89 protein-coding genes (2 of these 89 running past the window's edge) are annotated in these 115,343 nt (G+C 34.5%); 40 read left to right on the plus strand and 49 right to left on the minus strand.

Annotated elements, in window-relative coordinates:
- The 3 genes from KMW28_RS13265 to KMW28_RS13275 all read left to right on the plus strand — a co-directional run.
- Positions 1–360, plus strand: partial view of a glycoside hydrolase family 38 N-terminal domain-containing protein gene (locus KMW28_RS13265; RefSeq protein WP_169666107.1) — the end only. It extends 2,943 nt beyond the left edge of the window; the window shows 360 of its 3,303 coding nt (coding positions 2,944–3,303); its start codon lies off the left edge, out of view; it ends in the stop codon at positions 358–360.
- Positions 361–563: 203 nt separating this feature from the next.
- Positions 564–1,931, plus strand: a complete 1,368-nt coding sequence (locus KMW28_RS13270) for a histidine-type phosphatase (protein ID WP_169666109.1) — start codon at positions 564–566, stop codon at positions 1,929–1,931.
- 39 nt (positions 1,932–1,970) lie between these two features.
- The gene (locus KMW28_RS13275) at positions 1,971–2,636 is read left to right on the plus strand and encodes a DUF2461 domain-containing protein (protein WP_169666111.1); all 666 of its coding nucleotides are present in this window, start codon (positions 1,971–1,973) and stop codon (positions 2,634–2,636) included.
- 54 nt (positions 2,637–2,690) lie between these two features.
- On the opposite strand, the gene menD is transcribed toward KMW28_RS13275, so the two are convergent.
- The 3 genes from menD to rsmG are packed head-to-tail and all read right to left on the minus strand — an operon-like array spanning position 2,691 to position 6,021.
- Positions 2,691–4,397: a 2-succinyl-5-enolpyruvyl-6-hydroxy-3-cyclohexene-1-carboxylic-acid synthase gene (gene menD, locus KMW28_RS13280; RefSeq protein WP_169666113.1), complete on the minus strand. Its 1,707-nt coding sequence runs from the start codon at positions 4,395–4,397 to the stop codon at positions 2,691–2,693.
- 5 nt (positions 4,398–4,402) lie between these two features.
- Positions 4,403–5,377: a polyprenyl synthetase family protein gene (locus KMW28_RS13285; protein WP_169666115.1), complete on the minus strand. Its 975-nt coding sequence runs from the start codon at positions 5,375–5,377 to the stop codon at positions 4,403–4,405.
- Positions 5,378–5,382: 5 nt separating this feature from the next.
- A complete protein-coding gene (gene rsmG, locus KMW28_RS13290; RefSeq protein ID WP_169666117.1) occupies positions 5,383–6,021 on the minus strand; it encodes a 16S rRNA (guanine(527)-N(7))-methyltransferase RsmG in 639 nt (212 codons plus the stop codon).
- Positions 6,022–6,577: 556 nt separating this feature from the next.
- On the opposite strand from rsmG, the gene KMW28_RS13295 reads away from it, so the two are divergent.
- Both KMW28_RS13295 and ruvC read left to right on the plus strand, forming a co-directional pair.
- Positions 6,578–6,955 (plus strand): hypothetical protein, encoded by a 378-nt coding sequence (locus KMW28_RS13295; protein WP_169666119.1) that lies wholly within the window; start codon positions 6,578–6,580, stop codon positions 6,953–6,955.
- A gap of 142 nt (positions 6,956–7,097) precedes the next feature.
- Positions 7,098–7,661 carry a crossover junction endodeoxyribonuclease RuvC gene (ruvC, locus tag KMW28_RS13300; protein ID WP_169666121.1) on the plus strand — a complete coding sequence of 188 codons (564 nt, stop codon included), beginning with the start codon at positions 7,098–7,100 and terminating at the stop codon, positions 7,659–7,661.
- Positions 7,662–7,700: 39 nt separating this feature from the next.
- Here ruvC and KMW28_RS13305 read toward each other — a convergent pair whose 3' ends face one another.
- Both KMW28_RS13305 and KMW28_RS13310 read right to left on the minus strand, forming a co-directional pair.
- Complete coding sequence (locus KMW28_RS13305) at positions 7,701–10,253, minus strand: SpoIIE family protein phosphatase (protein ID WP_169666124.1); 2,553 nt, start codon at positions 10,251–10,253, stop codon at positions 7,701–7,703.
- An 11-nt stretch (positions 10,254–10,264) separates the two neighbouring features.
- Positions 10,265–11,095, minus strand: coding sequence for a PstS family phosphate ABC transporter substrate-binding protein (locus KMW28_RS13310; protein ID WP_066206091.1), 831 nt, complete (start codon positions 11,093–11,095; stop codon positions 10,265–10,267).
- Positions 11,096–11,277: 182 nt separating this feature from the next.
- Here KMW28_RS13310 and KMW28_RS13315 point away from each other — a divergent pair, with 182 nt between their 5' ends.
- Positions 11,278–11,835, plus strand: a complete 558-nt coding sequence (locus tag KMW28_RS13315; RefSeq protein WP_066206089.1) for a 1-acyl-sn-glycerol-3-phosphate acyltransferase — start codon at positions 11,278–11,280, stop codon at positions 11,833–11,835.
- A gap of 88 nt (positions 11,836–11,923) precedes the next feature.
- Here the strand turns inward: KMW28_RS13315 and KMW28_RS13320 are convergent, their stop codons facing one another.
- The gene (locus KMW28_RS13320; protein WP_066206088.1) at positions 11,924–13,540 is read right to left on the minus strand and encodes an ABC-F family ATP-binding cassette domain-containing protein; all 1,617 of its coding nucleotides are present in this window, start codon (positions 13,538–13,540) and stop codon (positions 11,924–11,926) included.
- Between the two features lie 154 nt (positions 13,541–13,694).
- Here KMW28_RS13320 and KMW28_RS13325 point away from each other — a divergent pair, with 154 nt between their 5' ends.
- Complete coding sequence (locus KMW28_RS13325) at positions 13,695–13,949, plus strand: hypothetical protein (protein WP_066206081.1); 255 nt, start codon at positions 13,695–13,697, stop codon at positions 13,947–13,949.
- A 6-nt stretch (positions 13,950–13,955) separates the two neighbouring features.
- Positions 13,956–14,276 carry a DUF3467 domain-containing protein gene (locus KMW28_RS13330; RefSeq protein ID WP_044226643.1) on the plus strand — a complete coding sequence of 107 codons (321 nt, stop codon included), beginning with the start codon at positions 13,956–13,958 and terminating at the stop codon, positions 14,274–14,276.
- Between the two features lie 36 nt (positions 14,277–14,312).
- Here KMW28_RS13330 and KMW28_RS13335 read toward each other — a convergent pair whose 3' ends face one another.
- From KMW28_RS13335 to KMW28_RS13345, 3 genes are all read right to left on the minus strand, one after another.
- A complete protein-coding gene (locus KMW28_RS13335; protein ID WP_169666126.1) occupies positions 14,313–14,645 on the minus strand; it encodes a tRNA-binding protein in 333 nt (110 codons plus the stop codon).
- Complete coding sequence (locus KMW28_RS13340) at positions 14,642–15,547, minus strand: hypothetical protein (RefSeq protein ID WP_169666128.1); 906 nt, start codon at positions 15,545–15,547, stop codon at positions 14,642–14,644. Before KMW28_RS13340 ends, KMW28_RS13335 begins: the two co-directional genes overlap by 4 nt.
- 436 nt (positions 15,548–15,983) lie before the next feature.
- Complete coding sequence (locus KMW28_RS13345) at positions 15,984–16,787, minus strand: tRNA pseudouridine synthase A (RefSeq protein ID WP_169666130.1); 804 nt, start codon at positions 16,785–16,787, stop codon at positions 15,984–15,986.
- Between the two features lie 223 nt (positions 16,788–17,010).
- Here KMW28_RS13345 and KMW28_RS13350 point away from each other — a divergent pair, with 223 nt between their 5' ends.
- Entirely contained in the window at positions 17,011–17,526 is a 516-nt protein-coding gene (locus tag KMW28_RS13350) for a GNAT family N-acetyltransferase (RefSeq protein WP_066206068.1), read from the plus strand.
- On the opposite strand, the gene KMW28_RS13355 is transcribed toward KMW28_RS13350, so the two are convergent.
- The 3 genes from KMW28_RS13355 to KMW28_RS13365 all read right to left on the minus strand — a co-directional run bounded on the left by KMW28_RS13355 (position 17,523) and on the right by KMW28_RS13365 (position 19,911).
- Positions 17,523–18,395 carry a MaoC/PaaZ C-terminal domain-containing protein gene (locus tag KMW28_RS13355; RefSeq protein WP_169666132.1) on the minus strand — a complete coding sequence of 291 codons (873 nt, stop codon included), beginning with the start codon at positions 18,393–18,395 and terminating at the stop codon, positions 17,523–17,525. The genes KMW28_RS13350 and KMW28_RS13355 overlap by 4 nt on opposite strands.
- A 180-nt stretch (positions 18,396–18,575) precedes the next feature.
- Positions 18,576–18,839 (minus strand): rhodanese-like domain-containing protein, encoded by a 264-nt coding sequence (locus KMW28_RS13360; protein WP_169666134.1) that lies wholly within the window; start codon positions 18,837–18,839, stop codon positions 18,576–18,578.
- A gap of 133 nt (positions 18,840–18,972) precedes the next feature.
- Positions 18,973–19,911, minus strand: a complete 939-nt coding sequence (locus KMW28_RS13365) for a hypothetical protein (protein WP_169666136.1) — start codon at positions 19,909–19,911, stop codon at positions 18,973–18,975.
- A 171-nt stretch (positions 19,912–20,082) separates the two neighbouring features.
- On the opposite strand from KMW28_RS13365, the gene KMW28_RS13370 reads away from it, so the two are divergent.
- Positions 20,083–20,622, plus strand: a complete 540-nt coding sequence (locus KMW28_RS13370) for a sugar O-acetyltransferase (RefSeq protein WP_066206053.1) — start codon at positions 20,083–20,085, stop codon at positions 20,620–20,622.
- Positions 20,623–20,682: 60 nt separating this feature from the next.
- Here KMW28_RS13370 and KMW28_RS13375 read toward each other — a convergent pair whose 3' ends face one another.
- Positions 20,683–21,576, minus strand: a complete 894-nt coding sequence (locus tag KMW28_RS13375) for a Dyp-type peroxidase (protein WP_169666138.1) — start codon at positions 21,574–21,576, stop codon at positions 20,683–20,685.
- Between the two features lie 226 nt (positions 21,577–21,802).
- Between KMW28_RS13375 and KMW28_RS13380 the strand changes: the two genes are divergently transcribed.
- On the plus strand, positions 21,803–22,690 hold the full coding sequence (locus KMW28_RS13380) for a lysophospholipid acyltransferase family protein (RefSeq protein WP_169666140.1): 888 nt from the start codon (positions 21,803–21,805) through the stop codon (positions 22,688–22,690).
- A gap of 86 nt (positions 22,691–22,776) precedes the next feature.
- Here the strand turns inward: KMW28_RS13380 and KMW28_RS13385 are convergent, their stop codons facing one another.
- On the minus strand, positions 22,777–23,037 hold the full coding sequence (locus tag KMW28_RS13385; RefSeq protein ID WP_169666142.1) for a Txe/YoeB family addiction module toxin: 261 nt from the start codon (positions 23,035–23,037) through the stop codon (positions 22,777–22,779).
- Positions 23,027–23,302: a type II toxin-antitoxin system Phd/YefM family antitoxin gene (locus KMW28_RS13390; RefSeq protein ID WP_169666144.1), complete on the minus strand. Its 276-nt coding sequence runs from the start codon at positions 23,300–23,302 to the stop codon at positions 23,027–23,029. The genes KMW28_RS13385 and KMW28_RS13390 overlap by 11 nt, the downstream gene beginning before the upstream one ends.
- 164 nt (positions 23,303–23,466) lie before the next feature.
- On the opposite strand from KMW28_RS13390, the gene KMW28_RS13395 reads away from it, so the two are divergent.
- A complete protein-coding gene (locus tag KMW28_RS13395; RefSeq protein WP_169666146.1) occupies positions 23,467–24,078 on the plus strand; it encodes a DNA-3-methyladenine glycosylase family protein in 612 nt (203 codons plus the stop codon).
- Between the two features lie 31 nt (positions 24,079–24,109).
- On the opposite strand, the gene KMW28_RS13400 is transcribed toward KMW28_RS13395, so the two are convergent.
- The 16 genes from KMW28_RS13400 to speD all read right to left on the minus strand — a co-directional run bounded on the left by KMW28_RS13400 (position 24,110) and on the right by speD (position 51,587).
- Positions 24,110–26,140, minus strand: coding sequence for a glycoside hydrolase family 97 protein (locus KMW28_RS13400; protein ID WP_169666148.1), 2,031 nt, complete (start codon positions 26,138–26,140; stop codon positions 24,110–24,112).
- Between the two features lie 14 nt (positions 26,141–26,154).
- On the minus strand, positions 26,155–26,991 hold the full coding sequence (locus KMW28_RS13405) for an endonuclease/exonuclease/phosphatase family protein (protein ID WP_169666150.1): 837 nt from the start codon (positions 26,989–26,991) through the stop codon (positions 26,155–26,157).
- 8 nt (positions 26,992–26,999) lie between these two features.
- Entirely contained in the window at positions 27,000–28,070 is a 1,071-nt protein-coding gene (locus KMW28_RS13410) for a putative glycoside hydrolase (RefSeq protein ID WP_169666152.1), read from the minus strand.
- 43 nt (positions 28,071–28,113) lie between these two features.
- The gene (locus tag KMW28_RS13415) at positions 28,114–29,205 is read right to left on the minus strand and encodes a carbohydrate-binding family 9-like protein (protein WP_169666154.1); all 1,092 of its coding nucleotides are present in this window, start codon (positions 29,203–29,205) and stop codon (positions 28,114–28,116) included.
- Positions 29,206–29,312: 107 nt separating this feature from the next.
- A complete protein-coding gene (locus KMW28_RS13420; protein WP_169666156.1) occupies positions 29,313–30,749 on the minus strand; it encodes a glycoside hydrolase family 125 protein in 1,437 nt (478 codons plus the stop codon).
- Between the two features lie 295 nt (positions 30,750–31,044).
- On the minus strand, positions 31,045–33,627 hold the full coding sequence (locus KMW28_RS13425) for a beta-mannosidase (RefSeq protein WP_169666158.1): 2,583 nt from the start codon (positions 33,625–33,627) through the stop codon (positions 31,045–31,047).
- 170 nt (positions 33,628–33,797) lie between these two features.
- Entirely contained in the window at positions 33,798–35,039 is a 1,242-nt protein-coding gene (locus KMW28_RS13430) for a PNGase F N-terminal domain-containing protein (protein WP_169666160.1), read from the minus strand.
- Between the two features lie 21 nt (positions 35,040–35,060).
- A complete protein-coding gene (locus tag KMW28_RS13435; protein WP_066206022.1) occupies positions 35,061–35,804 on the minus strand; it encodes a copper homeostasis protein CutC in 744 nt (247 codons plus the stop codon).
- A 98-nt stretch (positions 35,805–35,902) separates the two neighbouring features.
- Complete coding sequence (locus KMW28_RS13440) at positions 35,903–38,170, minus strand: GH92 family glycosyl hydrolase (RefSeq protein ID WP_262899371.1); 2,268 nt, start codon at positions 38,168–38,170, stop codon at positions 35,903–35,905.
- A gap of 203 nt (positions 38,171–38,373) precedes the next feature.
- Positions 38,374–40,263 (minus strand): SusD/RagB family nutrient-binding outer membrane lipoprotein, encoded by a 1,890-nt coding sequence (locus KMW28_RS13445; protein ID WP_169666164.1) that lies wholly within the window; start codon positions 40,261–40,263, stop codon positions 38,374–38,376.
- 14 nt (positions 40,264–40,277) lie between these two features.
- The gene (locus KMW28_RS13450) at positions 40,278–43,379 is read right to left on the minus strand and encodes a SusC/RagA family TonB-linked outer membrane protein (RefSeq protein ID WP_169666166.1); all 3,102 of its coding nucleotides are present in this window, start codon (positions 43,377–43,379) and stop codon (positions 40,278–40,280) included.
- A gap of 493 nt (positions 43,380–43,872) precedes the next feature.
- The gene (locus KMW28_RS13455; protein ID WP_169666168.1) at positions 43,873–45,750 is read right to left on the minus strand and encodes a SusD/RagB family nutrient-binding outer membrane lipoprotein; all 1,878 of its coding nucleotides are present in this window, start codon (positions 45,748–45,750) and stop codon (positions 43,873–43,875) included.
- Positions 45,751–45,756: 6 nt separating this feature from the next.
- On the minus strand, positions 45,757–48,891 hold the full coding sequence (locus KMW28_RS13460) for a SusC/RagA family TonB-linked outer membrane protein (RefSeq protein ID WP_169666170.1): 3,135 nt from the start codon (positions 48,889–48,891) through the stop codon (positions 45,757–45,759).
- A gap of 282 nt (positions 48,892–49,173) precedes the next feature.
- The gene (locus KMW28_RS13465) at positions 49,174–49,962 is read right to left on the minus strand and encodes a DeoR/GlpR family DNA-binding transcription regulator (RefSeq protein ID WP_066206001.1); all 789 of its coding nucleotides are present in this window, start codon (positions 49,960–49,962) and stop codon (positions 49,174–49,176) included.
- Positions 49,963–50,174: 212 nt separating this feature from the next.
- Positions 50,175–51,068, minus strand: coding sequence for a 4-hydroxy-3-methylbut-2-enyl diphosphate reductase (locus KMW28_RS13470; protein WP_169666172.1), 894 nt, complete (start codon positions 51,066–51,068; stop codon positions 50,175–50,177).
- A gap of 117 nt (positions 51,069–51,185) precedes the next feature.
- A complete protein-coding gene (gene speD, locus KMW28_RS13475; RefSeq protein WP_066205996.1) occupies positions 51,186–51,587 on the minus strand; it encodes an adenosylmethionine decarboxylase in 402 nt (133 codons plus the stop codon).
- Between the two features lie 8 nt (positions 51,588–51,595).
- On the opposite strand from speD, the gene KMW28_RS13480 reads away from it, so the two are divergent.
- The gene (locus KMW28_RS13480; RefSeq protein WP_169666174.1) at positions 51,596–52,333 is read left to right on the plus strand and encodes a M15 family metallopeptidase; all 738 of its coding nucleotides are present in this window, start codon (positions 51,596–51,598) and stop codon (positions 52,331–52,333) included.
- Between the two features lie 248 nt (positions 52,334–52,581).
- Positions 52,582–52,995 (plus strand): hypothetical protein, encoded by a 414-nt coding sequence (locus KMW28_RS13485; RefSeq protein WP_066205991.1) that lies wholly within the window; start codon positions 52,582–52,584, stop codon positions 52,993–52,995.
- A 60-nt stretch (positions 52,996–53,055) separates the two neighbouring features.
- Here the strand turns inward: KMW28_RS13485 and KMW28_RS13490 are convergent, their stop codons facing one another.
- The 3 genes from KMW28_RS13490 to KMW28_RS13500 all read right to left on the minus strand — a co-directional run bounded on the left by KMW28_RS13490 (position 53,056) and on the right by KMW28_RS13500 (position 57,960).
- On the minus strand, positions 53,056–53,616 hold the full coding sequence (locus KMW28_RS13490; protein WP_066205989.1) for a chalcone isomerase family protein: 561 nt from the start codon (positions 53,614–53,616) through the stop codon (positions 53,056–53,058).
- Positions 53,617–53,740: 124 nt separating this feature from the next.
- A complete protein-coding gene (locus KMW28_RS13495) occupies positions 53,741–56,821 on the minus strand; it encodes an ATP-binding cassette domain-containing protein (protein WP_066205987.1) in 3,081 nt (1,026 codons plus the stop codon).
- A 230-nt stretch (positions 56,822–57,051) separates the two neighbouring features.
- Complete coding sequence (locus tag KMW28_RS13500; RefSeq protein WP_169666176.1) at positions 57,052–57,960, minus strand: hypothetical protein; 909 nt, start codon at positions 57,958–57,960, stop codon at positions 57,052–57,054.
- A 196-nt stretch (positions 57,961–58,156) separates the two neighbouring features.
- Between KMW28_RS13500 and KMW28_RS13505 the strand changes: the two genes are divergently transcribed.
- Positions 58,157–58,741 carry a hypothetical protein gene (locus KMW28_RS13505; protein ID WP_169666178.1) on the plus strand — a complete coding sequence of 195 codons (585 nt, stop codon included), beginning with the start codon at positions 58,157–58,159 and terminating at the stop codon, positions 58,739–58,741.
- Position 58,742: 1 nt separating this feature from the next.
- On the opposite strand, the gene KMW28_RS13510 is transcribed toward KMW28_RS13505, so the two are convergent.
- Complete coding sequence (locus tag KMW28_RS13510; RefSeq protein ID WP_169666180.1) at positions 58,743–59,825, minus strand: complex I subunit 1/NuoH family protein; 1,083 nt, start codon at positions 59,823–59,825, stop codon at positions 58,743–58,745.
- Between the two features lie 366 nt (positions 59,826–60,191).
- On the opposite strand from KMW28_RS13510, the gene KMW28_RS13515 reads away from it, so the two are divergent.
- Both KMW28_RS13515 and ispF read left to right on the plus strand, forming a co-directional pair.
- On the plus strand, positions 60,192–62,753 hold the full coding sequence (locus KMW28_RS13515; protein WP_169666182.1) for a DUF5686 and carboxypeptidase-like regulatory domain-containing protein: 2,562 nt from the start codon (positions 60,192–60,194) through the stop codon (positions 62,751–62,753).
- Between the two features lie 91 nt (positions 62,754–62,844).
- Entirely contained in the window at positions 62,845–63,324 is a 480-nt protein-coding gene (gene ispF / locus KMW28_RS13520; protein ID WP_158297530.1) for a 2-C-methyl-D-erythritol 2,4-cyclodiphosphate synthase, read from the plus strand.
- 61 nt (positions 63,325–63,385) lie between these two features.
- Here the strand turns inward: ispF and KMW28_RS13525 are convergent, their stop codons facing one another.
- A complete protein-coding gene (locus KMW28_RS13525; protein WP_169666184.1) occupies positions 63,386–65,197 on the minus strand; it encodes a MutS-related protein in 1,812 nt (603 codons plus the stop codon).
- Positions 65,198–65,320: 123 nt separating this feature from the next.
- Entirely contained in the window at positions 65,321–65,656 is a 336-nt protein-coding gene (locus KMW28_RS13530; RefSeq protein ID WP_169666185.1) for a hypothetical protein, read from the minus strand.
- Between the two features lie 368 nt (positions 65,657–66,024).
- Here KMW28_RS13530 and KMW28_RS13535 point away from each other — a divergent pair, with 368 nt between their 5' ends.
- The 12 genes from KMW28_RS13535 to KMW28_RS13590 all read left to right on the plus strand — a co-directional run bounded on the left by KMW28_RS13535 (position 66,025) and on the right by KMW28_RS13590 (position 77,779).
- On the plus strand, positions 66,025–66,348 hold the full coding sequence (locus KMW28_RS13535) for a hypothetical protein (RefSeq protein ID WP_215585738.1): 324 nt from the start codon (positions 66,025–66,027) through the stop codon (positions 66,346–66,348).
- A 73-nt stretch (positions 66,349–66,421) separates the two neighbouring features.
- On the plus strand, positions 66,422–67,741 hold the full coding sequence (locus KMW28_RS13540; RefSeq protein WP_169666187.1) for a porin: 1,320 nt from the start codon (positions 66,422–66,424) through the stop codon (positions 67,739–67,741).
- Between the two features lie 111 nt (positions 67,742–67,852).
- On the plus strand, positions 67,853–68,920 hold the full coding sequence (locus tag KMW28_RS13545; RefSeq protein WP_169666188.1) for a BamA/TamA family outer membrane protein: 1,068 nt from the start codon (positions 67,853–67,855) through the stop codon (positions 68,918–68,920).
- A gap of 138 nt (positions 68,921–69,058) precedes the next feature.
- A complete protein-coding gene (locus tag KMW28_RS13550; protein ID WP_169666189.1) occupies positions 69,059–69,532 on the plus strand; it encodes a hypothetical protein in 474 nt (157 codons plus the stop codon).
- A 478-nt stretch (positions 69,533–70,010) separates the two neighbouring features.
- Entirely contained in the window at positions 70,011–70,424 is a 414-nt protein-coding gene (locus KMW28_RS13555) for a hypothetical protein (protein ID WP_169666190.1), read from the plus strand.
- Positions 70,414–71,403, plus strand: a complete 990-nt coding sequence (gene bioB, locus KMW28_RS13560; RefSeq protein WP_169666191.1) for a biotin synthase BioB — start codon at positions 70,414–70,416, stop codon at positions 71,401–71,403. Before KMW28_RS13555 ends, bioB begins: the two co-directional genes overlap by 11 nt.
- Position 71,404: 1 nt before the next feature.
- A complete protein-coding gene (locus tag KMW28_RS13565) occupies positions 71,405–72,589 on the plus strand; it encodes an aminotransferase class I/II-fold pyridoxal phosphate-dependent enzyme (protein WP_169666193.1) in 1,185 nt (394 codons plus the stop codon).
- Positions 72,570–73,241 (plus strand): DUF452 family protein, encoded by a 672-nt coding sequence (locus KMW28_RS13570; RefSeq protein ID WP_169666195.1) that lies wholly within the window; start codon positions 72,570–72,572, stop codon positions 73,239–73,241. The genes KMW28_RS13565 and KMW28_RS13570 overlap by 20 nt, the downstream gene beginning before the upstream one ends.
- Positions 73,219–73,974, plus strand: coding sequence for a malonyl-ACP O-methyltransferase BioC (gene bioC, locus KMW28_RS13575; protein ID WP_169666197.1), 756 nt, complete (start codon positions 73,219–73,221; stop codon positions 73,972–73,974). Before KMW28_RS13570 ends, bioC begins: the two co-directional genes overlap by 23 nt.
- A gap of 2 nt (positions 73,975–73,976) precedes the next feature.
- On the plus strand, positions 73,977–74,609 hold the full coding sequence (gene bioD, locus KMW28_RS13580; protein WP_205958225.1) for a dethiobiotin synthase: 633 nt from the start codon (positions 73,977–73,979) through the stop codon (positions 74,607–74,609).
- Positions 74,602–75,921, plus strand: coding sequence for an adenosylmethionine--8-amino-7-oxononanoate transaminase (gene bioA / locus KMW28_RS13585; RefSeq protein WP_169666199.1), 1,320 nt, complete (start codon positions 74,602–74,604; stop codon positions 75,919–75,921). The genes bioD and bioA overlap by 8 nt, the downstream gene beginning before the upstream one ends.
- A gap of 664 nt (positions 75,922–76,585) precedes the next feature.
- Positions 76,586–77,779 (plus strand): BamA/TamA family outer membrane protein, encoded by a 1,194-nt coding sequence (locus tag KMW28_RS13590; RefSeq protein WP_169666201.1) that lies wholly within the window; start codon positions 76,586–76,588, stop codon positions 77,777–77,779.
- Positions 77,780–78,084: 305 nt separating this feature from the next.
- On the opposite strand, the gene cysQ is transcribed toward KMW28_RS13590, so the two are convergent.
- Both cysQ and KMW28_RS13600 read right to left on the minus strand, forming a co-directional pair.
- Entirely contained in the window at positions 78,085–78,843 is a 759-nt protein-coding gene (cysQ, locus tag KMW28_RS13595; protein WP_169666203.1) for a 3'(2'),5'-bisphosphate nucleotidase CysQ, read from the minus strand.
- 70 nt (positions 78,844–78,913) lie between these two features.
- Entirely contained in the window at positions 78,914–79,816 is a 903-nt protein-coding gene (locus KMW28_RS13600; RefSeq protein ID WP_169666205.1) for a bestrophin family protein, read from the minus strand.
- Between the two features lie 578 nt (positions 79,817–80,394).
- Between KMW28_RS13600 and KMW28_RS13605 the strand changes: the two genes are divergently transcribed.
- The 7 genes from KMW28_RS13605 (at position 80,395) to KMW28_RS13635 (ending at position 92,185) form a co-directional block, all read left to right on the plus strand.
- Positions 80,395–83,592 carry a hypothetical protein gene (locus KMW28_RS13605; RefSeq protein WP_169666207.1) on the plus strand — a complete coding sequence of 1,066 codons (3,198 nt, stop codon included), beginning with the start codon at positions 80,395–80,397 and terminating at the stop codon, positions 83,590–83,592.
- Positions 83,593–83,894: 302 nt separating this feature from the next.
- Positions 83,895–85,889: a hypothetical protein gene (locus KMW28_RS13610; RefSeq protein ID WP_169666209.1), complete on the plus strand. Its 1,995-nt coding sequence runs from the start codon at positions 83,895–83,897 to the stop codon at positions 85,887–85,889.
- A gap of 179 nt (positions 85,890–86,068) precedes the next feature.
- On the plus strand, positions 86,069–88,570 hold the full coding sequence (locus tag KMW28_RS13615) for a hypothetical protein (RefSeq protein ID WP_169666210.1): 2,502 nt from the start codon (positions 86,069–86,071) through the stop codon (positions 88,568–88,570).
- A gap of 153 nt (positions 88,571–88,723) precedes the next feature.
- A complete protein-coding gene (locus KMW28_RS13620; RefSeq protein ID WP_169666211.1) occupies positions 88,724–89,881 on the plus strand; it encodes a MalY/PatB family protein in 1,158 nt (385 codons plus the stop codon).
- 124 nt (positions 89,882–90,005) lie between these two features.
- Positions 90,006–90,794, plus strand: a complete 789-nt coding sequence (locus KMW28_RS13625; protein WP_169666212.1) for a PCMD domain-containing protein — start codon at positions 90,006–90,008, stop codon at positions 90,792–90,794.
- Positions 90,795–90,798: 4 nt separating this feature from the next.
- Positions 90,799–91,536 (plus strand): outer membrane beta-barrel protein, encoded by a 738-nt coding sequence (locus tag KMW28_RS13630; protein WP_169666213.1) that lies wholly within the window; start codon positions 90,799–90,801, stop codon positions 91,534–91,536.
- Positions 91,537–91,891: 355 nt separating this feature from the next.
- The gene (locus KMW28_RS13635; RefSeq protein WP_066205905.1) at positions 91,892–92,185 is read left to right on the plus strand and encodes a hypothetical protein; all 294 of its coding nucleotides are present in this window, start codon (positions 91,892–91,894) and stop codon (positions 92,183–92,185) included.
- A gap of 139 nt (positions 92,186–92,324) precedes the next feature.
- Here the strand turns inward: KMW28_RS13635 and KMW28_RS13640 are convergent, their stop codons facing one another.
- Together KMW28_RS13640 and KMW28_RS13645 are read right to left on the minus strand one after the other, a co-directional pair.
- Positions 92,325–93,737 (minus strand): MBL fold metallo-hydrolase, encoded by a 1,413-nt coding sequence (locus KMW28_RS13640; protein WP_169666215.1) that lies wholly within the window; start codon positions 93,735–93,737, stop codon positions 92,325–92,327.
- A 37-nt stretch (positions 93,738–93,774) separates the two neighbouring features.
- Positions 93,775–95,508 (minus strand): SulP family inorganic anion transporter, encoded by a 1,734-nt coding sequence (locus KMW28_RS13645; RefSeq protein WP_169666216.1) that lies wholly within the window; start codon positions 95,506–95,508, stop codon positions 93,775–93,777.
- A 650-nt stretch (positions 95,509–96,158) separates the two neighbouring features.
- On the opposite strand from KMW28_RS13645, the gene KMW28_RS13650 reads away from it, so the two are divergent.
- Both KMW28_RS13650 and groL read left to right on the plus strand, forming a co-directional pair.
- Positions 96,159–96,437, plus strand: coding sequence for a co-chaperone GroES (locus tag KMW28_RS13650; RefSeq protein ID WP_066205895.1), 279 nt, complete (start codon positions 96,159–96,161; stop codon positions 96,435–96,437).
- A gap of 91 nt (positions 96,438–96,528) precedes the next feature.
- Entirely contained in the window at positions 96,529–98,166 is a 1,638-nt protein-coding gene (groL, locus tag KMW28_RS13655) for a chaperonin GroEL (RefSeq protein WP_066205893.1), read from the plus strand.
- Between the two features lie 66 nt (positions 98,167–98,232).
- Here the strand turns inward: groL and KMW28_RS13660 are convergent, their stop codons facing one another.
- The 8 genes from KMW28_RS13660 to KMW28_RS13695 form a co-directional block, all read right to left on the minus strand.
- Positions 98,233–98,889, minus strand: coding sequence for a transcriptional regulator (locus KMW28_RS13660; RefSeq protein ID WP_066205890.1), 657 nt, complete (start codon positions 98,887–98,889; stop codon positions 98,233–98,235).
- Between the two features lie 186 nt (positions 98,890–99,075).
- Entirely contained in the window at positions 99,076–101,577 is a 2,502-nt protein-coding gene (locus KMW28_RS13665) for a TonB-dependent receptor family protein (RefSeq protein WP_169666218.1), read from the minus strand.
- 239 nt (positions 101,578–101,816) lie between these two features.
- Positions 101,817–102,944 carry a radical SAM family heme chaperone HemW gene (gene hemW, locus KMW28_RS13670; RefSeq protein ID WP_169666220.1) on the minus strand — a complete coding sequence of 376 codons (1,128 nt, stop codon included), beginning with the start codon at positions 102,942–102,944 and terminating at the stop codon, positions 101,817–101,819.
- A gap of 285 nt (positions 102,945–103,229) precedes the next feature.
- Positions 103,230–103,955 carry a hypothetical protein gene (locus KMW28_RS13675; RefSeq protein WP_169666222.1) on the minus strand — a complete coding sequence of 242 codons (726 nt, stop codon included), beginning with the start codon at positions 103,953–103,955 and terminating at the stop codon, positions 103,230–103,232.
- A gap of 2,046 nt (positions 103,956–106,001) precedes the next feature.
- Positions 106,002–106,427 carry an IS200/IS605 family transposase gene (gene tnpA, locus KMW28_RS13680; RefSeq protein ID WP_169666224.1) on the minus strand — a complete coding sequence of 142 codons (426 nt, stop codon included), beginning with the start codon at positions 106,425–106,427 and terminating at the stop codon, positions 106,002–106,004.
- A 437-nt stretch (positions 106,428–106,864) separates the two neighbouring features.
- A complete protein-coding gene (locus KMW28_RS13685; protein WP_169666226.1) occupies positions 106,865–107,587 on the minus strand; it encodes a hypothetical protein in 723 nt (240 codons plus the stop codon).
- A gap of 114 nt (positions 107,588–107,701) precedes the next feature.
- On the minus strand, positions 107,702–110,083 hold the full coding sequence (locus KMW28_RS13690; protein ID WP_169666228.1) for a polysaccharide biosynthesis tyrosine autokinase: 2,382 nt from the start codon (positions 110,081–110,083) through the stop codon (positions 107,702–107,704).
- The gene (locus tag KMW28_RS13695) at positions 110,084–110,896 is read right to left on the minus strand and encodes a polysaccharide biosynthesis/export family protein (RefSeq protein ID WP_169666230.1); all 813 of its coding nucleotides are present in this window, start codon (positions 110,894–110,896) and stop codon (positions 110,084–110,086) included.
- A 627-nt stretch (positions 110,897–111,523) separates the two neighbouring features.
- On the opposite strand from KMW28_RS13695, the gene KMW28_RS13700 reads away from it, so the two are divergent.
- Positions 111,524–114,991, plus strand: coding sequence for a hypothetical protein (locus tag KMW28_RS13700; protein WP_169666232.1), 3,468 nt, complete (start codon positions 111,524–111,526; stop codon positions 114,989–114,991).
- Positions 114,992–115,332: 341 nt separating this feature from the next.
- Positions 115,333–115,343 carry the 5' end (the start) of a nucleotidyltransferase substrate binding protein gene (locus KMW28_RS13705; RefSeq protein ID WP_169666234.1) on the plus strand. The gene runs 418 nt beyond the window's last position, so only the first 11 of its 429 coding nucleotides appear in the window; its start codon is at positions 115,333–115,335; its stop codon lies beyond the right edge, outside the window.

A 115,343-nucleotide genomic window follows, 5' to 3' on the forward strand; every position in this document is an offset into this window, starting at 1 on the left:
AAACCTCACGGTGCTTATGTTTCTAGCCAAGCAAAGAAGTTTAGTACTGGAATTTCTCAACCATTATTGATTAGTGAAAATGGCAATAATGAGTTTTTACCACTTGTTCGTCCTACATCTAATCAAATGATCATTACGGCGGCAAGACCAATGAAAAAAGATCAGGTATTAGTGACTGTTTTAAATGCTTCTGCGGGTGATAAAGAGTTATCATTAGAAACATCAAAACAAGTAAAAGAGATTCGAGTATCGAACATTCATGGTGATGATTTAGGTGCTTATCAACCTAATGAAAACGTTCCTGGATGGGGCATTCGATTCTTACTAATTGAAAAAGAACCTGTTAAGGACATTAAATAATTTAAATGGTGATCAGAAATTTTAACTGATCACCATTTTTTTTTTGATATTATAATCTTTACCCATTCACAATTTCACTTTTTTTGAACCCATTGAATTTTGTTAATATCTACCTTTGTACTACTAAATCAATCAAATAGAACTAATCGCTAAAGACTCCTTTAATCAAAACTCTGCTGTACGATTTGAGGAACACTATAATTATGAAACCGAAATTAAATCGATCTATTGTTTTCTTTATCTTCATATCCTTTTTATTTGGATGTGGTCATTCTACCAATGTAAGTGATGAAATAGATACCTATGATGAATGGGAACTAGGAAAACATCAACCATATGATTTTAAATCTGTAAAAGCACTTCCTGAAGGGTATGCCGTTGACTATGTAGGGTATTTGTCTCGTCATGGATCCAGATATATGTTGGAACCTAAAGAAGATGTTGTACTTTATAACCTTTTTGAAAATGCGAAGCTTAATGATGGCTTAAAAAAACAAGGTAAACACATCTTTGAGGAGATTAAGTTACTTGTTAAATACCAACATAATAAGTACGGTGATTTATCTGAAATAGGTAAAAAAGAACATAAAGTGCTTGGTCAAAGAATGGGGAAACTATGTGAAGATTACTTCAATAATGAACCAAAAATTAAGAGTACATCGACATTTAAATCTAGGACACAAGACTCTAGAACTACTTTTCATAAAGGTCTTCAATCAAAAGGTTATCATCCAAAATTCGTCAACATTACCTACGATGAATTTAATGATCCTATCTTAAGGGCATTTAAAATTTGTCCAAACTATAATCAATACATTGATTCTTTAAGTTGGTTAAACCACATTCAAGAGTATCAAAAAACTACAGCGTATATCGAAGTTAGGAATAGAATATTAAATAGCCTATTCAAAAAATCCTATCTACAATACTTAGATGAAAAGCAAAAAAGATTTTATGACAATGAACATAATCTAATTATTGCGAATAAAGACGATATTATTTATAACCTCTTCAAATGTTTTAAGATTACTAGAAACTTACAATTAGAAAGTCACCCTAATCTAGAAATTTTCAGTGCTGAAGACTCTAAAATATTAACGAGAATAGACGATATACATTCCTTCTTTGAAAAAGGGCCAGGATATGAGGGGCGTGATATTTCATACAAACATGGAATTACGTTTCTAAAGTATTTACATACAAATATGAATGACTTTGTGAATGGCAAATCCGATTACGCCGGTAATTTTAATTTCGCACATACAAACACAGTTTTACCTGTTCTTGTTCTTTTAAACTTGGATAAGATTGGTGAGAGAAGTCTAGAAGAGTGGAATGAAACAGAAATTTCTACAATGGCCACAAATATATCCTGGATCCTATTAAATAAAGGTGGTGAAAGATATATTCAAATTCGTTGGAATGAACAATCTGTAAGTCTGCCATTGGAAGATCAAAATGATCATATCTATAAATATGATGACTATAATAACTATATGGAGTCAATTTTAACATCATATGGCCTGAATGTTCACCGAGGGAATTACAACGATATTTTATTTTCTATTTAATGTTTTGGTATATTTAATTTCCAAAACATTAATTAGTCTATGATCACACAAGAGGTATTTCAGTTTTTAGCTGATTTAAAAGAAAATAATCATAAAGATTGGTTCACTGAAAACAAACCAACTTATCAAAAGCATCATCAAACGGTTAAAGAGTTATTCACTCAAATTCAGGATGAATTAAATAAAACAGATCAGATTGAGGGTCATAAGATTTATAGAATTTATCGTGATGTCCGTTTCTCAAAAGATAAAACACCTTATAAAACATGGTTTTCTGGCTATTTTAGTCGTTTAAAACCAGCACTTAGAGGTGGATATTATTTTCATTTGGAAGATGGAAAATGTATGATTGGAGGTGGTTTCTATGCTCCCAATAAAGATGATTTGAAGAGAATTCGTGATGAGTTTACTTTTGGTGATCAAGAAATTAGAGGAATCATAGAAGACCCGACCTTCAAGAAATACTTTGGTACGCTTGAAGGCGATGGAGTGAAAACGGCTCCAAAGGGATACGATAAAAACGACCCTGCCATCGAATTGATCAGAAAGAAACAATTCTATGCTATGAGGTTTTTCTCTAACGAAGAGGTGTTGAAAGACAACTTTGTAGAAGAAGTAGTAAAGACATTTATCGCATTAAGACCATTCTTTGATTATATGTCAAATGTTTTAACGACAGACCTCAATGGAGAAAGTATTATATAAACCATATGTATCAAAAACCCCTGATTTAAATCCGGGGTTTTTGATACATATGGTTTATTGTTTTGTATAGATACCTTCTTTCTTAAATGCTTTAAAGGTATTCTTACTTATATTCTTATTCGTAAACACTTCGTAAATCGATGGTTTATCGTTCTTAGTTAAAAACTCCTGATAATTGAAGTAGAACTCTTCTTTGGAATTGATTCCCCAATAATGAACATCAAATTCTTTGGCCAAATGATGTGCATTGGTTCTTTGTTCTGTTTCGAAATATTCCTCTAACTCAGGTTGCCTTGTCGGTCCATCAATCATCCTAAATATCACGCCTCCTTGATTATTCAAAAGAAGAACGTTCAGATTAGAAGGCAGGTAATTATTCCAAAATGCGTTTCTATCATAAAAGAAAGCCAAATCTCCTGTAAGTAAGAAATGAGGTCTGTCCTTATCCGATATTGCATGACCAATTGCTGTACTTGTACTTCCATCGATACCGCTCGTTCCTCTGTTCGCATGAACATCTATATCGGGTCTTTGCAAACCAATAAAGTTGGCATAACGTACAGACATACTGTTAGCTAAATGCAAGACAGCATTTTCTGGCAATTCATTGATGAGATGATTGACGATCTCCAATTCTGAGAAAGATAGTAAATCAAAGAAATCGGTTTTGTTCGCTTTCACCTTATCATCTGCCTCTTTCCAATGGTTTAGGAAATCATCATCAAAAGATAATTCGAAGTCGGATAATTGATCGAAAAATGCTTCTGGTGTTGAGCGGATAACCGTAGATAATGATTGGAAAGGATCAGGCACTTCACCTGCTTCTTGAATATGTAATTGATATTTTGGAGGATTCTTTCTTAAAAACAATTTCAAGTTCTTAGAAATGACACTCATTCCAAAAGTAATGACGATATCAGGTTGTAACTCTTCTATTACTGTCGGCGTCAAAAAGACATCTTGATGTATGATGGCTTGATCTACAGATCCATAATTAGAGATAATATCAGAAACAACGGGGACATTAAGCTGATTTAAATACTCAACGATATAGTCGTTTCTCTGCTGTTGACCAGCAATAATCAGAACTTTCTTATTCGATTCAAAAAGTGGAATTAGTTTCTCTTCCCACGTTTCTTGATCTAAATAAGGTTCTGATTGAATGATTTCTCTTGTGGATTGTGGAGTGCTTTCATAAATGAAATGCTCCCCTTCTTCAGGATAAAAGGGCTCACGTAATGGCCAATTGATTTGGATAGGGCCTGAAGGATATTCTAAAGCATTGCACATGGCCTCTGCCCCAATTCTCTGACGATACCATTTAGCATCCTCATGAGAAAGATCTACCGGCATGTGGTATGCTTTCTTTATATGCTTACCAAAAATGTTCTGTTGTTGAATTGTCTGTCCATCCCACTGATCGATCCATTCTGTAGGACGATCTGCTGTGATCACAATTAAGGGAACTCTTTGATAATAAGCTTCCGCAACTGCAGGTGCATAATTTAATGCTGCTGTACCGGAAGTACAGGCAATGGCCACAGGTAAATTCGTTTGCTGAGCGATACCTAAAGCAATAAAAGCAGCTGAACGCTCATCGCTTACAGTTTTAGTGTTTATTTGAGGGTGCCTTGCAAATGCCAAAGCTAAAGGTGCAACTCTGGAACCGGGAGATAAAACAACATCCCTTACTCCTTTTTGGTAAAGTTGTTCGACAAAGTTGCCTACTTCTACAAGTAAATCTTTACGGTGTTGGCTCATGTAAATTATTTCTTACGTTCTACTACATAAGAGATCAACTGATGCAAAGCAGTTTTATATTCAGAATCTGGAAGTTCGTCTAAGATCGCTCTACCTTCTTTGATGTATTCATGCATTTTTTCTTCTGCATATTCTAATCCACCAGAAGATTTTACAAACTCAATAATTTCACGAACGACTTTCTGATTGGTATTTTGAGTTCTGATTTTGAAAATCACCTCTTTCTTCTTTAACCACTTGGCATTGTTTAATGCATAGATTAAAGGAAGCGTCATTTTCTTTTCTTTGATATCGATACCCAACGGCTTACCAATTTCGTCGGTGCCATAATCAAATAAATCGTCTTTGATTTGGAAAGCGATACCAATCTTCTCTCCCATCTTGTGCATCTTTTTGATCACTTCTTCAGATGCTCCACTTGATGCTGCCCCTACTGCTGTACAAGCGGCAATTAAAGTAGCTGTTTTCTGACGAATAATCTCAAAGTATACTTCCTCAGTGATATCTAAACGGCGTGCTTTCTCAATTTGCATCAATTCGCCTTCAGACATCTCTTTTACTGCTGTAGATACATGTCTAAGCAACTCGTGGTCGCCATTATCCACAGCAAGTAATAAACCTCTTGATAGTAAATAATCACCTACCAATACGGCTGTTTTATTTTTCCAAAGTGCTTTAATCGAGAAAAAACCTCTACGGTAATCGGCATCATCTACCACATCGTCGTGCACGAGTGTAGCTGTATGCAGCAATTCGATTAAAGAAGCACCTCTATATGTTTGATCCTCAATTTGACCAGTTGCCCCTGCAGTAAGAAAAACTAAAATGGGGCGCATTTGTTTGCCTTTACTCTTTACGATATAGCTCATAATTCTATCGAGTAGAGCTACATCTGTACGCATATGCTCTCTAAACTTCTTTTCGAAGATGAGCATTTGCTCTTGCACTGGTATTTGGAAATCTTTGACTTTTTTGGACATATTCTTTACCTAGCAATAGGAACGTAAGCAACTTTTTTGGTTTCAAAGAAATCTTCCTCGAAGATATCTGTCATTGGTGTTAAAGTGAATTTCTTCTTGTTTAATTTAGAGAACTCCTCTTTTAGATCGCCACCTTTCAAACAGATAATTCCGTTGTTTAATTCATGGCCTTGTTGGTGAGACACCTTTGTTCTCACCCATTTGTAAAGAACATCGATTCTAGTCACAGCTCTTGAAACCACAAAGTCATATTCTCCATCAACTTTTTCAGCACGAATTTGTTCTGCTATAACGTTAGTTAGACCAATTGTTTTCGCAATTTCGTTAACTACATTGATTTTTTTCCCGATAGAATCTACCAAATGGAATTTTACTTTAGGGAAAAGAATGGCCAATGGAATACCTGGAAAGCCTCCGCCAGTTCCTACGTCTAGAATCTCACTACCAGGTTTAAACTCGATAATTTTAGCAATACTTAATGAATGAAGGATATGACGTTCATAAAGATTCTCAATATCTTTTCTTGAAATGACATTTACTTTCTCATTCCATTCTGCATAAAGATCTTGTAATTGTCTGAACTGATGTTTTTGTACATCGGTTAGATTGTCAAAATATTTCTCTATGATATCAATATTACCCATTCGAATATGCTTAAATTACTCGCCAATATAAATTACTTGATGAAGATCAGGGGAATTATAAAACTCTAATCATTCATTCAATGCCAAAACTAATATATTTCGTTGATGTATTCTTCTTTTTTTGGCTTTCCTTTAAATTCATTGTCGATTTTTTTTCAATTAAAGCATCGAAAAAGGAATAATTCAGTTCAACTGTAATCTTTTGATGGAGAAAGATGACAGTTTTTCAATTTGAAAGTCATTTAAAATGAGTTCTCATCAACAATATCAAAGAACTATTAGATATGAAGATTCATCAAATCATTTGATTATACAATGTAAGATTTATGAAGAATAATGATCTTAACGATTTATTATCGTGTAAACTAATGGTTTTGAGTATTTTTCATCTATAGAAATTCACTTAGAAGCTATTTTTCTATATTAATACATCAACATCAAAGTAAAATCATACATAGAACTGTACATGCATGGTGAACATTTTCTATTCATGTGATGTAGTAGAGGCAAACAATATCTCAAAAACCTATCGAATATGACCAACTTTACCACTGATATGAACTCCAGGACTGGTGTGCTGAGTATAAGAATGAGGGGGTTCTTTCTTCCCGAACAATTTAATGAACACCTAGAGACAACATTACAGAGTATCCAAAATAATAAACCTAAAACGGTATTATTAGATGCTCGATTTATAGAGTCTGGCTGGATGAGCTCTAACCCATGGATGGTGAGCTGGTATTTACCAAAGATCAAATTACTTAAAGTCGAAAATTTTGGTGTCATCATCGAAGATGAATGCGACCCTTTTACTCAATTTTCAATAATTAATTTAGAAAATTTATTAGAAAACGAGCCAAGTTTAAAAATAACATTATTTGATTCGCCTGAGGAAGCTGCCATTTGGCAAAGAAAGATTTCTAAGGTGGCATAACAAAACATTAAAGGTTTTGGGTGGTTTGTTCACAGTTGCATAACTGTAAGGGATCTCTAGGTCGGAGATCCCATTTTTTTTGTCTAATTTTGATAGATCATATGTTTTATTATCCATATTTATGGAAGATCGGTAGTATTGAATGAGACAAAAAGTGGAAGAGAAATTAATCTTGGGTATAGATCCAGGAACGCAAGAGATGGGATATGGTTTGATCTTGGTGAAAGGTCAAAAATTAAGTCTTGTACAATATGGAGTGATACATTTGAAGAAATATGCAAATCATGCGATCAAGCTTAGAAAGATCCATGAGAGAATAGCTCATTTGATTGAAGAATATGGTCCTGATGAAATGGCATTGGAGGCTCCTTTCGTTGGACAAAATATACAATCTGCGTTAAAATTAGGTAGAGCTCAAGGGGTTGCAATGTCTGCAGCCTTAATTCGTGATATACCTATTACAGAATATGCTCCCAAAAAAGTAAAAGCTGCTGTAACAGGTAATGGTAATGCTTCTAAAGAACAGGTCGCTCATATGCTGATGAAACTTCTAAAGTTTAAAGTTGAAGACAATGTCCTTTTGGATGCCACTGATGCTTTGGGGGTGGCCGTTTGTCATTCTTACCAAAAGGGTCAAAATGTTTCAACTAAAAAATCTTGGTCAGCATTTTTAAAAGAAAATCCAGATCGGTTATCAAAAAAATAGAGGTCATTTCAGTTTTATTTGAAACAACCTCTAAGGGTTTTATACATTTAGGATTTCATCAATACTCGAAAGGTCTAATGTAATCCTTTTAGTTTCTTTTTTAGGTTGGAATCCTATAATCAGAATATCATCTGTCTGACTGTGTTCTCCCATCCATTCATCAATTTTTATGGCCATTAGAGATTTTTGAACATACATCGGCTTATCCGCAATATTGCTCATCAACTCTCTAAACGTTTTCTTGTAGAATTTCCTCCCTTCAGGACCTCCAAATTGATCTTGATAACCATCCGTACACATGTAAAAAGATAGAATATCACCTCTTCTTGATAAATCAATAGTGTGTTCTTTAAATTTCTCGTATTCTTTCTTTTTAAAGATATGTCCACCAATAGATTGTTTATTACCATCAATTACATCAATTAAATTCGCTCCTCCTTCCCTTCTTACTAAATAAAGTGGATGATGTGCACCGGCAAACTTTAAAACATTGGACGATTCGTCTAAAATACAAATACCAATATCCATTCCGTCCTTATTATTCATTTTGTCTTGTTTCAGTACAACTCGAATACGAACATGTAATTCATCAAGTAACTCAGCAGGTGATGTAAACTTTTTAGAATTCACCAAATTAGATAAAATCTCTCTTCCAAGAATTGACATAAAGGCCCCCGGAACACCATGTCCTGTACAATCAGCTACCGCCATATAGATCAGATCACCTTTTTGTTCGAACCAATAGAAATCTCCACTAACAATATCTTTTGGTCTGTAAAAAACAAAAGCATCGTTAAAAGAAGATCTTATCAATGAAATATTAGGTAATAATGCTTGTTGAATTCGCTTAGCATACTGAATACTAGAAGTCTGCTGCTTATTTTTTTCTTCCAACTGCAACAAAGTACCTTGTAGGATTTCATTATTATCAAGTAGTTGCTGACGATGTTTGTCTATCTCTGCAGTTTTTGCTTCCACTTGAGATTCCATATTCTGATAATTTACCGCAGTATCTAAAGCGTTAATCAGATAAGTCACAATACTTCCCAACATGTTAATTTGAACATCAGAATAAGCATTAATATGTTCACTATGTACCGCTAAAACACCCAATTTCTTTGAAGATGAAGTCAATGGTAAATACACTAATGAATTTACTCTTTCTGATGTTGTAACAGGTAGGAAATGTTTCAACTCAGGAGATGATAAAAAGTTATTAGAAACAATTGGTTCTTGTCTCTCATAACACTGAACCCCTAAATGATTATTTTCTGAAATTGATCTATCAAAAGCATAAGGTTTACCTTCAACACTATAACCTCTGTAATGAAGTTTATTTTCTTGATAGATACCAATTAAAAATGAATTGAATTCTAACGTATTATTTAGAGAGTGATAGAACTCTTGTACAATTTTATCCACTTTTAAATGCTTACTGATTTTGGCTCCAATTTGACGAATTGTTTCAATTTTATCATACGTCTGAGCAAGTTCTTCTTTTTGAATTTCAATCTCCTCAGTCCTTTCATTCATCCTTTCAATCATATAATTAAAATCGTTGGATAAATCACCTATTTCATCCTTTGTTTTAATCGTATATAATTCGCCAATAAAATCATCCTCTACAATTTTCTGAATAGATTTTGATAATTTATTGATAGGCTTACCTAGTCTACTTAGTAAATAGAAAAGTAGAATTGCATTTACTGATAATATTGACAGTGCAAAAACTATTAACACTACAATATTTAGTTTTTTCCAAAAATTATTATAATCAACAATTAAATGATGAATACTTTTTAGTTTTCCCTCAATTGCAGCTAATTGAGTATCCAGACGATCTTTAATTCCAGGGTGTCCATAAAAACCTAGTTGCTCATCTAATTTTACTAAAGCACGGAAATTTTCTCTGTACTTTTCTAATGCTCCATTTAGATAAATCTTTCCATATTTATCAATAGACATTCGACTAATATCTCCTATAAGTTGATCGACAACTTTGCTTAACTTTTCTTCATATTGCGTATCTTTTCTTAAGATATAATCCTTCTCATGTCTTCTTAACATAAGAATTTTAACTTGATCAAGTGAGTATCCAGAGTTCATCACAGAATAGATAGAACGCCTCATGTCGCCCTCTGTACCATAACTTTTAAAACCTCTTTTCAACTGTACAGAAACCAAGCTATCGAAAATCGTTGAATAAGATTGAAGGTCTTTTTCCAGTTCCCTTAATTCAGGAATCACCTTAGCGGAATGTACATAAGAATTAGTGTACATCTCCTCTAGTTTTTCTTGAATTTTATTTAAATTTTCTTCGTGAGTGGTTAGATAATCATTTTCCTTAGTTTCATAAAAAGACGGGTTAATTGTCTCTGTTAAAAGAAATGATTGTTTATCTGATTTTAGATCTTGAATGTTGGATGTAATTTCATCCAATTCCAACGCTACTTGTTCTGCTTTATTCGTTACACTTCGAATATAAGCATATACTGAAAATAATAAGAAAATGATTAAAATGTTGGCTGCAAAAGACCAGATTAGTCTTGTCTTTATACTTTTAGCTTGTCTTTTTTTGGGAGTTAGTTTCATGGCTTTTTGAGTTAGAATACTGGAATATATCCTTTGTGAGCTATTATTTGTTGACCTTTATCTGATAAAGCAAAACTTACAAATGAAGTTACTTTTGATTTATCAGAAATTCTGTAATAAAAATAAAGAGGTCTTGAGAGTGGATATGTTTTACTTAATGCATTTCTAAATGATGGGTAAACGTAATTCCCTCCTTTTTCACTAATAGATAAAGGTTGTACCACTTCTTCTACATATGCGATACCGCAATAACCAATAGCCCCTTTGATCTTGCTTACATTCTCCACAACACCTGCATTCGAATGTACTTCAATATAATCTTCTGGAAGTTCATCACTTTTTACCACAACGGATGTCATAAAACCATAACTACCAGAATTTTTATCCCTAGAAATGACGGTTATTGGGAGGTTTTCTCCTCCAAGTTGTGACCAATTCGTAATTTGCCCTTTATATATTTTTATTAATTGTGTGAGCGTAAGCTTTGTTACTGAGTTAGAAGGATGAGTAATAATAGACAATGCATCGTAGGCAATCACCTTTTCAATTAACTGATCGATATTCTCTTCTATATTGGTTTTTTCAGTTGATTTCACTTTTCTAGAAGACAATGCCAATTCTGTCTCAAAGCTTTTTAACCCTTTGAAGCCAAGAGAACTACCTCCCCCTACTACTTCAACAGGCTCATTACTATTGTCGTAATTATTAGCAAGTGCTGTGACTAAAGGAAGCATCGTATCACTCCCTTTTGTGTTTAGTATTTCTTGAGCTGATAGTTGTTTACCAAAAATGACAATTGAGAAGAGCGTGATAAAAGTCAACCCCTTTGTTGAAATATTCATTTTGCTTAATTTAATTTTGTTACGCAAATATTGATTTCTGATGTTACATTATTCGTAACAGAGTTTTACATTTTAATCACTACTCATTGCATTCATTTAAGAAAAAAATGTAATAATTTTAGACGAATTTCATACTTTTGTTGATTATCAATGTATTCACTAATGAACTTAATGTTAATAATATGATAAAACTGTGGGTGTGGCTTTTCAAATTTTTTGGTTGGAAAGTGACAGGAGAGGTTCCATATCATTTAAAAAAATGTGTTGTTGTAGTTGGACCACACACTAGTTTTTGGGACTTTATGGTAGGCGTTCCTGCTCGAGCTATATTAGGTTTAGAGTCAAAATATTTTATCAAAAGTGATCTATGTAAAGGACCTCTAGGCAAACTACTGATCAAGTTAGGAGCAATTCCTGTAGACAGAAAGAAAAATAACACTCGTTTAGTGGACTTAGCAATCAATGAGTTTAATGCTCGTGAAGAATTGATTATAGCAGTAACTCCTGAAGGAACAAGGTCTTACAGTCCTAAATGGAAAAGCGGTTTTTGGCATATTGCTAGAGGAGCAAATATTCCTATTATTATGATTGGTTTCTGTTTTAAAAGAAAAGAAGTAGTCATTGGAGATTATTTCATGCCATCTGATGATAAGGAAGCTGATATTCTTAAAATCAAAACATATTTAAGCGACTTTACAGGAAAGCATCCAGAAAAAGGAATACTTAAATCAGAATTATAGTTCAAACCACTATTTGATCTAGTATATAAAAAAGAAGGCCGAATCAAGTTATATTGATTCGGCCTTTTATATATCTATCAGTTATCTACTATTTAGCATATAACTTTTCTCTCAATTCTTTGATTTGTTCACTTGAGATATACTCATCGTATGGCATATGACGATCGATGATTCCGTTAGGAGTTAATTCGATCACACGGTTACATACAGTTTGGATTACCTCGTGGTCATGAGATGACATCAAGATGTTACCAGGGAAATTAATCAATGAGTTGTTTAATGATTGGATAGATTCCAAGTCCAAGTGGTTGGTTGGAGTATCCAAGATCAAACAGTTCGCATCAGTCAACATCATTTTAGACATCATACAACGCATTTTTTCACCTCCTGATAGTACAGATGATTGCTTAAAGATCTCTTCACCAGAGAACAACATTTTACCCAAGTAACCTCTAATAAATGCTTCAGAAGTATCATGAGAATATTGACCTAACCAATCTACAAGGTTTAGATCGTTTTGGAAGAACTCACCATGTTCCAAAGGTAAATAAGCTGTTGTGATAGTTACACCCCATTTGAACTCACCTTCAAAATCTGTGTCTTTTTCATTCAAGATTTCGAAAAGCGCAGTCATGGCTCTTGGGTCTCTTGAAATGAATACGATTTTATCGTCTTTTTGCATGTTGAATTCAACATTCTTAAAGATCGTTTCCCCGTCGATAGATTTAGTTAAACCTTCTACCTCAAGGATATTGTTACCTGCTTGTCTTTCTGGAGTAAAGATAATACCTGGGTACTTTCTTGATGAAGGCTGAATTTCTTCTACATTCAATTTCTCCAACATCTTCTTACGAGAAGTTGTTTGTTTCGACTTTGCAGCGTTAGCAGAGAAACGAGCAATGAATTCTTTCAATTCTTTGATTTTCTCCTCAGCTTTCTTGTTTTGTTGCGCTTGCTGACGTGAAGCTAACTGACTTGATTGATACCAGAATGAGTAGTTACCAGAGAATAAAGAAATCTTTTGGAAATCGATATCTACAATCTGTGTACAAATTGAGTCTAAGAAGTGACGGTCGTGAGAAATTACCAATACCGTTCTATCGAAGTTAGCCAAGTAATCTTCTAACCATGAGATCGTCTCTTGGTCCAAGTCGTTGGTAGGCTCATCAAGTAATAAGTTATCTGGCTTACCAAATAAAGCTTGTGCCAATAACACACGTACTTTTTGCTTACCACTTAAGTTGGCCATTGTAGAGTAATGCAAATCTTCAGAAATGTGAAGACCACTTAATAAGTTGGCTGCATCCGACTCAGCATTCCATCCGTCTAGATCTTCAAAACGCTCTGTCAATTCAGAAATACGGATACCATCTTGCTCGTTGAAGTCCTCTTTAGCATAAAGATCTTCTTGCTCTTTTTTGATAGCCCATAGTTCATCGTGACCCATCATTACAGTATCCAATACTGTAGATTCGTCAAATTCGTGGTGATCTTGCTTTAAAACAGAAAGTCTTTCTCCTTTACCAATGGATACACTACCTCTAGTAGGATCTTGTGCACCATAAAGTGTTTTCATGAATGTAGATTTACCTGCACCATTAGCACCGATGATACCATAGCAGTTACCTTCAGTAAATTTAAGATTGACATCTTGGAAAAGCACACGCTTACCAAATTGTACGCCTAAGTTTGAAACTGTAATCATTATATATTATGAGATTTTCAATGTAGGTGCAAAAGTAGGATTTTGTGTTAAAGTATAAAAATTTGAGATATAAATAGTTTTGAATAAAACGATTAAATATAAGTTTTTATCCTTCAAATTCTCTATTTATGTTTCTAATAAACTAAATTGCCGTATGAATGAACAAATCGCGGTATTAATCAAAAAATATAAAGACCTTTCTAAAGAGTCTGAACATGAAGCTGCTGCTAAAATCACGAAAGAATTTGTCTCAGGTAAATTTAGAGAAAGAGTGATAGAGGCTGCTTTTGAAATGCTTGCAGAAAGTGATAAATATGATGAAGACCACCCTCTAGGTGGATATTATTATGTAATTTATGAAATGCTTCATGCTGGAGCATATTTATTAGCAAAAGAAGATAAAAGTTAAGATATCATGGATCAAGAAAAGAAACCAGAAAATCAAATCAATATTGAACTTACTGATGATGTAGCTGAAGGTACTTATGCGAACTTAGCTATGATTGCTCACTCTAATTCTGAGTTTGTGATCGATTTTATTCGTATGATGCCCGGCTTACCTAAAGCAAAAGTAAAATCAAGAATTATCCTAACACCAGAACATGCTAAGAGACTGTATATGGCACTTCAGGATAACCTAAAAAAATATGAAGCTCAGTTTGGACCAATTGGTAAAACTGAAGAGGCTCCAAAATTTCCAATGAATTTTGGAATGACAAACCAAGAGCCACAATAACAAAAAAGGACACATTTTAAAATGTGTCCTTTTTTGTTACCCAATTTTTTGACCATTCGCCACAGGATTGTCCATAGTAATTAAGTTCACTTCTTTGTCTTCTCCTATAGCTCCCATCACCAAACATTCCGACATAAAATTGGCAATTTGTTTAGGTGGGAAATTCACCACGGCGACCACCTGCTTTCCAACAAGTTCTTTGGGTTGATATACTTTAGTGATTTGAGCAGACGATTTTTTAACTCCAATATCCTCACCAAAATCAATTTTTAATTTATAAGCAGGGTTCCTTACCTCCTCAAACACTTCAGCGTGAATAATAGTCCCTACTCTCATATCAATCTTAGTAAAATCGTCCCAACCTATCATTTGTTTGATATCTTTTTAATGTTTCCGTCCTTACTTAATTTCACCTGAATTTCTTTTAATTCTTTAGCCCCATAAGTATTTATTTCTCTATACCTCATGGATGCTTGTAGATTTCTTCCCTTCTCGTAAACCGTTGTTTCTACGTGTTCAAAAGACTCAGGATCGTTCATATTTTTCTTCACCTCTTCTACTACAGCGATAATTGCTCCTTCATCGTCGAGTAATGAGGCTATTTTTTCTTTTTCATTTATCTGATCAGACAAGCTTGCAATTTTTTTGGTATCAAAATCCTGATCAACTTCTGCAAGTAGATCTCGGGCATCATCAAATTCTTTTTCTGCCATCAATTTTTCTACTTTTTCAATTTTTAACTCGTTGTCTAAATCATCTATTTTTGATAATAATAGATCTCTCTTCTTTTTAGAATAAGACGTATCAATTTTAGCATAATATACTTTAGCTTTATCTACATTTCGCTCTTTAATATATACTTTAGTCTTATTGATGTTTTCTTCTAAAGTCGCTGTAGATAATTTATATCTTAATCGATCCACTTCCTCTTTCTTATAATCATTTGAAATGAGGCTTAAGAATTTTTCTGCTGATCCATACCAACCTTTCTTCAAACTTAGTTTAGCTTGAGTCATAGCTGTCTCATTCAACTGGTTCTTCAGAATTATTACGCTATCCTTTTTGTAGTCACTTGATAATAAAGATAACTGAAGCTTGGCTTGTTGTAAACTTTCCAGTTTTCCTTGTTTTAGAAAACCTTGAATGTTCACAAACCTACTATCATCAAACTGTAGTGTATTCTTGATTTCTCCGGCATAAAAGAAATAAAATATAGCTGCTCCACCACCAACAAAAAATAATAGAAATACGATTAGTAATCCCTTTTTCATAAAAAATAAGTGTTTGTTTTAAAAAAGTTAGTCTCAAAAATGTTTCCAAAATTAATGATGTAAAAATAAGAGATTCAATGAGAAAAATTAATTTTAACTTTTCATAACACAACACTAATAATTCTACTAACGAATTTATATACGATTTTGAATTATGTTTATTTTTCCAAATAATATTTTGATACCTTAAAATACATATTCATATAGTCATGTTATTTCTTTAAATAATTACATTCAAATCAGTTAATTAACATATTTTTACATTATGCATTTAACATTGTACACACTATAGTGTTGTTAAATTTAACCAAATATCACTTTGGAGATTACAAATTTTTCGTCTTATATTTATACTCATAAAGCAGCAATAAGAAATAGTTTTTGGGTTATTAAAGGAATTTACAAGTCATATCCACTGGATATGACTTGTTTTTGTTTATACTTCTTCAAAATCTTTATCAAAAGTGATTTTATGAAGGTTTAGTGCCGAAGCTGGTGCTACATAGCCTAATTGTGTTCGATTATCATTAGGTAATAATGCTTCTCTAATATCATCAAGTGATAATTCCCCTTTTCCAAGCATAAATAAAGTACCGATCATCATACGTACTTGATGACGCATAAAACCTTTACCATGTACATAAAAGATATATGATTTTTTAGGAAAGAAAGTCGCTTGAATTTCTGTGTTCTCTTTAATCTCACAATAATCTATTGTCCTTTCAAGACTCACTCCTTCTTTGGGTTGCTTACAAAAGCGACCAAAGTAATGAGTACCTTCGTATAACTTTGCTCCCTCTTTCATTAATTCAATATCCAAATCATGTTGGATGCTTATCATATAAGGTGAACAGAAAGGATGTATCTTCTCACCAAAAGTAAATAAATATTGATATTCTTTTGTTTTACTATCCTGAATGATGTTGAATTTATCGTCTACCTTTCGAATCGAGAGTCCTTTAATATCTTGTGGAAGATTCTTATTGAACAAATCAAAAAATTCTGATTCATCTAATTCTTGCCAGACAAATAATTCAAAAGCAGAATGATTGGCCGAAACATAAGTATCTGTTCTAGATGTCCCCAATGTTTTAAACTTCACTTCACCACCTAAAACAAAGTTGATGGTTTTATTAATCATTCCTTGAACAGTTTTAAAACCTGGCTGTATCATCCATCCGTGAAAACGATATCCACAATATTGAATTTCGATAAGGTAATTATGTCTTTTATTTTTCATTTTAAATACTTTTCAACTTTTTGGATGTTTCAAATTTAACACCCTTCCCTATACCTTGTATTATATATTCGGATTTTTAAATTATATCGCCTCATCCTTAAAATATGTTTAATAAAATACGTTTTTAGATGAGAAATTTTGTAAATTATTGTGACTAATGCTAAACCCCAATAACAATGGCGATTTATAATCGTACTATTGATTATTCTAAACTATAATGAAAATGATACAAATAATTGATGGGAACTTTGAAGAACTATGGAATATTTACTCCTATTCTTTTCCCGAAGACGAACAAAGAAGTAAAGAAGACATCCTTCAGCTAATGCATGAAGGAGAATTGCATTTCAAAGGCATTTATGAACACGATACACTCTATGGTTTAATTGCCTATAGACAGCTTGATAATTTTATTTATATCGAGTACTATGCTATGGCAAAAGAATCACGTGGTTTAGGCCTTGGTACTAGATTTCTAAACTTCTTTACTCAGCAATTTAGACACTATTGTATTGTCTTAGAAGTAGAAAAACCTACATCAGAAGTGAGTCAGAAACGTATTAAATTCTACGAGAAATCTGGTTTCAAATTCAACAACAATAATTTTGAACAACCACCTTTAACAGATGATGGTAATGCTGTGCCAATGAATCTTATGTCATGGCCTATCTTAATTGAAGATACAGGATTTGAAATGGTAAAAGATATATTATACAAAAAAGTATATCATTTAGTTTAAATAAATGATATATGACCTACGGATAAATTTTTACCATTAGTATCGCTCAATACTAACTTATTGATGTCCTTTTCGATATAATTAGTAGAAATTGATACCTCTACTTTATTATTTGGTAATACAACAGGCTTGATAAATTTTAACTCAATTTCTTTTATCGGGCCTTTTTCTTTTTCCACTGATTCAAATGTTTTTGCTAATTGACCTAAACCATGAAGAATTTTTTTCTTAAATGGTGTTTTCTGTGCAATAAAATCTACCCAGTGTATTGGATTAAAATCTCCTGTTAACTGTGCAAACTCATATCCTGCTTCTTCTAAAACTGACCATTCTCCAACGGTGGTCATTTCTATCTCCGTACGATCAAAAGTGGTGGTCTTCTTTTTCTTTCCGATAATAAAAGCAGAGAATAAAGTCACTTCTATAATAGTTTCCTCTTTTTGATGACCCACATATAATTTCTGCTTTACTCTTGCTCTACCATTATCTTCAGTTATATCTATAATTTCTGTTTTTGCAAAAAGTGTCTTATCTCTACTTAGCTTACCGTACACCTTTAAATTCACACCTTGATTAATGATTTTTGAGATTTTATAAGGCACCATGCACAATAAAGACATTCCTAAGTGAAGTGCAAATTGACTAAACATATGAGGAGGAACGCTATCTGAATATTTAGATACGTCTGTACCTGACCATAATGAGTAAGCTTCAATAAGTTTATCTGTTGGTTGTTTTAGCGTTTTTTCAAGAACTGGAATATCCTTTTTATTAGAAGATTCTAAAAACGGAAAAATCGTTTTGAAAAATATCCTCGTAATCATTCCGATCATTTTCCTCTGTTCCCAAACAAACTGTGTCTTCTTCATTATATCAAAAAGTTATTCATGTATTCCTAAGCTAAACGAATAAAATACGCTTTCATTCGTTCAAACAGTGCAGGTGTAATTTTAAAAAATTTAATGTGTATCACGATACAATACACAAATATAAAAAAAAGCATATGCTGAAAACAACATATGCTTTAACTCATCTATTTCCGATATTAATTACAATAAACTTTGCCAGCCTCCAGCGTTATAAACTTCTTTAACGCCTGCTGCCTCAATTAATGCTTTTGCAACACCTGCTCTACCTCTAGACAAACAGCATAAAACAATTGGTGAATTAATGTCCTTTACCTCTTGTATTCTTGCTTGAATATCGTTTACTGGGATATTAATGGCATTTTCAATATGTCCTTCATCAAACTCCATTTCAGAACGTACATCAATTAATGTTGCACCGTTTTGTATTAATTCTTTATAGTTCATATCATGTTTATTTTAGTACAATACAAATGTAACAGATTGATTATTCGCCGATTGTAACATTTATCACATAAAAAGAAAGCCAACGAAATTCGTCGGCTTCTTTAGAATCGATAGTACAGTACAAATAAATTCTTTATTGAATATCAAAGACAGTTACTTTTTTATCATCTTTCGAGTAAGCAACTACTTTGTCTTCATTTGCTCCAATTTCAGATATATCATTCAATTTTATTAAAGCCATTTCTTTTAATGATGTTTTATGGTAAACAGTTAGGGTATTGTCATCTCTTTCTGCAACAAATAAATAATTACTATTCACAGCAAGAGTCACTTTACCTTTTAAACCTGACAAAGTTTTAAATAAATCGCCTGTTTCCTTGTTAATAATAGCCACTTTACCCCCACTGTATGCATAAATATAATTAGCATCTTGAGTAGCATTCATACCAAAGCTTAATGTAAAGTCTAGTGTTCCATTATCTTTTAAGACTCCATTATCAAGTGTATAATCTTTAATTTTTTCAGATGGGTCAAACCAATACGTATGATTACCATCCACTAAGACATAGTTTAAGAACATTGTACCATATGGATTATCTTTTTTCATGGTTTCAGTGGTGATATCTCCTTGATCATCCAAACCCAATTGTATGATATCCTCACCAGCTTCTACAACTACCAAACCTGCCTTGTTATAAGTAACAGTAGAATAATTACCCGTTTTAAATGATGATGTCTTCTGACCATTTGCAATATCCATAACCACTACTTGATTATCAAAAGCACCCCCATCTACTACATATATTTTATTACCATTCACTACCATATCGTTAATCTGATGATCGACAGCAAATGAATTACTTTCAACTAATTGTATATCTTTCGAATCTTCCACTGTTGGAGTACCCAATGTAATTTTATCAAAATTTGTGGTCGCACTTTGTCCATCAGGTGTTTGATTTGGACTTTCAGTTTGAGGTTGAATATTTTCTGGTTCTATTTTATTCGTATTATCACAGCTAAATAATGCTGATGATAAAGCAACAGCTACTAAGATTTTTGTGAGTTTCATAATTTCATAAGTTATTTGATGCTATATATTTTACGGTTTTTTAACACCTTAAGTGGTGTATAAATGAATATTTATTCATTATGTTAAGTATTATTAAAACACCAATAATCTTAATCGACTTAAAATCAACAACTCGTATATTTAGTTTAAACACAAACTAACGTTATCAATATGACTGAAAAAGAAAAAATGATCAATGGTTTACCCTATAATGCGGATGAACCTTCTTTAGTAGCAGATAGAAAAAGAGCGAAAAAATTAATGAAAGAATACAATGATTCTCCTGTAGATCTTAAAAAAGAGGTCTTGGATGAATTATTCGGACAAGAATTTAATGCACATATCGAAGCTCCATTTAGAGTTGATTATGGATATAACATAAAAATTGGCCATAGCTTTTATAGTAATTTCAACCTTACCATCTTGGATGTTGCTCCTGTTGAAATCGGTTATCATGTTTTTATCGCACCTAATGTACTAATTGCGACTGCTGGACATCCCGTTGATCCTATTGAAAGAAGTAATGGTGTTGAATTTGGTAAACCTATCAAAATTGGAAACCGAGTTTGGATTGGAGGAAATGTAGTGATTCTACCTGGGGTGACTATTGGAGACAATGTCACTATCGGAGCAGGAAGTGTCGTCACAAAAGACATTCCTTCTAATACTGTTGCTGTAGGCAACCCTTGCAAAGTGATAAAACATATATAATAAAAAAGCCGTCTAAATCATTATACTATGTTTTAGACGGCTTTTTTAAATAGTATATTTCTAATCCAATATTTCTGCTAGATCGTTAGTCGATGGTGCAAAAGAATAAGCACCTGTAACAGCAGTAGAATAATTCATAATTTGATCTGAGTGTCCATCTTCTGTATTACCCAACATTCTATCTAATTGAATGTCTACACGGAAAGGATCACAAGTGTATGAGATAAACATTAATCCTCTTTCCTTAGCTGATCCAAATGGGAAAGATCTTCTCCAAATCTTCATAGCCACTCCATCATGCTTCGCATCTGTTCTAGATACGTGAGAATCTACTGGCATATCGTCACCTTCTAACTCAATAGAATCTACTTTCGTTCTACCAATAATCTTTTCTTGAACACTTACTGGCAGTTCATTAAACTTCTGTAAATCGTGCACCCATTTCTGATGAAAAACAAAAGATCCACCTTCTCCTTTTTCACCTGCTGGAATTAAAGCAGCAGCATATTTCTTTTCTTCTTTAGGATTGGCAGATCCATCCACAAAACCTGTTAAGTCTCTATGGTCTTTATATACAAATCCATTTTCTGATAATACCACTTCGGCAACATCAGTTAATGATTCTTGAATCTTTAATGTTTGATCTAACACTGCAGATGTATCAACACCTACAATTCTAAAATAAATATCCGCTTGAGTGGATGGCATTGAATATCCATTCTGACCTTCCAACGTCTTAAATGAATTTAGTTTTTCTGGTAGATGTGCTGCTGATATTTTATCTAATACATCTTTCCCGAAAGATACAACTACTTCTATCCCTTCGTCTTCTGTTTTAATCGCTTTTTTAATTGCCTTTTTGATCGAAGGGATATCACTTGATGTAACCTTGAATTCTGAAACGTTAAATACGTTTGCTTCTTCGTTGAAGATGCCTAATTGATAATTTGTCATTATAATTAATAAGTAATTTTTATTTTAGATTCACTTGTAAAGTTAACGTATTCGAGTCTCTTTTTTCCATTTTCATTATCAAATATTAGTGAGTTTTATCACTAGACTTCAAAGAGTTATCCTATTTCATTGTATAATACTTGGTAACAATAAATTAAGATTTGAATTTTATTGATTACCTTTCGAACCGTTTCAGTGAAATCAACCATAACAATTATACTTTATAATGATCACCAAGATTATTTACGGCATATTTATTAAACCAATCACATTGTTACCTTTCAGTATCTTATTCAAGATTTCTGATTTCCTTTATTTTGTTTTATACAGGATCTTAAAGTATAGAACAAGTGTGGTGAGAACGAACCTTAAGAACTCATTCCCAGAAAAATCACATGATGAAATCATTGAGATTGAAAAAGAGTTTTATGTGCATTTATGTGATTTGATCGTAGAATCATTTAAGGTATATAGTATCAAGGAAGATGAATTCTTTCAGCATATTGAGTATGATGACAATGGTCTGATCGATAAATATAAGGACAGGAACTTATGTGTTATTGGTACTCACTTCAATAATTTTGAATTTGCTGCAACTTCAGCTACCAAGGCTGTTGGACGAGAAGTCCATGCACTTTTCTCTAAATTATCAAACGATTTCTTCAACAAGCGTATGAAGGAATCTAGAAGTCAATTCGGTACTGTATTTATCGAAAAAAATGAAGCGAAAGAATTCTTTAGCGAAAAACATGAAAAGCCTTTTGCTGTTATTTTTGGAGCTGACCAATCGCCCACTTACAGTAAGAATGTAATATGGACTGATTTCCTGAATCAAGAAACTGCTTGCTTCTTTGGGCCTGAGAAATATGCAAAAGAACACAATATGGTGGTTATTTTCACTAAAACGATTAAAGTGAAAAGAGGCTATTATAAGTTAACTTTCGATGTGGTAACTGAAGATCCATTAAACGAACCTCATGGTGCTATTACTGAACGTCATAATAGATTCTTAGAGAAAGTAATTCAAGAAAATCCTCCCTATTGGTTATGGACACACAAGCGTTGGAAGAGAAAAAGAAATGAAAACGAGGAAGTACTTCCTGCTTCTTTTTAAGGAAATATATTTGACTAAGTTGGAAGAAACCTCTTGGTCGTTTTAATTAGCCCATGATTGAAGTCATGGGTTTTTTATTGTTTAATTTAATAATGCCCAAAGCAACTATACAAATAGATGTCATCACCATCTACATAATATACAAGACGATCTTTTTTATTGATTCTCCTTGAATAATAACCAGATAAATTATTCTTCAGAGCTTCGGGACTTCCTTTACAACAAAGTAGACCATTAATACTGATGTCTTGGATAAGTTCCTTGATCTTATCCATATCCGATTTTCTATTTTTCTTTTTAAGGATTTTATATCCTTTATCAAAAGTAGCTGTAGTTTTAAAGTTCATCTAGGTGGTTAAAAAGATCATCGACATTATCAAAACTCTTTGAACGGCCTTCTTTACGATCATGATCAGACTGTTTAATTTCATCAACAATATCTTTGTCACTGAGAATATACGATGTTTCTTTCCAAGATCTATATTCAGCCTCTTCTACAATAATGTAATTACCTTTTTTTGTGGTTATAGCAAGTTCTTCAGAGTTATTAGTTATCTTATCTAACCACTCTTTTGCGTTATTTCTGAAATTGGTTATTGAAGTAATAAGCATGTAATTATGTATTTAATTATGTACGCAATATAATGCATTATTAGATATATAATGAATTAATTAACACTTTAGTAACAAGTTAACAATTTACATTAATCCTTTTTCTAGGGGTCTTTGAATTAGTTTGCAGTATAACTTTTTAATCAAAGCCGAGTTATATATCCATGAATAAAGAAGCATATAAGCACTTATCGGAAGTTGATCCCATATTATCGAATATACTCCATGAGGTCGAATTAGAGCCTATCGAAAATACTCATTCTATATTTCATGATTTAATGAGTTGCGTTATCGAACAACAAATTCATTATAGAAGTACTAAAAATATATTTAAGAACTTACTAGCTAAAGCTGATATTACTCTTCTTACTCTAGATAACTTCCCCATTTTTGAAGAACAGGCTTTAAGCCAAATCAAGTTATCAGAAAGGAAGTTCGAGACAATACATCATACGGTCACCTTCTTTACAGAACATTCAATAGATTGGTTATCACTTGATGATAACGAGGTAAGAAATCATCTAAAATCAATTAAAGGTATTGGTGTTTGGACAATGGACATGATTTTATTGTATTCTCTAGAGCGGTCTAATATCCTTTCTTATGACGATTTCCATCTCAAAAATATGATGCAAAAACTCTATTATCCTGAAAGAGAAAAAGTAGGTAAAAAAGAGTTGAAATTGATAGGTGAAAAATGGGCTCCATTTAAAAGTTTGGCTTTCCTTACTTTAATGCAATACAAAAAAGACATAAAAAAAAGGGGAAACAAATAGCTTCCCCTTTCTTCTTGACAAAACAATTGATTTATTGCAACTGCTTGAAATGTATTGCTTGACCACCACCAGAGTTCATCTGAATAAGAAGTGCTTCTTCCGAAGTAACATTCTTTTCTAGAATCTCATATTTCTTTGGATTGTTCAAGTAAGTGGTACCTTGTGCATCCGTGTAGATTGTGGCTTTGTATAATTTATTTGGTTCTAAGAAGTCTAAACTTACGCTTACCGCTCTACCTGTTTCATCAGTAGCAGCACCAATAAACCATTCATCTCCTGCTCTTCTTGCTGTAATTGCATATTCTCCAATTTGACCAGAAAGCATTTTACTTTCATCCCAATCTGCTGTTGATGTTTCTAAGAATTTGAAAGCAGCTAGGTCTTTCTCATAATTCTCTACTAAATCAGCCGCCATTTGTAATGGGCTATAAAGAATAATTGATAATGCCATTTGTTTCACTAAAGTAGTATGTACTCTAGCTTCGTTCATGATTTCTGCTGTTGTATTCCAAGCTACTCTATTTGGTGAGTTCTCGTATTTTACATCAAAAATACCCGGTGTATAATCAATTGGTCCACCTAACATTCTAGTGAAAGGTAAGATTAATGTGTGCTTAGGAGGGTTACCATCTGACCATCCGTTCCATTCCATACCTCTAACACCTTCACGTGTCATCATGTTTGGCCATGTTCTACGTATACCTGTTGGTTTGATTGGTTCGTGAGCATCCAACATAATTTTATGTTTTGCTGCTTTCTCAACAACTCTACGGTAATGATTTACCATAAACTGACCGTGATGATGCTCTCCTCTTGGGAAGATACCACCTGCATAACCTGTTTTCAAAGCATTGATACCTAAATCCTCATAAAGATTAAATGCTTCATCCATATACTTTTCATAAGATGGGATATCACCACCTGTTTCGTTATGCATAATTAAAGCAACACCATTATCTTTAGCGTATTTAGCTACTTCATTTAAGTCATAACCTTTTGCCGGAGTAATGTGATCAAAAGCATCTTTCTGACCCCATTTATCCCAACCTGAGTTCCAACCTTCAACCACTACACCACCGATGTTATGGTTAGCGGCAAAATCAATATATTTCTTTGCTGCTTCTGTTGTAGCACCTTGTCTTGGACCTTCTTTCCATTCTTTTGTACCAATATGGAATTCCCACCAAATACCTAAGTATTGCATAGGTTTAATCCAAGAAGTATCTTCAATTTTGTTCGGTTCATTTAGGTTGATAATCAAGTTTGAATTCACAAGATCTTGTGCTTGTCTACCCACTTGAATCGTTCTCCAAGGTGTTACCGAAGGAGCTGATGTCCTTACTTTATCACCATTTGCCCAAGGAACTAATACCGATTCGTACGTATATTTTTGTTTCTCATCTAGCTTCAATGTCATACCAGCATAATCTGTCAATGCTGCCTCATGAAGACTGATATAGTAATTTTCTTTTGTCTTGAAAGTAACTGGAGTAGCTACCCAAGAAGCTGAATCAACATTAGTATGATTGTATAATTTTTCGTAAGTATCATAATCAGCCCAAATCCACCATGTATCATGATTTCCTGAAAGTTGGAACTGAGTCTTCTCGTTGATGATTACAAAATCATTTAAGTTCTTTTGTTCTGGGAACTCATAACGGAAACCAACTCCATCATCAAATACTCTGAAAACTACATCTAAACGTCTTTCCAAGCCGTCTTTTTCTTGTAGCTTCACTCTTAGTTCACTATGATGATCTTTCACTGTTTTATTTTCACCCCACGGTTGTTGCCAAGTTTCATTGAAAGTGGTTCTCAACTCTCCAACAATCTTAAAGTTTTTATCCAATGCAGGCTGATCTTTCAGTTCGAAGCCTAGGTAAGACTTTTTTATTATCGGTTCCCCTGCCCAGGTCACTTGATACCAAGCTTCACCATCAGAGTTTGTGGAAACTTCTACTGCTAACTTTTCATCCGGCGAGGTCACCACTAAATAATTTGGTGTGCAGGAGAAAGATAAGATAGTTAAAATGAGTAATACAGATAACTTTAAACGCATCATTATTTATTTATAATTTATTGTAGCTCAACAAAAACAGGTAAGTGATCAGAAGGGAATCTTTGATTTTTTGCCTCTATGATATGTGCATATCTCAATACTTTAAAATAACCATAAGTAAAGACAAAATCAATATGAGAATCCAGTGGACTGTTGTAATCGAAACCTTGCCAGGTACCCACAGGTCCAAGTGGGTTAGTTAGTGAAATCTCACGAGTATTCTGATAATAATCACTTAAGATTTTAATCGGTTCTGCTTGAGGTTCCGTATTAAAATCTCCCATTAAAACTACGGGATATTTTCCTTGTTCTGAAAGTTCTTGAGACTTCTTAATTAAAAGTTTAGAAGAATTAACTCTTGCCTCATCTCCTTCGTGATCATAGTGACAATTCATAACTAAAATAGTACGTTTTGTCGACTTACTTTTAAGCTTCGCCCAAGTACAAATTCTTGGTAATGCTGCATCCCAACCACTAGAAGGTTCATCAGGAGTTTCTGATAACCAAAAGGTGCCACTATCCAATAATTTAAATTCTTTTGTATTAAAGAAAATAGGAGAAAATTCACCTGCCTTTTTTCCATCATCACGACCCACACCAACTTGTGTCATTTGTGGTAACCTTTCCTTTAGGTCATTTAACTGTCCTTCTAGCACCTCTTGTGCACCGAATACATCTACTTCATAGAATTTTACGATATCTGCTACCCAATCTTTCCTATTAGGCCAAGCATTTTCTTTATCATGAGGTGTATTATATCGAATATTAAACGACATATACTTTAGGCTGTTGTTTTGAGCAAACCCGCTCAAAACTGTACAAAAGAATAGAATTGTTGTTAGTAACTTTTTCATTTGATTATTTAGTCTTTTAACGCTTTCCAATGTGGTGCTTTCATTCCGCCAAGATCAAAAATGGCAAAACCTTTCGATCCTCCCTTTTTAGCCAATTTTATGGCTTTCTTAGTATCTTCTACACTCTTTAAATCTGGAGTATAAAGACCAGTGATCACAGGTTTATTAATTTTCTGCTTAGATGATTTCACACCTTGTTCAGTGGCAAACTTCACCCATTCTATTGGTTCTTCGTAGAAACCATTATAGACCATTGGGAATACCATATCTAGTTTGAAATCGTCCCAAGATTGGCGACAAATTTTTCTTGCTAATTCTGGATATGGGAACACAGCTGCCGATAATAACTTACCTTCTTTGTGTACCTCATCATAGATTCTATTTACTAAGTGAGTTACAGAATCGTATCTAAATTGTCTCCATTCTTCTGATTGTGTCGGATCTTCCATTTTTCTGATATCCTGACCCGATTCATTTAAGAATTTATCTCGACATGTATCACAATAACAGAAGTCGTATTCAGGATATTCTTTGTCTTGAACAATTCCATAAAGAGGTTGTAAAGACGATGCTAGAATAACATCAGAATATCTAACATAATCTAAATGTACCCCTTTAACTCCTTCAATTTTAGCTAAAGAAACGGCTTGTTTGATAATGTGTTCTTGGACTTCTTCTTTCGAAGGACATACCCATTGGTAATAATCTACATATGGGTGATAATCGTAACACGATCTTCCATCACCACTTACAGTGTACCAATCGGGATGTTTTTTTGCTTCTTTATCACCATTTCTATTTAAGGTCCACATCCAGGCATGCATCTCTATATTTCTTTTTTTCAACAAAGGATACATTTTTTTGAAAGTGCTTTCGCTTCCCCCTAATAAAACAGCTTCAATATCTATTTCAACTAACTTGTCTAATTTTTCCTCCCATTGTGCATTTGTCCAATCATCGTGTGCATGTAACCACATCCAACGCTTAGGTAGTTTTGTTGATTTTCCCATGACAGGTAACCCCATCATGACCCCTGTTGTTGTTAGCCCTGCTAGTTTTAAAAATTCTCTTTTATTCATTTCTGTAGTATGGTTAAGTTTCTTCTTGTTTAGAAGATGATATTTATTCTTTAATTATTTCGCCCTTACTGTCTTGATTGACCATAAGAGTAGTCTTTACTTGTGGTAATTCCAATACCACATGATACCCATGCGGGATAGGAATGATATAAGGTTGTACTGTTTTCCCTTTGAAAGTAAAAGCATCTGTAAACTTAAGTTCTTCTAAAGAATCAGCATATTTTTTATGGGCTTTTTTATAGACTTTTTGTGCTCTATATACATCATAAAGTTGTCTATATAAACGCTCTACTTCCGTTTCTTTTACTTCTGTATTCTTTGTTTGACCTACCTTATTTTTGGTAAACTCTAAATATCCCCACTGTTCCGGCATATGCATATTGATCTTACCTTGAGGAGACCATACCCAATTGTACTCTGGATAAGGGCGACCTGTGTCTGGGTTGATTTTCTTTACATATTCACCATCCTTGACCTCATGTTGCCATTCTACTCTTGAGAAGTTTATTCTCCATCTTTTACCTTCTTCAGGATAAATAAGATGATATTTTTCTTGAGACAATACGTCTAATGGAAAGGCAATTTCTAATGTCCACTTCTCGTCAACATCAGTTGGATCGTTGAGTGTGCCGAACATTTTAACGCCTGTTTTTAATCCTTTGATGTGCCATGAATTCATGTTCCCTCCTCCATCTCTATAAGGCTTAGGCATCATCATATCCCAAACCGTGTTTAGAAGGTTCATTTCGAATTCGTAATAAATAGGTGATGTTGGGATAGGGTTAATAAACACCTCAAAATCATTGTCCAAATAGATGACCGTATCGCGAGTAGTTAACGTACTCCACAAATGTGGTTCTTCCATTTCGGCTGCAATATATAGATAGTTCTCGTCCCAAAGCATTTTTGTTCTGGTGGCGTACTTGGGCATTGGCATATGATCACCTTCAATATCTACATACAAATCCGTCCACTCTGCTTTTTCCCAATCTGCCTCATCAATTGCCCCGTCTACATTTATAGGTTGGTTCGCTTGATAGCATAGATAACTTTTAGGTGTAGGCAAGACTTGTCCAAATGACTGAACATAAAGAAAGACAAGTGCTAGGGACAAAAAAACTTTTTTTAATCTCATTTATTCAATTGGTCGTTGATGGTAATAATTTTCTAATCACTTTAGTGTTTAGAAAGTCAACTATCACCAACCCACAATATTCATCGTGGGCTAATGATAACTTCAATTTATATTTTTGATTTCAACACCTCAGGATACTCCTGATAAGTCTTAAATACTAATTCTCCGAATAATGTATTTGCCCAAGCAAACCATGATCGTGTAAATTTCTCTGGATTATCTTTATGAAACGACTCATGCATAAAACCTGTTCCAGCATGTGTTTCTTTCAATTTAGAAAGGCACCACTTAATCTCCTCCGCATCATTTGATGTTAACCCTTTCTGAATAATCGACATTGGCCAAACATAATCCAAACCAACGTGAGGTCCGCCAATACCTTCGAATTTTCCTTTAAAGAAATAAGGATTGTCTTCACTCCATACAAACTTTCTTGTAGCGACATAAAGCGGATCATCAGCATCAATACAGTCTAGGTAAGGCAAGGCTAATAAACTTGGCACATTGGCATCGTCCATACAATATTGGTTTCCGTAACCGTCTACCTCAAATGGAATCATTTTACCATAATCCAAGTGATCTTTAACGGCATATTTAGCCAAAGCCGCTTTCACTTCCTCAGCTAAATCAGCACACTCTTTTGCAAAAGAAGTATCGCCAATCACGTTAGTATAAATATCTACTAACTGATTTAAAGATGCTACTGCAAAGTAATTGGAAGGAATTAGGAAAGGAAATACTGTAGAGTCATCAGAGGGTCTGAAAGAAGACACGATGAGTCCACAAGGCTTGATAGAAGCACCTGCTCCCCAATTGGCCAAAGTATCTTCGTGCTTACTTGTTGTTCTAAAGAAAGTGTAAGGTCCGACTCCATCTTTACGTTGTTGTTCTTTGAAAGTCTTCAAGATCAGCTTTGCTGATTTTTGCCAGTTTTCATCAAAAATTGAAGCATCGCCAGTTGTTTTCCAGTAGCCATTAGCTAAACGAACCGCATAACATAATGAGTCAATTTCCCATTTACGCTCGTGGGTTCCTGGTTTCATATCTGTATGATCTGTTTTAGACCATTTCGACATCACTGTTTCATCTTTTTCGAACGAGTTGGCGTAAGGATCTAGTTGAATACAGTCCGCTTGACGATTCACTAAACCTTTGATCATTGTCTTCAGGTTTTTATCGTCGTTTGCTAGAGGAAGGTAAGGCCAAACCTGAGCAGTAGAATCTCTCAACCACATGGCAGGGATATCGCCTGTAATAACAAACGTATCTGGTCTCCCATTTTTTTTTGTAAATTCAATGGTGGTATCTAAAGTATTTGGATAGCAATTCTCGAACATCCAGCGTAATTCTGGATCTACAATTTTCTTTGCTACTTTTTTGATCACTTTCTCCACCGCTTCAGAAGTAAAATTTCTATCTGAAACTGCCGGACGCTGTGATGTAAATTCTTTGTTGAATAGTGTAGATGCTACAGCTTGGCTTCCTGTTATAACCATACCTGTAGATAGTAAACCTGTAGTTTTAATAAAATCTCTTCTTCGCATCTCATTTTAGTTTGTAGTTTTCGAAGTTTAGGCTACCCGAAAACGATAAGTAATAATAATTATGATTAAGAAACTCGATTTAATGCAGTTATTATATATTTTTTTGATTGTATTTTCTCCGTATTGGTCAATCGATAGTTAAAAGGACGATTCACGTAATTTGTGATAACAAGATAGTTAGTTAATAGAGAATAACACTGCAGATTTTCAATTATTATGAGTTTTAAAATAGTTTAAGAAATACCTCATAATAACGTACTAAACAAACGAAATTATGAGGTATTAATACTATCTTTTATTTGATGTTATTTAGACATTTCACCAATAACTTTTCTTCTAAATCTTTGGCAGTAAAGTCTGTTCTTTCAACAACAATTTTTCTTGATTCACCTGCTTGAAGATGGAAGTAATTATCTGTAAAGTGGATCACCTCTTTTCCTTCGATGCTTAAGGCAACACTTTCTGCAAAAACATCAGAAGAAACTTCTACGATGAGTTGACCTCCCTCTTTTATCACTTTAGTAGATACCGTAGCAGGAAGTAACTTCTGTACTTTTGGCTTCACAAAGAAAGCATAGTTATCAGTTAGTAATTGACCTTTCTGATCTTTCACTTTTAGATATAAATAACTTCCTCTTTTTAATGAATTCGATGGAATCTTACCAAAGTATTTTGATACTTTTTCATCGATTGATGTGATCACTCCATTACTTTCTAAAGTTGTTTTCACTTCTTTTTGAGCGATGACATCACCTTTAAAGTTTTTCCATTCTACCTCTAAAGTGACTGGTATTTCTTTCCACTCATCGTTCACCAACTTCACTTCGATCTTATTATCTGATAAATCCGTGACAATCAATTGTGGTCTGAAGGATCTTTGTACTGAATAATGCAAGGCTTTCCATTCCCCATAATAATCGATAGACGACCAAGAAGCGGCTGGCCAGCAATCGTCTAATTGCCAGTACAACGTACCCATACAGTAAGGCATATTGCTACGGTGGGCTTCAAAACCTTGACGCATTCCGTCGGCTTGGAGTAACATTCCCACATACACAAAGTCTTCGAAATTTTTAGGTACATTAAAGTCTCTTTCCATGTAGACTTTAATTAAACCGTTACCCGTATAACTCTTTTGGTGGGTATTCATCACATCTGTTTCCAATCCCCAGTCCTCTTCGATCGTAAATTTCTTAATCGACTCAAAAGATGGGAACGACTGGAAACCATACTCACTCATAAAACGAGGAACGTATTCCTTAAAGCTTTCGAAAGGATTTTTACCGTGCCATACTCCCCAATAGTGATTGTCACCAATAGAGAAATCTTTAATATCTCCCCAATTGGAAATGGGTGATGAAGGATAATAGAAACGATTTGGATCTAACTCTCCTACTACTTTTGGTAATAATTTATTGAATAATTTATCGTAGTCATCCGTTAGCTTGTCTTGCACTTCTTGACTCCAACCATAAGAATCTTGCCATCCCCAATTGTCCCAAGCCACACCAACTTCGTTGTTACCACACCAAAGTGCTAAAGATGGTCTATTTCTCAAACGCTTGATATTGTAAGTCGCTTCTTCTTCTACTTTTCTCAAGAAATCTTTATCGCCAGGATACATCGTACAAGCAAACATAAAATCTTGCCATACTAATAATCCTTTCTCGTCGCATTGATCGTAGAAGTAATCGCTTTCGTAGATACCTCCACCCCAAATTCTCACCATATTCATATGGGCATCGAGCATACTTTTGATCATCCAATCGTAACGATCCTGAGTAACCGATGGCAAGAAGCTATCTTGAGGAATGTAATTTACTCCTTTCATGAATACCGGCTGACCATTGACTTTTAAATAGAAACTCTCTCCTAAGCTGTCGGGTTCATTAATCAATTCAACGGTTCTCAAACCTACTTTATTCAATTGTTGATCGACCAATTTTCCATCAATAAGTACTTGAGTAGTGATATTATATCTTTTTTGATCACCCAATCCATTTGGCCACCATCTTTCAGGTTGGGTAATACTTGATGATAAATCAACTTTATTTTCTCCTTCTTTTAGTTCAATTTCTTTTACTTCTGAAGTGAAATGTTCATCATCTGTAATTAGTCTTACTTTAGCTTTGCCCGCTTTAGCAGCATGGATAGTTACAGTCGTATTTAATTCAGCCAAAGCATCATTTAGTGATGTTTGCTGAATATGAATGTCTTCGATCTTCGCTTTGTTCCAAATAATCACATTGATAGGTCTCCAAATACCTGAAGTCACAAATCTTGGTCCCCAATCCCATCCAAAAGAATAAGGTGCTTTACGAGAATAAATAGAGAATTTCTCTGCCCTTGCATCATTATCTGCAGGGTATTCAAAACCCGCCTGATCTCTAAGTGGTTTTGTTACTTTAATAGGCGAGTGAAAATAAACTTTTAGTGTATTTCCTTTTTGTTTGATCAAGGAAGAAATATCTGTTTCATAGCCCACAAACATATTGTCTGAAGATAAAATTTTCTCTCCGTTCAATAGCACATCTGCATATGTATCTAAACCTTCAAATTGTAATGCAAAATTATTATCGTTGATATTTTCTGGAGCATCAAAAGTAGTTTCGTACGTCCAGTCTTCTTCTTCAATCCACTGAAGTTTCTTTTCGTTTTCACGATAAAAAGGGTCTTCGATTAATTTGTTATCGAATAAATCGGTATGTACTGTACCTGGAACTGTAGCAGGGTATTTAGTTTGTTTCCCTACTTGTTGGAAAGTCCAATCCGAAGCTAAAGGATAGCTTTTTTTCGTTAGTTCGTTCTCTTTCCAATTGTCTGAACAACCTGTAAGTAACAGGGTGAGGAAAGCTAGTATTGTAGTAATTTTATTCATTTGGTTATCATTTAACTCCGTTTGTTTCGAAACCCTTTTATATGCGTTGAGGTTGTCTCATTTTTCAATAGTACTTTATCGCAGGCCCAGGAATAAATTCCTGGGTTTACGATATAGTATATCTTAATGGTTGACAACCTTTAAATTTAATATTCTTGGATTAGTATTGACTAATTCAATTCACCAAAGAAATAAGCCGATACAAACCAGAAGTTTTGGTGGTCTCCTTCCAATTTTTGAGCTGTTGGCATAGATACCGTCAGCTTATGATCGCCCGAGATATTTTCAACTGGGATAATCGTTGGAGGAACATCAGAACCTGGACACCAATTTGATCTAGAATAATCGGATGAAGCAATAGGTTCTTCCACCATCTTTTCCTCATATTTTCCTTTTTCCCAATTGATGTAGGATGCTTTTCTCTTGTTTAACCAAACCCCTGTTGTTGGGTTGAATCGACGGAATGTTGCACAATCCGTTCTCCAAGGTACAAAGCTATATAATTTCTGATCGTCTAATTTGATGATGTTTTCTGTCTGAACAAACTCGTCACCACCACTATGTCCACCATGACCTGTTGTAATATAGGCTAAGTTTACATTCTTAGTATTTGATGGAATATTGACAGTTGTTCCTACATCTGCTCTTTGGAATTTATCACATCCTTTTTGAGGAGGAATATATCTCACAGTGTTTAAAACAGGAGAAACCCAACGTTTCTTAGCAGGCTCATAAGCATTTTCTGACTCATCAAAATGAAGCTTTACATCTACATTGTATCCTTCTTTGGTCCAAGTATCAATATGTACACCTACAATAATTTCTCCTTCTAATAAAGGAATCAATTGAGTGATATCTTGTTTCCAAACGGCTTTCTTTGCCCATCCATCAACATAAGACGGCATTCTATGAGGATACGTTACAGTATCTTCAGAATAGAAACCAACTCCAAAAGGTGTCATGAAACGCATCAACTCAACTGCAGGTTGGTAATCGCCTTCCGCAATAATTCCAGGAAACTCATCTGTTTCGTCTGCATCGTCTGTATGTGCTAACTTAAATTCGCCTTTAGCTACTGATAGAAGGTTGGCTCCTTTTGCCGGCATCACAAAGACTGAACCTGATTTATCCCAACGGTCACCAGCAGAAGTTTCTTCTACTACAATGGTAACCTTCGTTTCTCTTTCGAACTTTGGTATCGTTAGCTTTTTCAGCATAATTCTACCCGATTCGATATAAAATGCATCTGTATCACTTTCCTTAATCCCATCTTTATTTAAATCAGGACTGAAGAATAGATGTTCATTATCAAATACATGATACGTTTTACTGCCAATAGAAGGAATTTCTTTTGGCCCACAGCTCATTACAAAAGCTGCTAAAATTAGAGAGGTAATAAATTTAAGTTTCATTTTGATGCTATTTGATCAAGTCTATTTAGTTAATTCATTTCTGAGATTAGAAACCACTTGCTCACATGTAATACTTCTTTGGTATTCCGAATCAAGGTTTTCTTTACTCATTGCTACATTCTCATTCTTAAACTTCATCGCACTATCAATTACTTTTGATGCCGAAGAATGAACAGCTGTAACGCCTGTTTTTTCTACTATCTCTTTTACATTGGTTGGTAAAACACCTGACCCTGCCATGATTTCAATACGGCCATCAGCTAAATCAACCAACTCTTTTAATATCTTCATCCCTTCTGGGGCAGTCATTCGTTGTCCAGAAGTCAGTACTCTATCCACTCCTAAAGCAATTAAATCTTCTAATGATCTATTGGTATCTTTAGTCATATCAAAAGCTCTGTGAAAAGTGACTTGCATTGGTTTTGCGGCATCTACAAGTGGTTGACATCTCTCAACATCAATTTCTCCATCTGCTGTAAGTGCTCCAATAACAACACCATTCATACCTAATTCTTTAGCTAGCTTTACATCTTCCAACATTTCTTCAAACTCTAAATCAGTAAAAAAGAAATCTCCACCTCTTGGGCGAATAATTGGAAAAATATCAATAGTTACTTTTTCTCTAGCCACTTTCATTGTGCCTTTGCTTGGTGTCGTGCCACCTTCTAATCTACCTCCACATAATTCCACACGGTCTGCTCCTCCTTTTTGGGCGTTAATTGCTGAATCTACAGTGTATGCACAAATTTCTAACGTCGTTTTCATTTTTGTTTTCAATAGTTGGGTTGTTGCAAACCCAACTTCACTCCGTCTGAGTTCATGGATTTTGCAACTACCCTCATTTAAAAGTCCTCGCTTCTTATTTATAATTTATTCGATGGCGGTGGTGTATTTACACCTAGTGTTCTGTTTGGGGTATTTGACATTACTAATTCTAATGTTCCACCGGCCATGATTTCTTTATGGTTAATATATAAACGATCTAATTTCTCTCCGTTGAGAGTAATTGAATCGATGTAGATATTCTCTTTTGAAGTGTTTTTCGCTATTACAGTAAAAGTATTACCATTTGATGTTTCAATTTCTGCTTCATCAAATAATGGCGATCCGATAACATATACTCCTTGAGCAGGGTTTACAGGATAGAAACCTAAAGCACTGAATACGTACCATGCAGAGATTTGTCCACAATCTTCGTTTCCGGCAATACCTTCTGGAGTGTTATCGTACTGAGTTTCCATAATCTCACGTACTTTCTCTTGGGTTTTCCAAGGTGTTCCAGCATAATTGTACATGTAGGCAATATGATGTGACGGCTCGTTACCATGAGCATACTGACCAATTAATCCTGTGATATCTGGAGAAACATTCGCGCCTGTTAATTCTGATGAAGCAGTAAACAATTCATCTAACTTAGCTACAAATGCTTCTTTAGATGGGTACAAATCGATTAAACCTTGTACATCTTGTAATACAAACCAAGAGTGTTGATAAGCATTTCCTTCTGTGTAATCCGTATCCTCTCTATGATTAGCTTCTGCAGGATCAAACGGTGTGCGGTACTCACCTTTTGTGTTTAAACCTCTCATAAACTCCGTTTCTTTATCGAATAAAGGTTTATACCCTTCCGATCTCTTCATGTAGGTTTTGTATGCTTTTTCATCGCCTACTTTTTTAGCGACTTGAGCAATACACCAATCATCATAAGCATACTCTAAAGTTTTTGTTACTGATTCTTCTCCTTTATCAAAAGGAATAAATCCGTATTCTCTGTATGCTTTTAAGTCTCTTTGATCTTGCATTGATGTTACTTTCATCGCATGCAATACTTTTTCAGCATCAATTCCTTTGATATCTTTTAAAACAGCATCCGCCAAGATTGGCATAGAGTGATAACCCGTCATACAATTGTTTTCTTGTCCGGCTAACACCCAAATTGGAAGTGTTCCTGTAGCATCAAAATGCTCTAGCATGGTATTGATGAAATCTGCATTTCTTTTTTCCGATTCAATAATCGTAGAAAGTGGATGCACTGCTCTAAAAGTATCCCAAAGTGAGAAAGTACTGTAATAAGTATATCCTTCTGCTTTCTCTACTTTTTGATCTGCTGACCAGTAATTTCCTTCTATATCTGAATGAGTTACAGGAGCAATTTTAGAGTGATATAAAGCAGTGTAGAAAATTTCTCTTGCTTTTTTATCTGTTGTCTTGATTTTAATTTGCTCTAATGCTTCTTCCCAAATATTTGATGCTGCAATTCTTTTCTGGTCAAAATCAAATCCTTTACCTTCTTTCTTCACAGCCATAGCTGCTCCTTTTTGTGAAGCTGAAGAAATACCAACGGCTGCAGTAATCTGACCTTGTCCGTCTGTTTTATCAAATGCAATTTGAGCCACTAAACGTGCGCCTGCTTTCTGCGTACGGATATCCACAATCTTTTGAGAGAATTTCATTTGGAAATACACTCTTTGATCAGGTGCCCATCCTGCAGAAAAACGATAACCCTCTACTGTGTAATCATCTACTTTCTTTAAATCTGTTTTCGTTACTCCATCCCAATTGACAGCGAAACCTAAGTTGATAATCATTGATGGCATTGTTGCTGTAGCAGGGTATGTCCATCTGTGGAATCCTGTATGTAAACCAGTAGTCATTTCTGCACGAATACCAGAATTTTCTAGTGTAACACCATAGTATCCTGGTGTAGCTAGTTCTGACTCATGAGAATATTTTTCTGTGTAAGACAGTTTAGTTCTATCTTGTTCTTTTGCGTTAAGTGTTTTCTTTTCGGCAGTAGGAATGATAATAATATCGTTCAAATCGCCAATACCTGTACCGCTAAGGTGCTGATGGCCGAAACCAACCACCAAAGAATCAGAAATATGGTAACCAGAAACCCAGTCCCATCCACTCACACCGTTCACCGGGCTACATTGTACACCTCCATAAGGTAATGTTGCGCCTGGGAAAGTATGACCATGTTCTCCTGTTCCAATAAAAGGATTTACGTAATCAACTAAGTGTAGATCAGTTGTTGTTGTTTGTTCTTGAGTAGATGTTGAACACGACATCAAAGATGCGCCCAAACATACCCATGTTGTGATTGATTTTATATGGCTTTTTAAAAACACGTTGCAATTATTTAGGTTGATCGTCGAACACTTTAAGTGTTTCTTATACGGCAAAAATAAGTAATATCAGTCTAAAACAAGCACTTAAATCGGCACAAACACGCATGAATTATCTTAATTATTGTAAACGTGCAACTTTTTACCTTAAAAAAGCAAAGCCCTTCTTAAAGAAGAGCTTCGCTGTATTTAATTCTAAGTAAAACTTAGTTTCCTTTATTTGAGTACCATTGTTTAATCGCAATAAAGTTAGTGCTTTCACCCACTCCCGCTCTTTGGCGTGTTATTGCATCATTTGAATTAGTTGCATTTACATTTAACTCTCTATTTGGATATGGGAAACGAGAAGGACGCACCCAGTTCGTTACCCCACCTCGATGTAAAGGTACTTCCTGAACCCCATTTTTAACTTGAGAATTGTCTAACAATGGATCATCTGCATATTTAGGAAGATCGTAGTTTCTATCTGCTGCTGGAACAACTGCAGGTACCATAGATGGTAAGTGCGTTCTGTTCCAAAGTGCGTAAGAATCATAACCATTTCCAGTCAATGCTATCCAATGTTCATAAACAACAACATCTCGTTTATCTGCAGCACTATTATATCGATTTACTGCAGCAGTTACATAATCTGTTTTAGCAGTGGCGAAATCATAGGCTGCATTCGTTTGACGTTTATATAAATCGATATACAAATCTCTAATATCTTCACCAGGGAATTTTACGGCATCATATTTTTCTAAAGCAAATTCAACCCCTCTCTGGAAAGCACCTGCATCAGAAATACCATATGCTGGAATTTCATTTGCTTCTGCAATCCAAAATTGTACTTCATCCGCTCCAATCACTATAGATGGTGATAATTGGTTAAAAGTTGCTGCATTTAAACCCGCGATGGTAATAAACTGACCTTCATTTCTAAACCAATACGGATGGTTCGGATCATCTTCAGCATCGCCCGGCACATTTTGATCTACCCAATAAGCGGCTTGTTGTGCTCCACCTTTTGCTTCGTTGAAAAACACTCCACGGTTACCGTCACCGTTATCACCTAAACGTACCCCTCTATAGTGTGCTTTTACAAAAAAGCCTTCGTCTCCAGCTTTTAAGAAAGGATCGAAATTAGTGTATTGAGTGGTATCAGTCATGGCTTTATTAACACCACCCGAGTTATCAAATTGAGAAACCAAACGGAAGATTCGTGGATCTTGATTATCCTGCATCGATTTCATCGCTATTTCAGAAATGTAAGGATAAGAGAAACCACCTACTTGTCCTTCAACAGCAATACCAGTACCGTTAACGTGGTCACCCCAAGGTCCACCTTCAGAAACGTGCTGTACATAAACTGCTTCAGACCAATTGGAAATATATCCACCTGCATTGTTAAAACCTTCTTTAAAGACTTCTGCACCTTTCGTTGGATCAGCTTCTGACATCATCAAACCAATTTTCATTAATAAAGAGTTGGCCAACTTGATGTATTTAGCGGTACCTGAAGTTCCAGAAGTATATAAATCATAGTTAATCAAATTATTATCATTTACTCCTTCTAATGCGGTTCTTGCTTTTTTCAAATCCTCTACCATGCTAGTCAGTACTTCCTCCTGAGTATCGTACTTCGGATAATAAAGTAATTCAGAAAAACCTTTTCCAGCTTCAGAATAGGGAACATCTCCATATAACTGAGTTACTCTAAGCGTGTTTACTACTCGTATGATTTCAAATTGAGCAACTTGCCCTTCTTTACCTCCTTCTGCTTCTAAACGATTAATACCGTCTGTAAGATTTCTGAAAACATCACCATAAATTAAATCAAAGGTTGGTGACGTGTGACCGTCATCCACACCAAAACCAATACCTGTTGAATATAGACAAGCTGTATTTTGAGCTAATGGGCCACTGACAATTAAATTTCCCCTCCACGCTTCTGCGCCACTTGAATACATTTTTAACTGACTAAAAGTCATTAAATGTTGTACATCAAGGTTATTCGACGTCCAAGGATTTGTATTGATTTCCTCGAAGTCATTCGTACAGCCATTTAATGCAATTACAGCTATAGCGATACTTAATATATATTTCTTTAAGTTCATTTTTCTTAAATTAATTAGAAGTTCATATTTAATTTAAAACCGAATGTTCTTGGTAAGGCAAGGTTAGATACCTCAACACCTTGACCATTCCCTGCTGTAAATGAAGCTTCCGGATCTATATTGTCTGTATTTCTCCACAAATAACCCACGTTAAATGCGTTAGCGGTTATCGATATATTTTTGAAAGGAGTTTGATCCATTAATGTTTGGGAGAATCTGTAGGTTAAAGAGATCTCTCTTAATTTGATAAATGAAGCATCATACATGTGGAATTCGTGAATACCAGCATAAGATGGATAATATAATTCTGGATCTACTGATTTAGTATAAGGTGTAGAAACTCCATTTTCATCCACTTGAACTAAGTTACCTGGATTCCATCCATCTCCGGTTCCCTGATCTCTATTCGCATAGTATTCGTCTCTACCTACCAAGGTATTCTCATGTTTACCTAAAGAATGTAGACTTGATTCTGTTGATGAGTAAATATCTCCACCAAACTTACCATCTAACAATATCGATAACGATATATTTTTATAAGTAAATGTGTTTCTAAAACCAGTCATCCAAGGTTGAACACCATTACCAATTTCGTGGTTACCATCTTGTTTTTGAATACGGCCATTATCATCAACAACTAAGTTGCCGTTAGCATCTCGTAATGCTTTTGAACCAACGATTGTTCCGTAAGGTTGGCCCGGAATTGCTTGAACAGAAACTCCGTTTACACCTAATAATTCAAAAAATTCTACTCCCTCAGTTAAAGAAACTACTTCATTTTGATTGTATGCAGCTGTGATCGTCATATCCCATACAAAGTTATCTTTCATAATCGGTTTGTAACCAAACATGAATTCCCAACCTTTATTATCAATTTGCCCGGCATTGATGATTGCTCTCTCATAACCTGATCCTTTTGAAATATCAACTGGTAAAATTTGATCAATTGATGAATTACTGTAATAAGCTACATCCAAATGGAAACGATCTTCGAAGAACCTTAAATCAACTCCAAACTCATAAGAAGTTTGAATTGATGGTCTTAATGTTCTATTTGGTATATTATTCCCCTCAATTCTACCAATGTTAATCCCATTATGGTTCCAAGGGTCTAAAGAGTATTGTAATGCTAGTTGATATGGATCGGTATCTGAACCTACCTGTGCAATGTTCGCTCTTACTTTACCAAACGACATCCAATCAGGTATAGTCCAATCCATATCAGAGAAGATCCAAGATACAGAAGCAGATGGATAAAAGAATGAATTATTGTTTAATGGCAATGTAGAAGACCAGTCATTACGTGCTGTTAAGTCTAAGAATAAATACCCTTTGTATCCAATTGAAGCCATGGCATATAATGAAGACATTGCTTTTTCTGTAGAAGAATACGATTGGAATACTTGGGAACCTGCTCCAGGGTTTTGGAAATCTGGAGAATTAAATTGTGAGGAACCCGTATCAGTATATTTATTAATAGTTCTGTAATAGGCTCCACCTGCGTTTGCGGTAACATCAAAATCTCCAAATTGTTTGTGGAACATGATAAGAAAATCTGAATTGGTCTCCATAGAAAGGTTGGTTCTTTGATACGCTCTACCTTGCTCAAACCAAGGAGTGTATAATGGTTGCAACACATCTTGACGGAAAGAGTTGTAATCAACCCCTGTTCTACCCATCAATTTTATCCAATCTGTAAATTCATAAGTGGCAGTTGCCATACCAATCACCCTATTTAGTTCATCTTCGTTGACCACTTCGTTCATGGTCCAATAAGGGTTGGTTTCTTTATCGTCATAACCAATAGGACGACCATTAGCAGATTTATAGTTTTTCAGCCAATTATGATCAATTGTAGTGGGTAAAGCCACCATCATACCCATGTAGTTATTTACAGAATTACCCATTTCCATACGGTTAAGGGCCTTTTGATTGACATAGGTCAACTTACCATCAATTTTTAATTTTTTTACCACTGTAGTGGATCCTCTTAGATTGAATGTATTCCTTTTATAAGTAGAATTATTCACCATTCCTTTATTGTCCATGTTCGAGTAAGAGAATCGAACATTAGAATTTTCGTTGGATCTATATGCTGAAACATTCGTATTCCAGGTCACCCCAGTTCTAAAGAAATCTTTATAGTTATTATCGAAAGCCGAGACTGTTCTTTCTTGACCATCGTAATAGGCTGAAGATCTTTGTCCCGTAATTCTTGGACCCCACATAGAGGTTTGGGCTTTTGGATTGGTCGGTTCATTACCTAAAGTACCCATGGCATATCGCGTTTGATCTTGTGGGGTAATTCCAACAAAATCAAAAGATGCACCAGTACTTAAATCAATTCCTGAGGCTCCTCCTTTTCCCGATTTTGTGGTAATTAAGATCACACCATTAATGGCTCTTGAACCATAAAGGGCTGTTGCAGAACCACCTTTTAATACTGACATTGACTCAATATCATCTGGGTTGATGGATGAAAGACCGTCGCCTGTATTTACATCTCCTCCATCTGAGTTATTACCAGCGTCCTTTACCGTTTCATTTAGAATAGGAACACCGTCTACTACATAGAGTGGTTGATTATTACGCCCTAATACTGCGTTACCACGAATGACTACTCTTGAAGAAGAACCAGCACCACCAATTGGAGCAATTTGAACACCAGCCACTTTACCAGATAAAGTATTCATCACATTACCAGTTGCTGAACCATCTCCAAGTTCGTCTGCCTTCACTTCTGAAGCAGCATATGATAATGATCTTTCTGACCTTTCAATACCCAAGGCAGTAACTACCACCTCATCAAGTTGTTCCGCATCTACCTCTAATGCAACATTTAAATTAGAGGCATTAGACGCATCCATTTCCATTGATTTGTAGCCTACAAAAGAGAAAACCAGAGCATTCTGACCTTCAGTTAATGTGAGAGAAAAGTTACCATCTAAGTCAGTTACAGTACCATTTGAAGTACCCTTGATTAAAACGTTTACACCGGGGAGCGGAGAGTTGTCTGCCGCATCTTTCACCGTACCAATTACTTTACGGTCTTGTGCATACGAGCTACTAAGTATACAAAGGAGTACACTCAATAACAGAAGTAAGTGTTTTTTCATAATTTGAAAAATGAATAGAATTTAGATTATGTGTGTGTATCTATTTAAGTAAACAGATAGTGTATTTAGATTAGATATAATTTATGGATAAACAGATGAATTTAAGTTTTGGGTTTTACTTTAGAATTAAAGTAATTAATGTTATTCTAGCTTTTATAGAGAGTGCATTTTCTTAACAGGATTACTTTAAAATTTAAGTCTAAATTTAATTTTAACTAAAATAAATTAAGCATTTAGTAAAAGTTCTTTTTTCCATATTTGATGCTATAAAAACATGATATTTTACAATAAATTGACTATCTTTTTTTATAAAAACTAAAAACCTTACTTCTTGATAATTAAGTTAGTATTCCGTTTTGCAAGAGATTATTAATTGATATACAGAAAAGAATATTTCCATTTCAACAGGCATTCTTGGAATTTTTTTGACAAAAAAAAAAGCGAAGTTCCTCGAAAGAAGAACTTCGCTTTTTATATAAGATATTATTTAAAATTATCTCTTGTTACTCCATTGTGGAACTGCGATAAAGTGAGTACCTCCACCAACTCCAGTCTCTGCTCTTTGTCTGTTAATTGCTTCTTCAGCGTTCGCACTGTTCGCATTTAACTCAGAACCTGGGTAAGGGAAACGGTAAGGACGAATACCACCAGTTGAACCACCAGTATGTAGTAAAACTTCATTTTCACCAATGATAGTTGCATCGTCGTTAGCCAACGGATCTTTATCAAATACAGGTAAATCGAAATTTCTTTGTGTCTCTGTAAGGTTTCTGTTGATGAACGAAGGTAAACCTGTTCTATTCACCAAAGCAAAAGCATTAATACAATCACCAGTTAAAGAAGCCCAGTGTTCAGTTACTACTACTTCTCTTTTACCTTGGCTATCTGCTGCGTTGTATCTTTGAATCACATCATCAACATAAGCTGATTTGTTTGCAGGATGATTGTAATCTGGATTAGTTTGTTTCTTGTAGATATCAACAAATGCTTCTTCTAAAGATCCTCCACCGAATCCAACTGCATCATATTTAGATAATGCTAATGTTACTGCGTTTCTCAAGTAAGTTTGACCTTCAGCTTCACTTACACCATAGCCTGGCAATAATGCCGCCTCAGCAATAAAGAAGTTTACTTCGTCTGCACCTAAGATAATTGTAGGAGCTGTAGCATTAAATACTTCCGGAGAAATACCAGCCAAAGTAATATATTGACCATTTTCAGCAATATCAAGTGTTCTGTTTGCCCAGAAATCAATTTGTTGATTACCTTCTGCACCGTCGACTTTATAGATAGATCTTGAACCTTCAGATGTAGAACCTAAACGAAGACCTCTAAAGTGAACTTTTTCAAACGTATTTGGCGTGTTGGTGTGTGCTTGTTTGAATGGATCGAAGTCTTTGTATACAGAAACATCTGTGAATGCTTCAGTTCTAGCGTTAGAATAATCCAAGTGACAAGCTAAACGGAAAATACGTGGATCGTGGTGCGATTGCATGTATTCCAACAACTCAGGAGAAAAATAGTTACCTGAGAAACCACCCACTAAAGAGTTGTTTGCTACACCATAACCATTCACTGTGTGACCCCAAGCACCACCTTCCATTGTGTGGTGAATTACTGGTGCTTCACTCCAAGCTGTGATGAAGTTTTTAGAACCGTAACCTTTAGCGAAAATTTCAGCACCTCTAGATGGATTGCTTTCAGACATCATTACACCAATTTTGATGTACAATGAGTTGATGATTTTCAAATAAAGATCTCTGTAAGGGATACCTACTCTGTACGCATCATCACTTGATAATTCATCTACTTTAGAAATTAAAGTTGCAGCTTCATCAAGATCTTTCACCATTAGCTCAAGAACATCTTCCTGACGGTCGTATGCTGGGTAATAAATACCTTCTGTATAACCTTTACCTGCTGTAGAGTAAGGGATATCACCGTATAACTGAGTGGCACGTAATTGGTTGATCACGTTTACTACAGAGAATCTACCATAATTAGCCATTGCTTCATCAGAACCATCATTTTTAAGACGGAACTTAGAATCTTCAATATTACGGATCATATCTCTATACAAGTTCTCAAAAAAGGCACCTGTATACTCACCATTTTCGCCAAATCCTGATCCTGTAGTGATGTAAGTTGAAGAGATACCAGACATAGGTCCAGTCATAATAATTGATGTTCTCCAACCCTCATGACCATTAGAATATGCTTTAGTCTGCGTAAATGGCAAGATGTGTTTGATATTTAAATCGTTACTTGTCCATGGGTTGTCATTCATTTCCTCAAATTTATGAGTACACCCAGTTCCAAACATTGTAGCTGCACTTAGTGAAGCGGCAATTAATATATTTTTAAGTTTCATTATTTCTTAGAAATTAGCGTTTAATTTGAAAGTGAAAGTTCTAGGCAATGCCATTGTAGAATTCTCAAGACCTTGTGCGTTACCTGTTGAGAATGAAGCTTCAGGATCGAAGTTTTCACTGTTTTTCCATAAGTAACCAACGTTAAAGGCAGATGCTGATACATTTACATTTTTGATGAAGATGTTTTGCATCCATTCTTGAGGTAATCTATAATTAATAGATACTTCTCTTAGTTTAATAAACGACGCATCGTAAACGAAATGGTCTGCTTTTGCTGAACCGTAGAATAATTCTGGATTTACATTTCCATTGAATCCTTCATAAATAGGGTTACCATTTTCATCGCTAATTGCGTTTCCACTATCGTCTGTTTTAGGAGTTACTAAACCACCAGGATTCCAGTGACCGTCTCCTTTGTTCCACTCATCTCTACCAACAACTGTATCTTTATGCTTACCATTTGAGTACATTGATGAGTTAGTAGATGAGTAGATATCACCACCAAACTTACCATCAATCAATACTGTTAATGAAAGGTTTTTGTAAGTAAATGTGTTTCTGATACCGGCCATCCAAGGTTGAACACCGTTACCAATAATTGAAGGAGTATCTTCTGCTTGAATAATACCTTCTTGGTTTACAACGATATTACCATTATCATCTCTTAGTGTTTTTCTAGCTACAATTGCACCGTATGCTTGACCTGGAATTGCTTGAATACTACCCGATTCATTTAGAGAGAAGAATTCAACACCTTCAGTTAATGAAACTACTTCGTTATAGTTATAAGCAGCATTTAAAGTAGCTGTCCAGTTGAAGTTTGACTTATCTAAAATCTTATAGTTCAATGCCATCTCCCAACCTTCGTTAAGGATCTCACCAGCGTTGATCATTACTTGAGCATAACCAGATGACTGTGAAATGTTTACTGGAAGAATTTGATCTACAGAAACTGATTTATAACGAGCTACATCAATTCCTAAACGATCATTGAACATTCTTAAGTCGATACCAAATTCTGTAGATGTTTGGATGGATGGTCTCAAGTTAGCGTTAGGGATCACATTGTTTCCAATCTCACCATAAATCAAGTTTCCTGGCATATTGAAACGGTGAATTTGATATTGCTGAGCCAATTGATATGGATCCGTATCAGAACCTACTTGAGCATAGTTTGCTCTAATTTTACCAAACGTCAACCATTCTGGCGTATCCCAATCCATGTCTGAGAAGATCCAAGTACCTGAGATCGATGGATAAAGGAAAGAGTTGTTGTTTAATGGAAGTGTAGAAGACCAGTCATTTCTTACTGATGCATCTAAGAATAAATATCCTTGGAAACCAACTGATGCAGTAGCATAAAGCGAGTTAATTGCTTTTTCATATGTACTCATGTCCATCAATACCGACTGACCTGCTGTAGGGTTTTGGAAATCTGGAGAAGCAAATGTTGACGATCCCACATCTTGAGAGTTTCTAAGAATGTGCATTTTAGAACCACCAGCATTTACATTAACATCAAACTTACCTATTTTCTTATTGTATGAAACTAAGAAGTCATAGTTTTGCTCCATTTCAGCGTAGTTTCTTTTGAAAGCACGACCATCACTGTTTAAAGCTGCACCCCAAGGGTCTAAAACATCTTGAGTATAATTGTTATAATCAATACCTGCACGACCTAAGATTTTCAAATCATCAGTAATCTTATAAGTCAATGAAGCCATACCATTAACTCTGTCCAAATTATCTTTGTTATAACCTTCTCTTAGGTTAAAGTAGATGTTTTGTCCTCTATCGTCATAACCATAAGATCTACCATTTTCATCTTTATGCTTATCGCTTAACCATTTTACTGAAGTTGTAGATGGCAAGCCCATTAAGAAGTTCATTGTAGAACCGTAACCACCACCGTTAATCAAACGGTTATAACCTTGAGTATTTGAATAACTAACTCTACCTTCTGCAGTTAATTTGTTCAAGATTTCAGTACTACCTTTGATAGAGAATGTATTTCTTTTGAAAGTTGACGTTTCAACCATTGCTTGGTTATCCATATTTGAATAAGACAAACGGATATTTGATTTATCGTTTGAAGCAAAAGCACTTACCGAAGTATTTGATGTAATACCTGTTCTATAAAAATCTTGGTAGTTATTGTAGTGTCTTAATTGCTTTGTGATTTGATCAGCTTCTGGCACACCAGAGTTGAAGTAATAAAATCTACTATCTTGGCCCATAATTTTTGGACCCCACATTCCTGTCGCGTTTTTAGCATCACCAGTAATATCGCCTAAAGTACCTTGACCATACATTTTTTGCTCATCTGGAGTAATACCCAAAACATCCAATGAAATTGATTGTGAAAAATCAACTCCTGTTTTTGAATCTTTTCCTGATTTTGTTGTGATCAAAATCACACCGTTGATTGCACGTGAACCATACAATGCCGTTGCTGAACCACCTTTAAGTACACTGATGTTTTCAATATCATCAGGGTTTAAAGAAGATAGACCATCACCTGAAGATACATCTCCATCATAACCATCACCACCATCTTTAAACGTAGAGTTAGACATTGGAACACCGTCAATTACATATAACGGCTGGTTATTACCACTTAAAACTGAAGTACCACGGATAACAACTCTTGAAGAAGAACCTGCACCGTTTGATGGAGCAATCTGAACACCAGCAACTTGACCTGCTAAAGAGTTCATCATGTTACCTGTTGCTGTTGCTGCATCCGCCATATCGTCTGCACTAACTCCTTGTACAGCATAACCTAACGAACGTTCTGAACGCTCAATACCTAAGGCTGTAACCACTACCTCATCTAATTGTTCTGCATCCACATTTAAGGAAACATTCAAATTTGTAGCGTTTGCAACATTAACTTCAGTTGATTGATAACCAACATAAGAAAATACAAGTGTTTGATTTTCAGCTACTGAAATTGAGAATTTACCATCTAAATTGGTCACACTACCGTGTGTGGTTCCTTTGATTAGTACGTTTACTCCTGGAATCGGAGAATTGTCATCTGCATCAACGACAGTACCCGTTACGACACGATCTTGAGCATACAATGTATTAAACACACTGAATAGTATGCTCAAAAACAAAAGTAAGTGTTTGTTCATGATTTGATTAATGAATAGAAATTAGATTTAATTAAATTAAAGAGGCCAATACTATTTAGAAGCTTGTTTATTTATAAATAATTGGCGCTTAGACGACTAAAATAAAGTTATGCGCTTACTTTTCAATTAGTGGTCTACTATTAAATTTTCAGATTGATTTATTAAATAAAGTCTTGATAAATTGTTTAAATGTTATTTAGTAAAGTCTTGATAAATGTTTAAAACTATGTTATTTAGTAATTCAATTTTTCATTTCGTTTGTTAGTTACAGCACATTAGTACTTACAGTACTTTTACCCCTATTTCTACAAAAGGTCTTAGGGTTACTTCGTTTGGATCTAACTCAGTAATAAGTGTTGTAACAGATTTAGAAGAGACACATAAGAATGGCTGAGTAGTATACAACTTATCTGATGAAGCCACTGAAACTACGTTCACAGCTGATTGACTCATTGCATTTTTTACTTCTACTTCTTCTCTGTCTATATCGGTAATACCTCTTTGAACATCAATAGATCGAGTTCCAAGAAAACAAATATCTGCTCTTATTTCCTTTAATTCTTGAATAACAGAATGACCAACGGTAACCAAGGCATTAGGTAAAATTCTACCTCCCAAGAAATATACTTCCACAAACCTATGTTCTACTAATTTTGTGGCAATAGGAAGACAGTTTGTAATTACTGTTCCTTTATAATCCATTGGAATAGCTTTTACCAACTCAAGGTTTGTTGTTCCACCGTCAATTAGAATAACATTATCGTCTCTTAACAAGGATACTGCTTTTTTAGCAATCACTTCTTTTTTAGCCTTGCTATACACTTCACGATCTTCGTAACTAAAAGGAATGTAAGCTGAAGAGTCAGAATGTTCTTCTAGATTTATTTCATTGTTATTTTTTACAGCACCACCATGTACTCTACGGATACTTCCAAGATCTGATAATTCTCTCAAGTCTCTTCGGATCGTATCTTCAGATACATTTAATCGGGTACTTAACTCTGAAGAAAGTACTTTATTATTAGCTCTGATTTCATTTAAAATAAATTGATGTCTTTCTTCTTTTAACATAGATAATAAGTCAGATTGTTTTAAGTGTTACCTTTACACACACAAACATACACGAACACGCATAAACGTGCAAATTTATGTTTCAAATATTTATTAAATAAATCTAAACACGCAAACAAGTATTGATATTGTCATAAATACGCATAAAAAAAGACGGCATTTTTTAACAAATACCGTCTTGTATATAAGGTGTTTAAATCAATTAGTAGTTTCTAGTTCACTACTGAAAACTGATTTTCGATATATTCTTTTACTTGCTCCATTAACCACATTGGTGTCGATGTAGCTCCAGAAATGCCGACTTTATCACCGACTTCTATCCAATTTAGATCAATTTCATCCTCATTTTCCACGAAAAAACTTCTTGGATTATTTTTAAGACAAACATTATACAATGCTTTTCCATTGGATGATTTTTTACCACTTACGAATACGATAACATCATTCTCGCTAGAAAACTTCACCATTTGTGGTTCTCTATTGGATACTTGACGACATATACTATCATTTGCGTTAAATGATTCTTTGTGCATGTCTTCTCCTTGAGCAGCATCAATTCGTTTTTCTATTTCAGCTTTTAGCTCGTAGAATCCTTTGGTGCTTTTTGTTGTCTGAGAATATAAGGTGACTGGTCTATTGAAATCAACTTTCACCAAATCATCAATCGATGATACAATAATACAATCGTCACCTGTCTGACCAGTCAAACCAATGACTTCCGCATGTCCTGGCTTACCGTAGATCACTAATTGTCCTTTTTGTTCTTCCGACTTATCGTAGGCGTTTTTTACTCTGTTCTGCAGCTTTAATACAACAGGACATGAAGCATCAATTAATTCGATGTTATTTTCGATTGCTGTTTTGTAGGTTTCAGGTGGTTCACCATGTGCTCTAATCAAAACTTTACAATCACGAAGATCTTTTAAATCTTCTTTATCTATAACTACAAGGCCTTTTTCTCTCAGCCTTTTTACTTCCATACTATTATGTACAATATCACCTAAGCAATACAGCTTTCCAGACTCCTCCATTTCTTCTTCCGCCATTTGAATAGCGAATTCTACTCCAAAGCAGTATCCAGATTTTTGATCTATTGTAACTTCCATTTTTTTGTAAGTTTGGTTCTTTTACATTATCACAAAAGTAACATTTTTTTGTGATGTTTTATTTCCCATCGTTATAGAAACATGAAAAGAAATAAAAAGTTTAGGTAATGATTCTTCTTATTTATTGATATTTCCAAATTCTTGGATTTTAGACAGATGTCCTCTGTCCACCTCTTTGACATCAAATTGTTTTGCGTTTAGCTTATCTACCAAAAACTCCATTGCCTTTTCTGGAAATGCAGTTGCACCACAAGTATAGAAGTCTACTGAGACAAATTGATGTTCTGGCCAAGTATGCACTGCAAAATGACTCTCTTGAATCACCACTACTCCACTAACACCGTGTGGGGAGAAATGATGAAACACCGATTGTACTATGGTAGCGTTGGCATAATTTGCAGCTTCTTCCATAATAGATTTCATCGCTTCAGGATCATTCAAATAGGTTGAAGAACATGTGTACAATTCTCCTAAAAGTTGCTTCCCTAAAAAAATTTCCTCTCCTTTATGAAAACTCATATTAAAACATGATTAAACTACCGATTTTTATTTTATTGATATCACTGATGGCCTGTACTACTCCTCAAAGTAATAAGCCCTTGATATTCGAAGGAACTATTGATACGAAACATTCATCTATTGATCATAAAATACATGCTATGATTGATCAGGAATTGGCTCAACAAAAATATTGGGAATCCATCGAGTCTCTCGATGATAGTTCGTTTGTTGACCTTGAACAATTGGATAGTATGTTTATTCTAGATATTCGATACGCAACGACTAATAATTTCACAAAAAAAGTACTTTACGACTGCCCAAAGGCTCTTTTGAGAAAAATAGTGGCCCTTCAGCTAGTAAAGGTACAACAAGAACTTGTTAAACAAGGTTATCGTATTAAAATTTTTGATGCTTACAGACCTTTAACGACCCAATGGAGAATGTGGAAAGCCTATCCAGACCGTCGATATGTAGCAGATCCTAACAAAGGATCTTGGCATAACAGAGGCCTCGCTATAGACCTTACATTGTGTACTTTAGAGGGTAAACAATTAGATATGGGCACACATTATGATTATTTCGGGAAAGAGGCCTGGCCTTCCTATCAAAAATTATCAAAAGAGGTGCTGGAAAATAGAAAATTATTAGCTAATACAATGTTTAAATACGGGTTTGGTCCAACAAGTACAGAATGGTGGCATTATTCGTACAGAGGTGTACATTTTGAAGTTTCTGATTTTCCCTTTGAATGTCAAAAAAATTGAATTTTACATTTTATAGCACCGTAAGTTACTAATTAACAAAGTTTTAAACTATATTGTTGAATGATTTATAATTATTCATGATCATTATTAAATCAAAATTTGCAACACTTTAAACTGAGTTTTTAAATGAGAATATTATCAACAGCTTAAGAAATTAAGTATATCGTCAATTTTAACATTATCATAAAAGCTTTTTTAAATGCTTAAAAATTTATTTTCCAACTATAATTTATACCCATACTTTCAACATGATTATTTTTAAGAATAATGCCGCTGATGTTCAGTGGTCTTTAAACCAAAATGCAATCATTTGTCATTGGAAAGACAACCCTAGTTTTGATGAAATAAAAGAAGTCGTTTTGGCCGTAACTGAATTGCAGGAAGCTAATGAACTAGCACATTATATCTCTGATCGATCCAATCTTTCCTTTTTATGGTCAGGTTATATAGAATGGTACGCATTTCATTTATATCAAATTCAATTATCGTCTTTATTTTCTAATGTAATTGTATTGGACCCCGCAAAAAAACAAAATGCCGTTTTGCTGAAAAACCATGAACAAATTGGAAACAACTACTCAATAGAACATCAAGTAAAGTTCTTTGACAGTCCCAATGTGTTAAATCAGTTTATCGAACAGGATAATGTAAAAACAGCATAAAAAAATGGCCGCTTCATTCATGAATGAAGCGGCCATTTTTTTATTCAATATATGGATAAATTACTTACCCAACATTTTCGATTTCAATTTCTTATCAGCTGGCTTATCTCCTAACCAAATACCAAATAGTACTTTATTGAACTCTTCGTTATCTACAGAAGTTAGCTCTTTACCATTTTTCAAAGCTTTCAACTTAGAACCATTTGTGATGAATTGGAAAATATCACCTACTTCCACTTCTTCGCTAAATACAGCAATAAAGCTATCAATTTCTTTTTGCAAAGGTGCTGTATTACCATTCATAGAGTTGCTGAAACCCTCTTTGATTGTATCTTCCATCTTCTCTTTGCTGATCAAGCTAGAGATAATATCCAATTGAATCATTTTTTGATCTGTTGAAAGCACTTGCTTTGCATCAGAAATCTTTGAAGGGACATACAATGAACCTACATACAAAGATAAGAAGTATTTTGAACGAATACCTGCTCCATTTAACTGAAGAGATGAACCATCAACAGTCACTGTGTTTTTTAGTTCGACATCTCCGATGGTCGTTGTCTGCGCTTGTAACGCTGAGAAAGATAATACTGATACTAGTAAAGTATAAAACAGTTTTTTCATTGTTAATAAGTAAGTTGATTTACATACGATTTTCACAAAATCAGCTTTTTACAACAAAAAGCCAATTTTAAACTTGAAATATAACAAATTTTGATTTGTAAATGTTTATTCAGTAACGAGAATATTATGTTCTTATTGTATCCTTATTAGCGAATTTAATCTCGATCCAATAAATAAACTTAGCCAACCATCTGAAATAAAGTGCCACAAACATGAAAGCAAACATCACCCATAATACTATGATATTAAACCAGAAAGTATTAAAATACTGCCCAAGGAATAATTTCTTAGGAGCAAAAAAGTGTGTTCTAAAATCAAGAGTATTACTACTCTCAGTTGGTAAATTATAAACAGGATAAATTTTTTGAATCAGTTGATGACCATATTCTACAATACGTTTCTCGGCCATCACATTGGTAACAAATTCCGAAATTCTATTATTTGTATAGTTGTCCTTATACTTTAAGTACTTTTCCTTCCCAAACTTATCTAAAAGTTCAGTCACCTTCTCCTCCCTTTTCTTCTTCCAGTAGATATAACTCATATTAAAGTGTTGTCTACCTTGTGTAATCGTTTCGTAGATTTGATCTGCAATAGCTAATGTAAAGTTTTCAGAAGATAAGTTATCTAAAGATACATTTGGTGTTTGATCCAGTTCATCCCAATCCACATTATGATGCAGTTCGTTTCTCAAAAGCAGGAAATTCTCATCAAAACGTTTCATGGCTACTTTTCTTTCTTCCTCAGAAACGTCTGCTTTCTTGTTATGAAGAATCACTTTCATTTCTTCCAGCTTACTTAATAAGGTGGGAAAATAATACGTTCGCATATAATCTGATCGATAAATTTCCATATCGATTGGGAAGAAGTTTTTCTCGAATTGATTATCAGCAAATTGCTCCACCATCAAACCTTCGAATGCCCAACGAGAGGCCATAAATTCTCCTACCATAGGGACTTTACCCTGCTTATTTTTAAAGATAGGATTGATATTATCATACTGTACTACTACTCCTCCCAATAAAAGCTGTGGTATTAATAAAATTGGGATTAAAATATATACTGTAACGACATTCTTAAAGGCACTAGATACATTCAAACCAATCATATTAGCTACGCAAGCAGTGGAGAACAACATCAAGAAATACTCCAAATAGAGCCCTCTAATACCCATTATAGTGTTCCCTATCAATACAAAAACCAATACTTGTACTGCAGACATCCCAGATAATATGGCCACTTTTGAGTATAAATACGATTGATTACTTAATGATAAATACACTTCCCTTTTCCGTATTTTCCGGTCTTTTATCAGTTCCTCTGCACTAATCATGAGTCCTAAAAAGAGGGCTACTATCACCGACATAAATATGTACGAAGGCATATTCATGTTTTCTCTAAAAACATAATCTGCTTGGTAAATCAGTTCGTCAAAATGATAAAAATAAACAATTAAGGATAGCATTAAGGCTAAGAATGGTGCTTGAATCAAGTTCACCATCATGTATTGTTTATTATTGAATTTTGTATTAAGGTCTCTCAATACAAATATTTTAAACTGATTTATTTTAGAAGGAATTTCTAAAACATTCTTTGGAGGAGAAGTTATTCTCTCCACTTGAGGAAGTTTAATCGATTCTTTAAACTTTTTCCACCATAATTCAGGCTTCCATTTTCTTTTTCGAGTACGTCGACCATATTCATCGAGTACTTTGGATTCCAAAATTTCGAAAACTTGCTCTGAGTCAACATTTCCACATTTTTGACACTCACTTTGAATATCTGCGTAATTTGCCTCTCCTTTGAAATATGACACTGCAGTAATTGGATTACCATAGTAAACAGGATACCCTCCTACATCCAACACCACGAGTTTATCAAACATTTTATAGATATCTGATGAAGGTTGATGAATGACCACAAAGATCAGCTTTCCACTATAAGTCAACTGTCTTAATAGGTCAATAACGTTTTCAGAATCTTGTGATGATAAACCAGAAGTAGGTTCATCTACAAACATCACCGAAGGTTCTCTTAGTAACTCTAAACCTATATTTAATCGTTTTCTTTGGCCTCCACTAATCGTTTTCTCTAACGGATTACCCACCTTTAAATCTTTTACACTATACAAACCAAGGTTTTCTATGGTACGCATAATGATCTTTTCCACCTCTTCGGGTGTTGACTTTGCAAAACTTAGTTTAGCAGCAAAATAAAGGTTTTCGTATACTGTAAGTTCTTCAATTAATAAGTCGTCCTGCGGAACATAACCTATGACCCCTTTCACTTTTTCGGGTTCTTTATGAATATCGATACCATTGATAAGTACTTCACCCATTTTGGGCTTATACGTACCATTCAATACATTCAATAAAGTTGATTTACCAGAACCTGATGCTCCCATAAGCGCTACCATGTTCCCTCCTTCTTCGGCAATATTGATATCATGTAGTCCATGTTTTTTACCAAAGAAATAATTGATGTTATTCGCTTCAAATGAGATTGGATCAACATTCTGAATCCCCACAAAAACTGATGAGACTTCTGAGTGATATAGATTACTACCTACTTTACCACCAATTCTAATCACACCTCCAACATCCAACGCATAACAGCGGTTCAAGGTCATTTTCTCACCGTTCAGTACGTATACTTGATCTTGATTACAAACTTTCACAAAATACATTCTAGCCAAAGGCATGTATAATACTGAAAGTGGTGTTTTTATGTTACTCTTATATAAATGTCGTTTACCACCATAACCCTCTTCATCATTCGATATCGTTAAACAGTTATGTATCTTGGCTAATTCCTCAATTTTATTTGTTGTAAGAAACTGTTGCATTCTATGAAGCCTATCGAATTCTATATTATAGGATTCACAAATAATCTTCATGATGCGTTGTTCTTCTTCAGAGAACACATCATTGGAATAAGCCAATTCTAACAATTCAATAATTGTTACAATACGCTGTCTTAACGTTAACTCTTCAGCAGCCATTGTCGCAATTTCTCTAATCTCATCGTTAGAAGCATTTCTTCTAGCCTGATGTTCAAAGAGTTCAATATATTTATTGATATTGCTTTCGTGGAGTGTAAAAGTTAAGTAATCTTCTAAAATCTCAATGGCTTCATCAATAGAACCATCGGCTGTAGCCATAATAGCAAACAGTTTCGTTAGAGATTTTAAGACTTTTTCGTTCATAAGTTAGGTCATTTGGCGATCGCGGAGTTCTATACGATCACTCGATAAGATGTTATAGTTAATGTTGACTAGAGATGTTGATATATGATTGACATCAAGGGTTTATCGACAGCTCTTATTATCACCTACTTTCAATGAAAACAGGTTTATAGTAATTAAAACATCTCTAATTAAACAAAAAAAGTCCTGTGTTCAAAACACAGGACCCTTGAATGTCTGCAAGATTTAAATTACATGCTTACAGTCACTTTTCTTAGTGCTTCCACAGTAGCAGTAATATCTTTAAGATCTTCTGCTTTCAACTGGTAACCACCTTTATTTTCTTTCAACTTCTCGTCAAATTTTAAAGCATCAAACTGACCTTGTAATTTCACGAATTCTGCATAATACTTTTTAGTATCTGCGTTTGTTCCTTCTAGAGGCTTCAAGATTTCTACGATTGCATCGATAGAAGATTCTTGCTTAGCTACTGCAGTCATTAGATCTACTAATACTGCATTTCTAGCTTCAGCAGGCAAATCTTTAGGAGCATTTTGAACTAGACCTAAAGAGATATGTAAAGCTTCTAAAGTTGTACCTGTTACGATCAAAGCTGCAACGTCGTACTGAGAATTTGTATTAAGGAAAGCTTTTACTTTGCTTTCTGATTCAGAAATCACTTTCAACATTGCCTCTTTATCAGAAAGGGCTGTTTCAAGTTTATCACTAAGATCGCTACCCATAGCATCAGAGATACCCAATTTATCTGATAACTTTCTTGCAGTCGAGAAGTAATTGATAGCTTCTTGAGGCTTGTTTGAAGCAGATAAATAAGCGATATCAGAAATATATACACCGAAGTTTAATGCAGATGATGCATCTTTTAATACATATGATTCTGCTTTGTCTTTCGAGTTTAGTAATGAAGCGTCAAACTCAGCTCCACTTCTTTCTAACAATACAGGGATTGAAGTTGGGTCAGGAGCATTATTTAAGATTATATTAAAATCTACTGATGCTTCTTTCACTGCTGCGATTTCCTTCTTTGTCTCATCGTTGTTTGAAGAATCAGCCGATCCACCACAAGCGATCATAGTTGTAGCTAAACCACAAGCGATAGCAATTTTACCTAAATTTTTATATTTAGCACTAAAAGTCATAATCTTATTTCGATTAGGTTCTTTAAAAAAAATTCAGACCAAAAATAATTGTAAATATTATATATCAAAAAAAAATACCGCTAAATCTTTAAATTCTATTGTATTAAACCTAGGTGAAAGATATTATTAGCATTTCAATACTGTTTTCGATCAATTTTCTTATCAGGTTATCTAAAATGATTTTATCTTTGCATCTATGGAAAACGAATTAGGCTTTTTATCTCAAATGTTTGATACTTTATACCTCTTTCCTGAAGAGCTAGAAGACATTGAGATTCCAGAGGAAGAATTGGCAAAAATCAACGGAGATCAGGTTGAGAAGAAAGAGGAATCACCTAAAAATGAGGTGAAAGAACAAAAAGCTGTTCCTAAAAAATCTATCAATAAAACTTTACCTACTGATTATTATGGTGAGAATAAACGTCATATCGTTATCCTTATCGAACACAGTGGTGTGGATATCTATAGAAGTAAAGAATTCCAGTTATTGCTAAAAATTATTGGAGCCCTACAATTATCATTACAAGAAGTAGCTGTGGTGAATGTTTTGGAGCAAAAAGATCAATTAGATCAACTGATGAAAAAACTTGAGCCAAAACACATACTATATTTTATTAATGGGGATGAAAGCCCAATTTCAAGTCAGAAAGTACCTAAATACGTTCCTACTGAAATTGATGATTGCCCGGCAGTAGCTGCGGACAGTCTTTCAAAACTATTATTTGATACCGAAAAGAAAAAAGATCTTTGGTTATCGCTTAAAACACTATTTGATTTATAATTTAGATCATCATCAACCTCCATACACCTGTAATAAATACAAGCAATAAACCAGCAGGTGTAAGGTATTTCCAACACAAAGTCATTAACTGATCCACCCTTAACCTTGGGTAAGACCAACGTATCCACATTTGTACAAATACAAGGAATAATGTCTTACTCATTAACCAAACAAATCCCCATACATAACCCGATAATTCTCCAGTTGTACCTGTAGTCCAATCGGCCAATCGTAGCGATCCAATATTAATGAATGGTGTGTTCCAAGAGCCTAAAAATAATACAGAGGCAAATACACAACCTAATAACATTACACCATATTCAGCAAGCATCATAAAGGCAAACCTCATTCCTGAATATTCAATATGATATCCAGCAATCAGTTCTGTCTCTGCTTCAGGTAAATCGAAAGGTGCTCTATTTGCTTCAGCTAAAGATGAGATATAAAATATGATGAATGCTAGGATTAAAAACGGATTTCTAAGAATATTCCAAGTTAGAATTCCGCCCATATCAGTTACATCTATTCCTAAAGATTTTAAGCCAAATAAATAATTCACATCTGCTGATAAAAGCCCTTGTTGAGTAGAAATAATCTCTGTATTCAAGGTTTGAGCAGTCATCACAACACACAGCACTGCCAGGCCCATTGGCACTTCATATGAAACCATTTGAGAAGCTGATCTCATGGCTCCATATAGAGCGTATTTATTGTTCGAACTCCATCCTGCTGCTATAATTCCTAAAACTTCTAACGATAAAATCGCTAAAATATAAAAAACACCAATCATCGACTGAGAACCGTAAATACCATTGGTAAATGGCAGTACAGCAAAGCCTGCAAATACAGGCATAAAAATGACTATTGGTGCGTATTTAAAAATGGTTCTGTCTACCGCTTTTGGAATAATATCTTCCTTTGTTAATAGCTTTAGTATATCTGCAAATGTTTGCAATAAACCTCTTGGACCCACATTTACAGGTCCCATTCGGTCTTGCATCCAAGCAGAAACTTTACGCTCTACGTAGATTCCCAAAATGGCAAATACTAAAAGAAATGGAAGATATAAAACAAGTGCTAGCATAGTTTGTATCTGACTAAAAAATTATTCTGATTATAAAGAACAACTCGGGTGTACGCTTACAGTTTGTTCGATTGCTCAGATTTTCAAGTTGCAATTTAATTAATTGATCAAGATAATATTCATCAAACAGTAGTTTATTCGCAATTTTATTAACGTTCGTATTATTTTTTTGCATAATTATTAATATTTCAAGGTTTACCTTTCATATTAATTAGCAGAAACCATTTCAAACAAATGATTTTTAGTTAATCCATCTTTTTTTTTCTAATTTGAAGTATTATCAGTAAACTTGTTGATTACATTTTTTAAAATCGACTACAGAATATGTTTTTGATAATCTTATAATTAATTCATCATATACTTTTAATGAGTAAAACAATTAAGAAGCTACTCATCTTACTTTTTTCAACTTGCCTAACACTACTATCTGCTTCTGTACATGCACAATTTACTATAAAAGGCCAAGTCGTTGAACAAGGAAGTAATCTCCCTGTTCCTTTTGCTAGCGTCTATTTTGAGGGAACAACCATTGGTACCTTAACCAATAATAATGGTCTTTTTTCCATCACAATAGATGATTACAAAGGAAAGACATTGGTGGCTAAATTTACTGGATATGAGCATTGTACAAAGAAACTAAACAATTCGAATTACAATAAAAAGATTATCCTCAAACTGAAGGAAAGCTCTACGGAATTAGAGGAGGTTGTCATTAAGTCGAAGAAATGGGAAAACCCTGCTTGGGAAATCCTCAGAAACGTTCAAAAGCATAAAGATGATAACGATACAAGAGATTTAAAATCCTACGAATATAAAAGCTACACGAAATCGGATATTTGGGTAGGTAATGTGAACGAAAACTTCAAAAAGAAAAAAGTAGTTTCTGATATTCTTGATTCCTTTGAAGATTTTGAGCCTATAACCGACGAAAGAGGACAGCCGGTGATACCAATTTTTAGTTCTGAGGTCTCGTCTACTATTTATTACATCAAAAATCCTGATGCAAAGACAGAATTAATAGAAAAATCCAGAATTAGAAGTGTGGGGCCTGACGATAGTGAAATGATTTCTCAGATTGTAGGATCATCATTTATTGACTTCAACCTTTACCAAAACTCATTCATATTTTTTGGCAAACAATTTATCTCTCCTATTACTTCTGAATGGCGTAATTATTATGATTATACACTTCAACCAAAAAAGATTAGTATTGATGGTATTGATTGTCATAAAATCGACTTTGAACCAAGAAGAGAAGAAGATTTAGCCTTTACTGGCACAATGTATATTGCCGATTCGGCTCATCAGTTTGCTTTGGTGAAGTGGGATGCAAAACTAAACAAAGAGGCCAATATCAATTTTGTTGATTCCGTACATTTAATGCAGGTGTATGAGCCTATATTAAAGGATAATCAGAAAACTGGATGGTTACCAAAGAAACAAGACTTTATAATCAGTATTGGTAAAATTGCTGATAAATGGGCAAAGGTAAAACTGAATATAAAAATCAGAAATAGTGATTTTATTGTCAATCAACCGAAAGCAAGAAAATTTTATGATCAGCCGGTGATTATGGATCCGGATGCGTTGAATGGAGTAAATGATGAAAAATATTGGGAAACCCAACGTCCTGAACAACTCACCACAAAAGATCAACAAATTTTTAGCATGATCGACTCGGCTGAGTCTACCCCAAGGGTTAAGATTATTTCTTCGGTGGGCGATATGATTACAAGTGGACATAAGAAATTTGGTCCTATAGAATTAGGCCCTATACCTTTCTTATATGCTTTTAATAGTGTGGAAGACCATCGATTCCAATTAGGTTTCCAAACTAATAACGAATTTTCTAAGAAATGGTCGTTTAATGGATTTTTAGCCTACGGCACTAAGGACAAAGAATTCAAATATGGTGGACAAGCTAGATATATTATTAATAGAAAACATTGGGCATTAATTGGTGCTTCTTATTATAATGATTTAAGAAGGGTGAGTGTTAACCAAGCCAATTTTAATAGCCGACCATTGTTCTTAGCGGCATTAAGATGGGGCGATATGCGTTATCCTTACATGGAAAAAAACGCATCTATTTGGTATGAGAAAGATATTACAAGAGGTTTTAATGTAATGACTAAATTGACCCATCGTATTATTGATCCTTTATTTCCGTACAAACAAGAAGGCGATTTTGAAAACAATACTCCGGTATATGATCAGTTAGTGGGGACGGAAGCTTATGTGAAACTTACTTATGGTTTAGGTCATCGATATGTCACCAATAGAGCCAATTATAGAAAATTAGTCGCTCAAGACAATCGCCCAAGAATATCATTTGATTATACTATTGGCATTCCGAATGTTTTAAATAGTAATTATTCGTACCAACAAATTCGTTTAGGTTTAGATCAGAAGGCAAATATTGGAAAGTTCGGTACATCTAGTTATGTGCTTCAGGGTGGTTTTATCCTAACCGAGGCTCCTTTTCCATTTTTAGCCATGCCTTTTGGTAATAACGTACCTCTACTCTACAACCGATATGCCTTCAATTTAATGGATTTAGGTGAGTTTGTAGGTGACAGATGGGCATCTCTGCAACTGATGCACCGATTTGATGGAAATATCCTCAACCGAATTCCACTGATCAAAAAACTAGGATGGCGTACAGTAGGTATTTGTAATATTATGTATGGTGATTTGAGTAGTAAAAATGCCAATCAGGCGGTGAGGCCCCAACTTCTTGATGGTGAACAATATGATCCTAACAGAGAAGCTAAAGCCTTGGACCCTAGTACTCCTTACGTTGAGATAGGTACTGGTGTAGAAAATATTTTTAAGGTCTTGAGAGTCTACACTATTTGGAGAACGACTTACCATACACCAACATCAAATAATTTTGGGGTATATGTCGCTTTTGGAGTTTCTTTCTAAGATCTCACCTCAGTCTTCATACATATTCATATTAACCTTTATATTTGTACCCAAAATTTGATCATCACCAATTTAAAATCAGTATTTGTATATGAAAATTAGAGTAGGACAAGGATATGATGTGCACCGTCAGGGTGAAGGAGAAGAATTATGGCTTGGAGGAATCAAATTTGAGCATACTCACGGTTTAATAGGACACTCTGATGCTGATGTTTTGATCCATGCGATCTGCGATGCTATTCTTGGTGCTGCCAATATGAGAGACATTGGTTTCCATTTTGCAGATACAGACCCTCAATTTAAGGGAATAGATAGTAAAATCCTTTTGGCTGATGTAATGAAGATTGTCAGAAAAGAAGGTTGGGAATTAGGCAATGTAGATTGTACGATCGTTGCTGAAAGGCCAAAAATCAATCCTCATATACCTGCTATGAAAACATGTTTAGCGGAAGTAATGGGAGTTGAAGAGGAAGACATTTCATTGAAAGCGACCACTTCTGAAAAAATGGGTTTTGTAGGCAGAGAAGAAGGAATGGCTGTTCATGCCGTTGCTTTGATTACTAAAGCATAAATCTCACTTATAATAAGGACGTTGCAATGCAACGTCCGTACATATTTTTTGATAAATACTCTTAAGTATTTAGGCCTAATTCTTTCATCAAGAGGCTAGCATTGAATTTTTCACAAACCCCTGATTTAATTTTATAATCAAATTCAAATCCACCTTGGTGATAATCAAAATCAAAATGATAATTCTTTGTCATCTCCGAATTATCCGATTCAAATTCAGAAAGCTGAAGGTCATGGGTAGCGACTAAAATATAAGCATCTCTATTTTCTTTCAATTTCTCAAGAAGCGCAAAAGACCCTTTCAGTTTATCGACCGAATTCGTTCCTCTCAGCATTTCGTCAACCAAGAATAAATAACGCTGATTAGAATTAATCGCTTCTACAATTAATTTAATGCGTTCTAATTCGGCTTTAAAAGTAGATTCACTTAACCTTAAGTTATCTGATATACGCATTGAGGTAATCAATTTCACTGGCTTTCCTACCGAAAACTGTTTAGCACAAACAACACTGCCAATATAAGATAACACCAAATTAATTCCCGCTACCCTTAAAAAAGTACTTTTACCAGACATGTTGGAACCGGTAATAATACTTACTCTATTATCATTTTGTAAATGATACGAATTCGCTACTCCTTCATTTTGAGTACCAGAAATACCTTCAAATATTAAGGGGTGTCCCATTTCTAACCCTTCAAATACATATTCTTTATCAGTATACTCTGCCTCTACCCATTCAGGTTTATTTCTTTGTAGAATTGCCAAACTATTTATTGCTTCTAGCTGACCAATCACATCATATAAGTCATCAAATAATTGGGGATATTGATTGAACCAATTTCTTATGTTTTTTACTAATCGAATATCAAAAGGAAAAAAAGCGTATAACATTACCAACCCCACTAAGTTTCTTCTAATATCCAATTGTTGAATCATATAGGATAAATCTTTCAATGGTTTTAGAAATGTTTCTCCATTTCCGATTTTAGCCACCTCTGATTGAAATAATTTGGAAGTAAAAGATGCCTCACCAATTAATTTGATCAATTGCGAAAGCTTTTCTAAAGTTTCGGAACTATTACTAATCAATTCCATAAAAGCAGCCACTCCTTTTCCTACTTTACTCATCACAAAGAAATTAGCGATAACTAATCCAATACCTAAACTACCCACCCATTCTTGAGTGGTCACCAAACCGTAAACAACTACACACCATAAAACAGGAACCAAATAAGAGTAATAAAGATAAATTTTCTCATTTTTTAATTCGAACTTAGAAATCTCATCAGTATTTACAGGTTTAAATCCTTTCTCATTTTCATTATCAAAAAGTAAGTATTGAAATTGATTTGAAAACTCTTTCTTATCTGATAATTCATTTACGGCCTCTCTTCTTTCCAATATTTTATCAAATTTCACATCAGCAACTTCTTGAAAGAAAGAGGCAAGCTTTGTTTTTCCTAATCTAGTTTTAGCTCTGTTGATAAAATGGAACAATCCAAACTCACCAAAAATATCTAAATCATTAGCAAAATGATGCTGAGGGTTGATAAACTCTTCTCCGTTACTATAAATATTTGCTTCGCCTTTAATAGTATTCAACTCATTTTCTATCAATTGATATTTGACTTTATACTCTGATAATCGAGATAATATTTTTTGATGAAGACGAACAACAACGGCAAAACCTAAAAACTCAACTAAAATAGATATCCAAAGAAAATCGCTCAAATAGTTATAAAATAAAAATGACAAACCTATTGATGCAACAACATAGATGAGTCTCAAAAAAGAATATTGATTTGATTTTTTCTCTAACGAGCTAATGAATTGATTTAGTTTATTAATTTCTTCTTGATAATGTAAAGACATGTGTAAATACTATTTATTGAACAACAAAGTTATAATAATCTTGAAGTTATCATTGATAATAGATACAAAAAAAGGTTGTTTTCAAAAAATGAAAACAACCTTTTTCTTTGAAGTATTTATACCTTACAGGTCACAAGGTAATAAAGTAACTACCTCTAATAACGCCTTAGTTTCTTCAAGTTCTTGTTGAGCATCAGCTAATCCGTCAGGATCATCAGCAAAAGATTCTTCCAAAGCTTCATTGATACATGTCTCATTTGCATTAGCAAAGTCCAAAGCTTCTTGTGCAGCAGCTTTAGTATCTTCACAAGTCGCATCGTCTGGAAGATTACCTAATTTTTCATAAACAGCTGTTAAGTCTGCAATAGTTTGTTGTGTATCACACGGAGCTGGCTCTTCGTCTTCTGAACATGACATTGCGAATAAGCCTAGAAGAAAGATTAAGAGTACTTTTTTCATGATAAAAAAATCCTTTAAGTAAAGTAAATTAAAAACATATTATTCACTACATAATCAGTGCCAATGTTAACAAATAATACATAATTTATTCACTAATTAATTATAAGAGTTGTAATAAAATTATTTTACATTTATTGTATAATATTTACTTTTAAAAGGCGTTTTATTACTTTTTATACAAGCTATTAAGATCTAAAAACATTTTTCACATTTTTTAGTGCATCACCTTTTATAGTAAATACGTTACTTTGTATTGAATATAATTGTTCTACGCTTTTATTATCTAATTGAATACACAGCTATCATATAAGAAAATTGCTCGCTCAATCTTTACGATATGGGTTGCACTCCACACATTGAACTATAGTGTGGACATTGATGCTGTCATTGTATCTCATGCAAACTACAGTCCTGAGTATCTATTACAACAGGAAGATAAAATCGAAAGTATCGTAGAATTTTTTGTTGTGATCATTTTTGAAGACAACTTCGATGATTTCGAAGACAATCCGTTTTCTCATAATGAGTCAAAAAGTTTTTCCCCAATAGTATGTTTTTACCCATCAATACCTAAGATTGTTGATGAGGCTAAACCTATTAAGACAAAAACTTCACAACAACATTTTTACCTAGACCGTAACTACCCTACGCCTATTCAAGGCATCGTTCCTCCCCCTCCGCGTGCGTGCTAAATAGCAGTACGGCTAATACGCTGTGCTCTACTTTTTTAAGAAATAAATTCTTAATGCACAAACGTAGAGATATATGAAAAACCTATATTTATTAGTTATTCTATTCTCTCTAATCTCTCTTAACAATGCAGTGTATGCACAAGAGGTTCAGGAAGAAGAGGAACACGAAACAAAATTTAAACAACAGCCAGGATTGGCAAAAGCAGCTTCTAAAGTATTTTTCTCGGAAAAACCATGGAGCGTATCAGGATTTGGAGAAATTTCTATGGTAAATCGTAATGATGTACCCCTAGGAATGGAAGACGATATCGAATTGTCTTACAACAACTTATACCGTTTCTCTACCTTTTTCGGATACCGTTTTACAGATAAGATTATCTGGAACTCTGAAGTTCTAGTAGAATACTTGATGGATCCCAATGGAAACTCTCATTTTGAGTTTATTCTAGAAGCTTTTATGGACTTTTCTATCCATAAATCATTTAACGTAAGAACAGGTTTATATCCTTTAAGTCTTGGATACATCAATAATAACGATGAACCCGTAATGTTCGGATCTGTGAACAGATCGGATGTTGAACGTATCATTATTCCAAGTACTTGGATGGGTATGGGTGTCAGCTTCTACGGTATCATGTCCCCTAGTTTAAATTATACATTAGGCTTCTCTCAAGGACTTGACGGTAGTGCCTTTAGAAGTGGAACTTTTGTACGTTCAGGTAGAGAACCTCGCTTTGATGGTAATGCTTTCACTACTTTCTCAGTCAATCCACAAATTAATTATGTAGGATTAAAAGACTGGACATTCAGTGGATCTGCTTATATCGGTCAAGCAGGCGATAATCAAGAAATCACAGATAGTAATAATAATGTACGTAGAGCAGAATCAGTAGTACAAATCTATTCAGCTTATGCTCGTTATGTACAGAAAAATTGGGAATTCATTGCACTTGCCACTACTGGTTATATGTCGAATACAGCCGACATTTATCAGATGACTGCTCAAGCAAACGGTGGTGTTGGTGAAGTGATGGCCAAGCAAAATATTGGTTATTTGGTAGAAGGAAGCTTTGACCTTCTATCGCTTTTCAATAACCGAAACTTTCTTCGCAAGAAGAACTTTATGATTGACCCACATGAGGTCAAAGTACCATTCTTCGTGAGATACGAGTATATCGACACTCACAAAAATTATAATGAGAAGTTACTTGCTGAGTCAAATGCCAATATGGTTCATTTTAACTCAGACATCATTACTGTAGGTGTGAACTTCAAACCTAGGGAAGAAATTGCATTCAAAGTCGATTATCAATTCAGAAATAATCGAGCAACTGGTCCCTATGCCGCAAAAGAAGACAATTTACTAGAACTAGGAATTGGCTTCATATTTTGATCTTTAACAACTTCGATGAAAAACTAAAAACCAATGGGAAACCTCTGCATCTTTTTGTAGAGGTTTTTTTTTATGCTAACTTCACTATGCATTTACAACCAAATTACTCTTATGCAAAAGTACCTTTTCACTTTTCTACTATTTATTTGCTCTTTTCATTCAACATTTGGACAATCGTTTGATACTGGTGGCGGTGGTGAAAGAAGCGATAAGAAATTTCAATTCATGCCTATCCCCTACATCAATTATGATAGAACACTTGGTTTATCTGTAGGTGCATTACCCATGGCGATGTACAACCTTAGTGAAAAGGATACGATTTCTCCATCATCAGTATCGGGTCTACTTGGCATGTACACCACCAACGAATCTTGGTTTGTCTTAGGTTTTTCAAAGTTCTATTTTAACGAGGATAAATATAGAGTAACGGTTGCTGCCGGAACAGGAAATTTCAACTTTCAAACTTTTGTTGGGTTACCTATCAATGGATTTGTAAAGTATAACACTGGAGTGAATTTCGCGAAGGGTGAAATTCAACGAAAAATTGTCAACCATTTATATTTGGGAGTCAACTATATGTATACCGACTTCAAGAATCAATTTGATATTGGTACTGACACCACATTTGTCACAGAACTACAAACTTTAGGCTTTATAGTATCCTACGATCAAAGGGATAATGTCTACTACCCTACAAAAGGTCAAATTGCCGATATCAATATTGATTTCAACCCTAACTTTCTAGGTAATGAGCAAACCAATACTAAAGTCACTTTAGCATTCAATAAGTTTTTTGCGTTTAAAGAAGGACGAGATGTTTTAGCAGCTAGAGCCTATATAGGTTTTGGTATTGGTGACCTAACTTTTAATCAACAATTTATTGTTGGAGACACCGATATTAGGGGATATACTCAGGCAAAATATAGAGGAAATGCGATGTATAACCTGCAAGCAGAATATCGATGGAATTTCCATAAAAAAATGGCACTTAACTTCTTTGGAGGTTTGGCTACGGTTTCTGGAGCCAACGAATCATCCCAAAATGGAATTTTATTACCTGGAGCAGGTATAGGTTATAGATATACTGTATTCCCTAAAAACCATATGAATGTTGGTCTTGATGCTGCTGTCGGTAGAGATGATTGGGGCATTTATTTTAGAATAGGTGAAGCTTTCTAACTATTGTTTTGTTATAACTTTATAAGTTATCTTTAGTTTATTGTAATAGAACTCAACCTCTGAAAGATAAAATCGTAAATTAACTCATCATTTTCTGATTTATATTTTAGAACGATTTTAGGTTAAAAAGAAAATACTATGTGGGAAACATTCGATATACAATCCTTATTTTTTGGTTTATTAGCCGGCCTTGCCGTTGCATTAATAGTACAAATTAAAGGTTGGTTTAAACAGGCCTATCAAAACAAAGAAATTAAACGTTTAAAGTCTCATTTGCATGACAAAATGGAGATAGATGCTGAGGCAATGAGCAGTAAAAAGGGTGAAATTGAACGTTTAAAAAGAGAAAACGAAAACCTAAGAGTAACCAATAAAGCATTAATGAATAAACCTGGACGCCAAGAGATGATGACCTACCATGCTTTTCAAATAGCTATTGATAAATTAAATAGTAATATGATGGGATTTGGCCCAGCTTGGCAAGATGCCTTTAAAGAAGCTAAAGAAGATGTAAAAAGCATAGAAGAAGGTGAACAATCTTTTATGAAAAAAGTCTTACCTAAAGGTCTATTTGGCGGCAACACCTATGAATTAGGAGAAGGCGATGATTAACTCCTTAATTCTAAATAAAACCAAATAAAAGATATAACAATCCTATGAATTAATATCATTAACAGTCTACTTTTGTCACTCACTATATCCTTAAGTATATTAGTTAAAGCCATACGATTAACCTTAAATGTCTAACAAATTAACTGTTTTACTTATGAATGCTTACAGGTGGTTTCTAGTAATATTGACTGTTATATTAGGTATAGGAAATGTATTTTTCCTAGACAAAGAAGACTTAAGTCTTTTCAATAATTTTTATGAATATTTATTCATGATATTAATGTTCGGTGCATCAGTAATTTTAGTAACGCAACGTTATTATAAGAATGAAGACAATAAGCCGTTGAACCAAAATTAAGCTCCCTGATTCATAACAATTCTAAACTACTACTCCCTACCCTCAAAAAACTATAATATTCTTTTGATCTAAAAAAAGAATGATAATATTGCCACGAGAATAATATTTTAATATTCAATTATGGCAATTTTTAAAAGATGGTCACGTACAGGATATGCAATTTTTAACTCCCTGAAAAGAGAGATCAAAATTGCTGTACTTAACGTTTCCATGCATCTAAATGCCCCTGTATTAAAAGTAGAAACCTCGTCTGTTCAACAACTTTTTGATCAAGACGATGACGACGACGATCTCAAGGAAGTCGACCTTTTATTACTTACGGAGGCCAACCATAGTTTATCTGATGTAAGCAGTAGTAGTTTACCCCAAATTATTGATTTTGATAAGGACACTCACTGCTTTACATTCTACGATTTACTTAACAAACTATTTCGCATCCCCCCTAATTTATCGGAAATATATAACGGTATTCTATATCGTGTAGAATCACTATGTCCTATTCATAAATCAATACAAAACTATTATGCAGACTGAAATTAGAAACAATTGGTCGAGAGAAGAAGTGGCTGAAATCTATAACATGCCACTTATGGAATTGATGTATAAATCATCAACCATCCATAGAGAATTTCAAAAAACCGGAGAAGTACAAGTATGTACACTATTATCTGTAAAAACTGGAGGCTGTAAAGAAGATTGTGGTTACTGTTCCCAATCTGCGAAACACAATACTCATGTAAAAGCACATAAGCTTATGCAAAAAGAGGATGTGATCGAAAAAGCAAAACAAGCAAAAGAAAACGGATCCACTCGATTCTGTATGGGTGCTGCATGGAGAGAAGCAAGAACAAACCGTGATTTCGAAAGTGTACTAGGTATGGTTTCTGAAATTAATGACATGGGTATGGAAGTTTGTGCTACTCTTGGAATGTTAGACGAAAAGCAGGCAGAACAACTTAAAGATGCAGGTCTTTACGCATACAATCATAACCTTGATACAAGTAGAGAATACTACGACAAAGTAATTACAACAAGAACTTTTGATGACCGTTTAGACACAATTGCAAACGTTCAAAAAGCAAAAATTTCTGTTTGTTCAGGTGGTATTATCGGTTTAGGAGAAACAGATAAAGATCGTATTAGCATGTTGCACACTTTATCTACATTACCAATTCACCCTGAATCTGTACCTGTTAACGCATTAGTTCCGGTAGAGGGAACTCCAATGGAGAACAACAAAATGGTATCTACTTGGGAAATGATCAGAATGATTGCTACAGCTAGAATTTTAATGCCTAAAGCAATGGTTCGTTTATCAGCTGGCAGAACAGAAATGAGCACTGAAGCTCAAGCATTATGTTTTATGGCTGGTGCTAACTCTATCTTTGCGGGTGACCAATTATTAACTACACCAAACCCAGAAGAAGATCAAGATAAATTGATGTTCAATCTATTAGGTTTAACCCCTCGCGAATCATTCTTAAATGAAAAACAAAAAGAAGTAGTCGTATAACATGCAACATCTTGAACACGAACTGTCAGTTCTTCAAGAGTCGCATCAATATAGATCTTTAAAAGAATCCAATCGATTAACAGAAAGTAATGTGCTTAGAAACAATAAGGTCATGACTTCTTTTATTTCGAACGATTATTTAGGGATTGCATCAAATGCTTCTTTAAAAAGCGAATTTCTTAAGGAATTAGACAAACAACAAAGCTTAAGTTTTGGAAGTGCTTCTTCTAGATTATTAGAGGGAAATCATCAAGTGTTTAATGAATTAGAACAAAAAGTAGCCTCATCTTTTCAGAAAGGAGGCTGCTTGTTCATGAACAGTGGGTGGCATGCCAATACCGGAATTTTAAGCTGTATACCTCAAAAAGGTGATTTAATTATTTCTGATAAACTAAATCACGCAAGTATAGTCGATGGTATCCGATTATCGAATGCTCAATTTGAGCGTTTCCGTCATAAAGACTATGATCATTTAGAGGACCTCCTAAAGAAAAAAAGGAAGGATTATAATCATGTCTATATTATTTCTGAATCCTTATTTTCAATGGATGGCGATTATGCTGACTTACAACAATTGGTTGATTTAAAGAATAAATACAACGCCTATTTCATTCTTGATGAAGCACATAGTATCGGTCTTTTCCAAAACGGATTAGGTTATGCAGCCTCATTAGATTTAGCCGATCAAATTGATATTCATATCATGCCTTGCGGAAAAGCATTAGGTGGTGTGGGTGCTTTAGTGGTAAGTTCTCAGGTGGTTAAAGAATACCTGATCAATAAATGTAGGGCATTTATTTTTACAACAGCATTACCAAGTATCAATGCAGCTTGGATGAGCTTTGTTTGGGACAGATTACCAAGTTTTGAAAACGAACGTCAGAAGCTAGAAGAAAACATCCAATACTATAATGTTTTGCGACAGAAAGACGGTTTTGACATTGTTTCTAGAAGTTGTATTCAACCTATTCTTATTGGTGAGAACCAAAAGACGATAAAAATATCAGATAATCTGTTGGAAAAAGATATGGTATGCAGTCCGATTCGCTACCCTACAGTTCCTAAAAACGCCAGTAGGTTACGATTATCTATCACAAGTATGCATAGTTTCGATCAGATTCAAACACTCTGTAAGGAAGTTTCATCACAATTAAAACAGGAATCCCATGCAATACAAATGGCTTAAAAAAGAAAATAGTGCTTCGATTACTTTATTTTTTAGTGGTTGGGGACAGACTCCTGCATATTTTCAAGATTTTCAGTTAGAAGAAGCTGATGTGTTAATGCTTTATGATTATCAATCGCTTGATTTTTCTGAGATCAATTCCTTATGTAAAGCATATGATCAAGTGAATTGTATTTCTTGGTCGTTTGGTGTTTTGGTGGGAGCTCATTTCTTACTACAAAATGATATAAATGGAGAACGAATTGCTATTAATGGTACACTTTCTCCAGTAGATGATAAGTTCGGAATTCCTCCTACCATTTTTAAAGGCACATTGGATGGGCTATCTGAGTCCAACTGGAAAAAGTTTATTTTTAGAATTTTCCCAGACAGAAAAATGGCTTCTCAGTTTTTAGAACTACCGCATCGTTCTATCGATCAATTAAAAAAGGAATTAAAGTTTTTAGGTGAAGTAAATAGTATAGAAGATCATTCACTTTACCAACAAGCTTACATCTCTAATTCAGATAGAATTTTTCCTTATCAAAATCAATTAAACGCCTGGGAATCAAGTGAGCATACCGTTATCGATGGAGCACATTTTCCTTTTGATAAAATCACTTTCCTTTCCAAGTTTAAAACTAATTCAAATGCTTATGATTCCGTTAGATAAATCTCAAGTACAACATCGATTTGGGAAGAATGTGGAAAGCTATGTTCATGAGGCAAGCATTCAAAAGGAAATTTGTAAAGAATTGTATTACGAAATAATCACTCATGAAATCACTTTCAATAAAGCCTTTGAAATTGGTTGTGGATGTGGTTTCCTCACAGATCTTTTGATTGATCATGTAAGGCAATATGAGGTAAATGATTTACATAGAAATTGTACGCATCAACTTCTTGACAAACATGATCATTTAAAATTTAGAGAAGGAGATGCTGAATCAATTTCTTTTCCTTCTGAATTAAATTTGATCTGTTCAGCTTCGGCTTTGCAATGGATGACAGATTTGGATGTACTTATCGAAAAAGTCAATCAAAGTCTTTTACCTGATGGCTATTTTATGTTCAGCACATTTGGGCCGGATAATTTTAAGCAGATCAAGGAAATTACGGGGAATGGCTTGGAGTATCATGAATTGACACATTGGGAATTTCTATTAGAAAAACATCAATTTGAGGTCATTAAATCGTGGGAATGGAAGAAAGACTTGCTATTTGATAAAGGAACGGATGTCTTAAGACACATCAAAAAGACAGGGGTAAATGGAATGAGTTCTGAAAAAAGTGTTTGGAATAGAAATAAGCTATTAAAATTTAATGAAGCTTATAATTTCTATCAAACTTCAGGTAAAGTTCCTTTAACCTATCACCCTATATTTATCATCGCCAAAAAGAAATAGTCATGGAAATATTTGTTACTGCCATAGGCACAGACAGTGGAAAATCGGTAGTTTCCGCCATATTAACTGAAGCATTAAATGCCGATTATTGGAAGCCTGTACAAGCGGGGTTTCCCACAGATACAGAAGGTGTTCATAGTATATTGCCAACTCAAAAAGAAAAAATTAAAGAAGGGTATTTATTAAAACATCCTATGTCGCCTCATGCAGCTGCTGAATTAGAAGGAATTACTATTGATTTAGATCAAATAGTTGTTCCGGAGTATAAAAATGAGATACTCATTGTGGAAGGTGCTGGTGGAATTATGGTGCCACTTAACGATAAAGATATGGTGATTGATATCCCACAGAAACATCAAATGCCCGTTATTTTGGTGAGTAATATTTATTTGGGGAACATCAATCACACATTATTATCCATTAATGAATTGAAAAGAAGAGGGTTGAATTTGATGGGAATTGTCTTTAATGGAGAAAATAACGAAGCCACAAAATCCATTATTTTGAAACATGCTGATTGTCCTGAATTATTTCATTTACCTCAATTAGAGAGTGTAAATAAAGAAACTGTTCAGGAAGTGGCGAATAATGTCAAAGAAAACCTAATAAAAAACATCACTCATTATCATGAATAAATCATTATTAGAAAAGGATAAAGAATTCATTTGGCATCCTTTTACTGCACAAACACTCACCCCTCCACCTTTGCCTGTGACATCGGCAAAAGGTTCCTTGCTTACTTTGGAAGATGGAAGAGAAATTATTGATGCTATTGCTTCATGGTGGGTCAATATTCATGGGCATGGTAATGAAGAATTGGCTGAGGTCATCAAGCAGCAAGTTTTGGATTTGGACCATATTATCTTTGCGGGCTTTGCACATCAACCCTCAGTAGCTTTGGCAGAAAAACTTCAGCCGCTATTACCAGGAAATTTACATCGTTTCTTCTTTTCTGATAATGGGTCTACAGCCACTGAAGTTGCTTTAAAAATGGCTATCCAATATTTTTGGAATAAAGGAGATACCAAAAGAAAAAAAGTAATTGCATTAGAAGGTGCTTATCATGGAGATACATTTGGAGCATTATCTATGGCGGCACGCACCCCTTTCTCTGCTCCATTCGACGATTACTTGTTTGATGTTTTGTACTTGCCTTTTCCGACTGAGGAAAATGAAAAAGAAGTATATGAATTAATGGAAGAATATTGTGCATCGGAAGAGGTTTGTGCCTTTATTTTTGAGCCATTAGTACAAGGTGCAAGTGGAATGAGAATGTACTCTGCGAAAACACTCGATCACTTAATTGGTATTGCTCAAAGCTTTGGTACATTATGTATTGCCGATGAAGTAATGACAGGATTTTACCGAACTGGGAAGTTATTTGCCACCAATTATCTAACTGATCATGCCCCTGATATTTTATGTTGTTCAAAGGCGTTGACGGCAGGTATTTTACCAATGGGTTTAACCATTTGTACTCAAGAAATCTATAGTGCTTATCTCGTAGATGACATGATGAAAACATTTTTTCATGGACACTCATTTACCGGAAATCCGATTACTTGTGCATTAGCGTTAAAGAGTTTAGAAATGCTCATAGGTGATGAAAGACAAGAACAAATAAAAACGCTTTGCAATAGTCAGAAAATGATGGCCGAAAAATTAACTGCACTCCCCTATTTTTCTAATGTTAGGGTGACGGGAAGTATTCTTGCGTTAGATTATATTAATGAGGCTGAAACATCCTATTTTAATTCTATCAGAAACGAGTTATATAATTGGGCTTTATCAAATAATATTTTGCTAAGGCCTTTAGGTAATACATTATATATACTGACAAATTATACCATCAAGACAGAAGAGCTTGAAAAAGTATATCAGTTAGTGTCTCAATTAGGGACTTTGGGGTTAAAAAAATGTCTTGAACTTCAAACTGAAGAAGAATAATTAGTAAAAAGTTTTCACTGAATTTTTATTTATAATCATTCTAAATAGTTCAAAATTCTACGAAGAGTTATATTTTTTCTTTGATTATTAATTATTATTTCCTTAATTGTTAATGAAAACAGCAATAAGAAATAGTTTTTGGGTTATTAAAGGAAAAGAAAAGGCCATCATTATGTGATGGCCTTTTTTATTTTTTCATTATTTAAAGAAAAACGAACAATAATGGATAAAGTTGTATTTTTTTATCAAGAATTATTGTAATAATGAAATTATTTCCTTTAATTAGTCAATGAAAACAGCAATAAGAAATAGTTTTTGGGTTATTAAAGGAAAAAAAAGGTCATCATTTTGTGATGACCTTTTTTAGTTATACGAATTTTGAATTTCATAAAACATATCATTTTTAACTTTGAGTAAAATAAAAATGTATTTTCTACATTTTTTATTGGAATATTAAAATTATTTCTTTTAATTAGCCTATGAAAACAGCAATAAGAAATAGTTTTTGGGTTATTAAAGGAAATAGAAAAGGTCTTCATCATGTGAAGACCTTTTTTTATTGTATTTTCATAAAAATAGAATCAAGTCTAAAATGTTTTCATTAATTTCGTCCGACAATCATCTATCAAATGTTTGACGACTAAAAGTCAATAACTTTCATTTTATGAAACTAAGAAAAATAAAAAAGACCTTATTTTTTATTCTACTATTATCCTTATCAGTTCAGGTTGTGTCTGCACAAAGTACTACTGCATTAACTGATTCCACAGCTCAAGAGAACATCAAAAAGGAGAAAAAGAAAAAAAATCTCCGTTTTAGTGTTTTAGGTGGACCAGGGTATACTCCAGATTACGGATTCCTTTTAGGGGTAAGTATGTTATTCACTTTTAAGATCGATACAACAGATCCTGATTTAAATAGGTCTGTCGTGCCCATTGCTGGTGCATGGCTTTCTTCTGGTGGATTTAACTTAATTGCTAAACCTCAGCTATTTTTCAAAGACGATAAAATTCGATATTTCGGACAAGTACAATACAGAAATAACTATGATAATTATTATGGTGTAGGTTTCGACACCAATCAAAATATTCCAAGAAGTGATTCCACCACACAGTTCTTCCAAAACTCCATAGTGAACTTTGGTTCGGTACTTTTCAGACTGGGTGAATCTGATTTTTTCTTGGGACCTTCCTTCGAAGTTACCTATAGAAATTTAAGTGAAATTTCTCCGTTGATGGCCACAGACCCTGTTTATATTGAACAAGGTGGTAAACCTGAAGGAATGGACTTTTTTAATATCGGTTTAGGATTTGAAGTCTCATACGATACAAGAGACATTCCTGCCAATGCATGGAGTGGAGTTTTCTTCGATATCAATGCTAGATATTATGATACATGGCTAGGTTCAGATAGTCAATGGGGATTTATTAGTGCCGAATACCGACAATACAAATTACTCCCTTTTATGGGGGAAAGAAGAGTATTAGCATGGACTGCCAAAATAAGGTCTTCCTATGGAGATGTTCCCTTTACCGATATGTCACTTATAGGGTCTCCTTTTGATTTAAGAGGTTACTATCTAGGTCAATATAGAGATAAAACTTCTGCATTTATGATGGCGGAATATAGACATATGATTAACTCTAAATCTAAATTACTGTCTAGGTTAGGCTTTGCTGCTTGGGGTGGTGTAGGTATGGTTGGTCCTGATTTATGGAACCCTGGAGGAGTATTACCTAACTTTGGGGCCGGTTTAAGAGTAGAGGTACAACCTAGAATGAACTTTAGAGTCGATTTAGGTCGAGATCCTTTAGCTGGACAGAATTTGATTTACTTTAATATGACGGAAGCGTTTTAGCAGGTAGCAAAGTTAACGCTCGTTTTAGGTAAGAAGTAAGAGGGAAGAAGTAAAACTGGCGCAAATGTTAAGCGAAAGCGTCATTTGTGCCCATAAACGTTAGAGGTCTCCCGACCTCGTTTTTTACTAAGGAACTAAGGAACTAAGGAACTAAGGAAAATTACAAATTTGAGGAATCTACTCAAACGCTTTAAAAATAATTCCGTGTATTCAGATAGAATCTTTGGAACTAAAGTATATAAAAAAGGATTAAAACTTTTGGGAATCACCCTAAGTTTTAATCCTTTTTTTGATTTATGAGAAGATTATTTTCCTAGAACTAGGAAGCTTCCGTTCAATAAATTTTCTTTGTTGTATTCGAATTCTGTCTCTTCAGTATTTCCTACATACACTTTACCTCCTGCAGCTTCAACGACAGCTTGTCCCGCTGCTGTATCCCACTCCATTGTTGGTCCATGTCTGTAATATAAATCAGCTTTACCTTCTGCTACCATACAGAATTTTAAAGATGATCCTACAGAAATAGATTCTGTAGCTTCGTATTTAGAGATAATTTCTTCTTCTGCTGGATTGGCATGAGATTTTGAACGTACTGCAACACGATCACCGTCTTTCCACTCCACTTTAATAGGATCTAAAATTCCAGCCTCTCCTTTTTTGGCTCCCTCTCCTACAATACCAATATAGATTACTTCTTTCACTGGTACATAGATCACTCCAAGAACAGGTTTTTTATCTTTTATCAAAGCAATATTTACGGTAAACTCACCATTTCTATTGATAAACTCTTTTGTACCGTCCAAAGGATCAACACACCAATAAGTTGACCAATCTTTTCTTTCAGCATATTCTATAGATTTCCCTTCTTCTGACAAAATTGGGTAATCAAATTCTGATAAACCTTTCATAATTACTTCATGAGAAGCCTTATCTGCTAAAGTAAGGGGTGAGTTATCATCTTTTATCTCAACTCCTAAATCTTCTTTATCGTAAATTTCCATAATTGCATGGCCTGCTTCAATCGCAATACTCATACAATCATTCGATAGTTTTTCTAAGTCCATTAGTTTCTAAATTTTATATGGGATTACAAATATAGAAAAGAAAAACAATTTAGAATTATAGATGGATGATCTACATTAAAACATACGGTCTTTCTGGCTTCCATGCATCTGGGAGATCTTTATATTTAATTTCTTGCTTGATATTGATTTCAATAGTTCTGGCAAGAGTGAGCATTGGTGTATCAGATGATGAGTTTTCAAATGGATCTTGTAAGTAGGTCGCAATTCTCTCAATAATTAAAAAAGCTAATGCTAGAGTCACACTTGTCACCAACAATATCATCCCATTTGTTTCTACTAGACCATAGGGAAGGAAAAATATAAAGAAATAGATCAATATCTCTAACAATAAAGTGTACATACTTGGAAATACTGTATTCTTTATTCTTTCACACTTCCCCATAGAGTCAGTAAGCTTTACCAAGGTGGTATCCATTTGTACCAACTGAAATGTATCTATGTATCCATTCTTAAATAACTCTTTTAATAACTTCCCTTGTGTATATAGTAATGAATTGGGAACATTTTTACTTCCCTTCAACACTTCTATCTCGTCGGCCTTAAGTAAATATTTAGCATCTGCTGTCGGATCTTGCTTTCTTAAATTTCTTGCCAAAGCAAAACACCAAGCTGCTTGTCTTAAGGACATATCTTCGATAATCTCATTTGAATTTTCATTTTGAGGCAAATAAGTAATGAGTTGTCTTGCCCAACTTCTAGAATCGTTTACAATGGCTCCCCAGACTTTTCTTGCCTCCCACCATCTTTGATAGGATGAATTGGTACGAAAAGCTAAAAGCAGGGAAATAGCGGTACCTGGAACAGAGATAATACTTAATGGTAAACTAAGCTGACTCAATAAATGTTCATCATCTAAAATTGATAAAAAAAGCATATATATAACAATCAACAACACAGAAAACCAAAGGTCTTTAAAAAGTCTTTTCCAAGGAATATATAAACGGGTTACCATATATTTTTTTACTAGTTTTTGGGATACTATTAGTTAATGTAAATCAGATTAAAAATATCATCTAATAGCGTAAATTCTTTGTTTTTGCCTATAAAAAGTTCCTATAAGCAATAATTCTTAAAGAGATTCTTATTTTTTTTCAATTATTCTTTGAATTTTACAACAAGACCTCTATATTAGTAGCAAATTAATATTAGACTATAAAAAATCTTTACCACAGATAAATTAATAACCACAAAATCAAATCCAATTTATTGCAAATCCCCCTATTTTATGGTTTTTAAATTACATAATTTATTATGTGGTACTTAAAAATATTATTAGTAGTTAGTTTATCAAAAAACGAAAGGCTATCTCAAATTGGGATAGCTTTTTTATTTTTAAAAACTATCTGATTATTAACAAGCTATAATCCATTCATAGATTAAAATTTATTTGCATAATTTTATATAATATTTGCATTTCACACATGTTATATGTTCTTTTGCACACGTAATACATTACCCAAAAAAATATTTAATTTTCTAAGTAATTATCATTTACTGTAACATTTATTCTTTACTAAAAACATTTCTTTTATGAACAAGCTATCAGCCCTTGGGGCGCTACTATTGCTATTGATTGGTTTTTCATGTCAAAACCGATTGGAGGATCCAACTGTTTTCACCTCAGAAGAGACTTCTGAAGAATCTAACAAGAGAATGCCTTTTAATCAAAGAGTATTCTTATTAAACTCAGCAGGCAATTCGTCTGTTATTTATGAAATCGATTACGATTTCCAAGGTTTAACTGGCGGTGCAACGCTTACAAAAGTAAACACTTCAGAAACCTTGCCAAAAGGTGGTCACATGTGTGTTTCTCCGGATAACCGTTTCTTAACCGTTGTAGTTGCTAAAAAGAACAAAATCTATTTAGTAGAAATTGCAACAGGTCAAGTAAAGTCAGCTACTTTAATGGCTTACAATCCTAATAAAGTTTCTATTGATCAGGTGACTGACAATCCTTCAAATTACTTGATGAGTAATTATAGAAACGAAAAAGGTAAAAAAGTAGGCGGGATTACTCAAGTGGATGTTGATCAAGAAGGCTACTTATTTATCGCAGGTAAGGCTGGCTTCTTTAGAGTTGTAGCAGATAGAGGAAATGGCAATCAAGATCCTTCTGAGGTGGGATATAAGAGTGACATTTGGTCTGAAATCTGGGAACAACAAGATCAAAATTATCTTGAGAACAACGGTGTGGATACTGATAAATATGGTACAAATTGGGTGCATGCTATCCATTACAAATTTGCCAACAACTTACAAGTAGAATCTACTGAAGACGGAGAAGAATATTTTGATGTAGATCAGAATTTCAATCCTAAAAAAGTAAAATTCCAAGGTGGCGACATTTTATTCACTCAAAACTCTGCTGAAACTGACGGTTTTGAGAGTCAACGTTTAATCTCTTTCTCACAATGGAAAGGTGGTACGGCTATTTATCTTGATTTACATTGGGATTATGCTTCTGAAACCATCACATTTGATGCCGGTAAAGTATTCGGTGATTTGAATAAATTACAAGACGAAACAGAGAAAGCAAATACAAGCAGCAGAAGTGCAGGTAAAGTAACAGGTGCAGCACTTACTGGAGACAACATGGTATTGACATCGCATCACAAATCGAAATTCTTACAATTAAGAACATTGGATGGTGAAATCGTGAATGGCACTATTGAAATGACATTTAGCAACCCTGCCGATGATTTTACAGTTCATAATTGGGGTGATATGGCATCCACTCAATCATTCGATGTAAATACTTCTAATGATGATCAGTTATCAAATAAAGAAATTGACGGTGCCTATTATGTAGATTGGTACAGAGGTGATTATGAAAGTCATCAGTATGCTGAAATTAAGCTATACCGTCCAGGTATTGGTGCTGACAAATATGATGTTCTAGATTTATCTGAAGACAACCATAACGTATCTAAAGAATCAAGAAGAAATTCAGCGAACGCAGATATTGCAGATTATAATAAAAATGCGAGCAAGTTTGTTTCATTAGGTGGTGGATATGCAATATTCAAACTTCCAACATCAGTAACAGTAACAAAAAATACTACTTTACAAGTTGTTGAAACTTCATGGAACAAAGCATCAGAGTATTCTGAAATTGCAGATGCTTTTGCAGCATATCCAGAACAAGCATCTATAATGGTACTTCCGAATAATAATGCTAGATATTTCAGCGAAGGTTTATTATCAGAAACTTGGGTAGAAGTTGGAGATGCTTCAATTGCAAACAACGAATTCAACTTAGGTGATTTGGAAGGCTCAACTGTACAATGGATTAAAATCATTGACAACGCTTCAAAAACTCCTGATGGTTTTGATATCAACTTTGTTTCAATTTTCGAAGGTGAAAGTAATACTATTATCTCTACAGACGATGCCCCTTGGTTACCATGTGATGGTATTACTGCAGATAGTTATGCGATTAGAACGGGAGATGACAATCCATCTAACGCTGTGATTTTAGGTGAAGCAATGTATAAAATCCCTACAGCAGATCAAGTGATCAAATCGAGTATTATCGAGTTATCTCAAGAACAAAAAGATTACTTTGGTAGAGTATCAGGAAGAAGTGCAATCATTGGTGCTTTTGTGGCAGAAATTGACGGAAAACTTCACGCCTATGAAATTCATGATGACTGTTCTGTTAAAGGCATGAGACACTTCGAATGGGGTGGAGCAAGAAAGAACACTTCTTTCGTAGCATTACCAAATTCTCCAAGTAAATATTCAACTTCTGAAATGGCAGGTATCACTACTTCATTTGTTGAATGGGATGGTCTAGATATTATTTATGACTTAAATGGTGAAACTGTAAGAGTTCCTTTTGCAACTAAACAAGAAGGTCGTATTCGTTATAAGAATGCCATTTATAACATGATTTTACCATCAGGCGATTTCCCTTGTGACATCACCTATGATAAATTCACTCCTTCTACAAAAGCACAAAGCTTTGATAGAGTAAATGCATTCCTTGTACCAAAACCAGGTCAGATTATCGACGTTATCGTATTTGATGCAGCTCAGAAAGCACAATTCCAAGGCAACTTGATTGGTATGTTAATCGCTAAGATTAATAATAGATTACATGCCTATGAAGTAAAATCAGATTGTACTGTAAAAGGTATCAGACACCAATCGTGGGGTGCAGGAGGAACAGCGATGAAAAATCAATCTCTGATTTCTCAACCCAAGAAAAATAACTCTTCATCTTACGCAGTAAGTGATGGATACAAGTACAATTGGATTGGTTTAATCACTAAAAATGGATGGGATTATAACATGTTGTACGAGGTAGAAGGCGTTGGTGAATTTATCCTTCCTTTCACTCAAGTTTTTTACAAGCAAATGTGGTATGGTGGACCTAAACCACACATTGTTTGTTCAGCACATGATGTAATTGGAGAAGTTGAAGTAGATTACTATGGAGATAAATATGGTTTCACTACTCAACAACAATTAATTGAAGCTCCGAATGGCGATGTGTTTAGACAATTAAGAGTCAAAAACCACACTGGCAGTAATCAAGATTTTTATGTAGAATCTTATGGTAATGGTGTTGTTTACCAAGGAACAGTTTCCGCAAATAAAGAGTTATTCTTTACAATTCCTTATTCTGGAGGCAATCCAACATTCAAATTATACATTGATGGAAGTGTATTAACGAAATCTTCTTCTGTTACACTTACCAAAGATGCTTGCGACGTGGTTCAATAGAATATAATATCTCAAAATTAAGGGTTGCTCTTTGGAGTAACCCTTTTTAGTTAACTTATTCATTATCACCCTTTTTAGGTATTTTACAATCAAATCTTTAAAAGGTGATGTTATTATTTGTTTGCGGATTAACAAAATTTTATATTTGCATATATAAATAATAATATTCTTTACCACACAAATTTAACTCTGTAACTATGCTTCTTTTCAACCACAAAACATCAAGAATAACGTAGTCGTACGACTATTTTTCACTCTTACTATTTCTTTCTGTATACCCAATAAACTCTTTCTTCTTTACCATGATTAAAACTTCTACATTACTACTATTAGTAATTGTGGGACTTCTTAGTTGTAATCAAACTTTTGATGAACCCGGCTTATTTAATCCGCTCGACAAAGACCCTACAGGCTTATCAATGCCTTTTGCTCAACGTCATTTTATATTAAACACCGTTAATCACAACAGTGATTTGTATGAAATTGAATTTGATGCCAAAAGAGATATGCATAAAGCACACCTCTCTCCTATTCAATTAGAAAATAACGGAGAAGAAATCATTTTACCCAAAGGCGGAAAAATGATCACTGATCCTACAAACCAATATTTAATCCTATTTTTTGGAGAACTTTCAAAGATGTTTATCATCAATATTGAACAGCCTCAAAGAAATAATACATATCAAACAGCTTCTCTCCCTTTACAATACGATCAAAATAATTCAACTAACTTATCCGACTTTCGAGAAAAAATTACTCACGTGGAAGTTGACAATCAGGGGTATTTCCTAATTGGAAATGATCATCACACTTACCGTGTGGTGAACACTCTTGATGAATCCACGAAAAGAAACAATCACCTATGGGGAAAAAATATTGATGTGGCTCTACTTCAAAAAGTAACTGAAAAAGATGTACCCAATAATAACATCAAAAAGTCTTTTGTTGAGGAGCATTTTTCTTCTCAACCTAAATTAAAAAATGCAAGAGGTCTAACTTTAATTGATAATAATCAATTACTGATCACACATCATCATTCTTCAAAATTATCATTATGGGATCATCAAGGTAATTTCATTAGTTTCCCAAAGATGTATCAAGGAAAAAAATCATTCAAAGGAACAAACCGATGGGGAGAAATCACATCTACGCAAATTTTGAATTACAATAATCAATTTGACAATTATTTTGAGGATATCACCCAAAGAGAGATTAGAGGAGATTGGATAGACCTAAGACAAGACAATAGTCAATATGCAAACATAAAGTATTTCAAACCAGCGATTGAAAAACATGAAATGCAACGATTTGACCCTATTGAAGACAATGTGAACCTTACTGCTCGATTTAATTCAGAAAACGCCAACATTGCCGATTATAAAGGAGACAATGAAAAACCTATGAAGTTTGTCAATTTATCTGGAGGAGTAGGAATTTTAAAATTTGATGAACCTATAACATCCAATCACACCTTACAAGTCGCTGAGACAAGCTGGGACAAAAGCAAAGAATACACCTCTATATCTGAAGCTAAAAACAATGGTTGGTACGAACAGGCACAAGTTTTTGTACTCATTGGAAAACATGCTAATGACGACTTCCTCAATAAAGAATTGATTGAGAAAGGAAATTGGATTGCTTTAAATAAAGCACATAAGTATCACCACAATGGCATTGAATACGCTGTAAACAATAATAATTTCTTTGATCTTTCTAAACTAAAAGAATTAAGAGGACATGAGATACAATGGGTAAAAATTGTCGACACCACCGATTTAGATACAAAAGCAGGTAAAAATGGTGGATTTGATCTCAACTTTATTGCTGCCTTCGAAACCATTAATTGTACCACTACAGATCATTACCTCACTTACTACCCGATTGACGGTGGCATTAGAATTAGCTGGCCAAAATATTACCAAAATAACATTCAAGGGTTAGAGTTTTGGGTGGAAGATATCATTAAAGAAGAAACCGTTAGCTATAAAAGAGATAAAAACAGAGATGGCATAATAGATCTTCTAGATGAAAGAGTAAAAGCCTGGAAAGAAGCCCCGTATAAAGGAGGTCGTGTAGTGGTCACTTTCCATAATAAAATGGACAATGCAGGCTATATTCAACCTCAAAGTTTAAATAAAAAAATGAATTACATCGATATACATTTGGAACACCCAAATGAGTTTGGTGGAAGAAAAATATATTCGAAAAGTATCTGCAGCTTCTGGTTTACCGGAGGTAGTGAATACTCTAGAAACACAGTTAAAGAAGTGTTATACCAACTAAATAGTACAAAGTGATTATAACCCGAAGATTATTAGTAGTTAGTTTATCAAAAAAGAAGAACAAAAACTACCGCATTTTGCGGTAGTTTTTATCCGACTTTTTGATGTCATCATTGCTATTTCTGATAATCCAAAGGCACATTAATATATCCAAAATCTAAATAAATTTTCTAACTTTTACCTTTCATTAAACTATGAAAACTTTATCCAAAATCGGCTTGCTCGCCGTGCTACTTCTCATTGGCTTTGCTTGTACGAACAAGCTACAAGAGCCTAGTCAGATCTATGATGATCAAGACCCTGATGCTTCTAACTTAAGGATGCCATTTAATCAAAGGCTCTTCCTTCTAAACAATGACAATGGTATAGGAACAATCTATGAATTGAAATATGATTTCCAAGGATTAGGTACCAATCTAACTGATGACGATGGTAATTCAATAGCTGAGATGACTAAACTAGAACTCACCAAAGATGGAGATCCATGGGATTTACCACGTGGTGGTCACATGTGTATTTCTCCTAATAATGATTACATCACAGTTGTGATTAGTAGTAGAAGTACTATTTATCTAGTAAAGCTAAGTGACTTAACTGTACGTGAGATAAAACTATTTACTTATGACCCAGATGGAATTGATATTTCTACTCATTATGAAAACAGATTTAGAGGAAAAATCACGCAAGTAGATGTAGATCAAGAAGGGTTCTTGTTCTTAGCTGGTAAATCTGGTTTCTTTAGAGTAATTAAAGACAACGGAAGAGGAGGTTCTGACGACCCTACTGACAATAATGGAAATGATATTTGGACAGATGTCGACAATTCATTGAATGGAACTGCTTATGAAGATGAAATTTGGGCTCATGTTGTTGCTTATGAATATGGAGGACAATATGAAATGGAAAATGTTGATGATGAAGAAATTGATTTACCTGAAACATACTTTGATGAATTAGCTGACCTTGAAACTGATCCAATCTCAGGTGAAGTGAATTTTTGGGGTGGAGATATTTTATTCACTCAAAATAATAGTGAAACAGGTGGATTCGAAAGCCAAAGATTGATCTCATTTACTCAATGGAAACAAAGAGCAATTGCTTTAGATTTAAATTGGGATTGGAATGGTAGTGGCACTCCAACAATAACTTACAATGCTGCCGAAGTATTTAGACTAAGAGTTCCTAATCCAAACCGTCCAGGTAGATATAAAGGAACCGGAAGAGTTACAGGTGCTGCTTTAAGTGGCGATAATATGGTTTTCACTTCCCACCACTTTAAGAAACACATTAATTTATGGACTCTTGATGGTGAATTAGTAGATTCTCCAATATTATATTTAAATGATCAACCTTGGGAAGGAGATAACGGCAAAGGTCATAATTGGGGTGACATGGCTTCTACTCAAGAATTTGATCTCGGTGAAAGTGAAGGAGATTATGGTAACTTCAGTGGAAGAGTTATTGAAGGTGACAGAACCGATCCATGGAAAAAAGAGCATTGGAATTTAGCCGAAATGAAACTTTACAGACCAGGTACAATCACAAAGGTTTCAGGAGCTTCTATAGACGAAGCAAATAATCCAAATATGGATACAGAGGCTAGACAAAACTCTGCAAATGCTGACATCGCTGATCTAAGAAGTAAAGCATACAAATTTACTGCATTAGGCCAAGGCGGATATGCTGTTATGAGGTTTAGAGCACCAACAGTAGTTACTCCTTCTTCTAGATTACAAGTAGTTGAAACTACTTGGAATAGATTAGCAAATTATAAAGATACCTATGGAATAACAAATTATGTTGCTGAAGCATTACGCTCTTATAATGAAAAAGCAAGAGTATATGTTTGGTTAGCAGACGATCCATACAATCAACCTCGTTATGTAAATGACTCTTGGATAGTAGGTGGTTCTGGAGGTCAATGGATTGAAGTGGGTGATGCATATATTTCTGAGAATATTTTCGATTATGCGGGCACAGGAATAGATAATGGCACTCCAATCCAATGGGTAAAAATAGTGGATAATGGTAGTGGAACTTTTGATGGATTTGATGTTAATTTTGTATCAGCGTACGCAGATTATTGTGAAAACTTTGCTTACGGTGATTTCGAAGGAGACAATTCTATGTATTTTGATTATTACAGTACTTACACTGAGGCTCCTCGTTTAGATCAAGGTGATCATGAAGGGCTAGCAGCCGTAACAAATAATCCAAAATCAGTTCACAATGCTTTTATAGATGTTGATTTAGGTTCTAATGTATTAGTAGTAAATGCAGCTCAAAATGATCATCAAACTAGAAGCTCTTATGATGAAAATGCTCCTCTTTCTAAAACGTTCTTCAAAACATATATACCGGTATTAGCAGGAGAAACTTATTACTTCAGCGCAGATGCATTAAATGTTATACCGTCAAACAGAGATACCAATGACCCTAACCTTAGAATGTATGTCACCTATAATATTGGTTTCTTGAATGTAAATACTGAATATTCTTCAGATTATATCCTTCCTGAAACAAATCCTAACAATGTAGTATGGACAGGTTTATTATACGAGTTTACTGCTTCACAAAGTGGTGTTGTAGAAATTGGTATTCAAGAGACATCTGATAAATGGCATGGTAATGATTTCGCTGTGGATAATATATATTTCGGTTGTACTCCTCCTGAAGATGACAGTGTAAATCAATAATAAAAAAGTTAGATAATAATTAATCGTTTTGATAAAAAACAACAATACAATTATGTATTATCTAATAACATATTTATAGTACATTTTAGAATGTACTATTAGTTTAGTCAAGACAGATTTTTATCTTTGAATAAAAATCTGTCTTTTTCATTTATGCAAAACCACTTCACCAAAAACATAGATCGCACTCCTTTCTCCACTGTAAAGTACGATCTCCGAAAAGTACTCTTCGGAACAGAAGATATTATTCCATTATGGGTCGCAGATATGGATCTACCTACTGCTCCCGAAATTACAGAAGCTTTAATCAAAAGGTTGGAGCATCCCATCTATGGATATACGTTACAAGACAATTCTTTTTGGCAGTCGGCTATCGACTGGATTGATAAAAGACATCAATGGAAAGTGCATCGCAAAGATTTTGTTTTTGTAGCGGGCATTGTTCCGGCATTGGGATTTTTGGTAGAGGCATTCACTCAGCCTAAAGAAAAAGTAGGCATCTTCTCTCCTGTTTATCCTCCTTTTAGAGACAATATTGTGGGCAATGATAGAACACTAGTCGAAATTCCTTTTATCAATACAGATAATCGCTATTTCATTGATTTTGATCTTTTTGAAGAGGAACTTAAAAATGGATTGAAATTATTGATCTTTTGCCATCCACACAACCCTTCCGGACGAGTTTGGAGTAAAGAAGAACTGGAGAAAATTCTTCAATTATGTGATCAATACGATTGTAATATTATATCTGATGAGATACATGCTGACCTAATGTTTTATGGACATAAACACATCCCCTTCGCCTCATTATCTGATGTAGCCGAAAAAAGGGTGGTGACCTGCATGGCTCCTTCGAAAACATTCAATTTAGCAGGTTTAAACTGTGCTTATCTGATTTTTAAGAACAAGGAATTACAAGATAAATATGTCAACAGAGTAAAACATATGCATCTCGATTTTGGAGGATTGATGGCCACAGAATCAATGAAAGCAGCCTATAACCAGGGAGAAAATTGGTATCAAGATTTACTAAAACATATTCAAGGCAATATCGACTATATAGTAGAACAATTTGATAAAACCCCTATTAAGGCAATGAAACCTGATGCCACTTACCTTGTTTGGTTAGATTGCCGGGCACTTGGTACTCAGAATCAAATCAAAGAATTTTTCTTTAAAAAGGCCAAAGTGGGAGTGCAAGATGGATTAATGTTTGGTATAGCCGGAGATGGATTTATGCGTTTGAATACGGCTTATCCTAAATCAGTTTTAGAGGAAGCAATGAAACGCATTTTAAATCAGCTTGAATAATTTTGAGGAGTACAATTTATATTTCTCAATTTTTCCTATATTTAGATGTATATTTCAATCTCTTTTTAATTATTGGTTATTTATGATTCCCAAGAATCTTAACCATCTTCAATCTTTTTAAAAAATGAAATTAACCAACGGACTAATAGTTTTAGCATTTTTAGGGACTACTTTGTTCTCTTGCTCCGATGATGATAATAACCCCACTGAAGAAATATCTGCTGACTTCGAAGAGAATTTAAGCTTAGATACTTGGGAATACACCGAATATTCTCAAGGTGAGTACGGTAACCCTAAGGGATGGGAAACATCTAACCCTGGAACTACTTTTTTAGGCGTGGTAAATGCTTATGAAGAAAAAGAAGATGTAATTAATGGCAGTGCTGCAAAGTTAGAAACTAAAGGTATTGGCTTGACAGGTATTGCAGCAGCAACAATTTACACCGGTAAATTTGAGCTAAATCTTTCAGATCCTGCTAAAAGTGCTCAATTAGGAGTTCCTTATACAAAACGACCAGTATCTATGTCGTTTAACTATAAATATACTCCTGGAGCTATTTATGAACAATATGACGGTGCATTAGGAACAACAATTGAAGGTGTAGATTCTTGTTTAGTGTATATGTATTTACAAAAAAGAGAAGGTGATCAAATTCTTCGTGTAGGTACCGCAGCTATGCAAAATTCGGATACGGTTACCGAATGGACAAAACGTACATTAGATGTGACTTATGGTGTAATTGAAAACCCTGTAGCTGGTTTTAAACTTCGTGAAGAAGAAACTGGATGGGCAGCAGCAGATACTAATCCTACTCACATTATTGTTGTATTTACTTCAACAAGCGCTGGAGATTTCTTCAGAGGAGCAATCGGAAGTACTTTATTTGTTGACGAAATTTCTATTGAATACTAATTTCATGAATTATAAAAAAATTGGGGTAGTAATGTTCTTTGCTACCCTTTTCAGTATCTCCGTTTTCGGACAAGAGGAAGAAAAATTGGAATGGGGTGCGAGAGCAAGTTTCAACATTGGAGCATCAGTACCTATGTACTTTCAAAATATGCCTGAACGATTTTCTTTCTCCACTACTTTTAATCCCTCAATAGGTGGATATGTAAATATTCCGATCAAAGGAGATAGAAATTACCTTCACTTGGAGCTTACTTATACTCACAAAGGAAACTCAACAGAAGCGACAGTAAAAAATCAATACTTTAAAGTAAGTGATGCCTATTTGGGATATGTTACAGGAGATGTCAAGACAAATATCTCACTCAACTACATCGAACTTCCTATTCAGTTTAGAACCAATTTAAGTAAGAATGATAACGGATGGAATGTACTTGCAGGTCTTTATCTGGCAGTAATGATTGAAGGAACATTTGATGGTATTCTTTATCAAGGAGGAACAATCGAAGATGTTGCTGGAACGGTAAGCCCAATCGGACGAGATACACCTTATGATTACAGTCATGATTTGGTTAATTTTGATTGGGGTGCCCAATTCGGTATTCAAAAACAAGTGAACCGATTTAATTTCGACGCTCAAATTGCTTGGGGATTCAACGGAATTTTCCCTCGTGGATATGAAACAGTGGATCCAAATCTTTTTAATTTATACGGAAAGATTGGTTTAACCTATCAGATATGGTAACAACTACTTTATGATATTTATGAAGCTATCTTGATTTATTGAGATAGCTTTTTTTATTTTTTTACCAAAACATGATCCCAAATTTTATAATAATTAATGGTTTTTAGATTAGATTAATAATAATGTATTACATATTATTCTTATATTTGGGATCAACAGTATTATATGAAATTAATCATATATTTTGGTAAATGAAAAGAAAAACCAACTACAAATAAATACGACAAAAATTCTTTCTTTTCAACACAAACCAGCTAAATATCAATAAACTATCCATTTATTCTTTCCCACTTCTAAAGCGTAGAATTGGGATTTTTTGTTTACAAAAATTAAATGGAATTAAACTAAAACAATTATGTTTAAAAACATGAAAGGCTTTAAATCAAAGCATCAAAGACTAAATTTAAATTCGAGTGTTTACAAAAATATTTATATCTCTGATAGTGAGAAAACACTCATTCTAGAAAAAGAGGATCAAACGATTATCTATAACGGTGATTTCAAAGGGAAATTCAATCCATCTTATACTATAGGCACTCTAGATATCGTAAAACTATTAAGTAAATACAGAGTCAAAAACAAAAGTTGGCTAAACATCTTTTCTAATATCTCTCATGTCAAATCTTATAATGTAGAAATGCCAGGTTAATAAAAAAGGTTAGCAATTCAAATTAGAAAATTGCTAACCTTTATTTTTTATAGATAATATCTTAGATATCAGGTATACAATTCCGTTTTAGCTACTTTCTAAAAGAAGAAACTTCAAAACCTACTACCTACTACCTAATCTACAGCATTGTAGAAGGACAAACATAATTTGTCACATCAATACCCGCCTCTTTAATCGCTTTAAAACCTCCTTTTACATCAATGATGTTATCAAATCCTCTTGATTTAAGAATTGATGAAGCAATCATCGAACGATAGCCACCTGCACAATGAATGTGGTAGGTACCATCTTTTGCTAAATCATTCCATTCTGAGTTAATGAAATCCAAAGGTTTATTCACTACTTTATCACTATTGATATGTTCTGATACATACTCTGATTTCTTTCTAGCATCAATAACTTGGATATCTTTTGATAGTCTCTCTTTTAGTTCCTCAGCAGTAATCGATTCAATATGATCTATCTCTTTACCTGCAGCCTTCCAAGCTTCAATTCCTCCTTCAAGGAAACCTAAAGTATTATCATATCCTACTCTCGACAAACGAGTAATTACTTCTTCTTCTGTACCTTCATCAGCAATCAAGACGATAGGTTGATGTAGATCGACAATCAAAGCACCTACCCAAGGAGCAAACCCTCCTTTTAGACCGATATTGATTGAATTAGGAATAAATCCATCTTTGAAAGTTTGAGGTGAACGAGTGTCCAACATCAAGGCGCCCTCTGCATTCACTACTTCTTCAAAAAGTTGAGGATTCATAGGTGTATTACCATTGGCTAAAATCTGATCGATATGCTCATACCCCTCTTTGTTCATTTTTACATTTTTAGGAAAATACTGAGGAGGTGTTGCCAAACCTGTGGTCACTTCTTTGATAAATTCTTCTTTGCTCATATCGGCTCTCAAAGCATAGTTGGATGCTTTCTGATTTCCGAGCGTATCAAAAGTTTCTTTACTCATGTTCTTACCACAAGCAGAACCCGCACCATGTGCTGGGTAAACAATGACCTCGTCTGCCAAAGGCATAATTTTATTTCTAAGAGAATCGAATAATAAACCTGCAAGGTCCTCTCTTGTTAGATCCGATTTCACGGCTAAATCAGGACGACCAACATCTCCAATAAATAAAGTATCGCCAGAGAAAATAGCCACATCCTTACCATTTTCATCTTTTAATAAAAATGTTGATGACTCTTGTGTATGACCGGGTGTGTGTAAAACAGTAATGGTTACTTTACCCACTTGAAAAACCTCCGCGTCTTTAGCAATATGTGCTTCATAAGATGTTTGTGCAGTCGGACCAAAAACGATTGTTGCTCCCGTTGCTTCCGCTAGAGACACATGTCCAGATACGAAATCAGCATGGAAATGCGTTTCAAAAATATATTTAATTTTTGCTCCTTCTTTTTCTGCTTTTTCTAAATAAGGTTTTGTTTCTCTAAGTGGGTCAATAATTACAGCTTCTCCTTCCGATTCGATGTAATAGGCTCCTTGAGCTAAACAACCAGTGTAAATTTGTTCGATTTTCATAATGTTTGTATTCGATGAATATGTTTAAATAATGTGTTTAAATTTTTCTTTCTTCAAAATCGTTACTCTGAATCGCTCTTTCAAAGTTACGTCTTATTTCTATTTGATTCCCCTTTTTATCGTAAAAATCTATAGCAGATTGTACGTCTAAAAAGAAATGATCTTTTCCCAAACGATGCATCAAACCTACTCTTGTGAGAAAGTCGCGAACAGGGCCGATCATATCCGAAAAATACGTTCTAATCCCTTCTTGTTTGAGATCATAAACTAGATCTTCTAATGCACTTAGAGCAGTAGAATCTATGTTCGAAACGCTACCAAAATGCAATACTAAAAGCTTTACTTCTTGTTTATTTTCTACCTCACATTTTACCTTGTCGCAAAAGTAATTGCAATTGGCAAAATAAAGCTGGGCATCTTGTCTAATTATCAGTATATCTTTTCGCTCTTCGATATCATCAAATCGTTTGGTATTTCTATATTCTGATGATCCTTTTAATTTAGCCAAAACAGCAATATGAGGTTTTGCTGTTCTTTTCACTAACAACAATAAGCTTAAAATCATCCCCAATAAAATCCCCTCTTGTATCCCCAGAAAGAACGTAATCACAAAAGTGATCAACAACATATAAAAGTCTTCTCTCTTCGTTTTCCATAAGAATTTTGGATATTTGGTATCGACTAAACCATATACTGCCACTAAAATGATAGAGGCGATGATGGCTTTAGGAAGTGATTCGAAAATAGGCGTTAGGAACAATAAAGTAATAAATAAAATACCACTACTTATGATATTCGCCAAGTTCGTATTGGCACCTGCCTGATCATTCACCGCTGACCTACTAAATCCTCCTGTGGTGTGAAAAGCGCCAAAAAAAGAACCCACAATATCTGCCATTCCCAAAGCAATAAACTCTCTGTTATTATCAATCTGATATTCGCCCTTATGCTTCATTTGTAAAGCCTTACTTACAGAAATCGATTCCATATAAGCAATTAGGGAAATCGCCAAAGCTGAAGGCAAAAGATGTTTTATCAATTCAATATCAAATATAGGCCATTGAAAAGTAGGCATCCCCTGAGGAATAGCTCCAAAAACCTGAATATCCAAAGGAATAAAAAACATCACTCCTAATCCTGCCAAAACGGCCACCAAAGAACCTGGAATTTTCTTGCTCCACTTTTTTGTCAACCTAATTAAAAAGATACCAATTAAACCAACAACCAAAGCTGAATAATTAAATGCATCAAATTGATAAATGATCTCTTTAATCACACCAAAAGTGGACTTCCCTCTCTCAATATCAATCCCAAAAATATTTTTAAGCTGATCCAACCCAATAACAAAAGCTGCCGCTGATGTAAAACCACTAATCACAGGTTTGCTTAGAAAATTGACTAAAAAGCCAAATCCAATCCAACCAAAAACCACTTGAAACACCCCAATGATCAATGTTAGGAGTAAAATAGCCGATAAATAATTATCAGGACCAACAGAAGCAATCGAACCCACCGTTGCGGCAATCAACATAGAATCAATAGCCACAGGCCCCACCGACACTTGCCTCGAAGTACCCAAGAAAGCATAGATCAATTGAGGAATCATGGCTGCATATAAGCCATACACAGGAGGTAGCCCTGCCAAACTAGCATAAGCCATACCCTGTGGAATCAACATAATTCCCACAGTGATCCCTGCCGATAAATCGCCAGATAAAAACTCCTTTTTATATCCCTTCAACCAAGAAGGTATGATGGTACTTTTTTGCATTCGAGTGTAACTTTATGCTGCAATATTGCTTTTCATTTTGAAATGTTGTGTAACATAAATCACATAATTTGAAATTAGTTAGGGATTATTTCTACACCCCATTTATCCGATTAATTCGATAGATTTTAACTCCTAAAAAAACATCCACAGGAATAAATTCCTGGGCTTTTGATACTTTTACCCCATAGAATATCCTCACTCCTCAGTTCTATAGTTAAAATACGAGGTCGGGAGACCTCTAACGTTTTTAGACACAAATGTCGCTAGCGCTTAACATTTGCGCCAGTTTTGGCAACTCCTAACTCCTAACTAAAAAAATAAATTCATAGGATTTTGATACTCTATCCTAATAGAATACCCTCCCCCCTTAGTTCCTTAGTTCCAAATTAAAATCATCGCCGCGTCACCCCTATTAGTTATTAGTTATTACCTATTACCTAAAAAAACCGTGTCATTTTGACCCCCACCCCCAACATCATCTCCAATCTCCTTACCTCCAAAAATCATTTCCCGTCATTTTGACACATTTCACTGACAATTTTTATCAAAAAGTCTATTGGCACACTCTTGGCAAAACGAGTGTCAGTATCCCAAAATGTGGGAGACTTTATTTTTTGAATGATTAATAACTTTTAAAACAATAGATTCCAATGTCACAAGTGAACATTAAACCTTTAGCGGACAGAGTACTTATCGAGCCTGCAGCAGCTGAAACAAAAACTGCATCAGGTCTATTTATTCCTGACAATGCGAAAGAGAAGCCTCAAAAAGGTACTGTTGTAGCAGTAGGAAACGGAACAAAAGACGAGCCTTTGACAGTTAAAGTTGGAGACACTGTAATTTATGGTAAATATTCTGGTACAGAATTAAACTTAGACGGTACAGATTATTTGATGATGCGTGAGGCGGACATCTTAGCGATCGTTTAATTTATACTCAAATTTTAGAAGGAAACTTCAACATTACATTTAACACAACATTATTTCGCTGAGAACATCAGCGTTTAATCTTAAAAATATTATGGCAAAAAATCTTCATTTCGATACAGAAGCAATCGAAGGATTAAAGAAAGGCGTTGATGCATTGGCAAACGCAGTGAAAGTTACTTTGGGACCAAAAGGTCGTAACGTTATTTTAGAAAAATCATTCGGATCACCACACGTTACTAAAGATGGTGTATCAGTAGCTAAAGAAATCGAATTAGCAGAGCCTATCGAAAACATGGGTGCTCAGTTGGTAAAAGAAGTAGCTTCTAAAACTGCTGATGAGGCAGGTGATGGTACAACTACAGCCACTGTTCTTACTCAAGCCATCTTCACTACAGGTATCAAAAACGTAGTGGCAGGTGCTAACCCAATGGACTTGAAGCGTGGTATCGACAAAGCAGTGAAAGCCATCGTTGCTGAGTTGAAAAACTCTTCAAAAACTGTTGAAACAAACAAAGAAGTTGAGCAAGTAGCAACAATTTCTGCGAACAACGACGCTGAGATCGGTAAAATGATCGCTGAAGCGATGGAAAAAGTAGGTAAAGATGGTGTGATCACTGTTGAAGAAGCAAAAGGTACTGAAACAGAAGTAAAAACTGTTGAAGGTATGCAATTCGACCGTGGATACCTTTCTCCATACTTTGTGACTAACACAGAGAAAATGGAAGCAGATATGGAATCTCCATACATCTTGATCTACGACAAGAAAGTTTCTACAATGAAAGAATTGCTTCCAGTATTAGAGCAAGTAGCTCAAACTGGCAAGCCTCTAGTAATCATCGCTGAGGATGTTGATTCTGAAGCATTGGCTACATTAGTAGTAAACAAAATCCGTGGTGCATTAAAAGTAGCAGCAGTTAAAGCTCCTGGTTTTGGTGACCGTCGTAAAGCTATGTTACAAGACATCGCTGTACTTACAGGTGGTACTGTCATCTCTGACGAAACAGGTATGAAGTTAGAAGATGCGACTATCGATATGTTAGGTACTGCGGAGAAAATGATCATCGACAAAGACAACACTGTTGTTGTTAACGGTGCAGGTAATGCTGACGCTGTTGCTGCTCGTGTTGCTGAGATCCGTGTTCAAATTGAAAACACAACTTCTGATTACGATAAAGAAAAATTACAAGAGCGTTTGGCTAAATTGGCTGGCGGTGTTGCAATTATCTATATCGGTGCAGCGACTGAAACAGAAATGAAAGAAAAGAAAGACCGTGTGGATGATGCTTTAGCAGCAACAAGAGCAGCGGTTGAAGAAGGTATCGTAGTTGGTGGAGGTACTGCCCTATTGAGAGCTTCATCTGTTCTTGATTCTGTTGATACAGCTCACCCAGACGAAGAAATTGGTGTTCAAATCGTAAAAACTGCTATCCAAGCTCCATTGAGAACTATCTTGGGTAACGCTGGTTTAGAGGCATCAGTTATCGTAAATAAAATCTTAGAAGGTGAAGGTAACTTCGGTTTCAATGCGCGTACAGAGGAGTACCAAGACTTAGTTGAGGCTGGTGTAATCGACCCAACTAAAGTAACTCGTCTTGCACTTGAGCACGCTGCTTCAGTAGCTTCATTGTTGTTAACTACAGACTGTGTAGTTTCTAACGAGAAAGAAGAAGCTGGTGCTGCAGCTCCTGCTATGCCTCCAATGGGTGGTGGTATGCCAGGCATGATGTAATCGAAATCATCGGTAGAGTAAACATATACAAAAGGCTGTTTCTTTCATTAGAGACAGCCTTTTGTTTTATGATACTCTTGAGTTCTTCAAATGGAAGGTTTTAAACTTATGCTTTTTCAATATTTTCTCATCTTCTTTCACTTCTTTATACAGTAAATCTACCAAGTGATGCATCTTAGAATCAATGTTTTCAAGATTCTTCTTAATTACATTTAGTAAAAACTGTTTTTCTTCACGAGATACATCGGTAGCTTCAAATAACTCCAAAATTCCTAAAGAAGTTGATAAATTCCCTCTTAAGTGATGTGAAGTGTAATCTAAGGCATGATTTAATTTTCTATTATCCTTTTCGATCTGACGTATATAAGAATACGTTTGTGACTCATCGGAGAAAACACTTACAACGTAAGGTTCTTCCAATTTCTGTACTCTATTCGTTCTATGAATAGTTTTCGTATTATCTGATTTAAAACCCATGAAGGGGATCACCTGAGTTTTCCCATCTAGATATACTTTTTCCAACAATTGAGATAATCCTATCTCCTCACAATTAGGGAAAACAGTTTCCAACAACTTTCCCTTGGTTTCATTCTCTGATAATCCATCCATTTCCCGACCAGCTTCATTATAATAATATATTTCAAATTTATGTGGTGCTAATCGTTTGTAAATAGTTACGCCTAATGGGGAATTATCATAGTAGTTAAGTAGTTCTTGAGTCATATATTGTATGTATTGTATTTCAAGCGTATCTTAATTTAAAAAAAATTGCTCATAATCAACACATTGATGTAATATTATCAATAAACTACTACAAAAATCAACTTGCACGATGTTATGGCTCTAAAAAAAGAAATAGCCTGGGTTCAACAGTCACAATTTGTGCTTACCCAGGCTATCCATTTAATTTTACATCATATCCATCATGTCATCTCCTCCTCCACTGCTATCCGATTTTTTACGTTTCTTTTTACTTCCTTTGTTCATCTGACCGAATCGATAAGAAAAAGTAAGATAAGCTACTCTCGATTCCCAATCTGCTGTCATATCCGAAGTAAATCCAACGCCTTCACTATGTACATTGAATTGATAAGTGTTTAATACATCAGACACTCTGGCTTGAAGTGTACCTTTTCCTTTGAATAACCTTTGTGATACGGCAACATCAAGTCCACCCATTGGATCAATATGTCCTTGTGCTGTCGCACGTCTTGAACTAAAACGACCTGATAACTGTAAGGTAGTAGTCTTGGTTAAATTCGTCGAGGACATCAATTTAGCATTCATTGTCCAAGCCTGATTGGATAAATCTAAGTCACCAGAATTACCATTAATTTGAAGGTTATAAATATTTGTACTTCCTGTGAATTTCCACCATTTCGTCATATTGTAGGTAGCAATCCCTTCAAAACCATAACTTTGTTTATTATCCATATTGTCCCAAGATAAAATTGTCACCCCTTCTGGAGTGGCACTTGTTACTCTTAGCATGGCATCGTGAGTATAACGATAATATACAGAACCTGTTAAAGTAATATCGTCCCAACCGTGTTGGTAAGTCACCTCTAAGGCATCAATGAATTCTGGCTTTAAATAAGGATTACCTTTTCTAAGAGATTGTGGATTGGAATAATCTGGGAAGGGGTTTAAAGTTCTTCCTCGTGGTCGATTCACCCTTCTACTATACCCAAAAGACACCTCTCTTTGTTGAGCAAATTTATATGACACATGTACGGTTGGATAAAGTGCAAAGTAATTATTCTGTACTTCCTGACGATCAGTTAATGCATTTTCGTCCAATATAGAAGTGGTGTAAGCTTGTTCCGCTCTCACTCCTAATTGATACCCAAATTTACCAGCTTCATGTCGGAACATGGCGTAAGCGGCATGCACATCTTCGTTATAATTAAAATTGTTATTCAGAGAATCGTCTGATACCCAATTTCCTCCTTGTAAACTTTCCGAGGTAAAATCTGCTCCAATTCTTCTTAGGGTAGATTTAGCTCCAACTTCTAATGTTGATTTTTCACTTAACGGATGTGTATAATCAATTTGTGCGATATACAATTCACTCGGTCCATCATTTCGGTTACGTTGTTGAAATGATGGTGATGATACTAAACCGCCGTTGCCGTCATATCCATATTCATCAAAATTACCATTGGATACTCGATTGGAAGTAGAGATTTGTCCAGATACATCAAGTACTTGATTGGGATTGACAAATGTTCTATGCCAGCCAAAATTATATTCTTGTGTCTGATTCTCTCTTGTCGATACATTATCTCTTAAGAATAAATCGTAAGCATCATCATTCTGATCATAATAATTCACCAAAAGCTTCTCATTATTTGTGCCTTCACCCATATTGAAAGTGGCGTTGACATACACATTGTTGTAATCATTAAAATCATAATCCAACCCTGTTTTAAATAAGTGAGAGAGTCTTTCATCATCACGCTTCGTATTTTGAACATTTGATCCTGTAAAGGCATTTGTTTCTCTATCGTAATTTTTTTGAGTTTGTGTTCTTTCTTGCCACCTTTCGTTGTATCTACCCGAGTAATTACCAAAAACATTCAGTTTCCCAACTCTAGCGTTCACACCAACATTAGCATTGTATTTATTATTGTTACCCACGGTAACACTAGCTGTACCATTCACTCCACCTTTTCTATCTTTCTTCAATACAATATTGATGATACCACTTGTCCCCTCAGGGTCATATTTGGCGGATGGATTAGTAATTACCTCTACTCTTTCAATAGAACTTGCAGGAATCTGATCTAAAATATCAGCCGTTGATTCGCTTGTTAAATTAGAAGGCTTGCCATCAATAAAAATAGTCACATTTGATGAACCTCTCAAACTAACCGATCCGTCCTGATCTACATCAATCGATGGAATATTATTTAAAGCATCGGTCATCGAACCGCCTACTGTCGTTAAATCTTGAGCTACATTAAACGTTCTTTTGTCAATCCCTAATTCCATCATATCACGCTCTGCAGTGACTGTCACTTCATCCAGTGCTTTAGCTGAGGCTGTCATGACTAAATTTCCTAGAAATTTTTCAGGAGCATCTGGCTTGATAATAAAAGAGGAAGTAACGGTTTCATCGTATCCGATAAAGGTTAATTTGGCAAATATTTTACCTACCTGAACTTCAGATATTTTCACTCTACCTTGCTGATCTGTAGCTCCTCCAGTAATAAAACTAGAGTCTTTGGCTGAAAATAAAGCTACAGTGACAAATTCTAAAGGTTCTTTAGAATCAGCATCGGTTACTTTTGCTGTGACCACCCCAATTTTTGGTCTTGCTCCTCCTCTTTTACCGGCATCGGTTGGCCGTTGTGCAAAAGCTGAAGTTTGAATTAGTATGAATGAAGTTAGGAAGATTAAATATCTCATTGCCTTAGTAAAGTTGTTTGATTTAGTGGTTCACTTTAGTGATTACCCTATTTAATTGATGAATTCTATGGTTTTGTTTTATCAATAGAGCAACTAGCTTCTTATTGATATCATCAAATTTGAAAAGGAATAATGTGAATAAGTAGTATTTTCAACAAACAACCCATTTTTTTCAACAAACGAATCCAAACAGGGTGAAATTTGATCTAGGATTAACTTGAAATTTATTTTATCAGAAGTTAAACAAATAATTCACTTGAAATTTTATCGGCAAACAACTTTCCTTTTTCGGTTAGCATCAAATGATTGTTCTTGACTTTTATCCAATCGGAAGCATAAAAACGATCCACTTCTTCCTTCATCTCTTTTAATAAATCAAATTGATAATTATCAAGTAAGAATTGAAGATCACAGCCCCATATAGTGCGTAAAGTGGTCAATATATATTCGTTTATTCCATCGGCTCTAGTCAACATTTCTTTATCGAACATCAAGGTATTTTGCTGAACAATAGACTTTACATATTTCGCATTATTACTCACGTTGTATTGTCTCGAATCACTTCCATTAAATGAATGTGCCCCTGGACCTATACCTAAATAAGGTTTCCCTTTCCAATAAGCACTATTATGTTGACTGTAAAAACCTGGTTTGGCAAAGTTTGAAATCTCATAATGATCGTATCCATTTTGAGAAAGTGTCTTGACTAAATGTTCAAACTGTTCAGCAGCATACTCATCTTCTGCTGGTTTAAACTTTCCTTTTTTAGTCCAAGCCCCCAAGGCCGTTTTCTCTTCTACTGTCAGACAATAAGAAGAAATGTGAGGTACATTAAGAGATAAAGCAGTTTCCAAATCTTTGTACCAAACCGAATGGTCTTGATATGGGATACCATAAATAAGGTCAATGGTCAAATTGTTAAACCCTGCATCTTGCGCCATTTTCACTGCATTTAGACTTTCTTCCGCATTATGAGCCCTATTCATGAGCTCTAAATGTGGACCATAAAAAGATTGTAAGCCAATGGATAGTCTGGTAATGCCTAATTTTTTCCAAAATGCTAGCTTCTCTTTGGTGATATCATCTGGGTTGGCTTCTAGAGTCACTTCCTTCACCCCACTCGTATTAAAGTTATTATGAACTTTGTCTAATAAGACCGATAATTCATCAATGGATAGAATAGAAGGTGTTCCTCCACCGAAATATATAGTTTCAATATTTTCATTAATGTATTCCTTTTGTTTATCCAACTCCCACAACATGCCCTTCACCACATCATTTTTAAGCTTTAATGATGTACTGAAGTGAAAATCACAATAATGACACGCCTGCTTACAAAAAGGTATATGAAAATAAATTCCACTCATTCTCAAATATTTTTAAAATTTTCTATCTTTTTTTTGTCCAACCCAAATTTATGATTGTCATAAATACGGAAACACGCAAAAGAAACAAAAAATTTTATATACACTCTATTCATTTGACGATAATGTTGTTTAGAAACACTTAATATTTTAAGTGTTTCTTTTTTTTGAGACAATTTTATTAAAATTAAGAATCAAAATTATAAAAGCCTTTAATTATTAAATATCGAAACAACAATAAAAAAAAGTTAATTATTATTTATGTAATACACATAAATAATAATTAACTCAATATGACAAAGGATAAGTTAATCCAAATTGCTTTTTCCAAACATGTAATCCATCATGCTTTAATAAATGAAGGTATTGATACATTTTACCTGAATTTTCATCGAGGAATTGATCATTCATTAAATATTTCCAGTGTTCGCTATATATTATTGGTCGAGTACTTTTATAAAGGTCATGTCTAATCTTACTCCATTTACCTAAATCATAAGTCATGTTAACACATGGATATTCTTTAAACTTTAAAAATAAGAAAATCGGTCTTTCATTCATTATAATATCAAAAGAGAATGGATTTCCCATTAATCTCTGAATAGGTATTTTGAATGAGTAAACTAAATTATTAGAATTTGTTCCTGTTTTATTTTTCCGAAGTAATATTTCCTTTTCCTCCCATATATCTTCCTCCATTAAAGAATATTCTCTGAATATGTCTTTCTCAAATTCATCTAAGAAAATATGAAAATCTCTTTTGATGTATAAATTGAAAGTACAAATCGTTGTGTTTTCTAAATTTATAGTTGTAGTCGGTTTAAAAACACTTAATGTATCATCTATAAAAGATATCCTGAATCCATTATTAAATAATGTTCGAGCCCAAGGTTCTTGAATATTCCAGTATACAGCCTTTCTTAAATACTTAGGAACATTTTTCATATTGAATTTTAAAACAGAAGTAAATTTCTCTACATTAATATTCTTTCTCAAATCTTGATTAAGTGACATTTTGGGGATTTAATTTTTAGTTAATTTACTTGAAAATTCACCAATGTAACTTTCATTGGATTTTGCAATATTTATAAAAGCATACAATTATTAATATTATTTTCGAATTACATTATTAAATATCAAATTAGATGAGGATAGATTATATATAACCTAAATACAAATAACAACTACATATAAACGCTTAGCATTCGTTTATTATGAGAAAATCCAACAAGCAATATTAGAATTGCTTGCTATGGATTTCTCAATCTGATCGTTAAACAGTTGTATTAATAATCTTGTACACCAGTAAATTAAATGTGTTTTTATTATCCATTCAAATAGCCTTAACTTAGTATATACCATACTTTTAGTAACGCCTTTCTATAATTTATTCACTAATTGTATCATTGGTAAGTTTGCAGGGATATAAAATACCCCCGCAATACCAATTTGTGCTTCAAAATGAAGCGATAGAATCGCTAATTAGTGTTTGACCTTATACGGTCAAATCTGTATTTAGAATAAATATTTTATGAAATTGGAATAGATCATGATTTTGTAAATGAAATTAATATTAAAACAACAATAAGTGTCTAAATATCAACACAATTACAAATAACAATACAGTAATTAGTCAATCAAACAATTTGTATGAAACAACAATAAAAATACATTATTACCAAGCTTATGAATCAAACAGTTGACAGTATTTAGAATTTATATTTCAATACTTAATAGTTTTAAAGTCTTCATTTTTAAAATTTGTTTATATTAGTCGTAATCTTTGTAGAGCATAGATTTTAATTTTTGGTTTTATTAATTAATTCTCTAAAAGTTTGTTTAAAGAATATATTTTAGTTCGCTGTTACCGAAATAACTATGCAAGTATAACCCTGTTTAGTTTTATTTACAAATTATTATCTATTTATTTTCAATAAATTAACCTTGCTTTTCTCAATGAAATTTCAAGCACATTAATCATATACAATAGGTATGATTATTTCAATAAATAAAGATTATACAAATAATCGTTACGTATAACTACTTAATAGCAATTTATTGTGATAAGTGTAAATTAAACATATGCACTCTACAATGTTAGAATAGTACAATTATTGTACTCCTCGATTTTTTTAAAAAAAAATCAAAATAATTTAATTTACAAACACCAATTACGTTGTACCCCCGGTACGTAAACGAGGGATAGGATGCACAAACCGGATACACAAACACCCAATACGTTGTCCACCCTGTCCGTAAACGAGGGGCCAAGGCCACCGTCGTTGGAGACCGAGACGTCTACCTCATCCGATCAAGATGATAGAAATATGATTTTTGTCACTATTGCCATAAAAGCCTAAGAGGGGCGACTAAAAAAATACCGTAAAACAGTAATATATCTAATATTAATAGACTATTAGCTACTACGTTTTCAACGAGGTGGCCTTGGCCCCTCGACAACGGACCGGATACGCATACAGGGTGCACAGACTGATATACAGACAGAGTACACGAACTAGATATGCAGACCGTATACTCAGACCAGATATACATATCAAGCATACTGATGGATATGCAGACTGTATTATACACAGACTAGATATATAGACCGAGTACATAGACAATATACAACCAAGACACAAACACCCAATACTTTGTGCTCCCGGCTCGTAAACGAGGGGCCAAGGCCACCGTCGTTGGAGACCGAGACGTCTACTTCATCCGCTCAAGATGATAGAATTATGATTTTTGTCACTATTGCCATAAAAGCCTCAGAAGGGTGACCAAAAAACTACCGTAAATCAACAATATATCTAATATTAATAGACTAATTAGCTACTCCGTCTTCAACGAGGTGGCCTTGGCCCCTCGACCACGGACCGCATACGCAGACAGGGTACACAGACTGATATACAGACAGAGTACATGGACTGGATATGCAGACCGGATACTCAGACTAGATATACAGACAGAGTACACGGACTGGATATGCAGACCGGATACTCAGACTAGATATACAGACAGAGCACACGAACTATATCTGCGGACTACGTACACAAGCTATAAATGCTCACCAAAAATCACTAGCACCTCCTCCTTATACTTCACCACCCTCTCATGCTTCACCCACTGCCTCTGAATATACCCCCTCACATTTACCACCCTATCAGGACTCACACTACAAACATAATACCCCTCCTGCCATGAAAACTTACGTATTTTTAGATCTGATTTTATTCTACTACATGATATTGATTTCAATACTCTAGCAATATCCTCCACATTTTGACCAGTTCTCAATCGAATAAGTGCATGAACATGATTATTATACCCATTGACCTGATGAAGGTCTATAGCATATTGTTCTGAAATCGAAAAAAATAAATCGTTGAGATAGTCTTTCCACATCACCTGAGTGAAATGTACCTCGAAGTTCTTGGTATTCCAAACCATATGAACCCAAAGTTCTGCTTTTGATCTAGTCATAGTTAGCAATGAATCGTTAAAAAATATGTAGAGTAAATTTATAAATTTTTCTTAAAAAGACCATATGTAAAGTCATGATACTCTAAACACACCTAAGCACCCAATACGTTGTCCACCCAGTCCGTAAACGAGGGGCCAAGGCCACCATCGTTGGAGACCGAGTAGTCTACTACCCCTACTCAAGATGACAGAAACATGATTTTTGTCACTATTGCCATAAAAGCCAAAAAGGGGAGACCAAAAAACAATCATAAAACAGTAATATATCTAATATGGAAAAACTAATTAGCTACTACGTCTTCAACGAGGTGGCCTTGGCCCCTCGGTACACGAACCGGATACGCAGACAGAATACACAGATCAAATACACAAACTATCAAACAAAAAAAACCCTCACATCTCTGCAAGGGCTTCAATATCTTTATAAAACTAAGTTCCTATCGCAAGAATCTTCTACCAGGTAATCTATAAGCTACACCAAAATTAAGAGTACCGTACAGATCTGCAGGTAATGCTTGTTGAGGTGCTCCATCCAAGTGTTTAGTTGATGGCACCCTTAATAATGCATCTAAATTGAATACTAACTTTTCTTTTAAAGCATATCTAACACCTAAACCTCCTGCTAATAGACCTCCTGGTTTTACTCCAGACCATCCTCCTAAATTATTATTAACATCAGCCACAAAAGTACCAATACCAGCTTGTAAATACCAGTTCCAATGATTTGCTTTCCTGCCTTTATAAGTTCCTCTTGATTTTGATTTTCTATCTACACCTAAATCTAAAATAAACAATGGTAGTACTTCCATAATATGAGTATTGAAGGCTTTTTGATTATAATTTGGATTTGATTCTCCATTTGAGGAACGAGATTCATAATTATCATTTGAACCAATGTTAATATACCCAGCTTGAAATTTCACATGCCATTTTCTAGCAAACTTATGCTGAATAAATAAATTGAAGTTTGGTTTAATACTACCAAAATCTAAATGATTAAAACTTTGATTGGCATATGTACCAGAATAATATGCCCCACCTATACTACCTCCAAATAACGTATAATTAGTTTTTTCGATTAAGTTTAGCGTCCTATGACTTTGAGCAAAGATTGTTTGAAAACAAAACAGTATTGGTAATAATAAAAGTATTTTTTTCATGACCGCATTTATTGTTTAAGCAACACCCTATTTTACATGTAGTTAATTAAAATCGGCGTTGTTTGAAATTATTCCTAAAATTAAAAAAAAATAATAAAAAATCATTAAATCAGACTACTTTTCTAGGTAAGAAATATAATCTTTTCCATAATAGGAGTATTGATAGCCACCCTTCTTATGCATCTTTACATCCGTCATAAACAATGCCAATTTTACATCTTGCATTTGGGTGACAGGTAAAATAGTTTTCTCTAATTGAGCTTTAGGTGTATACCCCTGACGAACTGCAAAACAGACTAAATCAGCATAACGCATTAAGTTTCTAGAATCTGACACTATACCAATTGGTGCAGAGTCATAAATGATGATATCGTACAATGTTTGCAATTCATCAAACAATTCCTTCATCTTTTTTCCTTGCAATAATTCAGTCGGGTTTGGTGGAATAGTACCTGATAAAAGAACATCTAAAAATTCATTATCCGTTTTTTGGATATATTCTTTGATATCATTACCAGAACTTAAATAGTTTGACATTCCTAAATTCTTATTCAAATGAGGATAGAAATTATCCAACACTGGCTTCCTTAAATCGGCTCCTACTAACAACACTTTTTTATCAAGAACTGTATAAAATTGTGCCATGTTCGCGGAAGTTACAGACTTACCTTCTCCTGATATAGAGGACGTAAATACAATAGAAAACTTTTCTTTTTCGCCGATTAAAAATTGCAAATTGGTTCTTTTATTTCTGTAACTCTCTGCAGCAACAGAACGAGTTAAAGGATTCATTAACTCATTCGGGTTTTCTAACGTTGCAATATTACCTAAGAAAGGTTGATCAACAATATCATTAATATCTTGTTCTTCCCTTACTTTTGTATCAAAAAGTACCATCACATACATTATTCCTATTGGGAGAGATAATCCTAATATAAAACCAATCAACACATTCAATTTCCTTTTTGGGAATATTGGTATTTCTGAAGGTTCAGGAACTGACATCATTGTATAATCTGAAATCGTACTTGCAGCTCTAATATTGTATTCTGCTTGTTTTTCCAATAATAATTTATACAATTGCTCATGTGTTTCGAACAATCGCTGGTAATCCGAAAGCGTTTTCTCTTCTGATAATAATGTATTGGTTGAACGAATGGATTTTTTCAGTTCTTTATTTAATTCATCCAACTGTATTTTTAATGCTTTCTTAGTACTTACTACCGCTTCAGCAATTTTTTGTTGCAAGGAACCTAAAGCTTTTTGACGTTCTACCGCCTCCTCTTGATATAAAATAGATTTTTTGAGACGTTGATTAGATAAGGCATCTTCCAATTTCAACTCAGAATATTTACTTAACATCTCTGTCAATTGAGATCCAGAAATCCCATAAGCTTCTGGCATTAAGACTTCTTCATCCATTTGATCTCCTTTCATTTCCTGTAAAAGATAATCACAATAACGAATACTTAATTCTAGCTCGTTACGCTTCTCATCTAATTTATAGATTTTTTCAAAAACCAATTCAGCACCACCTGATAATTCAGTATTAGAAGTTTTTAATTTATATACCTCAGAAGCAATCAATTGCATCGAATCGGAAATAATTCGCAACTGATCTTGAATAAACTGTGCAGATTGTTTGGTCGCAAAGTTTTTATCTAAAATATCTTTATTTTTAATTGTTTCAACTAATTTAGAAAGAACATCCACTTCTTTATTTGGAATACTTCCTTCTATTTTCATTTGTATTAATGGAAGATCCGTATTTTTTTCCCCTAAAATACCAAACTTTAAACGGCGTCGTATACTTTTGGCTTCTCCTAGAATAGAATTCAATTGTAAGTAGGGAGATGTAAAAAAGGTAGACGGTATATCTTCTTTTTTTATCTCAAATTGAAAACCGTTTACATTAGCTACTATTCCAAAAGTAAACGTTTTATCTAAGAAGTAATGTTCTATTGTATCTTCAGAGGCCAATAATTGATATTGATTTTGATTAATTTCTTTCACCTCTAAAGTTCCACTAAAAGGTCCCCATGTAGATTTTTCTTTGTCGTATAATAGTGTGTAAGGACGGTGTTTATACAACTCAACAGATTTTATCCACTTTTTATCATAATAATGAATATTCAAATCCATGCACTCTACTAACTCCATTAGCACTTCTCTAGAAGTAAAATAGCGTTTTTCGTATTCTAAGTTGATTTTACTGTACTCAGCACCCATTGCATCAATTGGTAACATCGACATAAAATCAGCAGAAGCACCACCTTTACCTTCAGTAGACTTTTTCACTAATTCTGCAGAAATTTCCCAACGGTTGGTTTGATATAAACTCACCGCGATTGAAATCCCTAATCCCAAAACAATAGATAATACAATCCACTTCCAATTCTCTAAACAGAGATAAAACCATTTTTTAAAGTCTTTGATTGCTTTATCTTCAGGGTCTTGCTGAAACTGCTGTTGGTTTTGTTGAATTTGATTTTCCATTTAGCGATTTACAGTAATTAATGTCACAATTGAAACAACAGCTGCCGTTATAGAAGCAATAATAGATACATTTCTTTGTACATATTCCAAGGTAGGTCTACGTTTTAAAGGCAAGACTACTAAAACATCTTCTTGTTGAAGATAATAATAAGGACTATGAATAAACTCCTCAGAATTTAGATTCAAATAAACGGTTTCAACATACGCCCCATTTTTCCTCAATAACTTTATTTTTGCTCTATCTCCAAATTCTTTAGCTCCGCCAGCTTTGGCTAAACCTTCTAATACTGACATTTCTCTTGAGAATGTACCATATATTCCAGGACGCTCCACCTCTCCCATCACAGTAAAACGAAAGTTCAATAATTTCACTCTCACAGCAGGTTGGTCCATCATATCTTTTAGAATTGACCTTAATTTCTCTTCTGCTTGAGAATAGGTCAACCCTCCTAATTTCACTCTACCAATCAAAGGTAGATCAACATTTCCATCTTCATCAATGTTGTATCCTAACAAACTTCCTTGTTCAGGATTTTGAATATTGGCTACATTGTTCCCTCCAATACTTTCAACATAAGCAAATGGATTATACTCGGGTGGAGTCACTGTTTTTACCTCCACTAAAATCTGATCAAAAGGTCTTAGGGTATTCAAAGCTAAAGGAACAGCTTTAGTACTTCTATATACTGAATCGTAGGTTACTTCTTCTTTCAACTCCCCTTCATGTTTTAGGTAAGTTAGCTTCTTGTTGGAAACACAGCTGCTAAATAGATAGGTAAAAAAAAGTATGTATAATAATTTAGAGTATTTCAATTTAAAAAATAGTTATTGAATGATTATTCTCTCAAATTGCTGATAATATGAAGATTACTTTGTTTTTAAGTTTAGTCGATCAAGATAATCTAGAAATGCATCAGCACATTGGGCAAATTAAGGTGTTTTTTTTTGTAATTACAAAGATTGAGGCGGGGATTTTTGAGGGCAATCGTGTATACAGTATGTGTAACCTTTATGTGTATCCTGTATGTGTAACCGGTCCGAGTACCCGATCTGTGTACCCGGCTCGTGTACCGAGGGGCCAAGGCTGCCTCGTTGCTACGGACTATTAGCCTGAGGGCTATTAGTATACGTAATCATATGATGAGTATAGGTATATACACCCAGTACGTGTACTTGTATACGTAACTGGTCTGTGTACTCGGTCTGTGTACTCGGCTCGTGTACCGAGGGGCCAAGGCCACCTCGTTGGAGACGGAGTTGTATAGTACATCTGAGTAAGATGAGGGATATGATGTTTCTGATATCTTTTCCATAAAAGTTCTTGAGACTAGACTTAGACCACTCCTTCGTTCCTTAGTTTCTTAGTTGCTTAGTTCTACAGTTCCTTAGTTTTTCCTACCTTTATATTATATACAGTATTCATCACACACCAATCATTTTTTGAGACTCCTATTCCTCTTTTTTTGTTTCATCACTTTCGTTGGCAATGCTCAGACGCTTTTACAGAAGGAAAAGTGGGTGGCGGTGTATGGACAAAAAGTAGGAAATGAGGTGATTGTACCTAGCAGTATTGAGATACTGAGTGGGCAGGAGTATGAAGTAGGGTTAAGTCATGGTAGTTTTTTCTTTTTGGATGTTCGAGGAGATACTGTTACTGGGGACGAGATTATTCATATTCGTTATCGTTGTATTGAGTTGGAAGATGAGCAAATTACTCAGAGGCGATCTCAAGAAATTTATCGTGCGGGTGGGTATGGTTTTGAGCAGCGTAATGAGAGTTTTGTGATTGAGGTGGAGGAGAAACAGAAAAAGAAAGAATTGTTTTATGCTCCTAATATTGAAAAGACGGGTTCTTTGACTCGAGGGCTATCTATGGGGAATAGTCAGGATGTGTTTGTAAACTCGGCTATGAATCTTCAATTGCAGGGAAATATTACGGAGGATGTACGATTGACTGCAACGCTAACAGATCAAGATGTTCCTTTTCAACCTGAAGGAAATACACAACAGATTCAGGATTTTGATAGAGTATTGATTGAAATTGCTCATAAAAATGCGGTGCTTACTGCTGGAGATATTGTGATGCGAAATCGTGAGAGTACTTTTTTAAAATACAATAAAAATGCTCAGGGGGCTCAAGCAAGAGTGATGGTGGGGAATGACAGTAGTAGGGTAAAATCATTGACTACTGGTGGAGTTTCAATTGCAAAGGGACAATTTTATTCAGCGAATATCACACCTATTGATGGGGTGCTTGGTCCTTATCGTTTGACAGGACCGAATAATGAATCCAATATTGTGGTGATTGCCGGGTCTGAAAAGGTCTATATTGATGGAGTGTTACTAGAAAGAGGTTTTGATGCCGATTATGTCATCGATTACAATTTGGCTGAAGTGACATTTAATGAAAAAATTCTGATTACTCAATATACTCGTATTCGTATTGATTATGAATACGCGGTACAATATTATAGTCGTACGATTGTGGAGGCAAGTCAACAATTTTCGACTAAGAAATGGGAAGCGGGATTTCAGGTATATCAAGAAAAAGACGATCGAAACTCTAGTTTGTTTTATAGTTTATCTGATGTGGACAAAATGGTTTTGGCATCTATTGGCGATAGTTTACAATATGCCTATGCTCCTGCTATCGACTCTGTAGCTAATTTTGATGAGAACCGAGTATTATACACTATAATTGACACCTTAACTGATAATGGCATTCCTGCTCAATGCTTAAAAAGAGCGGGATCCAATGATTCTCCTCTTTATAGTGCAGGTTTTAGTCAGGTAGGAAACCAAAGAGGTGATTATGTATTAAAGGAGATTACTCCTTTTGGTAGAGTATACGAATGGGTATCTCCGATCAATGGACAATCACAAGGAGATTATTTACCTGTACGACAACTTCAAGCGCCTAATCAAAAACAGATGATCTCGGCTCACGGCACCTATAAATTCAATCAACACGAGAGTATTCGATTGGAAGGTGCCTTTTCTAATCAAGACCAAAACTTATTTTCAGATATCAATAATGAGAACAATCAAGGACATGCATTGTCTTTGAAGTTTACCTCTAAAGATCGTCCCATAAACAGCGATTGGAAGTTACTATTTGATACTGAGTTGATGTATATCAATGAAGATTTCCTTCCTATCGATCGATTTAGAAATATTGAATTTGATCGTAATTGGACCTTACCTTATGACAGCCTCCCTCAAACAGAAGAAAAGTTTATCCAATCTCAAATAGCTTTTGAAGACACCACTGGTAAAAGTTTTGCCTATCAAATCGCTATTCGAGATAAAGAACAAAGCATTCAAGGACAGCAACATCAAACTGATATTAAATATCACATACGTAATTGGCACCTCAATGTAAATGCCTTTATAATGAATGCAGATTTATTGGCCTCAAAAGAACACTCTCAATGGCAAAGACTGAGAGCAGAAACATTTTATAAGTTTAATGAAATTATTCCTGGCTATATTTATCACGTCGACCAACAACAAACTACGCTTACAGAAACGGACTCTATCACCAATTCTTGGATGAATTTCACAGAGCACAAAGCCTACTTAAAGAAAGGAGATAGTTTGCAATGGAATTATCAATTGGATTATAGTTATAGAGAAGATCAAACCCCTATCAATGGTCAATTGATGCCTCGTACAAAAATGGATACGTATCAACTCACTATTGGAAAAAAAGGTAAAAAGGGAGGAATCAACACCAATATCATCTATAGAAAATGGACGGATTACCTCGGCACCACCCCACAAAACGAAGAAAGTTTACAAGGAAGGATCAATGGCAACCTGATTTTAGGTAAAGGAGTGGGTAAAATTAGTGGAACTTATACCATCTCAAGTAGTCGAGAACTACAAAGAGAATTTGTCTATGTAAGAGTTGCTGATGGTCGAGGCACACATACCTGGAGAGATTTAAATGGAGATGGTATCAAAGACCTCAACGAGTTTTTCCTAGCACAAAACCCAGACGAACGACAGTATGCACGTTTCTATACTCCCACCAACGAATACATCCCTGCTTTCCGATCAAGCATTAATGTAAGAGCCAATCTTAATGCTCCTAGGCAATGGAAAAAAAGAAGTGGATTACCCCATTTCATTTCTAGATTCTCCAACACCTCCTCATTTTTAATAGATAAAAAGTCCACTTCAGAAGACATTCAAGGTAGATATCTCCCTATTTTATCTTCCACCTCAGAAGATGACTTATTAGCTTACAAATACGCCCTCAGAAACACTCTTTTCTTCAATCGCTCCAACCCCATTTATGGTGCTGACTTTAGAATTATACTTTTAGAAAACCAACAACTCCTCACCCAAGGCAGAGAAAACAGATCAGACAATCGCTATTCTGTATCCGGCAGATTAAACTTAGGCAGAAAATTCACACTCAAAACCGAAGTCACTCAACGCAACATCCTTTCCGGCTCCGAATATTTAGACGATAGAAACTACACCATATTGGAACAAGGCATCACCCCCTCCCTCTCCTACCAACCCAACATTTTCACCCGTTTCTCCACGAGCTACACCTACACCCAAAAATTAGGAGAACTATTCACTCAATCAGAAAACAACCAAGAAAACGGCAATTTCCATGAGGTCTCATTAGAAACTAAATGGAGCAAAGCCAACTTATTCACCATTACTACCAAAGCTTCCACCATTATCCAAGAATACCAAGGAGATACCAATACCGCCATCGCCTACGAAATGCTCAACGCACTCTCCACAGGCACCAACTTCCGTTGGAATGTTGCTTGGACACAAACCCTTTTTGATGGGCTTCAATTAAGAGTGCAATATGATGGGAGAAAATCGGAAAATACCAATGTGAACCATATTGGTACTGTGAATTTGACGGCGTTGTTTTAATAAACGTGACGATAAAACAAAATTGATTTACTTGTTTTATCCATAAGAGAATTCCGGGGCTTCCGATACACTGGTTCGAGTGTTAAGCGAAGCGGCACTCGGACCCACAAACTTTAGAGGTCTCCCGACCTCGGTTAATCTACCTTACATCGTCACGAGGGGTTCCACCACCTCGTTATGGAGGAATAAACGGAATAAAAATTTCTAAACTGTGATTATATGAATAAAAAATGCAGCACATTTAAACTGACGGCAAGGGGTTTCACCACCTTGCTTGGAGAGTCCCTCTTAGAACACATAATCTATTCAATCATTTTTTTGTAACTTTATCATAAAAAAATATGAGTATAGA

Source organism: Flammeovirga yaeyamensis (assembly GCF_018736045.1).
Taxonomy (GTDB): Bacteria; Bacteroidota; Bacteroidia; order Cytophagales; family Flammeovirgaceae; genus Flammeovirga; species Flammeovirga yaeyamensis.

What these genes read in the sequence shown, in the direction of transcription:
- KMW28_RS13270 (WP_169666109.1), top strand. Translation starts at nt 564, where the DNA reads ATGAAACCGAAATTAAATCGATCTATTGTTTTCTTTATCTTCATATCC.
- KMW28_RS13275 (WP_169666111.1), top strand. Translation starts at nt 1,971, where the DNA reads ATGATCACACAAGAGGTATTTCAGTTTTTAGCTGATTTAAAAGAAAAT.
- menD (WP_169666113.1), bottom strand. Translation starts at nt 4,397, where the DNA reads ATGAGCCAACACCGTAAAGATTTACTTGTAGAAGTAGGCAACTTTGTC.
- KMW28_RS13285 (WP_169666115.1), bottom strand. Translation starts at nt 5,377, where the DNA reads ATGTCCAAAAAAGTCAAAGATTTCCAAATACCAGTGCAAGAGCAAATG.
- rsmG (WP_169666117.1), bottom strand. Translation starts at nt 6,021, where the DNA reads ATGGGTAATATTGATATCATAGAGAAATATTTTGACAATCTAACCGAT.
- KMW28_RS13295 (WP_169666119.1), top strand. Translation starts at nt 6,578, where the DNA reads ATGAACTCCAGGACTGGTGTGCTGAGTATAAGAATGAGGGGGTTCTTT.
- ruvC (WP_169666121.1), top strand. Translation starts at nt 7,098, where the DNA reads ATGAGACAAAAAGTGGAAGAGAAATTAATCTTGGGTATAGATCCAGGA.
- KMW28_RS13305 (WP_169666124.1), bottom strand. Translation starts at nt 10,253, where the DNA reads ATGAAACTAACTCCCAAAAAAAGACAAGCTAAAAGTATAAAGACAAGA.
- KMW28_RS13310 (WP_066206091.1), bottom strand. Translation starts at nt 11,095, where the DNA reads ATGAATATTTCAACAAAGGGGTTGACTTTTATCACGCTCTTCTCAATT.
- KMW28_RS13315 (WP_066206089.1), top strand. Translation starts at nt 11,278, where the DNA reads ATGATAAAACTGTGGGTGTGGCTTTTCAAATTTTTTGGTTGGAAAGTG.
- KMW28_RS13320 (WP_066206088.1), bottom strand. Translation starts at nt 13,540, where the DNA reads ATGATTACAGTTTCAAACTTAGGCGTACAATTTGGTAAGCGTGTGCTT.
- KMW28_RS13325 (WP_066206081.1), top strand. Translation starts at nt 13,695, where the DNA reads ATGAATGAACAAATCGCGGTATTAATCAAAAAATATAAAGACCTTTCT.
- KMW28_RS13330 (WP_044226643.1), top strand. Translation starts at nt 13,956, where the DNA reads ATGGATCAAGAAAAGAAACCAGAAAATCAAATCAATATTGAACTTACT.
- KMW28_RS13335 (WP_169666126.1), bottom strand. Translation starts at nt 14,645, where the DNA reads ATGATAGGTTGGGACGATTTTACTAAGATTGATATGAGAGTAGGGACT.
- KMW28_RS13340 (WP_169666128.1), bottom strand. Translation starts at nt 15,547, where the DNA reads ATGAAAAAGGGATTACTAATCGTATTTCTATTATTTTTTGTTGGTGGT.
- KMW28_RS13345 (WP_169666130.1), bottom strand. Translation starts at nt 16,787, where the DNA reads ATGAAAAATAAAAGACATAATTACCTTATCGAAATTCAATATTGTGGA.
- KMW28_RS13350 (WP_066206068.1), top strand. Translation starts at nt 17,011, where the DNA reads ATGATACAAATAATTGATGGGAACTTTGAAGAACTATGGAATATTTAC.
- KMW28_RS13355 (WP_169666132.1), bottom strand. Translation starts at nt 18,395, where the DNA reads ATGAAGAAGACACAGTTTGTTTGGGAACAGAGGAAAATGATCGGAATG.
- KMW28_RS13360 (WP_169666134.1), bottom strand. Translation starts at nt 18,839, where the DNA reads ATGAACTATAAAGAATTAATACAAAACGGTGCAACATTAATTGATGTA.
- KMW28_RS13365 (WP_169666136.1), bottom strand. Translation starts at nt 19,911, where the DNA reads ATGAAACTCACAAAAATCTTAGTAGCTGTTGCTTTATCATCAGCATTA.
- KMW28_RS13370 (WP_066206053.1), top strand. Translation starts at nt 20,083, where the DNA reads ATGACTGAAAAAGAAAAAATGATCAATGGTTTACCCTATAATGCGGAT.
- KMW28_RS13375 (WP_169666138.1), bottom strand. Translation starts at nt 21,576, where the DNA reads ATGACAAATTATCAATTAGGCATCTTCAACGAAGAAGCAAACGTATTT.
- KMW28_RS13380 (WP_169666140.1), top strand. Translation starts at nt 21,803, where the DNA reads ATGATCACCAAGATTATTTACGGCATATTTATTAAACCAATCACATTG.
- KMW28_RS13385 (WP_169666142.1), bottom strand. Translation starts at nt 23,037, where the DNA reads ATGAACTTTAAAACTACAGCTACTTTTGATAAAGGATATAAAATCCTT.
- KMW28_RS13390 (WP_169666144.1), bottom strand. Translation starts at nt 23,302, where the DNA reads ATGCTTATTACTTCAATAACCAATTTCAGAAATAACGCAAAAGAGTGG.
- KMW28_RS13395 (WP_169666146.1), top strand. Translation starts at nt 23,467, where the DNA reads ATGAATAAAGAAGCATATAAGCACTTATCGGAAGTTGATCCCATATTA.
- KMW28_RS13400 (WP_169666148.1), bottom strand. Translation starts at nt 26,140, where the DNA reads ATGATGCGTTTAAAGTTATCTGTATTACTCATTTTAACTATCTTATCT.
- KMW28_RS13405 (WP_169666150.1), bottom strand. Translation starts at nt 26,991, where the DNA reads ATGAAAAAGTTACTAACAACAATTCTATTCTTTTGTACAGTTTTGAGC.
- KMW28_RS13410 (WP_169666152.1), bottom strand. Translation starts at nt 28,070, where the DNA reads ATGAATAAAAGAGAATTTTTAAAACTAGCAGGGCTAACAACAACAGGG.
- KMW28_RS13415 (WP_169666154.1), bottom strand. Translation starts at nt 29,205, where the DNA reads ATGAGATTAAAAAAAGTTTTTTTGTCCCTAGCACTTGTCTTTCTTTAT.
- KMW28_RS13420 (WP_169666156.1), bottom strand. Translation starts at nt 30,749, where the DNA reads ATGCGAAGAAGAGATTTTATTAAAACTACAGGTTTACTATCTACAGGT.
- KMW28_RS13425 (WP_169666158.1), bottom strand. Translation starts at nt 33,627, where the DNA reads ATGAATAAAATTACTACAATACTAGCTTTCCTCACCCTGTTACTTACA.
- KMW28_RS13430 (WP_169666160.1), bottom strand. Translation starts at nt 35,039, where the DNA reads ATGAAACTTAAATTTATTACCTCTCTAATTTTAGCAGCTTTTGTAATG.
- KMW28_RS13435 (WP_066206022.1), bottom strand. Translation starts at nt 35,804, where the DNA reads ATGAAAACGACGTTAGAAATTTGTGCATACACTGTAGATTCAGCAATT.
- KMW28_RS13445 (WP_169666164.1), bottom strand. Translation starts at nt 40,263, where the DNA reads ATGAACTTAAAGAAATATATATTAAGTATCGCTATAGCTGTAATTGCA.
- KMW28_RS13450 (WP_169666166.1), bottom strand. Translation starts at nt 43,379, where the DNA reads ATGAAAAAACACTTACTTCTGTTATTGAGTGTACTCCTTTGTATACTT.
- KMW28_RS13455 (WP_169666168.1), bottom strand. Translation starts at nt 45,750, where the DNA reads ATGAAACTTAAAAATATATTAATTGCCGCTTCACTAAGTGCAGCTACA.
- KMW28_RS13460 (WP_169666170.1), bottom strand. Translation starts at nt 48,891, where the DNA reads ATGAACAAACACTTACTTTTGTTTTTGAGCATACTATTCAGTGTGTTT.
- KMW28_RS13465 (WP_066206001.1), bottom strand. Translation starts at nt 49,962, where the DNA reads ATGTTAAAAGAAGAAAGACATCAATTTATTTTAAATGAAATCAGAGCT.
- KMW28_RS13470 (WP_169666172.1), bottom strand. Translation starts at nt 51,068, where the DNA reads ATGGAAGTTACAATAGATCAAAAATCTGGATACTGCTTTGGAGTAGAA.
- speD (WP_066205996.1), bottom strand. Translation starts at nt 51,587, where the DNA reads ATGAGTTTTCATAAAGGAGAGGAAATTTTTTTAGGGAAGCAACTTTTA.
- KMW28_RS13480 (WP_169666174.1), top strand. Translation starts at nt 51,596, where the DNA reads ATGATTAAACTACCGATTTTTATTTTATTGATATCACTGATGGCCTGT.
- KMW28_RS13485 (WP_066205991.1), top strand. Translation starts at nt 52,582, where the DNA reads ATGATTATTTTTAAGAATAATGCCGCTGATGTTCAGTGGTCTTTAAAC.
- KMW28_RS13490 (WP_066205989.1), bottom strand. Translation starts at nt 53,616, where the DNA reads ATGAAAAAACTGTTTTATACTTTACTAGTATCAGTATTATCTTTCTCA.
- KMW28_RS13495 (WP_066205987.1), bottom strand. Translation starts at nt 56,821, where the DNA reads ATGAACGAAAAAGTCTTAAAATCTCTAACGAAACTGTTTGCTATTATG.
- KMW28_RS13500 (WP_169666176.1), bottom strand. Translation starts at nt 57,960, where the DNA reads ATGACTTTTAGTGCTAAATATAAAAATTTAGGTAAAATTGCTATCGCT.
- KMW28_RS13505 (WP_169666178.1), top strand. Translation starts at nt 58,157, where the DNA reads ATGGAAAACGAATTAGGCTTTTTATCTCAAATGTTTGATACTTTATAC.
- KMW28_RS13510 (WP_169666180.1), bottom strand. Translation starts at nt 59,825, where the DNA reads ATGCTAGCACTTGTTTTATATCTTCCATTTCTTTTAGTATTTGCCATT.
- KMW28_RS13515 (WP_169666182.1), top strand. Translation starts at nt 60,192, where the DNA reads ATGAGTAAAACAATTAAGAAGCTACTCATCTTACTTTTTTCAACTTGC.
- ispF (WP_158297530.1), top strand. Translation starts at nt 62,845, where the DNA reads ATGAAAATTAGAGTAGGACAAGGATATGATGTGCACCGTCAGGGTGAA.
- KMW28_RS13525 (WP_169666184.1), bottom strand. Translation starts at nt 65,197, where the DNA reads ATGTCTTTACATTATCAAGAAGAAATTAATAAACTAAATCAATTCATT.
- KMW28_RS13530 (WP_169666185.1), bottom strand. Translation starts at nt 65,656, where the DNA reads ATGAAAAAAGTACTCTTAATCTTTCTTCTAGGCTTATTCGCAATGTCA.
- KMW28_RS13540 (WP_169666187.1), top strand. Translation starts at nt 66,422, where the DNA reads ATGAAAAACCTATATTTATTAGTTATTCTATTCTCTCTAATCTCTCTT.
- KMW28_RS13545 (WP_169666188.1), top strand. Translation starts at nt 67,853, where the DNA reads ATGCAAAAGTACCTTTTCACTTTTCTACTATTTATTTGCTCTTTTCAT.
- KMW28_RS13550 (WP_169666189.1), top strand. Translation starts at nt 69,059, where the DNA reads ATGTGGGAAACATTCGATATACAATCCTTATTTTTTGGTTTATTAGCC.
- KMW28_RS13555 (WP_169666190.1), top strand. Translation starts at nt 70,011, where the DNA reads ATGGCAATTTTTAAAAGATGGTCACGTACAGGATATGCAATTTTTAAC.
- bioB (WP_169666191.1), top strand. Translation starts at nt 70,414, where the DNA reads ATGCAGACTGAAATTAGAAACAATTGGTCGAGAGAAGAAGTGGCTGAA.
- KMW28_RS13565 (WP_169666193.1), top strand. Translation starts at nt 71,405, where the DNA reads ATGCAACATCTTGAACACGAACTGTCAGTTCTTCAAGAGTCGCATCAA.
- KMW28_RS13570 (WP_169666195.1), top strand. Translation starts at nt 72,570, where the DNA reads ATGCAATACAAATGGCTTAAAAAAGAAAATAGTGCTTCGATTACTTTA.
- bioC (WP_169666197.1), top strand. Translation starts at nt 73,219, where the DNA reads ATGCTTATGATTCCGTTAGATAAATCTCAAGTACAACATCGATTTGGG.
- bioD (WP_205958225.1), top strand. Translation starts at nt 73,977, where the DNA reads ATGGAAATATTTGTTACTGCCATAGGCACAGACAGTGGAAAATCGGTA.
- bioA (WP_169666199.1), top strand. Translation starts at nt 74,602, where the DNA reads ATGAATAAATCATTATTAGAAAAGGATAAAGAATTCATTTGGCATCCT.
- KMW28_RS13590 (WP_169666201.1), top strand. Translation starts at nt 76,586, where the DNA reads ATGAAACTAAGAAAAATAAAAAAGACCTTATTTTTTATTCTACTATTA.
- cysQ (WP_169666203.1), bottom strand. Translation starts at nt 78,843, where the DNA reads ATGGACTTAGAAAAACTATCGAATGATTGTATGAGTATTGCGATTGAA.
- KMW28_RS13600 (WP_169666205.1), bottom strand. Translation starts at nt 79,816, where the DNA reads ATGGTAACCCGTTTATATATTCCTTGGAAAAGACTTTTTAAAGACCTT.
- KMW28_RS13605 (WP_169666207.1), top strand. Translation starts at nt 80,395, where the DNA reads ATGAACAAGCTATCAGCCCTTGGGGCGCTACTATTGCTATTGATTGGT.
- KMW28_RS13610 (WP_169666209.1), top strand. Translation starts at nt 83,895, where the DNA reads ATGATTAAAACTTCTACATTACTACTATTAGTAATTGTGGGACTTCTT.
- KMW28_RS13615 (WP_169666210.1), top strand. Translation starts at nt 86,069, where the DNA reads ATGAAAACTTTATCCAAAATCGGCTTGCTCGCCGTGCTACTTCTCATT.
- KMW28_RS13620 (WP_169666211.1), top strand. Translation starts at nt 88,724, where the DNA reads ATGCAAAACCACTTCACCAAAAACATAGATCGCACTCCTTTCTCCACT.
- KMW28_RS13625 (WP_169666212.1), top strand. Translation starts at nt 90,006, where the DNA reads ATGAAATTAACCAACGGACTAATAGTTTTAGCATTTTTAGGGACTACT.
- KMW28_RS13630 (WP_169666213.1), top strand. Translation starts at nt 90,799, where the DNA reads ATGAATTATAAAAAAATTGGGGTAGTAATGTTCTTTGCTACCCTTTTC.
- KMW28_RS13635 (WP_066205905.1), top strand. Translation starts at nt 91,892, where the DNA reads ATGTTTAAAAACATGAAAGGCTTTAAATCAAAGCATCAAAGACTAAAT.
- KMW28_RS13640 (WP_169666215.1), bottom strand. Translation starts at nt 93,737, where the DNA reads ATGAAAATCGAACAAATTTACACTGGTTGTTTAGCTCAAGGAGCCTAT.
- KMW28_RS13645 (WP_169666216.1), bottom strand. Translation starts at nt 95,508, where the DNA reads ATGCAAAAAAGTACCATCATACCTTCTTGGTTGAAGGGATATAAAAAG.
- KMW28_RS13650 (WP_066205895.1), top strand. Translation starts at nt 96,159, where the DNA reads ATGTCACAAGTGAACATTAAACCTTTAGCGGACAGAGTACTTATCGAG.
- groL (WP_066205893.1), top strand. Translation starts at nt 96,529, where the DNA reads ATGGCAAAAAATCTTCATTTCGATACAGAAGCAATCGAAGGATTAAAG.
- KMW28_RS13660 (WP_066205890.1), bottom strand. Translation starts at nt 98,889, where the DNA reads ATGACTCAAGAACTACTTAACTACTATGATAATTCCCCATTAGGCGTA.
- KMW28_RS13665 (WP_169666218.1), bottom strand. Translation starts at nt 101,577, where the DNA reads ATGAGATATTTAATCTTCCTAACTTCATTCATACTAATTCAAACTTCA.
- hemW (WP_169666220.1), bottom strand. Translation starts at nt 102,944, where the DNA reads ATGAGTGGAATTTATTTTCATATACCTTTTTGTAAGCAGGCGTGTCAT.
- KMW28_RS13675 (WP_169666222.1), bottom strand. Translation starts at nt 103,955, where the DNA reads ATGTCACTTAATCAAGATTTGAGAAAGAATATTAATGTAGAGAAATTT.
- tnpA (WP_169666224.1), bottom strand. Translation starts at nt 106,427, where the DNA reads ATGACTAGATCAAAAGCAGAACTTTGGGTTCATATGGTTTGGAATACC.
- KMW28_RS13685 (WP_169666226.1), bottom strand. Translation starts at nt 107,587, where the DNA reads ATGAAAAAAATACTTTTATTATTACCAATACTGTTTTGTTTTCAAACA.
- KMW28_RS13690 (WP_169666228.1), bottom strand. Translation starts at nt 110,083, where the DNA reads ATGGAAAATCAAATTCAACAAAACCAACAGCAGTTTCAGCAAGACCCT.